The 115,343-nt window shown below is 60.2% G+C and carries 87 protein-coding genes, 6 tRNA genes and 1 pseudogene (2 of these 94 cut by a window edge); 40 read left to right on the top strand and 54 right to left on the bottom strand.

The genetic code is table 11. The features are described from left to right. On the bottom strand, positions 1 to 834 hold the 5' portion of the coding sequence (locus tag A4R35_RS15260; protein WP_223258508.1) for an efflux RND transporter permease subunit. Its footprint begins 2,370 nt before the window's first position; 834 of the gene's 3,204 nt are visible here — the first part of the coding sequence; it begins with the start codon at positions 832 to 834; its stop codon lies off the left edge, out of view. A gap of 739 nt (positions 835 to 1,573) precedes the next feature. On the opposite strand from A4R35_RS15260, the gene A4R35_RS25330 reads away from it, so the two are divergent. Continuing rightward, positions 1,574 to 1,672, top strand: coding sequence for a WD40 repeat domain-containing protein (locus A4R35_RS25330; protein ID WP_399357586.1), 99 nt, complete (start codon positions 1,574 to 1,576; stop codon positions 1,670 to 1,672). Positions 1,673 to 1,684: 12 nt separating this feature from the next. Continuing rightward, positions 1,685 to 1,783: pseudogene (locus tag A4R35_RS25325) on the top strand (WD40 repeat domain-containing protein); the annotation flags it as partial. Between the two features lie 141 nt (positions 1,784 to 1,924). Here the strand turns inward: A4R35_RS25325 and A4R35_RS15245 are convergent. Both A4R35_RS15245 and A4R35_RS15240 read right to left on the bottom strand, forming a co-directional pair. Then, positions 1,925 to 3,112, bottom strand: a complete 1,188-nt coding sequence (locus tag A4R35_RS15245; protein WP_189361858.1) for an FIST signal transduction protein — start codon at positions 3,110 to 3,112, stop codon at positions 1,925 to 1,927. A gap of 60 nt (positions 3,113 to 3,172) precedes the next feature. Next, positions 3,173 to 3,571, bottom strand: a complete 399-nt coding sequence (locus A4R35_RS15240; RefSeq protein WP_151729380.1) for a VOC family protein — start codon at positions 3,569 to 3,571, stop codon at positions 3,173 to 3,175. 116 nt (positions 3,572 to 3,687) lie between these two features. On the opposite strand from A4R35_RS15240, the gene A4R35_RS15235 reads away from it, so the two are divergent. Further along, positions 3,688 to 3,903 carry a hypothetical protein gene (locus tag A4R35_RS15235; RefSeq protein WP_112430797.1) on the top strand — a complete coding sequence of 72 codons (216 nt, stop codon included), beginning with the start codon at positions 3,688 to 3,690 and terminating at the stop codon, positions 3,901 to 3,903. 485 nt (positions 3,904 to 4,388) lie between these two features. Here the strand turns inward: A4R35_RS15235 and A4R35_RS15230 are convergent, their stop codons facing one another. From A4R35_RS15230 to dnaB, 4 genes are all read right to left on the bottom strand, one after another. Then, complete coding sequence (locus A4R35_RS15230; protein ID WP_112430795.1) at positions 4,389 to 6,032, bottom strand: hypothetical protein; 1,644 nt, start codon at positions 6,030 to 6,032, stop codon at positions 4,389 to 4,391. A 583-nt stretch (positions 6,033 to 6,615) separates the two neighbouring features. After that, positions 6,616 to 8,169 (bottom strand): ATP-binding protein, encoded by a 1,554-nt coding sequence (locus tag A4R35_RS15225; RefSeq protein ID WP_112430793.1) that lies wholly within the window; start codon positions 8,167 to 8,169, stop codon positions 6,616 to 6,618. 3 nt (positions 8,170 to 8,172) lie between these two features. Then, positions 8,173 to 8,940, bottom strand: a complete 768-nt coding sequence (locus tag A4R35_RS15220) for a DnaD domain-containing protein (RefSeq protein WP_112430791.1) — start codon at positions 8,938 to 8,940, stop codon at positions 8,173 to 8,175. 17 nt (positions 8,941 to 8,957) lie between these two features. Then, positions 8,958 to 10,766 (bottom strand): replicative DNA helicase, encoded by a 1,809-nt coding sequence (gene dnaB, locus A4R35_RS15215; RefSeq protein WP_112430789.1) that lies wholly within the window; start codon positions 10,764 to 10,766, stop codon positions 8,958 to 8,960. An 861-nt stretch (positions 10,767 to 11,627) separates the two neighbouring features. Between dnaB and A4R35_RS24730 the strand changes: the two genes are divergently transcribed. The 6 genes from A4R35_RS24730 (at position 11,628) to A4R35_RS15185 (ending at position 18,095) form a co-directional block, all read left to right on the top strand. After that, positions 11,628 to 12,488, top strand: coding sequence for a peptidylprolyl isomerase (locus tag A4R35_RS24730; protein WP_223258352.1), 861 nt, complete (start codon positions 11,628 to 11,630; stop codon positions 12,486 to 12,488). Positions 12,489 to 12,730: 242 nt separating this feature from the next. Continuing rightward, entirely contained in the window at positions 12,731 to 13,213 is a 483-nt protein-coding gene (locus A4R35_RS15205; protein ID WP_317615989.1) for a peptidylprolyl isomerase, read from the top strand. A 441-nt stretch (positions 13,214 to 13,654) separates the two neighbouring features. Next, positions 13,655 to 14,266: an ECF transporter S component gene (locus tag A4R35_RS15200; RefSeq protein ID WP_189361856.1), complete on the top strand. Its 612-nt coding sequence runs from the start codon at positions 13,655 to 13,657 to the stop codon at positions 14,264 to 14,266. Between the two features lie 187 nt (positions 14,267 to 14,453). Next, positions 14,454 to 16,304 carry an ABC transporter ATP-binding protein gene (locus tag A4R35_RS15195; protein ID WP_112430785.1) on the top strand — a complete coding sequence of 617 codons (1,851 nt, stop codon included), beginning with the start codon at positions 14,454 to 14,456 and terminating at the stop codon, positions 16,302 to 16,304. Further along, on the top strand, positions 16,295 to 17,113 hold the full coding sequence (locus tag A4R35_RS15190; protein ID WP_112430783.1) for an energy-coupling factor transporter transmembrane component T family protein: 819 nt from the start codon (positions 16,295 to 16,297) through the stop codon (positions 17,111 to 17,113). The genes A4R35_RS15195 and A4R35_RS15190 overlap by 10 nt, the downstream gene beginning before the upstream one ends. Positions 17,114 to 17,150: 37 nt before the next feature. Further along, entirely contained in the window at positions 17,151 to 18,095 is a 945-nt protein-coding gene (locus tag A4R35_RS15185) for a sucrase ferredoxin (RefSeq protein WP_112430781.1), read from the top strand. Positions 18,096 to 18,339: 244 nt separating this feature from the next. Here the strand turns inward: A4R35_RS15185 and A4R35_RS15180 are convergent, their stop codons facing one another. From A4R35_RS15180 to A4R35_RS15160, 5 genes are all read right to left on the bottom strand, one after another. Then, positions 18,340 to 19,029 carry a YrzE family protein gene (locus A4R35_RS15180; RefSeq protein ID WP_112430779.1) on the bottom strand — a complete coding sequence of 230 codons (690 nt, stop codon included), beginning with the start codon at positions 19,027 to 19,029 and terminating at the stop codon, positions 18,340 to 18,342. Positions 19,030 to 19,062: 33 nt separating this feature from the next. Then, complete coding sequence (gene lepB / locus A4R35_RS15175; protein ID WP_112434228.1) at positions 19,063 to 19,629, bottom strand: signal peptidase I; 567 nt, start codon at positions 19,627 to 19,629, stop codon at positions 19,063 to 19,065. Between the two features lie 670 nt (positions 19,630 to 20,299). Next, positions 20,300 to 20,683 (bottom strand): CBS domain-containing protein, encoded by a 384-nt coding sequence (locus tag A4R35_RS15170; RefSeq protein ID WP_112430777.1) that lies wholly within the window; start codon positions 20,681 to 20,683, stop codon positions 20,300 to 20,302. Positions 20,684 to 21,303: 620 nt separating this feature from the next. Continuing rightward, entirely contained in the window at positions 21,304 to 23,424 is a 2,121-nt protein-coding gene (locus A4R35_RS15165; RefSeq protein WP_112430775.1) for a glycosyltransferase, read from the bottom strand. 168 nt (positions 23,425 to 23,592) lie between these two features. Beyond that, a complete protein-coding gene (locus A4R35_RS15160) occupies positions 23,593 to 23,910 on the bottom strand; it encodes a hypothetical protein (RefSeq protein WP_112430773.1) in 318 nt (105 codons plus the stop codon). A 465-nt stretch (positions 23,911 to 24,375) separates the two neighbouring features. On the opposite strand from A4R35_RS15160, the gene A4R35_RS15155 reads away from it, so the two are divergent. Together A4R35_RS15155 and A4R35_RS15150 are read left to right on the top strand one after the other, a co-directional pair. Beyond that, on the top strand, positions 24,376 to 25,137 hold the full coding sequence (locus A4R35_RS15155; protein WP_189361854.1) for a GspE/PulE/PilB domain-containing protein: 762 nt from the start codon (positions 24,376 to 24,378) through the stop codon (positions 25,135 to 25,137). Positions 25,138 to 25,181: 44 nt separating this feature from the next. Continuing rightward, the gene (locus A4R35_RS15150) at positions 25,182 to 26,672 is read left to right on the top strand and encodes an alkaline phosphatase family protein (protein ID WP_112430770.1); all 1,491 of its coding nucleotides are present in this window, start codon (positions 25,182 to 25,184) and stop codon (positions 26,670 to 26,672) included. Here the strand turns inward: A4R35_RS15150 and A4R35_RS15145 are convergent. The 7 genes from A4R35_RS15145 to pdxR all read right to left on the bottom strand — a co-directional run bounded on the left by A4R35_RS15145 (position 26,647) and on the right by pdxR (position 35,595). Then, positions 26,647 to 27,402 carry an RNA polymerase sigma factor gene (locus A4R35_RS15145; protein WP_112430768.1) on the bottom strand — a complete coding sequence of 252 codons (756 nt, stop codon included), beginning with the start codon at positions 27,400 to 27,402 and terminating at the stop codon, positions 26,647 to 26,649. The genes A4R35_RS15150 and A4R35_RS15145 overlap by 26 nt on opposite strands. A gap of 473 nt (positions 27,403 to 27,875) precedes the next feature. Next, on the bottom strand, positions 27,876 to 28,802 hold the full coding sequence (locus A4R35_RS15140) for a protein DA1 (RefSeq protein WP_112430766.1): 927 nt from the start codon (positions 28,800 to 28,802) through the stop codon (positions 27,876 to 27,878). Between the two features lie 33 nt (positions 28,803 to 28,835). After that, positions 28,836 to 30,233, bottom strand: coding sequence for an AI-2E family transporter (locus tag A4R35_RS15135; protein WP_223258351.1), 1,398 nt, complete (start codon positions 30,231 to 30,233; stop codon positions 28,836 to 28,838). 414 nt (positions 30,234 to 30,647) lie between these two features. Continuing rightward, positions 30,648 to 30,721 (bottom strand) — tRNA-Gln (locus tag A4R35_RS15130). A 79-nt stretch (positions 30,722 to 30,800) separates the two neighbouring features. Beyond that, positions 30,801 to 31,469 carry a 2-oxoacid:acceptor oxidoreductase family protein gene (locus tag A4R35_RS15125; protein ID WP_112430762.1) on the bottom strand — a complete coding sequence of 223 codons (669 nt, stop codon included), beginning with the start codon at positions 31,467 to 31,469 and terminating at the stop codon, positions 30,801 to 30,803. Between the two features lie 7 nt (positions 31,470 to 31,476). After that, on the bottom strand, positions 31,477 to 33,537 hold the full coding sequence (locus A4R35_RS15120) for a thiamine pyrophosphate-dependent enzyme (RefSeq protein ID WP_189361852.1): 2,061 nt from the start codon (positions 33,535 to 33,537) through the stop codon (positions 31,477 to 31,479). 468 nt (positions 33,538 to 34,005) lie between these two features. After that, entirely contained in the window at positions 34,006 to 35,595 is a 1,590-nt protein-coding gene (pdxR, locus tag A4R35_RS15115; RefSeq protein WP_189361851.1) for a MocR-like pyridoxine biosynthesis transcription factor PdxR, read from the bottom strand. Positions 35,596 to 35,870: 275 nt separating this feature from the next. On the opposite strand from pdxR, the gene A4R35_RS15110 reads away from it, so the two are divergent. From A4R35_RS15110 to A4R35_RS15100, 3 genes are all read left to right on the top strand, one after another. After that, positions 35,871 to 36,719 (top strand): translation initiation factor eIF-2B, encoded by an 849-nt coding sequence (locus tag A4R35_RS15110; protein WP_112430756.1) that lies wholly within the window; start codon positions 35,871 to 35,873, stop codon positions 36,717 to 36,719. 549 nt (positions 36,720 to 37,268) lie between these two features. Further along, positions 37,269 to 38,972 carry a gamma-glutamylcyclotransferase family protein gene (locus tag A4R35_RS15105; RefSeq protein WP_112430754.1) on the top strand — a complete coding sequence of 568 codons (1,704 nt, stop codon included), beginning with the start codon at positions 37,269 to 37,271 and terminating at the stop codon, positions 38,970 to 38,972. 158 nt (positions 38,973 to 39,130) lie between these two features. Further along, entirely contained in the window at positions 39,131 to 39,424 is a 294-nt protein-coding gene (locus A4R35_RS15100) for a GYD domain-containing protein (protein WP_112430752.1), read from the top strand. Positions 39,425 to 39,851: 427 nt separating this feature from the next. Here A4R35_RS15100 and A4R35_RS15095 read toward each other — a convergent pair whose 3' ends face one another. Then, entirely contained in the window at positions 39,852 to 40,880 is a 1,029-nt protein-coding gene (locus A4R35_RS15095) for a gluconeogenesis factor YvcK family protein (RefSeq protein ID WP_112430750.1), read from the bottom strand. A gap of 403 nt (positions 40,881 to 41,283) precedes the next feature. Here A4R35_RS15095 and A4R35_RS15090 point away from each other — a divergent pair, with 403 nt between their 5' ends. Beyond that, positions 41,284 to 42,048: a PadR family transcriptional regulator gene (locus A4R35_RS15090; protein WP_112430748.1), complete on the top strand. Its 765-nt coding sequence runs from the start codon at positions 41,284 to 41,286 to the stop codon at positions 42,046 to 42,048. A gap of 495 nt (positions 42,049 to 42,543) precedes the next feature. Here A4R35_RS15090 and A4R35_RS15085 read toward each other — a convergent pair whose 3' ends face one another. From A4R35_RS15085 to A4R35_RS15070, 4 genes are all read right to left on the bottom strand, one after another. Beyond that, positions 42,544 to 43,428 (bottom strand): hypothetical protein, encoded by an 885-nt coding sequence (locus tag A4R35_RS15085; protein WP_112430746.1) that lies wholly within the window; start codon positions 43,426 to 43,428, stop codon positions 42,544 to 42,546. Positions 43,429 to 43,601: 173 nt separating this feature from the next. Next, positions 43,602 to 44,513 (bottom strand): energy-coupling factor transporter transmembrane component T family protein, encoded by a 912-nt coding sequence (locus A4R35_RS15080; RefSeq protein ID WP_112430744.1) that lies wholly within the window; start codon positions 44,511 to 44,513, stop codon positions 43,602 to 43,604. A 230-nt stretch (positions 44,514 to 44,743) separates the two neighbouring features. Next, positions 44,744 to 45,331: an ECF transporter S component gene (locus tag A4R35_RS15075; protein WP_112430742.1), complete on the bottom strand. Its 588-nt coding sequence runs from the start codon at positions 45,329 to 45,331 to the stop codon at positions 44,744 to 44,746. Between the two features lie 135 nt (positions 45,332 to 45,466). Continuing rightward, the gene (locus A4R35_RS15070; protein WP_112430740.1) at positions 45,467 to 47,185 is read right to left on the bottom strand and encodes an ABC transporter ATP-binding protein; all 1,719 of its coding nucleotides are present in this window, start codon (positions 47,183 to 47,185) and stop codon (positions 45,467 to 45,469) included. Between the two features lie 579 nt (positions 47,186 to 47,764). Between A4R35_RS15070 and A4R35_RS15065 the strand changes: the two genes are divergently transcribed. The 4 genes from A4R35_RS15065 (at position 47,765) to A4R35_RS15050 (ending at position 55,163) form a co-directional block, all read left to right on the top strand. Next, the gene (locus A4R35_RS15065; protein ID WP_223258350.1) at positions 47,765 to 49,882 is read left to right on the top strand and encodes a glycoside hydrolase family 9 protein; all 2,118 of its coding nucleotides are present in this window, start codon (positions 47,765 to 47,767) and stop codon (positions 49,880 to 49,882) included. Between the two features lie 133 nt (positions 49,883 to 50,015). Next, the gene (locus tag A4R35_RS15060; protein WP_223258349.1) at positions 50,016 to 51,473 is read left to right on the top strand and encodes a cellulase family glycosylhydrolase; all 1,458 of its coding nucleotides are present in this window, start codon (positions 50,016 to 50,018) and stop codon (positions 51,471 to 51,473) included. A 253-nt stretch (positions 51,474 to 51,726) separates the two neighbouring features. Next, on the top strand, positions 51,727 to 53,628 hold the full coding sequence (locus A4R35_RS15055) for a cellulose binding domain-containing protein (protein ID WP_112430736.1): 1,902 nt from the start codon (positions 51,727 to 51,729) through the stop codon (positions 53,626 to 53,628). 539 nt (positions 53,629 to 54,167) lie between these two features. Continuing rightward, positions 54,168 to 55,163: a DNA-methyltransferase gene (locus tag A4R35_RS15050; RefSeq protein ID WP_112430734.1), complete on the top strand. Its 996-nt coding sequence runs from the start codon at positions 54,168 to 54,170 to the stop codon at positions 55,161 to 55,163. On the opposite strand, the gene A4R35_RS15045 is transcribed toward A4R35_RS15050, so the two are convergent. After that, positions 55,156 to 55,761: a PDDEXK family nuclease gene (locus tag A4R35_RS15045; RefSeq protein ID WP_112430732.1), complete on the bottom strand. Its 606-nt coding sequence runs from the start codon at positions 55,759 to 55,761 to the stop codon at positions 55,156 to 55,158. The two genes, A4R35_RS15050 and A4R35_RS15045, sit on opposite strands and share 8 nt — an antisense overlap. Positions 55,762 to 55,873: 112 nt before the next feature. Here A4R35_RS15045 and A4R35_RS15040 point away from each other — a divergent pair. The 3 genes from A4R35_RS15040 to A4R35_RS15030 all read left to right on the top strand — a co-directional run bounded on the left by A4R35_RS15040 (position 55,874) and on the right by A4R35_RS15030 (position 56,509). Further along, a tRNA-Met gene (locus A4R35_RS15040) sits at positions 55,874 to 55,945 on the top strand. Positions 55,946 to 56,065: 120 nt separating this feature from the next. Continuing rightward, positions 56,066 to 56,137 (top strand) — tRNA-Met (locus A4R35_RS15035). A gap of 296 nt (positions 56,138 to 56,433) precedes the next feature. Further along, positions 56,434 to 56,509 (top strand) — tRNA-Met (locus A4R35_RS15030). Positions 56,510 to 56,914: 405 nt separating this feature from the next. Here A4R35_RS15030 and A4R35_RS15025 read toward each other — a convergent pair. From A4R35_RS15025 to A4R35_RS14970, 12 genes are all read right to left on the bottom strand, one after another. Then, positions 56,915 to 57,853 carry a ribose-phosphate diphosphokinase gene (locus tag A4R35_RS15025; protein WP_112430730.1) on the bottom strand — a complete coding sequence of 313 codons (939 nt, stop codon included), beginning with the start codon at positions 57,851 to 57,853 and terminating at the stop codon, positions 56,915 to 56,917. 183 nt (positions 57,854 to 58,036) lie between these two features. Further along, positions 58,037 to 58,945, bottom strand: coding sequence for a DUF2877 domain-containing protein (locus A4R35_RS15020; protein WP_112430728.1), 909 nt, complete (start codon positions 58,943 to 58,945; stop codon positions 58,037 to 58,039). Continuing rightward, positions 58,945 to 59,457: a YggT family protein gene (locus A4R35_RS15015; RefSeq protein WP_112430726.1), complete on the bottom strand. Its 513-nt coding sequence runs from the start codon at positions 59,455 to 59,457 to the stop codon at positions 58,945 to 58,947. The genes A4R35_RS15020 and A4R35_RS15015 overlap by 1 nt, the downstream gene beginning before the upstream one ends. An 84-nt stretch (positions 59,458 to 59,541) precedes the next feature. Further along, complete coding sequence (locus tag A4R35_RS15010) at positions 59,542 to 61,308, bottom strand: DUF2079 domain-containing protein (protein ID WP_112430724.1); 1,767 nt, start codon at positions 61,306 to 61,308, stop codon at positions 59,542 to 59,544. A 112-nt stretch (positions 61,309 to 61,420) separates the two neighbouring features. Then, positions 61,421 to 62,020 carry a metal-dependent hydrolase gene (locus A4R35_RS15005; RefSeq protein ID WP_112430722.1) on the bottom strand — a complete coding sequence of 200 codons (600 nt, stop codon included), beginning with the start codon at positions 62,018 to 62,020 and terminating at the stop codon, positions 61,421 to 61,423. 329 nt (positions 62,021 to 62,349) lie between these two features. Further along, positions 62,350 to 62,667 carry a Rieske (2Fe-2S) protein gene (locus tag A4R35_RS15000; protein ID WP_112430720.1) on the bottom strand — a complete coding sequence of 106 codons (318 nt, stop codon included), beginning with the start codon at positions 62,665 to 62,667 and terminating at the stop codon, positions 62,350 to 62,352. A 157-nt stretch (positions 62,668 to 62,824) separates the two neighbouring features. Further along, on the bottom strand, positions 62,825 to 63,559 hold the full coding sequence (locus A4R35_RS14995; RefSeq protein WP_112430718.1) for an SDR family NAD(P)-dependent oxidoreductase: 735 nt from the start codon (positions 63,557 to 63,559) through the stop codon (positions 62,825 to 62,827). A gap of 70 nt (positions 63,560 to 63,629) precedes the next feature. Beyond that, the gene (gene sufU / locus A4R35_RS14990) at positions 63,630 to 64,040 is read right to left on the bottom strand and encodes a Fe-S cluster assembly sulfur transfer protein SufU (RefSeq protein ID WP_112430716.1); all 411 of its coding nucleotides are present in this window, start codon (positions 64,038 to 64,040) and stop codon (positions 63,630 to 63,632) included. A gap of 245 nt (positions 64,041 to 64,285) precedes the next feature. Then, complete coding sequence (locus A4R35_RS14985; protein WP_112430714.1) at positions 64,286 to 65,545, bottom strand: cysteine desulfurase; 1,260 nt, start codon at positions 65,543 to 65,545, stop codon at positions 64,286 to 64,288. A 254-nt stretch (positions 65,546 to 65,799) separates the two neighbouring features. Then, on the bottom strand, positions 65,800 to 67,260 hold the full coding sequence (sufD, locus tag A4R35_RS14980; protein ID WP_112430712.1) for a Fe-S cluster assembly protein SufD: 1,461 nt from the start codon (positions 67,258 to 67,260) through the stop codon (positions 65,800 to 65,802). Next, positions 67,253 to 68,068 carry a Fe-S cluster assembly ATPase SufC gene (gene sufC / locus A4R35_RS14975; RefSeq protein WP_112430710.1) on the bottom strand — a complete coding sequence of 272 codons (816 nt, stop codon included), beginning with the start codon at positions 68,066 to 68,068 and terminating at the stop codon, positions 67,253 to 67,255. The genes sufD and sufC overlap by 8 nt, the downstream gene beginning before the upstream one ends. Positions 68,069 to 68,506: 438 nt before the next feature. Continuing rightward, positions 68,507 to 69,010, bottom strand: a complete 504-nt coding sequence (locus A4R35_RS14970) for an RrF2 family transcriptional regulator (RefSeq protein WP_399357555.1) — start codon at positions 69,008 to 69,010, stop codon at positions 68,507 to 68,509. 358 nt (positions 69,011 to 69,368) lie between these two features. On the opposite strand from A4R35_RS14970, the gene A4R35_RS14965 reads away from it, so the two are divergent. The 4 genes from A4R35_RS14965 (at position 69,369) to A4R35_RS14945 (ending at position 72,903) form a co-directional block, all read left to right on the top strand. Then, a complete protein-coding gene (locus A4R35_RS14965) occupies positions 69,369 to 69,743 on the top strand; it encodes a hypothetical protein (protein ID WP_146747230.1) in 375 nt (124 codons plus the stop codon). 302 nt (positions 69,744 to 70,045) lie between these two features. Beyond that, positions 70,046 to 70,121 (top strand) — tRNA-Pro (locus tag A4R35_RS14960). A gap of 459 nt (positions 70,122 to 70,580) precedes the next feature. Beyond that, the gene (locus tag A4R35_RS14950; protein WP_069803347.1) at positions 70,581 to 71,111 is read left to right on the top strand and encodes an HNH endonuclease; all 531 of its coding nucleotides are present in this window, start codon (positions 70,581 to 70,583) and stop codon (positions 71,109 to 71,111) included. A 265-nt stretch (positions 71,112 to 71,376) separates the two neighbouring features. Then, positions 71,377 to 72,903, top strand: coding sequence for a DUF3536 domain-containing protein (locus A4R35_RS14945; RefSeq protein ID WP_112430704.1), 1,527 nt, complete (start codon positions 71,377 to 71,379; stop codon positions 72,901 to 72,903). A 208-nt stretch (positions 72,904 to 73,111) separates the two neighbouring features. Here the strand turns inward: A4R35_RS14945 and A4R35_RS14940 are convergent, their stop codons facing one another. Together A4R35_RS14940 and ffh are read right to left on the bottom strand one after the other, a co-directional pair. After that, a complete protein-coding gene (locus tag A4R35_RS14940) occupies positions 73,112 to 74,818 on the bottom strand; it encodes a L,D-transpeptidase (protein ID WP_112430702.1) in 1,707 nt (568 codons plus the stop codon). A 5-nt stretch (positions 74,819 to 74,823) separates the two neighbouring features. Further along, a complete protein-coding gene (ffh, locus tag A4R35_RS14935) occupies positions 74,824 to 76,314 on the bottom strand; it encodes a signal recognition particle protein (protein WP_112434222.1) in 1,491 nt (496 codons plus the stop codon). Between the two features lie 234 nt (positions 76,315 to 76,548). On the opposite strand from ffh, the gene A4R35_RS14930 reads away from it, so the two are divergent. Next, positions 76,549 to 77,289, top strand: coding sequence for a class I SAM-dependent methyltransferase (locus A4R35_RS14930; protein ID WP_189361849.1), 741 nt, complete (start codon positions 76,549 to 76,551; stop codon positions 77,287 to 77,289). Positions 77,290 to 77,306: 17 nt separating this feature from the next. On the opposite strand, the gene A4R35_RS14925 is transcribed toward A4R35_RS14930, so the two are convergent. Both A4R35_RS14925 and A4R35_RS14920 read right to left on the bottom strand, forming a co-directional pair. Next, a complete protein-coding gene (locus A4R35_RS14925; protein WP_189361847.1) occupies positions 77,307 to 77,981 on the bottom strand; it encodes a helix-turn-helix domain-containing protein in 675 nt (224 codons plus the stop codon). A 13-nt stretch (positions 77,982 to 77,994) separates the two neighbouring features. Then, complete coding sequence (locus A4R35_RS14920) at positions 77,995 to 78,798, bottom strand: RNA polymerase sigma factor (protein ID WP_189361845.1); 804 nt, start codon at positions 78,796 to 78,798, stop codon at positions 77,995 to 77,997. Between the two features lie 499 nt (positions 78,799 to 79,297). On the opposite strand from A4R35_RS14920, the gene A4R35_RS14915 reads away from it, so the two are divergent. Next, the gene (locus A4R35_RS14915; RefSeq protein WP_112430694.1) at positions 79,298 to 79,594 is read left to right on the top strand and encodes a hypothetical protein; all 297 of its coding nucleotides are present in this window, start codon (positions 79,298 to 79,300) and stop codon (positions 79,592 to 79,594) included. A gap of 139 nt (positions 79,595 to 79,733) precedes the next feature. On the opposite strand, the gene A4R35_RS14910 is transcribed toward A4R35_RS14915, so the two are convergent. Beyond that, on the bottom strand, positions 79,734 to 80,528 hold the full coding sequence (locus A4R35_RS14910) for a hypothetical protein (RefSeq protein WP_112430692.1): 795 nt from the start codon (positions 80,526 to 80,528) through the stop codon (positions 79,734 to 79,736). Positions 80,529 to 81,153: 625 nt separating this feature from the next. On the opposite strand from A4R35_RS14910, the gene A4R35_RS14905 reads away from it, so the two are divergent. The 3 genes from A4R35_RS14905 (at position 81,154) to A4R35_RS14895 (ending at position 88,214) form a co-directional block, all read left to right on the top strand. Beyond that, on the top strand, positions 81,154 to 82,557 hold the full coding sequence (locus A4R35_RS14905; RefSeq protein ID WP_189361843.1) for a S53 family peptidase: 1,404 nt from the start codon (positions 81,154 to 81,156) through the stop codon (positions 82,555 to 82,557). 383 nt (positions 82,558 to 82,940) lie between these two features. Further along, positions 82,941 to 84,335, top strand: coding sequence for a S53 family peptidase (locus tag A4R35_RS14900; RefSeq protein ID WP_112430688.1), 1,395 nt, complete (start codon positions 82,941 to 82,943; stop codon positions 84,333 to 84,335). Between the two features lie 684 nt (positions 84,336 to 85,019). Beyond that, the gene (locus tag A4R35_RS14895; RefSeq protein ID WP_189361841.1) at positions 85,020 to 88,214 is read left to right on the top strand and encodes a HEAT repeat domain-containing protein; all 3,195 of its coding nucleotides are present in this window, start codon (positions 85,020 to 85,022) and stop codon (positions 88,212 to 88,214) included. A gap of 24 nt (positions 88,215 to 88,238) precedes the next feature. On the opposite strand, the gene priA is transcribed toward A4R35_RS14895, so the two are convergent. Further along, a complete protein-coding gene (gene priA, locus A4R35_RS14890) occupies positions 88,239 to 90,842 on the bottom strand; it encodes a replication restart helicase PriA (protein WP_112430684.1) in 2,604 nt (867 codons plus the stop codon). Next, entirely contained in the window at positions 90,842 to 92,938 is a 2,097-nt protein-coding gene (gene mutL / locus A4R35_RS14885) for a DNA mismatch repair endonuclease MutL (RefSeq protein WP_112430682.1), read from the bottom strand. The genes priA and mutL overlap by 1 nt, the downstream gene beginning before the upstream one ends. A gap of 469 nt (positions 92,939 to 93,407) precedes the next feature. Between mutL and A4R35_RS14880 the strand changes: the two genes are divergently transcribed. The 3 genes from A4R35_RS14880 to A4R35_RS14870 all read left to right on the top strand — a co-directional run bounded on the left by A4R35_RS14880 (position 93,408) and on the right by A4R35_RS14870 (position 97,599). After that, positions 93,408 to 94,430 (top strand): hypothetical protein, encoded by a 1,023-nt coding sequence (locus tag A4R35_RS14880; RefSeq protein ID WP_112430680.1) that lies wholly within the window; start codon positions 93,408 to 93,410, stop codon positions 94,428 to 94,430. Positions 94,431 to 95,192: 762 nt separating this feature from the next. Next, the gene (locus tag A4R35_RS14875; RefSeq protein WP_189361839.1) at positions 95,193 to 96,962 is read left to right on the top strand and encodes a BACON domain-containing protein; all 1,770 of its coding nucleotides are present in this window, start codon (positions 95,193 to 95,195) and stop codon (positions 96,960 to 96,962) included. A 313-nt stretch (positions 96,963 to 97,275) separates the two neighbouring features. Further along, a complete protein-coding gene (locus A4R35_RS14870; protein ID WP_170293349.1) occupies positions 97,276 to 97,599 on the top strand; it encodes a 2Fe-2S iron-sulfur cluster-binding protein in 324 nt (107 codons plus the stop codon). 166 nt (positions 97,600 to 97,765) lie between these two features. Here the strand turns inward: A4R35_RS14870 and A4R35_RS14865 are convergent, their stop codons facing one another. After that, complete coding sequence (locus tag A4R35_RS14865; RefSeq protein WP_112430674.1) at positions 97,766 to 99,145, bottom strand: hypothetical protein; 1,380 nt, start codon at positions 99,143 to 99,145, stop codon at positions 97,766 to 97,768. Between the two features lie 315 nt (positions 99,146 to 99,460). Between A4R35_RS14865 and A4R35_RS14860 the strand changes: the two genes are divergently transcribed. The 4 genes from A4R35_RS14860 (at position 99,461) to A4R35_RS14845 (ending at position 102,702) form a co-directional block, all read left to right on the top strand. Beyond that, entirely contained in the window at positions 99,461 to 99,718 is a 258-nt protein-coding gene (locus tag A4R35_RS14860) for a hypothetical protein (RefSeq protein ID WP_112430672.1), read from the top strand. 52 nt (positions 99,719 to 99,770) lie between these two features. Continuing rightward, on the top strand, positions 99,771 to 100,643 hold the full coding sequence (locus A4R35_RS14855) for an SDR family NAD(P)-dependent oxidoreductase (protein ID WP_112430670.1): 873 nt from the start codon (positions 99,771 to 99,773) through the stop codon (positions 100,641 to 100,643). A gap of 213 nt (positions 100,644 to 100,856) precedes the next feature. Beyond that, positions 100,857 to 101,765, top strand: coding sequence for a proline dehydrogenase family protein (locus A4R35_RS14850; RefSeq protein ID WP_112430668.1), 909 nt, complete (start codon positions 100,857 to 100,859; stop codon positions 101,763 to 101,765). Positions 101,766 to 101,826: 61 nt separating this feature from the next. Further along, complete coding sequence (locus tag A4R35_RS14845; RefSeq protein WP_112430666.1) at positions 101,827 to 102,702, top strand: C40 family peptidase; 876 nt, start codon at positions 101,827 to 101,829, stop codon at positions 102,700 to 102,702. Positions 102,703 to 102,762: 60 nt separating this feature from the next. Here A4R35_RS14845 and A4R35_RS14840 read toward each other — a convergent pair whose 3' ends face one another. Then, the gene (locus A4R35_RS14840; RefSeq protein WP_146747229.1) at positions 102,763 to 103,542 is read right to left on the bottom strand and encodes a hypothetical protein; all 780 of its coding nucleotides are present in this window, start codon (positions 103,540 to 103,542) and stop codon (positions 102,763 to 102,765) included. A gap of 839 nt (positions 103,543 to 104,381) precedes the next feature. Next, positions 104,382 to 104,454, bottom strand: a tRNA-Arg gene (locus A4R35_RS14835). Between the two features lie 336 nt (positions 104,455 to 104,790). Here A4R35_RS14835 and A4R35_RS14830 point away from each other — a divergent pair. Continuing rightward, positions 104,791 to 106,065: a M16 family metallopeptidase gene (locus A4R35_RS14830; RefSeq protein WP_189361837.1), complete on the top strand. Its 1,275-nt coding sequence runs from the start codon at positions 104,791 to 104,793 to the stop codon at positions 106,063 to 106,065. A gap of 237 nt (positions 106,066 to 106,302) precedes the next feature. Here A4R35_RS14830 and A4R35_RS14825 read toward each other — a convergent pair whose 3' ends face one another. From A4R35_RS14825 to A4R35_RS14795, 7 genes are all read right to left on the bottom strand, one after another. Then, positions 106,303 to 108,303: an ATP-binding protein gene (locus tag A4R35_RS14825; protein ID WP_189361835.1), complete on the bottom strand. Its 2,001-nt coding sequence runs from the start codon at positions 108,301 to 108,303 to the stop codon at positions 106,303 to 106,305. Between the two features lie 138 nt (positions 108,304 to 108,441). After that, entirely contained in the window at positions 108,442 to 108,945 is a 504-nt protein-coding gene (locus A4R35_RS14820; RefSeq protein WP_189361832.1) for a hypothetical protein, read from the bottom strand. Between the two features lie 244 nt (positions 108,946 to 109,189). Beyond that, positions 109,190 to 109,807 (bottom strand): cytochrome c oxidase subunit 3, encoded by a 618-nt coding sequence (locus A4R35_RS14815; RefSeq protein ID WP_189361830.1) that lies wholly within the window; start codon positions 109,805 to 109,807, stop codon positions 109,190 to 109,192. Positions 109,808 to 110,033: 226 nt separating this feature from the next. Beyond that, a complete protein-coding gene (gene ctaF / locus A4R35_RS14810; protein WP_112430654.1) occupies positions 110,034 to 110,414 on the bottom strand; it encodes an aa3-type cytochrome oxidase subunit IV in 381 nt (126 codons plus the stop codon). Between the two features lie 179 nt (positions 110,415 to 110,593). After that, positions 110,594 to 112,279, bottom strand: coding sequence for a cytochrome c oxidase subunit I (gene ctaD, locus A4R35_RS14805; protein WP_112430652.1), 1,686 nt, complete (start codon positions 112,277 to 112,279; stop codon positions 110,594 to 110,596). Positions 112,280 to 112,480: 201 nt separating this feature from the next. After that, on the bottom strand, positions 112,481 to 113,518 hold the full coding sequence (gene coxB / locus A4R35_RS14800) for a cytochrome c oxidase subunit II (RefSeq protein WP_189361828.1): 1,038 nt from the start codon (positions 113,516 to 113,518) through the stop codon (positions 112,481 to 112,483). 383 nt (positions 113,519 to 113,901) lie between these two features. After that, positions 113,902 to 114,873, bottom strand: a complete 972-nt coding sequence (locus A4R35_RS14795; protein ID WP_112430649.1) for a cytochrome c oxidase assembly protein — start codon at positions 114,871 to 114,873, stop codon at positions 113,902 to 113,904. Positions 114,874 to 115,193: 320 nt separating this feature from the next. Between A4R35_RS14795 and A4R35_RS14790 the strand changes: the two genes are divergently transcribed. Further along, on the top strand, positions 115,194 to 115,343 hold the 5' end (the start) of the coding sequence (locus A4R35_RS14790) for a heme o synthase (RefSeq protein ID WP_112430647.1). Its footprint extends 1,707 nt past the window's final position; only the first 150 of its 1,857 coding nucleotides appear in the window; it begins with the start codon at positions 115,194 to 115,196; its stop codon lies beyond the right edge, outside the window.

Here is a 115,343-nt window from a genome sequence, read left to right as displayed (position 1 = left end):
CGCGGCGGCAGCGCTGGCACTGCTGCTAGCAGCGATCTGTTGTTGCTGCAGAGCAGCGGCACTGCTGGCGCTGGCCGCTGCAGAGCTGCTCGGGAACTGACCCTGTGGCAGGACCGCCTGCTCGCCTACAACCAGGTTCTTGAGGTCATCTAGCGAGCCAAGAGTGTTCCCCACCCGCACCGCGAGCGTTTGATCATTGGTGGTTTGCTGGCCCGCCGGCAGAGTGATGTTGTTGGCCTGCAGCACCTGCTCAACCTGATTGACGGTGAGATTGTGCTGCTGCAGCTTCTTGGGGTCGAGCGTGATGCTGACAATCTGCTGGCGCACACCAGTGATGCTGACATTCGCAACACCATTGATCCCCTGCAACGCTGGCACTACAATCTGTTTGAGACGCACAGCAAGGTCCTGCTGGTTCTGATCCGAACTGACGGCCAGGATGATGATGGGCACATCGGCAAAGTCGTACTGCTGGACCTGCGGGGTGACGTTGGACGGCAGACTGGACTGAGCCTTGTTGATCTCTTCGCTGATGGTCTGCTGGGCCCGGTCAAGGTCGGTCCCGAAGTTGTAGTAGATCGTGATGACAGATAGCCCCTGGCTGGATTGCGAGGTGATCCGCTGCACATTAGAGTTGCCCTGGAAGTTGCTCTCCAACGGATCGGTGACGTCTTGCTCTACCTGCGCCGGGGCAGCGCCTGGATAGGCGGTGATAACCGAAATAGCCGGATAGACGAGCGGAGGAAGAAGCTCTTGTTTCAACAATGGGATGATATATCCTCCTAACAGGAGCACGGCAATAGTGGCTAAGGCCACTATGCTCCTGTTAGCCATGCTCAGTTTCGCAAGGCGATGCATACTGTTCTCTCGTACCCTTTCTGGTCTGGTTCTAGATAGATCTAGAACGGTGCAGTTTCGAAATGTTTTTACGAATGGCCCCGGCTATTGGTTACAGTCAGGGGCGAAAAAACTCTCCGAGAGTCTAACCAGAAAAGGCTAGCCCAGGGCTTTTCTCTCACTCTTCTCTTTCCTTACAATGAGGGAAGCAAACGGCGTTTAGTAGTAGCGAGGCAGAGAATGGAGGCAGAAAAGCTGGCGGCGAGAGATCGGCAGGCGCTGAGGGATGGCTGTTGACCGATGCTAGCAGTTATCAAGACTCCGCAATACCTGGGAGTGCCAAGACGAAGGAGGCAATCTTTAGGCCCTGCACTTTCTGGGGCACAGCCTTACCACCGGAGGTGGAGGCGCATCGCTGTTTTCGCTGTGACCAGATGGCCACGGCTTTAGAGAACGAGCGGTCTCGGTCTGGTGGGCAGCCTGATACAATGGCTTCCAGCTGGCGGCTCAGCTCTCCTCTCTCTACTTCTCTTCCTGAATCACTGGCATCTTCTCCTTCGATCCTGCCTCTTCTGGGCTTTCCTACTCCACTGCCGCTTGCGACGAAGGCGAACATCAGAGGCCCGCGGCTCCTGGCCTCTGGCGGAGGCGATGCCACTGTGCGAATCTGGCAGGCCTCTACTGGCAGTCAGGAGCTGGTCTATCGTGGCCATCAGAGCTGCGTCTGGAGCGTGGCGTGGCCTGGTCCCCCGATGGGGGCCGGCTGGCTTCGGCTGGCAAGGACGGCACCGTTCAGCTCTGGGAGGCGACCAACAGGCAACGACTGTTGACGTAGCGCGGACACAGTGATACCGTCTGGTCAGCACTCTGGTCACCCGATGGCCGATACATTCTCTCCTGCGGCAACGACGGCACAGCCCAGGTCTGGATCGCACCACCCGCTTGAGACGAAAGGGCAGCGGGAGAGGAGAAGCCCCGTCGAGGGCTTCGACCGGCGGTTACTTCACTAACGCGTGAGCAACCCTATTGCAGCAACGGGGCACTCCGCCGCAGGCCAGGAGCACCAGACTGGCCAGATCCGGCCAATTTATGCCAGACGCACGAGCAGCGCCATGCAGGCAGTAAAGCCATGCAGGAAGGGACGGCCATCAACAGGCCCAATTTCGCCGCTGCAGAAGAGGCCAACGAGCGGGAGAGGGCCAAGATAGTGTTCGACCGCCTCAGCATCGTGATTGGGGGTATCGAAAAGGTTCATGCCACGTCCATTACAGGTGCAGAGGATGGCGGCCACCGGTTCGCGGTCACGCAGCTCCTCACGTGCCCGCTCTAACGCATCGCGCAGATCCATATCGGCAGTACTGGCATCGCGCATCTGAAACTGAATCGTCTGGCCCACACGCGGCATAGCCCCTATAGCCAACCCCCCACTGAGCCGATCGACTCCAATCAGGGGTCGCACCAGGAAACTGCCGCGTCCAAAGCTCTCACGGTACTCATTGGCCGCCAGGCCCACTAGCAGGTTATGGCGAGCACGGCGCTGCATAAAAGGCGGTAGTTCCTGTAAGGTCTCCAGCAGAAGTTCATAGGCGGGACGATTAGAAATCGTTTCGACGAGATTGCCACGTACGCTGGTGATAGTCCAGGGTTCGCCGATTGGTTCACATCCCTGAGAGACGAGCGGCAGGATAGTGTAAGGGCCGCCGAGGGCCAGCCCAACGCCTCCCTCGCCAAAGACATTGCCATTGCGAAAGACAAAAGTTCGCTGCAGCAAGGGGTGAGCCGAGGCCAGGCCACCCACGATCGGGCAATGGGGGTAGGCCCGCGCCAGCCCTTCTAGCAGGGCCTCGCTATCCAGACGGAAAGGATCAGCCAGGATCAGCCAGGCCTTGACCTCTTCAGGCGACAGCCCCAGGCGCGTATGCCACTCCTCGGCGCGCTCGCACTCTTCGACCAGGGCCTGCGTAAAGCGCACCACTCGCAGCCTTGCCCCCGGCAACTGCAGCGTCATCAAGGCCAGAGCTGCTGTCTCCTCCAGCTCCTCGCCCTGGCCAATCACTCCCTGGCCGGAGCAGCCAATGAGCAGCCGCACCCCACTTTCCTCATAAGCACGATGCACGAGTTCAGGCAGCGATTCTGCATAGAGGCCACTGGCGAAGAGAATGGCCAGATCGGTGGGACCTTTGACGCGCGCTAGGGCGCGAGCCAGGGCCCGCTCCCAGCGTGCATCTTCGACCAGTGCCACCCGTACCAGGGGCTGCTCCTCAGCCGCATTCATACTTGTTTTTCCATGCTCTATCTCTTCTGCACTTATCCGCTCGTTCTCCATGAAAGGTCCTCAACTGGCACTGGCCCGGCAGATAAACTCCACTTCATTCCCATCAGGATCATCCACATACATGGTACGACTGGCCAGCACGGGATGCTTGCCGCCGCGTGGCTGGTAGCCGGCCTGCACGAGAGCTGCGTACTGCGCATCAAAGGCTTCCTCGGGCAGCTCCAATGCCAGATGATGAAGCTGGTAGCCCGCAGGTTTGGCTTTGACTTCCTCAGTCTTGGGCACCAGAACAATCATCTGGGGAATACCGGCTTTCCCCTCGCCAACTTTTAAAAAGACGTTCGGCAGGCTCGGAGGAGAGATCACCTCTAAGCCCAGGAGGTCGCGATAGAAGTGGAGAGCCTTTTCCTTGTCCGCCGTCCAAAGCACAATCTCCGAAATCCCGACGATATGTTTCATCAGCAATCTGCGGCGCGGAGACCCCGCCCTTGAGGACCGGACCGGGGTGGAGCGCCGCATCCTCCTCTCTCGACGTATGGACTCCGCTGGTCTACAGTTGGCGTATACAGCTGACGGTGACCGTCAAACAGGAATTGACGACCGACCTGGCGCAAGCGTTGCTGGCCATGCCGGAGCGCTTCAATACCGTCAGCCACACCGTTGTAGCGATCGCGGTCGTCTACCAACAACCCACGGTCAGCCAGGTGACATTGTCTTGGCTCACCTTTACGTACCGCATGATCGGTAAACAGTCGAGTACCAGGTACGTCTGGCAGGCGCTGCTCCGCTGATGCTCGTCGCATCGACCCTCGCCACAGGTCGCGCCCATACCCACAGGGCTGCTCTCAATCAGCCGTACGCGGCAACCGGTAACAACTAGCTGCCAGCCGCGGGCTGTAGCCCTGGGATCGTTGACCAGGCACACCTGTGTATCGGCTGCTGCCCTTCTTGCTTCTTCTCCACCAAGCGCATAGAGTACGGAAGAGTTATCACCACGGCGTAGAGAGCCGTAGAAGGGATAGCGCTCTACTTTCTGCTCCTAATTATGATAGTATCGCACACGCAAGAAGGCTCTGGCAACAGCAAGAAAGGCACAGACGAGCAGGAAAGCAAGCCTTGCCCAGGTCGACAGCCAGGGCAGGAACTCGCGGCGGCCCGCACTGCGGAGCGGATCGCTGGCGGCTCCTGCCCTCGTTACCAGACAGATCTCACTCACCCTCTCGCCAGGCCAGAAGGCGAGTCGCCATGCCCCACTGCTCCGCTCCCAGTTCTCGTGCTAGGAGAGGAATGAGCAGGGATTGCTTGACAGCACCTGACGAAAATCGTTATAGCGCTGCAAGGTTGCTCCACCGCCTCCGAAAGCCAGGTAAGTCAGCTTCAACAGAGAGCCAAACTCACTCGTCTTCCCGAAATCGTTGGTCGTCAACCCCGGCACGTCGTTTCCAATCAGCCAGAGACAGCTTGGCCCGTGGTGGGCAATGCTGAAGAAGGGATAGAAGTCCGCTGGCACCCCATCGTCCGTATTGGGCACGATGGCACAACCAGCGCCAGTATCCCGATTGCACTGCCCATTGAAGTCCGCCGCCTCAATGCGCGGCGTGTCTGACTCGAAGGCCACTCGACTGTAGTTCTGCCGATCGCCCGGGCCCGTGCGAGGGCTACTGAAGAGAATCGGCGTTGGATGGAGTCGCGTATTGCCATCTGGCCAGACCGGCTTGTAAGAGGTGCCGTCGAAGCCCACATTGGTACCGTAGCAGCCCGAGACCTGGATGCGCAACGAGGCCGTTGCCGCAAAGCAGGCAGTATCATCGCTATCAGCTGGCTCAAGATCGCTGCCCGTGCCCTCGCTGCCGCGACAGATACCGCTGGCGTCAATGGGGCCAGTGCAATAGTCGAAATGGCCGATCTCGTCGGCAAAGGCAATATTATAGGAGTGAGCCGCCCAGATGACGCGCGTCGCCTCGGAGGAGGTGCTGTACATCGGGTGGAAATCGTAGGGAATGTTGGTGCACTCAGTCGAAGGGGCAGGCGCGAACTTGACCTGTCCAAAGCCGTTAGCGGCACTGGCCGTCATTGCTCCATGCTGGCCCGTCGTCAGATCAAAGAGATCGACTCGCAGCCCATGTGGCGTATCGCCCAGCTTGACCAGGACGAAGTCGCCGGAGTTCATAAAGAGATCGCGCCGCGGATCAGGGGTGAACGTGGCCAGCGTCGACTGCACCGGGTTGGCCGGCGCCTGCGCCCTCCCATCGCGCGTAATAAAGGCGAAGTTGACATACTCCAGCCCAGTCTGCGCCGCACAGGTTGGGTTGAGCACTGTGCCATGTACAGGGTCTTCCGACAGGCTGTCTATGGTCAGGGCGGCGCACCACTGGCGCGCGTCGCAGCTATTGCCCTGCGGCCAGGACACAAAGCCAGGCGGGTAAAATTGCAGCTCCATGTAGGCCGTGCCGGGATGATTGGGGCTGACCGCCGGATCAACGATATTGCGGTCGCTATCCGGTGTACACGTGCTCACCTGGAGGGGATAGGACTGGGTATCGCAGAGGGCCATGCCAAACCAGAAGGTGATATGTAACTGGAAGTTGAAGGCTTTGTTCCCTCCAGCGCTCAAACCCGGTGGATCGGTTGGTAGACGGAGCAAATAGGTCATGTGGTTGCCCGAGCCGGGCAAAGAGGAGTAGAATAAGACTGAAGGCTCGTCATGTCCCACATAGTAGCCTTCCCCAAAGACCTCTTCAGGGTCTTGTACCTCGGTGCAGGCTGTACCTGGACGGGAACAGTCGATGTGCCAGTGCGTCTGTAAGAGCACGGCAGCCTGCGCTCGACTGGCCCCCCCCAGGCTGAGGCCAGTTGCCAGCAGTAAGACCAAACCGAGGGTACCAGCAAGCAGACAGAGTCGATGGCTGAGCAGTTTCATGGGGAGCCTCCCGCCAAATCTTTGCTCACAGATGACCATCCGCGTTGATGCACGCTCCGCACTCCAGCGTGCAGAGGAAAACTTGCACCCCGGAGATCCGCTTATCTCATCATGCTCTACCCCCTTCCTTTCCTAATACATTTATTACCTTCTTGATAAGAAGAAAGACGAAGAATCACCTTTGCCTGACCTGCTTCTCATAGCTTCTGGCACCCTTATAAGGCGACCGCTTTCCCAGGCGAGCGGGACAAGGAGCCACAAATCCATCTCATTGTGTACCATATTTTTTCAGCGGTGTGAAGTCTGTGCAGGCAAGAAGGTCAGCTTCTTCGGTCAAGCCCGGCAATGGGTGAGAGAGTGCCAGAGAAGCGGAATGAGGAGGGTCAGGGTGCCCCAGCGCGGGTCGCGGCCTCACGGGCACAGCTAGCTCAGCGAAATCCTCATGATAAGGGAGGCCAGGCACAGAGGAGAGGGGGCAACAAGCTATCGGGTGTTTCGCGAGGCCAGGAGCGCACCACAGCCGTGTCCTTCTTGTCTGGAGGAACAGGCTGCAGCACGCTCAGGTGATCAGGTCAGCGTCGGCTCAATTCCGGCGAGGATTGCGTGGACGATAATCCAGCGCCCCCTCAAAGGTCACCATAGTCACGAGAGAGGCATCGGAGAGGCGCGAGCGAATGCGCTCATCGATGGCCTGCAGGCCGCGCGGATTGGCCGTGATCACCGTTGGATAGCGCAAATTATAACGATAGTTCAGCAGCTGGAAGAGCTTCTCATTAGCCCAGGGCGAGCTTTGCTGTGCTCCCAGATCGTCGAGTACGAGCAGCTCCGCCTCGCGCATGCGTGCAAAGAGCTGATCATAGATCTCAGGCGCTTCGGGAGCGAAGGCGGCGCGCAGATGGTCGAGCAGATCAGGCACGGTAGCGAAGAGTACCAGAGAGCCATTTTCCAGGCAGAGATTGGCGATTGCTGCCGCCAGGTGGGTCTTGCCGCAGCCGTTAGGTCCCACCAGCAGCAGCCAGCCATCAGGCTCACGTGCATACTCCAGCGCTGCCTGGTAAGCTTGCCGCACCCCAGGCACCGTATAGTTAAAGTTCTTGAAGCTCTTATCGCGGAAGGCTTCCAGGTTCGACATGCTGCGGAGCTGCTGGCGCCGGCGCTCCTTGAGATCGGCCTCTTTGCACTCGCAGGGAATGGGTTTGCCGAAATGGGGATGGCCAAAGGGCACATCCAGGCGCAGATAGCCGGCCCCCTTGCACTTTGGGCAGACAGGGCGCTGGGAGCCAAAGGGGGCCGGCAACGTCGACTCGCTGGAGCCGATCGCTCCCAGCGGTCCCCCCCTTCCTCCTGCTTGCCGCTCGTGTCCTGGCGTTTGGCGAGCCTGACGCTGCCGCAGGCCCTCCTGCAGCTGCGCGAAGGCGGGGTTGGCGAGAGCATTGGGGCGCAGGGGCTGAGTAACCCGTTGCTGGCGCGCAGGGCCAGGCACGCCAGTGGGCGGAAGAGCCAGTCGATCACGCGGTAGTCCTGGGGACGAGGGCGGCCCCTCCGTCCGACGATGCAGTGCCACGCTCTCACTGGGCGTAGGCGAGCGCCTCGGCGAGGGCAGTCTGCTGGCCACAGCCAAGCGGGATAGAGCCGGACGGGAAGTGGCCTCCAGCAACTCCTGTTCATCTTCCCAATCGCCGTAACGCATCCCTCCCTCATCGTCGTCCTCGTCCTCCTCCCACTCGTCGTCGGAGAGGGTATCTCCTCGCAAGGCCGGTAGATAATCATCGGCTCGATAGTAGTAGTCGCGCGCGCGTCGTGGCAGAGATGACGTCGGGACTTCTCGCCGCGCGCCATAGAGGTGATCGGTCTGCCGACCAGGCCGTCGGCTCGGGCGTGAGAGCGGCTCACCGCCCTCCAGTGTCAGCGTATCGGTCAGGACATCAGCCCCAGGCACCTCCGTCACTTCGACGCGCCCGCGGGGCGAGCGCCCAGGGCCTGAGAGCACCTGATTCAGACGAGCGGTTTGCTCGGGCAGAGGCAGGCGCGTCGTCTGCTCCCCGCGCGCTCGTGGCAGCGCTCCAGACTGGCGAGCGCGCTGCTGAAGCAGTTGCTGCCGCCGTTGTTTGAGCATAATCTCATTCAAGCGTTCCATAGGTTATCTGCCTTCCGTTTCCCAGCGCCTCAAGATCGCGCGAATATAACGCCAGTTACGTTTATTATGTTCTACTGCCTCGCGAAAAGCTGCCTCGATCCACTCAGGAGGATAGCGTTCAGCGGCATCGCGCAGCTCATCGGCGATCAGCGGAGAAAGAAGCCCTATATTCTGTTCGTACAAGACAAATATATTCGGACGCTCAATCTCAATGTGTAAATGCTGATTCTGGCTGTGCCCAACGCGCGCCAGCGCTGCGGCAGCGGGAGCGGGCGAAGAGACGCTCTCCTGGCTCTGGCCCTGGCGCAGTCCGTGCTCTGGCGCGGGACGCTGTTGCCCGACATCGAGCAGGCGGACCGGGATCAGCTCACTGCCCTGCAGCTCAGCCACAACGCGCCGGCTGCGGGCCGTATTGAAGAAATACCAGCCAATGACCTCATCCTCAGAGCCATCATCACCGAGCACCTTGAGGTAGACGCGGAGAATCGTGCCGCGTGCTACCGCCTTCTCCAGGCCCTGGCGTACTCGTTCTTCAGGAGGGCGCGGATCACCGCGCCGCTTCAGACTCTTGAGCAGCACGCGATCGCCCAACAGCTCCGCTTCGCTCACACAGCGCGGCTCACCGCGCTTCTGGGCCAGGAGCCAGAAGAGGTGCAGCGTCACTTTCAATTCCGCCACATCCTCGATCTCTGGCAGGAGCGACCTGAAGAAGACCTCCGGCACAGGGACATAGGGATTCTTGCCCGAAGGGAAGCCAGCAAAGGACGTCATAGCCATCCATCCAGAGATTACTCAGGAGGCGGAGAAAGCTCTAGATCACAGAAGCGGGTATGACTCGCCTGGAAGTAGAGGCTTACCTCGCCGACAGGACCATTGCGATGCTTGGCAACGATAATGTCCGCGATATTTTTACGCTCCGAGTCCGGGTTATAGACATCATCTCGATAAATAAACATCACCACATCGGCATCTTGCTCAATGCTGTTGTGTACGACGAGGTCAGCGGCCACAAAATTGTGCAGGCCAGCCACTGTCAGATCATAGACCTCAGCCTCACCGGCGGGCACAATGGCCTCCACGCGGTCCCAGATGACATCGCCCGCGCCAGCCTCCGCTGTTTGCAGAGCATGACCAGGGCCGGACCAGACTGCCGACGGCAGGGCGCGTGGGAGAGCCACCGCCTGCCCGGCACCCAGCTCATCCAGACGCAGCCAGCCGCTACGGGTCAGAAAGCGATGATTGGCCGTTGCACGCACCTGCTGGCCCCCCGCGGTCGTGAGGCGATAGACAGGCCGGCGCCCCGTTGCAAAAGCGCGCGTTACCGGCGCGGCCTCCAGACGCTGCGTCGCCGGATTCAGCGCCAGTACGCGGAAGCCCTGCCGCCCCATCAGTCGCTCGATCGGACAGCAGACCCCCTCGTCGGCCAGATAGACCGCGGTCTCCCCCGCCAGACAGCCACTCTCACGCAGATCCGAGAGCTGGGGCACCTTCGACTGACGCGTTTCCACGGCTCGCGAGAGCTGGGCGAGCGCCAACACTGGCACATTCAGCTCGCGCGCCAGTGCTTTCAGCGTGCGGCTGATCTCCGAAATCTCCTGGACGCGGTTCTCGTTGCGTCGGGCGCTGCCACTGGTCGTCTGCATCAACTGCAGATAGTCGACAATAATCAGGTCGACGCCCTGCTCCGCCTGCAGGCGCCGCGCCTTACTGCGCATCTCTGCCGTGGAAATGCTGGCCGTATCATCGATCCAGATCGGCGCCTCTGCCAGACGCTGCGTCGCCAGCATAATGCGCTCCCACTCCTCATCATCGATCCAACCGGTGCGCAGGCGCTGCTGATCGACCCCAGCTTCCATTGAGAGCAAACGCTGTACTAGCTGCTCTTTGCTCATCTCCAGGCTGAAGATGGCAACGGTCTGCTGGAAGCGCACAGCGGCGTTATGGGCCATGCTCAGGGCCAGCGAGGTCTTACCGAGCGAGGGGCGCGCTGCCAGAATGATCAGGTCCGAGCGCTGTAGGCCGCCAGTGAGGCGGTCGAGGTCGGAGAAGCCGGTAGGGACACCGACGATCGCCCCACGCCGCTCATGAAGCTGATCCAGCTTGTTCAAATACTCGGACAGGATTTCGCTCAGGAGCGAGAAATCCGAGCGCAGGCGCCGCCGTCCGATTTCAAAGATCAGGCGTTCGGCCTTATCGAGCGCCACATCGGCATCGCCCTCTTCGTAGGCGATGGCGGCGATCTGCCCAGCGGCATGGATCAGACGACGCAGGACTGCCGTGCGCTCCACAATGCGCCCATAGTATTCGATATTGCCGCTGGTGGGCACCTGGTTGACCAGAGACGTGATGTAACTGGCGCCGCCAACCTCCTCCAGCTTCCCCTGACGCTCCAGCTCATCACAGAGCGTAATAAAGTCCGCCGGCTCATGCCGCTCGTAGAGCTGGAGCATCACCTCATAGATGGCGCGATGGGCGTCGCGATAAAAGTCCTCTGGGCGCAAAAAGTCAGCGACCTGGATGATCGCCTCTGGATCAATCAGGATGCTGCCCAGGACGCCACACTCGGCCTCGATGTTCTGCGGTAACAGCTTCTCCACGTCCTGTCTCCAGCCTTCTTACTAAATCTCAGCAGCCTGTCCTGTCACCAGGCGGTTTATGAACAACAGCAAAAGAGAATTAACAGCCTAAAAATTATATCATATAATTCCGACTTATCACGCGATAGACTCGATACATGCGCATCGCGGCGGCTGGCCAGCCGGATCACAGACGCCTCCACCTGATCTGCACTTCAGCAGAAGGACCAGCCGAGCAGCCGACGCGCCCTGCACCGCCGTCTGCCCCACCCAGGATCAAGATTAGCGGGAGGGGAATCCCGTGTGTCTAAACAGTGTAGCGAATCTTGTGCCCGAAAGCAAACAGCAGGCTGGCAGTGGCTCTGTGGATATGTGGATATCCTCGGGGATATCTCACGCTTGCGACCCCCATATATAGCTGAGTTAATAAGCAGTTATCCCCCAGTTATCCACCGTCCAAGGGGAGTTATCCACAGTTATCCACCGCTATCCACAAACTTATCCACACACTTATCCACATGGCCAGGTGGGCGAATCTTCCTATTCCCCAGGGGAAAGCTCACCCCCACGACACCCCCCGGTGGGGGAGGTTGAAAAGGGCTTGACCCACAAGGGCCTGCAGGGTATCATAGCACCCAGAAATCAGCGCTCTTTATCCTGGCTGGTTGTTTGTCCGTCAGACAGCCCTGCCTGCTCAAACCGGTACAGGACAGGGAAGTGCTACCCTGTCAGTCAGTCAGCCAGCCAGCCGCGTCCAGCGCTGCCGCCGTCAACAGAACAGCCCCACAGCAAGGAAGCAGCTGCGCTGTTGACTTGGGCCTCTGTGGTTCTCAGCAAGCAAACAAGCAGCAAGATCTGAAAAAGGAGCAGTATTCAGACCCCATGCCAAAGACGAGCAAGCGCGCAGCCACGAGAAGAGCGGAAAAGATCGCCCGCGCGCACGCGACCAAGCTGCCAGAAGCGCCTGCCCCCAAGAAGAAGGAGAAGCGCGGCCCTGGCTATACGCCTCCCAAGCGGGGCCTGGCTCGCTACCCCTGGGCTATCACCCTGACGATCCTGATCATCGCTGCCGCCATCGGCGCTATGTACTATTACAAGATCGGTCCCTTCGCCCCACCGAAGCCACAGCCGAAGACCGCCGCTGTTTCACCCTGCCTGAAGGTGGTCAAGCAGCTGACCGATAGCTCCCCGGCGCCGACCGGGGCGGCGTTTAACAAGATCCAGCATACGTATAAAGCTCCGCCAGCGATGTCGATCAATACCAACAAGATTTATTGCGCCGGTATCAATACCAATCGCGGCCTGATCGTGGTGGAGCTTGATCCGAAGCTGGCCCCCGAGACAGTCAATAATTTCGTCTTTCTGGCCCAGCACCACTTCTACGATGGGCTGAAGTTCCATCGCGTGGTGCCGAATTACATCATCCAGACCGGCGACCCCAAGGGCGACGGCAGCGGGGGACCAGGCTATACGCTGCCCGCAGAGCCGGTGAAGGGCAACTATACCGCCGGAGCGGTGGCCATGGCCAAGCCCGCCAGCGGCACCGCCAATAACGGCAGCCAGTTCTTTATCTGCGTCTCCGACCAACCGGCGAAGGAGCTGACGAAATCGTATAATCTCTTTGGCCATGTGGTCCAGGGCATGGATGTCGTGAAGAAGATCCAGGGTCCGGGCGATCAACCTTCTCAGAAGAATATCACGCCTGATGTCATCACCCATCTGGTAGTGGTGACTGCTCCCTAAAGCAGGCTCTCCAAAGGCAGGCGGGCTGAAATGAGAGGACTGGCCGTCTCTGAGGCGATCTGCCAGCCTCTGGCCAGCCCGCTTTGCTCTTGCACCACTCGCCAGGCGCTTTCTTTGCCCGGCACGGGCCAGGACTGCTTCGGCTGAGGGAGCAAGTTGGGAGCCTGGTGGCATGCTATGAGTACGCTGCCCGGTAGCCGGCAGCGGCTCCCTGAGCAAGTGAAAGTGAGGATCTGCCAACAATGCCAGCAAAACGACGCTATAGTGCTCCGCCCGCCATGCAGATCGATCCGCATAAGACCTACTATGCGACGATCAGCACGACCAAGGGCGATATCCGCCTCCAGCTCTTTGCTTCCGAGGCCCCCTTGACAGTGAATAACTTCGTGGCTCTGGCCCGCGATGGCTTCTACGATGGGTTGACTTTTCATCGCGTCGTGCCCGGGTTCGTCATTCAGGGGGGTGACCCCCTCGGCAATGGCACCGGCGGCCCAGGCTACATGTTCCCGGATGAGCCGGTACGTCGCCCCTATAAGGCCGGCACTCTGGCTATGGCGAACGCTGGCCCCAATACAAATGGAAGCCAGTTCTTTATCTGCCTGGAGGATCAGCCGCGCCTCCCTCCAAACTACACGATTTTCGGGGAGACAGTCGCCGGCCTCGACGTGGTTCGTCGTATCCAGGTGGGCGACTTGATGCAGCGCGTGACGATCGAAGAGGCTTAGTCTCTCTCGCCTGGATACGCGCTCGCTTCTGCTTCGCCATTCATTCGTCTTCGTCCCCTGACAGACAGGGCTGGCCGAACTCCGATCCGCGCGCCTGCGGTATGGTGGGATACCCCTCCCTACGGTTGCCCAGGCTGCGCTGCGCGGCCGGGTCAGCCCTGATCCTCGCTGCACACCGTGAGACGGTTGACTCTCTTCCCCCTTCACTACTTGCCGCCCGTCCTCCACCGCCTCCTCCAGATTACGCTCCTCTCTTGATCAGTAGTTTTACCGATCTCGCAGATTGCAGCTACTATCTGGCCTTCTGCCTCTTGACAGCCAACATTAGCATGCCCTAATATCTTAGCAAAATACTAGGATATTAGGTCTGCCTAATGTCAAAGGGACATGAGGGCGGGCGGGGCGCTCTCCCCGCTTTCGCTGTTAGAGGAGTATGACCGGATGAGCAGACAGACTGAAGTGAGGCAGCCAGAACGAAGTTGGCTGTCGCTGCTGGCCTGGAACACACGCGATATTTTGATTTTGGCAGCGATCAGCGTTGTCTTCGGCATTTTGCTGGGCGCCTTGCTTTACCCATACATGCTATCGGTGGTGCTTGGCCCAATCGTGGCCTGGGCCTGGATTGGGCTTTACATCCTGCCGGGCTTCTTCATCGCCTATGCCCTGCGCAGGCCGGGAGCGGCCTTCTTAATCGCTCTGCTCTACTGCTTTGTGACGCTGCCCATCTCGCCCTATGGGCCGTCGATCATGATTACAGGGATTCTCTACGCCTGTTCAGGCGAGATGAGCGTGGCACTTGGGACGCGCTACCGCCATTTCAGCCTGCCCCGGATGGCCTTGACAGGCTTTCTCGGCGGTCTTGTGATGCTGATTATCTATGCGATCTTCTATCCGTCGTCCCTCCAGCTCGCGCTCCCTGTGCTGATGGGAGTGATCGCCATTACGCTCGTGAGCAGCACGCTGAGTGGCATTCTGGCCAGGTATCTGGGTGATGCCGCAGCCCGCACCGGTGTGCTGGCCGGTACGATCCGCCGGGAACAAGATGAAATCTGATGCTCCGCTCCAGCCCAGGTGGGAAGATTGTAGCCTTTGGCTCTCTCTGTTGCGCCCAATCGGCGCTACCTCAGCCTCTCGCAGGGGTTGGTCAACGTCGACCAGCCCCTGTCTCCACCCCAGTTGTGGCTGGCTGAAAAAGCCGCTGGAGAGGTAGGAGAGATGCTGAGAGAGGAGAACGGTAATAATGAGTGAGACAAGGACGACCCTCATTGAGATCGAAGATCTGACGGTCAAGTATCCTGGACGACGTATGTCGGCTCTGGAGCACCTTCAGCTCCAACTGCGCGCCGGTGAGACGGTGCTGCTGCTGGGCCCCTCCGGTAGCGGCAAGAGCACACTGGCGCTCACGCTCAACGGGCTGATTCCTCACAGCATTGGCAAGCTGCAGAGCGGTCACGTGCGTGTGGCCGGCCTCGATACACGGCAGACGACAGTTGCTACTCTGGCGCAGCGGGTGGGCATTCTTTTCCAGGACCCGGAGGCCCAGTTTGTGATGTTTACCGTGGAGGATGAGATCGCTTTCGGCCTGGAAAATCTTTGCTTCTCGCCCGACGAGATGGAGCGGCGTATCAGCGACAGTCTGCGCCTGGTAGGACTGACAGAGCTGCGCTATCGCCGCGTGGAACAGCTTTCGGGAGGAGAGAAGCAACGAGTGGCGCTGGCGGCTCTGCTGGCGCTTGAGCCGGAGATCCTGGTTTTCGATGAGCCGACAGCGAATCTTGATCCCCAGGGCACACGAGAGGTTTTTGATCTGCTGCGCCGCTGCAAGGAGACAGGTCGCTATACGATTGTGTTGATTGAGCATCGCCTCGACGAGCTCATGGATCTGGTGGAGCGCATGGTCGTGCTGGGTAAGCGGGGCGAAGTGGTCATCGATGGAAGACCGCGTGAGGTCTTACGTGCGCATCTGTCAACGCTCCAGGGGCTGGGGGTCTGGGTGCCCCAGGTAGCCAGGCTTGCCCACGTTCTCCAGCAGCATGGCTGGTCACTTGAGCCGTTCCCGCTCACCCTGAGTGAGGCCGCGGAGGCCTTGAAGGGAAGGCGAGCGTTCAGGGCTGGTCACCAGGATTCATCGGCTCCCTTAACCAGCACCGCCGTTCACAACGATGGCCAGCAGAGATGCTCAGCCTCGCCTCCGACCAGGTCTGAGCCTGACCAGGGGGAGGCGGCGATCGAGGTCTGCTCCCTTTCCTACCGTGCCGCTGGACGACAGGTGCTGCAGGACATCTCGCTGGCGATTCCGCGTGGGGCCTTGCTGGCGCTGGTCGGGGCCAATGGCGCTGGCAAGACCACCCTGGCGCAGCATCTGATCGGGGTTCTGCAGCCACCTCGGGGCTGCGTCCGCTTGCTGGGCCGCGATATTACGACGATTTCCGCCCGCGAGCTGACGCGCCATGTTGGCTACGTCTTCCAGAATCCCGAACACCAGTTTATTACCGAGGCGGTCGAGGATGAGGTGGCCTATGGGCTGCGCGTTATGGGCCCGCCAGCGACGGAGGTTCAGGAGCGTACACGCGCGCTGCTGGAACGCTTCAACCTGCTCTCTCTGGCACGGGCCAACCCCTTTACGCTGAGCCACGGCGAGAAGCGGCGCCTGAGCGTGGCCACCATGCTGGCCATGGGGCAGGAGATCTTGATTCTTGATGAGCCAACTTTCGGTCAGGACGAGTACAATGCGACCGCCCTGTTAGAGTTGCTCTGGCAGCTTCATAGCGAGGGACGAACGATCGTGGTGATTACGCACGATATGTCCCTGGTAGCCACTTACGCTCAGTATGTGGCCGTCATGAATCATGGCAGGCTGCTCTTCTACGGGACGCCAGCGGCCCTCTTCACTCACGCGGAGCTGCTGGCCGAGGCACGTTTGATGCTGCCCCCGCTGGCCCAGCTAGCGCGCCGGCTTGGCTGGTCAGATCTGCTCACACTGGAGGAGCTATGTGAGCGCTGTCTCCAGGACAGTGCTCGGGAACTGGCGGAGCCACTGGCCGCTGCCGATGGAGCAGCCTCCGTGGAAGGGGGGAGACCATGCAAGTGATCTATCAAGAGGGTGAGTCGCTGCTACACCGCTTGAACCCGCTAAGCAAGGTTGTGGCTGTGGTACCTGTGCTGCTTTTCGTGGCGCTCACCACTGACCCCTGGCTGCCGCTGGCTTTCATTGCCCTGGCCAGCGCCGTGATCGTGGGACCGGCGCGTATCACCCCAGGGACTTTCTGGCGCCTTCAGGCCCCACTCACGATCAGTTTGCTGGTCTTTATGATCCTTTATCCTTTTATGGTGCGCGCCGAGCTGTTTGATCGTACGCCAGTGGTGCTGCGGCTAGGTCCGCTGGTGCTTTACCAGGGGGCTGTGCTGGCCGGGATGGCTGCCGTTCTGCGCGTCTATGCCATGTTCTTGCTCTCGCTGATCTTCATGCTCACCACCGATATCAGCGACTTTATCCGGGCAATGGTTCAGCAGTGGCGCTTTCCCTACCGGCTTGGCTACGGTATCCTGGCCGCCTTTCACTTTATGCCCCTGCTCCAGGAAGAATTTCGCCTGATTCAGGCAGCGCATCGTATCCGCGGGATCGAGACACACAGCGGGGTCAGGGTCCATATCGAGCGCCTGCGCCGCTATGCGATTCCGCTATTAACCAGCGCCATCCGGCGGGCAGAGCGGACCGCGCTGGCGATGGAGAGCCGGGCCTTTGGCGCTCTGAAACAGCGCTCCTATTTCCGGCGTTTTTGCTTCAGTCGCGCAGACTACCTGTTCATTCTCTGCTTCTGGCTGCTCTGCCTGCTGGTAATCGCCCTGTTCTGGCGGTATGGCTGGATGGGGCCGCTCTCCTTTACGAAGGAGCTATAAGCCATGAGCAACATCAGGACAGTGAGGAGTATCAGGTGTGGTAGAACATATCTTCTGCGCGCAGCTCTCAGAGGAGCGCCAGGTACCCTTTCACGGCCTGGCGCCACTGGCAAGGATCTGGGTGCTGGTGGAATATACAGGGGCCTGGGAACGATCAGCAGTGCTCTTTAATGATCTGCCGGAGCCGGCCCGACGCTGGCTGGCCGAGCTTGCCCTCAGTTATGAAACCAGGCAGAGTATGGCGGTCTTTATCAGACGCGGACCACGCAGCAGCGGTCCGCTGCGCTGCTTCGTGGCGATTACCCGGCCCGAGCGCCAGACGCTCTACGCTTTTCAGCTTGCCAGCTACCAGGAGCTGCCACAGCTTCCGCTGGCCGAGCTAGAGCAGGGAGCTCCCGCCTACGACAGCTACCTGAGCGCCGAGCCGCTCTATCTGGTCTGCACCCACGGCAAACATGATCAGTGCTGCGCCAAATTCGGCATGCCCATCTATCGGGAAGCGGCCCGTCTGGCCAGGGAACAGGTCTGGCAATGCAGCCACATCGGGGGCGACCAGTTTGCCGCCAATCTGGTCTGTCTGCCGCACGGCATCTACTATAGCCGCGTCAAGGTGCCCGAGGTGGCGGCTATTCTGGAGGCCGACCGCCAGGGAAAGCTCTACCTGGAGAAATGCCGTGGGCGCGTAGTCTATCCTCAACCTGTCCAGGCCGCCGAACATTACCTGCGGCAGCGCACGGGCCACCAGGAGCTAGAGGCGTTTATCCTTTTAAAGGCGCGTCAGGATGGAGCTTATCATCGGGTGCTCTTCCGCTCGCGCATTGACGGCACCTTGCATAGCCTGCGCCTGGTGGAGCAGCAGCATCCACTCGCCGCCGTCGAGGGCTGCCGCTGCAATCTGAGCGGCAAACTGCTGCGGCAAGAGTACTGCCTGCTTGAACACCGGATCTATGTGCCGCAAGCGTCGCAGGCAGTCGTTAGCTAATCAGCCAGACGACTGCACTCCCTCTCTCACTCAGCTCTCTCGGAACTCCTTCTTCTCTTCCCTCGCCACCGGCCTGGGACAGGCCCAGTGGCCGAGGGGAGAGAGGAGGGGAGAGAACAAGAGAATACACCCCCATCAGAGAGAATCAACCAATAAGGCTGGCCCTTTCCCTCTGGCACGGCCAGCCTCACGGTCTCTTTCCTGCTTTCCAAACTGTTCTTCCCAGGCCAGGCTTCAAGGCATCTTAGCTATAGCCCACGTAGTAAGGGTGACGGCGCGTTGCCAACCAGGCCCCAAAGAGAGCGGCCAGTCCCTCCAGCAGGCCGAGCAAGAGCATAAAGATGATGGTGACCACAATTCCGCCAATGACGCCACCAAAGGTCACATTGCCACTGGCGGGGGCATTGCTGGGGAAACCAGGAATATAGCGCGGCAAGAAGATCGCTCCCAGATAGTAGAGCACGCCAGCCACCAGACCCGCCAGAAAGCCCAGGCTCCGCTGGACTGCCAGCTTGCCGACGATAAAGCCCGCTACGGCGCAGATCACCAGGCTGATGAAAATGACCAGGCCGCAGAGCGTTGTGATCGACACCGCCAGCTGATAGGCATTCTGACTGGCAAGTCGCTCCGCATTGGCGAAGAGCGGGGCATTCAACAGCACAAGGGCGATATTCACGGCGGCACAGAGGATTCCGGCTACCACTCCCACGATCAGAGTTGGCAGCAGACGGCCTCTGGGCAGCTCCGGCTCGCTCGGCTCTTCGCGCTGGTGCAGGCGACGGCGCTCCTCGCACTCCTCATCATCTTCTTCGCTTTGATCTGGCAAAGGTGCAATATGATGGCGATGCCGACTGTGATGCTCCCCTTCCTCATCCCGATCCCACTCATCATTCTCGTGCTGGTGTAAAGGATAGCGCTGCTCCGACTCGTTCATTGACGGCCTACTCCCTTTTTGACTGATCGATCCTCATTTGCTGGTTGTTTGAGGGTTGGCATCGGGAATGTGGGCAAAGACTGCCGGATAGGTATTGATCACCTGCCACCTGTTAATGGGCCAGTAGACTGCAATGGCCTTGCCAACGATATAATTGCGTGGGACTACACCCCAATTGCGCGAATCGTCGCTATCGGGGCGGTTATCGCCCATCACAAAGTACTGATCTTTGCCCAACCTCCAGATATTGGCGATGGCATTGTAGGGGGCCTTGACATATGGTTCATTGAGCAGGACGCCATTGACCCAGACATGGGTACTATCCGTCCGAATGACATCACCGGGAATGCCAATAATACGCTTGATAAAGTCCTGGCGTGTATCCAGTGGCCAATGGAAGACAATCACATCCCCACGCTCGGGCGGATGAAAGAGATAGGCCAGCTTGTTGACAATGACATTTTCGCCATCGACCAGCGTAGGCTGCATGCTCACATTTTCCACGTGGTAGTTTTGGATGGCAAGGCGCGTTGCCAGGAAGAGGATCAGCGCCAGGGCAATGACCTCTAGAATATCTCGGGCAAGATGTGCTCGTTTCAAGACCGTTACCTCGCCTGTTCCGATCACTGCATGCGGGAGAACCAGCGCCGGCTCGTGCGCTCGCTTCGCTGGTGGCGCGCCTGTCTGGTCAGACGCCTCAGTCAGCCAAGCCGGTACCAGGCCAGGCCGGTTTGGTTCTCCGGCAGAAGCTGGCTCCTGCACTCTATCACTCTGTCTGGGCACATTATAGCGAAAGATCGGCAGCGGCCCTCACCTTACCCCTTGACCAGAGGAGAAAGCAGCCCAATGGTACCAGCTTGCTCGTCTGCCAGTAACCCACCAGGGCCGCCGACAGGCCACATCACCGTTGTACCCGCCTCACGCCCGCCCCCACACACCCAGGACCGGGCCTATCACTCAAACACACTGCAGCGCAGGGAAAGGAGTCTGACCTGACCTGACCGGACCTCTAAGCCTCACCCTGGCCTGACAGAGCCACTATTCCTCTCTCCTCCGCAGACAGCGCCTCTGTCGAGATCTCGCTGGCCAGCTGCTCGAAGGAGAGAACAGGCGGACAGACAGGCAGACAGACAAGGCAGACTCCTCCCCTGCTCTTACTGAGAAGCGGGCTGAACTGGGATCAGCGAGGCGCCAGCACTGGCTCGACTATCCTCCTGCCTGGTTAGCCTGCGCTCTTCAGCCTTCCTATGATAGCACGGGTTGCAGACTCTTACCAGCTGCGCACAATGAGGTGCCCGGCGGCTACAGCATGGACAATATCGGCGCGGCTCACAATCCCAACCAGACGGCCATTTTCAACGACGGGGACACGCTTGATCTTGCGTTCGGAGAGCAAAGCGGCAATCTCTTCCAGGGGAGTTTCCTCGGAGACAACAATCAGCTCATGGCTCATGATGTCGGCAACGCGCAAGCCTTCACGATTGACCTTGCTGATGATATCGGCTTCCGTGACCATGCCAATCAGCCTGCCGTCTCCATCGACAACTGGTGCGCCACTGATGCGCTTCTGATCCAGCAGCCGGGCTGCTTCCTGAGCGCTCGCCTCGGGTCGAATGGTGTAGACCGTGCGAGTCATGATGTCTCTGGCGATCATTGAGCACTCTCCTCTGCTGCTCTGCTGACAAAACGATGCACACGAACGGGAAGACGCCCCCTCGCCTGACTTAGAAGGAGGACGGCGATACCACAACGTATCAGCGTCTCCCCTCACTACCCTGTGATGACAAGCCGAGATGCTGACGCGATGCTAACGAAAGGTCGAGTAGCAACAAGGTCTTTTTGCCCACCCCACTGGCGGCAAGAGAGACGAGCACCACACAACGGCGCCTGACAGGCAGGAAGCAGAGCTGAGACGGCCCGGCCAGACTCTCTTCCACGGCAAGCGTAGTTCAGGTCGAAACGGACAGTCTCCTGAAGCCAGGCGACCGCCAGTGGCGGAGACTGCCCGCCCCTTCTGTCTCGCCAGGCCTGATGGACGAATCATGAGGCTGAGGCCCAGGCCCAGACTGAATCTGTCGACCTGGCCGTTTGGCTTGATTGACGGCCTGCCATAGCTCGATGAGCCGGGTCAGCCGGCCCCGTTGTCGTCTGCACCCTACCTGGTTCCCCTGGCTGCTCCCCCGCTTGATACATTACCATACCGGGCGGCAGAGAAGCGAGGGTCTCTGCACCTACCCCCACCCGGGCGGACAGACCCTGATAGCAGTCAGGCGGCTACCAGCGAAAGCTCTCATAGAGCTTGACGAGATGCCGGGCGTAGTCGCTCCAGCCAGCGACAGCCTCTAGCTGCGGTTCGGCACAGGCGGTACGTAGCAGATCCTGGACCACGCCCGAACGTACCTCACCCAGCGCCCGCTCCAGATCAGCTTCATCAGCGGCATGGTAGAAAACCACGGCCTGTGAGGCCGGCAGATCGGCGAAAGAGGGGAGCGCGGGGGCTACGACAGCTCGACCATAGGAGAGGGCCAGCAGCGCCAACTCAACATTGCCTGCCCGCAGATGCGAGCGCTGTGGCAGAACCACGGCATCGGCAGCTCCCAGATAGAGCGGAATATCTTCATCGAGCGGTGGCCGGAGAAAGAGATGTAACATGGGCATACGCGCCGCCAGTCGTAACAGGCGTGTGGGGCGAGGACGATCAGCCGGGGTCCCAACAAGCAGCAGGTGCGGCCCCTGAGAGACATCGCCTGGCACGGGCATGAGCCTTTCCCAGAGGCGGCGAAAGCTCTCGCAGAGGCTGAGAACCTCCTCCTCACTGTGCCAGGCGGCAAAGCAGAGATAGACATAGGGAACGGAAGCCGGAATTCCAAGACGACGATAGGCTTCGACCCGCGGCAGGGGCGCGGCATAGTAGCCGCGAAAGCCAGCCGGGGGAAGGCCCTGGGTTCGCTCCTGGAGAGACCGCTCAGGATAGAAATCTTCGATGCGCCGGGTGGGAACCAGGATGGTCTGAGCCTGATGCAGCAGATAGCGCTCCAGCCAGCGCCGCAGCAGTGGGCGGAGACCGCGTGCGCTATGCCACCAGCCCCCACTGTCGGCAATGACCAGCGGTAACCCCAGGCGGCGCGCGAGCCAGAGGCGCAGCAGCAGATTGAGACCGCGCCGCAATGGCAGGCACCAGGCCCCTGGACGCTGCAACTGCACGATGCCACAAGCCTGGCCATCCAGGCCGCGGTGACGCCAGAGCCAGGTCAGAGAGAGATTGGCCCGCTCGACCTGACAGGCCAAACCCTCACGCCGCAGTGCCTGCGCTAACAAGAGGGTGGCCGCTTCACACTGCGGCGCCATGACCAGCAATACCGCCAGGCTGCCTTCTTGGGGTAGCGGACGCCAGAGCAAGCTCAGGCGCTGCAGGAAGCGCCCCCAGCAGCGCAGGCTCTCCATCGTCAGATACAGGTGCTGCGCCGATGTACCACGCGCGATCAGCAGATGAGGCTGTTCCCAAAGCCAGAGGCGCGCAAGATGCCTTAGATCAGTGAGTAAAGCTCTCCAGGAAAGACAGGCGTTGCGCTCCTCGGCCCGCTGCGCGAGAGCGGCGCTCAGTTCCATGAGCACCTCAGAACGACCCTGCCAGTAGGCATGGCCGATAAAAAAGGTGCGGCAGAGGCGCGCAGCATGGGCCCGGTGGGCCACCAGGGCCCGCGGCTCATACCAGAGCGCATAGCCGGCAGCATGGAGCCGCCGACAGAGATCTTCTACGCCCAGCCGCGTCGGAACCGCCAGACGCTTGTCGAGCAGCGGTGAGAAGCCCCCAACCGCTCGCAAGGCGGCAACCTTCACAGAAAAGCTGCAGCTGCCCAAACTTTGGGGGGCCCTCAGCTGCTGGCGCTCGCCCGCAGGAGCAAAATAGCCGAGCACGGGCAGTAGCTCATCGGTCAGCCAGTAGGGACGAGGCGCCTCCCAATAGAGTTCAATCCGCCCTCCGACGGCATCGGCGCCGGTCTCGGCATACGCCTGCAGCAGATACTCCAGGAAGCGCGGTGAGGCGAGGGCGTCGTCGTCAAGGAAAACGGCAATCTCTCCTCGCGCGACCTGGAGCCCTGCATTGCGCGCATAGGCCAGACCATTGCGCCGCTCGCTCAGACAACGCACCTGCCAGTCGCGCTCATCTGGCGCCCGCGCTTGCAGGTAGCGCTGCAGCACAGCAGGTGTGCCATCCCGCGAGCCATTGTCGACCACAATCACCTCGTAGAGATGGCGCGCCAGCGTCTGACGCCGCAGGCTGGCCAGCGCCGAGAGCACGAGGTTGCATCGGTTATAGGTACAGAGAATAACGCTCAGCTGAGGGGAGCGACCCTTGCCACGCTCGTTCCCTCCCACTTGCTTATGCTGCATAGCCTCCTCCCTCTTGCCTGGTCCTGGAGGCCAGGCCCCTGCGCTTGCCCTCTGCTCTTCTGCTCACTTCAAGCTGAAGGAGAACAATGGAGAAGAGACAGCGATGGACCCCACAGCCAGCCAGGCACGGGCGGTGCGCCGCTCGCCCGTGCGCCCGACCCGGCCCAGTCAGGCCCGCTCTCCTGCTCCTGCAATGATGGCCTCAATATGACAACAAACCTGCTCTATCCACTCCGGTTCCAGGGCAATCTCCCCCTCGCACGGCTCATCCGTTTCCCAGAGGCTGCCCACGAAGACAGGCTCAGCGCTCTCTTCGTTGCGCACCAGGCGCTGAGCGGCCTCCTCGCTGGTCGCGGGTGCCGGCTGACAAGTCGCCAGCTCGCCCTCTTCGACTCGTGCAAAGACGCTGGCATCGGGAACCATGCCCTGGTCCGGGGCTAGCATTGGACTCCAGCGAATTTTCCATCCAATGAGATAATCATTCATGCTCCCTGCTACCTCCCAACAGCTCCTTCTCGCCTGCTTCCTTAGCTTTAGCCTGGCTATCTGCCGGCCTCACGCTGCTTTGCCACAGGCACGGGCCTGGCTTAGGAAGGGGCGGCCATGATCAGCTCAGCCTGTGAGCGTTCGTTCGCACGCAAGGGGAGAAAGGGAAGCTCTGACCTGGCCGCCGTATACCTGCCACAGTATGGCATGCCCCCTGCAGTCTTGAGAAGAGACGTTTAGTTGTGATCAGGTAATATCTCATGCTTTCCGGTTAACAATAGAAAACAGGAAATACATATTTTTCTTTACTTTAAGTAAGTTATTTTAACTGCTCCTCTACCAGAATAGATAACCACTATTTTCACGAAAATAGTATACTACATACGCGGCATGTATCGCATGCCTGGCCCCGTCGTAGACGGGCAGGCGCGTGGCAGGAAGCTGGCGCCTGTAGAGGAGGATAATGTGAAGGACGAGGAGCACACAGGATCGCGAGATCGAGAGGCCACCCTCACATCGGCAGCGGCCAGCCCAGGCGAGACGACGGAGGAAGAGCCATTTGCCCTGATCCATCTTCAGACAAGCGAGCAGTCAGCAGCGGCACTGGAGCGAGCCGTGCGGCGTATCCGGCAGCAGATTCGCGCCAGAGATCAGATTTTCTCTCTAGAGGGCGAGTGTGCCCTGCTGCTGCGTTCAGCCACGCTGGCGGGAGCGGAGGCTGTGATGCAGCGTCTGCGTCCGCTGCTGGCCGATGTCGAGCACAGCGCACGCTGTCTTGCCGGAGAGGCAGCGCGTCAATTTTTACGCGAGCTACAACGGCGACAGCCACGCCTGATCGAAGGAGATCGAGACCCGCAGGGCTTCAGCCAGACCAGGCCGAGCGAGGAAGTGGCAGTGTCCGAGGAGGATCAAGCTCAGGCCGAAAGTCAGCTGCCCTACCTCGCCTTCCTCTCCAGCTATCCCTCGCTGCGCCTGCTCCATCTGCTGCCCTATGAGCTGGCCCAGCGGTATCGCTGTGTCCCCATTGGGGCCGAGCGAGGGACCCTGACCCTGGCCACAGCACGCCGGCTTGATCGTGCCATTCTGGATCATTTGCAAACAGTGACGCAGCGCGCCATCTTTCAGGTGCGTTGCGAGCCAGAGATGATCAGCGAGATTCTCCACTACTGGGAGCAACAGCAGCGGCGACTCTTAGCCGACCAGCCACAAGAGAACCCGGCCCGATGACGACCGGGCCAAGCATCTCGGCGAGAGAGAGAAGGTGAAAAGCTATGACACAAGTGGTCATCCTGGGATTCGATGGTCTGGACGCAGACCTCCTACGAGTCTATGGTCCGGCCCTGCCTCATCTGCGGCGCCTCATGCTGGAGTCGCCTTTCCTCGAACTCACCTCTAGCATCCCGCCGGACACTTATCCGGCCTGGGGCAGCCTCTACACCGGTCTGAACCCCGCCAACCACGGCCTGCTCTCTCTTCCTATCAGCGGCCAGGAGCCAGCAGGCCACGACGCAGGCGAGCCGCTCGCCCTCACCTGCGGCACCACCTTTTGGGATCTGGCCAGCGCCAGCGGCAAGCGGATCTGCGTGCTCAACCCCTATCTGGCCTATCCCGCCTGGCCTGTCAACGGTGTCATGCTGGCACTCTCGCCACACGATGGCAGCATGAGCATTACCCCCGAAGAGTACGAGCTAAGCCTGGCCTTTCCTGCCCTGCCACGGCTGGCTGAACAGGCTGCGCGGCGCGAGCAGTTGCGGACCTTTTACCACGAGCTGGTGAGCTGCACCCTCCAACAGGCCGCCCTTGGCCTGGAACTACTGCAACAAGAGCGCTGGGATCTCTTCTTCTTGCAGCTCAATGCGCTGGACGTGGTCCAGCACCTTTTCTGGCACTACAGCGATCTCAGTGATCCTGCCTACCCAGGGCAGAGTGAGCATCTAACACGCATCCAAAGCTTCTATCGTCTCTGTGATCACATCGTAGGCGAAATACGGGCAGCGCTGCCAGCCGAGAGCATACTGCTCGTTGTCAGCGCCTATGGTCACGGGCGCCGCAGCCATCAACGGGTACATCTCAACGAGTGGCTACGGAGACAAGGCCTGCTCGTGGTCCAGCGCCGTAGCCCACGACTACTAGAGCGCCCTCTTTCGGCACGCTCGCGCGGCTACCTGGCCTCCGACGAGTTGCTGGCCCACGCCGGTCTTGCGGTGCGCGAACATCAGCCGCCAGCGCGCTCGCGGTCCCACCTCATCGATGAAGAGCGCTCTCTGGCGCGCGCCTTTAGCCTGGGAGGCGATGGGCCATTCGGCGGTGTGACCCTCAATCGTCAGGGCCTCGAAGAACAAGGTCGAGACTACGAGGAGGTGCGCACGAGTTTGCAGCAAGAGATCCACGGTCTACGCTCGCGCGGTTGCCCGTTGCTCCGCTGGGTACGCAAACGCGAGGAAGTCTATCAGGGCAGCTATTTGGAGCGGCTGCCGGATCTTCTGTTCGAACTCCAGAGCGATTTCGCGATCGGTGACGACTTATATGTGCCGCTGCTGACAACGCAGGCGGCGAGGCGTGCTATCTCGGGGACCCATCGTAAAGATGGCGTTTTACTCATCGGTAACCTCCTCCACCATGAGCCAAAAGTGAACGATATGCACGAGATTACTGTGATGGACGTCGCTCCTACGGTGCTCAGTCTGCTCGGGATCAACAACGCAGTACGCTTCGATGGCCAGCCGCTCCTCACGCTCAGGACCGCCGGGTCGCTGTCGTGAAATAGCCCTCCGAGAGCGGACGAGAGGCGACCACATGGTCGCTCGCATCGCTCATGAGGGCCTGACGCAGATTGGAGAGGGCGCTCTGGATACGCTTCTTCAGCGTATTCTCGGAGATGTGCAAGGCGCGAGCCATTTCCGGTAAGGTCATACCGCTGTAGTAGTGCAAGACAATAGCGACACGTTGCTTGGTAGGCAACTCCTCGACGGCCCGCGCCAGATCCCAACTGCGCTCAATCGAGCCTTTGTGCAGCTCGGCGGTGCGGGCCAGCAGGTCCGTCTCCAGATCGCAGAGCGCCTGGCGCAGGAAGGCACTGGAGCGTGCCAGACGACGCTTGAAGCTGATGCACTGATTCACCACAATACGCACCAGCCAGGGGCGCAAAGCTCCGGCTTCACGCAGATCAGCGAGGTGATGCCATGCTTGAATGAGCGCGTCTTGTACGATGTCCTCAGCAGCGTCTCGATCACCCACGATCATGAAGGCCGTTCGCAACATCAGCGAGCTGTACTGCAGGGCAATGTCGCTGAAGGCGTCTCCATCACCACGCAGCACCCGTGTAATGAGTAGCTGCTGCTGGTCAGCCTGCCCCTCTCGCTCACTGCTTGCTGGCTCTTCTCCGGGGAAACCTTGCGCGGGCGCAGACAACAGCGGCCCCACAGCGGGCCCCATCGCCGCCGGTCCCGCTGTGGCAAGCTGGCATTCTTGATACACCGTGAGTGAGAGCATGGTCTATTTAACCTCCTGCGTATGCAAACCACATACAGATATATAACATAGTATATACAATAAAGCAAGGGATGCATACCTATAATTGTCTGTATAGAAAACCTTTGTATAAAGTTGAGCATACTTTTTGTGTTCATCGTGTAGACAATCACCTGACAGCCCGCTCAGCGGTCCACCAGCATCCTTGACACACCAGGGAAACAAGAGGAGACAACAGACGCCATTCCCCGTCAGGCGTCAGTGCCCGCTCTCTCTGGTGAGCGCCAGAACCACCTCACGCGATGGCCGGTCACGCCGCGCTTCTCCACGTGGCTTTTACCGCCGACAGAGAGGAAAGCTGCTGAGCAGTGGAAGCGACAACAGGCGAGCAAAGTCTTGAGGAAGATCGCAGGCAGGCAGACAGACAGACAGGCAGACAGACAGGCAGCAGAGACTGGCATTGGAGACGATTTTAATGAGGAGGTTCGTTCTTCCTACAACGGGAGAGAGCCACGGGCGGCAGCCAGCACTGCTGCGCGGCCCTGCTGCTGTTCCAGCGTTAAAAAGCGTTGGAGGCCTTGACCATAGAGATCTCGACGACGCAGCAAGCGCCGGGCCATGCGCTCCTCACCAAGGGCTTGCAAGACATGGTAGGCCGTCCACTCAGCAAAGCCTTCACCTACCACTAGCGGCAGCCCCTCCAGGCCCTGCCAGGCTTGCCAGGCATGAGCCAGCTCATGGGCCACTACCGCTTGAAAGAGATCGCGCGGCAAATAGTGCTCGATGTAGATATCCTGCTCCCGGCCCTGCTGCAAAAAAATGCCAAGCAAGTGTGGGTCGCCGACCCCTCCTTCCTCACCAGGCTGCAAGCTGCTCTGACGCTGCTGATGCAGCTCCTGTAGCAGCGCGCGCTCGCAAAGGTGGAGACGGGGGAGAGCAGGCAGCGTCAGCCCCGGTTCTTGCGGCAGCAGGAGAAAAATGCGCTGATAGAGTGGCGCCGCCTCATCCGGGCTATGCACAGCCTCAGCCCAACAGGCGGCGCAGCGGCGTGATTCGCCATGTCGCCCAGGCAGCAAGCGCCCCTGCTCATTTAAAGGCGCCTGGCAGACATCGCAGCGGGGACGCTCCTCCAGGCAGCGCTGGCAATACCGGAGCGGCGAGTCTCCGATCACATAAGCGGCCTCCAGCAAGGCCCGACCGCAGCAGGCACAGAAGGCTACCTGGGCGCGACACGTGGGGCAGAGGAGCGCTCCACCCACCTGCTCTAGATGCCGCCCTGGCAGACCACAACGCTGACAGCGCGGCGCTGTGCCTTCGCAGGCCGGGCAGATGACCAGCCCGTTGGGATAAATCAGATAGCGCCCTACCAGCGCCAGCGGGGTTCCACAGAGGTGGCAAAAGCGGGGGTACCTGCGGCTCATGACGCTTCGGTTTCACTGTATAGCACTTCAGAGTTAGAGCAGATGATCCGAGGCCGAGGGGGCCGGCGGCACCTCAACAGAGCCGTGGATGCTGGTGGTCTGCTGACGATCATCCTCTCTATCTTCTCCGCTGCTGCTCTCCACCAGCCTTCCCGTTGGTTTCCCTCCATTGGCACCGCTGGCCCTGTTCGCCTCCCCGGGACCCTCCGTCATCGACGGAGTCGGCGCGCCCGGCGCGGTTGCTTCCGCTTTCACGGGAAAGGAGGTCGGCGCTGGCAAGGGCACTGGTGGCTCTTCAAATTGCTCAGGATTCAGGCTGCGCCACTCTTGCCAGATAGCCACCAGCAGCGCCTGCAGCACGCCCGCCAGGGGCGCAGCAAAAATGGCTCCAATCACCCCGAATAGCTCGGCCCCAGCCAACAGGGCAAAGAGAGAAACGACCGGGTGCAGACCAACGGCTCGCCCGACGATGCGCGGCCCGATGACATCTCCTTCGACGATATGCACCCCGATGAAGTAGGCCAGCACCAGCACCGCCGTTAGCCAGCCCTGGCTCAGGGCGATGAGCACACAGATCGCTCCCGAGGTGAGTGTCCCCAAGACCGGAATAAACTCCAGCAGGAAGGCCAGCACGCCCAGTAAGACCGCATAGGGAACCTGCAGGATGAACATCCCCAGGCCGACCAGCACTCCGACCAGCGCCGAGAGCAGCAGCTGACCACGGATATAGCCCCCCACCACTCGCTCGACCGTATCCAGAAAGAAACGGGTCCGCGCCCGCTGCCGCGTCGGTACGCCGCGCTGCAACCAGCGCACGACATGCTCGCCATCGATGAGCAGGTAGATGCTCAGCACCATCACAATGACGATGTCGAGGATACCCTCGAAGACGCCGGTGACAATCGGTAAGGCGCTGGTGGCTATGTTCTCCAACTGGTTAAAGAGCTGCTGGCGCAGATCGCTTAATTGGCTTGCACTGATGCCAAAACGATTCAGAATCTCTTCCAGGGGAGTCACCGAGCCACCCGGCCTCGGAGTCAGCATCTGCTGTACATAATGCGCCAGGGAGAGGATCTGCGCGATCGTGGTTGTGATCACAAAGTAGAGAAGAACACTTAGCCCGCCAAGCACTACAAGATAGACCAGCAGAATAGCCACGAGCCGCGGCATAAAGCGTTCCAATAAGCGCACCGCAGGAGCAATTGCATAGGCCAGCAAAGCGGCGATCACCAGCATGAGCAGCGAGTGCGCAATATGGCTGATGCCCCACAAGGCCAGAACGGCGAGGGCCGTCCAGGCTAGAATCGCCAGCGGGATATCACGCCGGCGTGTCCAGCGGGCGGCGGAGCGCATTTCTTCTTCTAGCGATGTTTTGCCGGCTGGTTCGAACGTTGCTCTACCGGTGGGATCAGTGCTTGCGCCAGTCGACATCGATGGTGGTGCCCCTTTCTTTACAGTCTTGCTTGCTTGACAGGATCAGTTGGCTACTCCCCCACCAATCTGCAGACCGGAGCTTCTCGGAAACGCTCTCCGCTCCAGTCAGGCTCTGTGGTCCTCAAACCACAATCAGTCTTTCTAAGAGTATTACACCTCTGTGGAGCTGTATACCACAATACAGGCTCGGGGAAGACTCACATCAGATAGAAAACGCATCTACTTGGTATACGACAGAGCCAGCCAATCGTTTCGGACGTTTTTCTCGCGGTAATCCACCACTTTCGGGTTGTGCGTTCGGCCTGCTCCTTCTCGTCTTCTGGAACCAGGTTCCTCAGTCTATTGTTCCTCACCGCCGGCCAGGAGAAACAAAGGCAAACAAAAAAGGAGAGGCGCTCTTGCCTCTCCGACTGGCTGGGGTGCAGGGATTCGAACCCCGATTGGCCGATCCAGAGTCGGCAGTCCTACCGTTGAACGACACCCCAACAGGCTGGTTTGCCAGGCAGCATCAGTACAGCGTTAACCGTGCTTGCGTATGCATATTACCGCAGCCACAGGGATTTGTCAAGCCCCTGGCGGAAGGCTGAGCAGCGCTCCGCGCTGCCAGGCACAGGCGAAGAGGCGCCGCGCCACCGCCGCGATGGCAGGCTCTTCTTCCAGACGTTGGGCCAGGGCGCGCTCCAAGGCGGCATAAGGGAGCAGGCCCGTGGCGCTGCAACAGATGGCCAGCATGAAGAGGGAGAGCAAGCCGGGAGGAACCTCCTCGCTCTTCGGCTCCTCTTCTCCGGCGCGCGACCAACCACAACAGCGGGGTTCCACAAAGATTCCCGTCACTCCGCCTCTCCGCAAAGCGGCTGCAAGGGTTTCCTGGTCGGGATAGGGCTGGCCCTGCAGGCCCGCCGCCAGCGGGGGTCGGCGCCAGGTAGAGATAAAGGCCAGGGCACCGGCACGCGCCAGGGGCAGTACGCGCAGCACTTCGCTCATCTCCAAGACAATCAGCAGGTCGGCCTGCCCGGGCGCGATGCGCGGAGTAGGGACTGGGCCGAAGCGCAGATGACAGCAAGCGCTCCCACCCAGCCGGGCCAGGCTCAGGGGGGCGAAGGTCTGCAGCGTCAGGCCAACTTCGTCGGCGGCCAGCGCCAGCACCTCCAGAGCGGTCTGCACCCCCTGGCCACCGACTCCGGCCAGAACCAGGGCCTGCCAGCGCAGCTCACGCTCAGGGGACTCGGGCATAAGCACTTTACTCCTGCATCAGAAGAGATGGCCACGCAGCAACCATCTCTTTCTGCTCATTGTAATCGCTCTCTGCCGCTGCCAGCGGTCCGATGGCCTCGAACGGGCAGGCAGCGGCACACAGTCCACAGGCCACACAGCTCAGAGGATCAATGCGCACCCGTAGCTCACGCCTGGCCCTTAGTTCCTCGTCGGCGCCCTCCTCTGCTGGCATCAGTACTATTGAGGGGCAACCGACCTCATAATAACAGGGCAGCTCGTCGCAACCACGTCCAGCACAACAGCGCGTCTCCTCGATCTGGAACGGCGCCTCCTGGCCGGGCAACAAGCGACCTGGGACCGTACACGGCGCGCGCGCAATGACTACTGCCACTCCTGGGAAGGCCAGGGCTTCGCGCAGCGTCGCCACCGTTGCCTCCAGCTCATAAGGATTGACCGCGCGCACAAAGGTTACGCCGCAGCCGCGCACAATTGTCTCAATATCAGCCCGCGGCTTCGCCGTTGGTCCGGTACCAGCCTGCCACGATCCCGGATTTGGCTGCTGCCCGGTCATCGCCGTCAGGCCATTATCCAGCAAAAGCAAGGTCAGGCGCACTCCCGCCTGAACAGCGTTTAGCAGCCCGGCGATGCCTCCATGAAAGAAGGTGCTATCGCCCATCGCCGCCAGCACTGGACGCTCGATGCCAGCGTACTTCAGCCCCTGAGCAATTCCCAGACTGGCCCCCATCGAGACCTCGGTCCAGCAGACCGAGAGCGGGGCATGTATGCCCAGGATGGTACAGCCGATGTCGCCGGTTGTGATCACCTCATCGGGCTGGTAGCCGGCGGCCTGCAGTGCCCGTCTGAGCGCGTAATATGTCATCCGGTGCGGACAGCCGGGACAGAATTCCAGGGTGCGCGGCAAAGGAGCCAAAAAGCTGCCCGGCTCGGGCAGAGCCGACAACTGGGCGGCCAGCGCCTGCGCTTCAGCGGCGCTCTCACGATAGCCAGCCGTCTCGAACAAGGCGGCCAGTGCCCGCGCTACCAGCGCCTGGTTGTACTCGCCTACGCGCGGCAGCAGCCCGCCACGCTTGCCCAGCAAGCGAACCCGTAGATTACGCTCCGCGATCAGGGCCGCCATCTGGGTTTCGATCAGCGGCTCCAGCTCCTCCAGAACCAGCACCGCCTCCAGGGGAGCCAGGAAAGCTTCCAGTTCCTCGCGAGGCAGGGGATGAATCAGGCCCAGCTTGAAGACCGCCAGCGGGGGTGCCGCCCTCAGACGAGCCTGTACCTCGGCCAGATAAGCCGCACTGACTCCGGCTACCACCACACCGACTTTCCTCTCCCGAGAGGGAGGTGCCTTCGCTGAGGCGGTCGGCTCCTCCCGTCCATTGACCTCACTCAGCAGCGCGCCGGCCTGCTTCAGGCGCGCCAGAGCCGCGGCATGTTGCTCGCGGCACCACTGAGGGACAGCCTTTGTAAAGCGCGCCACATCGCGCTGGAAGCTGGCAGGCTCCTCAACGGCGCGGCGCTCCAGAGGTGCCACCCTGATCCATGATTGAGAGGCCGCTACCACCGTCGTCCCCAGCAGCAGCACCGGTGCCCCCGTCTGGGCCGAAGCCCGGAAAGCCAGAAGCGTCATCGCATAAGCTTCCTCGGGACTGGCTGGCATCAACAGCGGCACGCTCGCCAGGAGCGCATAGTAGCGCGAATCCTGCTCAACCATTCCATAGAAGACCCCGACATCATCCACAGCATAGATTACCAGCGCTCCATTGACGCCGCTGTGAGCGATTGAGAGCAACGAATCTGCCAGCACATTGAGGCCCGACATCTTCATCGTCACCAGGCTCTTTCTGCCAGCCCAGGCGGCCCCCGCGGCTACTTCCAGCGCCACCTTTTCATTGACGCTCCACTCAGCGGCCAGGCCAAAACGCGCCGCCAGCGGCAAGAGCGCCGCCAGCGCTCCACCGCCAGGATTGCCCGGATAGCCAGTCGCCACATGGACACCAGCCTCCAGAGCGGCCCGCGCCACCGCCTCATCGCCGCTCAAAAACAGCCGCCTGCCCGGAGCAGTCAGACGATTCAACTTCAGACACACTCCTCTCGTTCCTGGCTCTCGTACCGTCGGCTTCATCCAGCCGGCCAGGGATCGGGATCGGGATTGCAAGCCGTTGCAGCTCGTCAGGTTCGTTCGCCAGTCCATCCAGGCCACGAACGGCCAGAACGGGCCTGGCTTCCCAAACGATGACAGGGATGTATAGAAGTAAACGGCTCCCTCGGCGCCAGCCGGCGATCACAATCGAGCAGGTGGTAGTCAGTCGGCAGCTCTCAGCCGCTTACCAGCGCCAGTGAGAGCCAGAGGGGAGGCGGTCCCGGTCCAGCCACACCCAGCCGGCCCACCATCTGAACAACAGCGCCGGCCTACCCGGTCACCATTTTCCGATACCGGGCGGAGGCTGTCAACAAACGCCTGTTAGAGCAGAGCGCCAGCCAGCGCTGCTGGCTGGCGAGCGTTCAAGCCCAGGGTCCCGAGTGGAGGTCACACGGTTCTCGCTCAGACCATTGGAATATGCTCAGGAGGAGAGGAGCGCATCTGCTCCTGACTACGCTGCAGCAAGAGACGCTTCAGCACTATGCCAATGCGACGGATGCCCTCCTCGATCTGCGCTTCCTGGGGATAGGCATAGCTCAGGCGGACATACTGCTGGCCACCCCCATCGACATGAAAAGGCTCGCCATTGAGGAGAGCCACCCCTTCAGCCGCCGCCTCACGCAGGAGGGTACGTGCCCGCAGACCAGCGGGGAGACGGCACCAGAGATGAAAGCCCCCTCCCGGCGGAGTCACCCGTATCTCGCGGGGCCAGTAGTGCTCAATAGCCTGGAGCATAAGATCCCGCTTACGTCGATAGGCAGCGCTGAGGCGCCGCAGATGCCCATCCAACCAGCCACGCCGCAATACCTCAGCAACCAGCCACTGACCAAAGGCGTTGGTATTCAGGTCAAAGACCTGCTTATGCAATGAGAGGCGTTCAATCATCGGCACCGGCCCGGCCAGCCAGGCCACCCGCAGGCCCGGCGCCAGCATTTTCGAGAAGGTGCTCAGGTAGATTACCTGCTCGCTGCTATCGAGGGCTTTCAGCGGCGGAGGCGGTGGCGTATCAAAATACAGCTCGCCGTAGGCATCATCCTCCAACACTGGCACCTGATAGCGCCGACAGAGTTGCAGCAAGCGCCGACGGCGCTCAGGCGACATCACCACACCTGTCGGATTCTGAAAGGTCGGCAGCGTATAGATCAGCCGCGGACGATGGCGCGTCAGCACGCTCTCCAAGAGATCCAGCCGCAGACCTTCAGCATCCAGCGGGATACCGATGACCCGCGCCCCTAAGGCCCGAAAGGCCTGGATAGCCCCGATATAGGTTGGGACCTCGACCACGACCTCATCGCCGGGACGCAGCAGAAAACGCCCAACGAGACCGATGCCCTGTGTCGAGCCAGACAAGATCAAAATATGCCCGGCATCCACAGGTACGCCCCGCCGACGCATGCGCAGGGCCACCTGCTGACGCAGGCTCTGCAGGCCCTCTACCGGGCAATAGCCAAGTGCCTCCTGACGGGCAGAGAGAAGCGAATCCTGACAGATCTCGCGGAACAGCTCTGCCGGCAGCAAGGCCGGCTCTGGCATGGCGCTGGCAAAGGAGATCATCCCGCCGTACTCAGCCAGCGCCATCAGCTCACTGAGCACGCGCGCGTCAGGCCCAAGCACCTCGCTCTCACCAGCGGCCAGTCCCAGCAGCCAGGAAGGCATGGCAGGTTCGCACTCCTCGTCTTCCAGAGCGAGCAGGCTGCGCCGGACCAGCGTCCCACGCCCGACATGCCCCTCGATGAGGCCCTCGCTCGCCAACTCGTTGTAAGCATTCATGACCGTTGTACGATTGACTCCCAACTCGCGCGCTAAAGCTCGCTCTGTGGGCAGGCGGGCCCCTTCGGGCAAGGCCCCGGAGAGTATCGCCTCACGCAACTGCTGATAGATCTGCCGATAGAGCGGCACACTGCTGCTGCGATCGAGCCGAACAAAGACGGAGGCAGCAGGAGCAGCGGACCACGAGCGCGAGCGGTGTTCAAATGGGCGTGAGTGTCGCATGTTTTTCCCCCTCCTGCATTGGCTCATACCAATACACTAGCAGTGTAGTGTGGCAGGCAGCGAATCACAAGAGCCAATGCAGACGGTAAAAACCGAACCAATCAGAGCTGGCCTGGCCCAGAAACAGGACCATGAGAGGCCATGAGAGGGACCTCGCCATGCAAAGTCAGCCTTTCTGACCCTTTGCACGTCTCAAGAGAGAGCGCGATAATAACTAGTAATGGCAGCGACCAGGCCCGAAAGCCAAGATCCAACCAACTACGAAGGGAGGAAGCATGAATAAGCTCCAGGAGCGCATTGATGCTGTACGCAATGACCGCGAACATGGCTCACGTTGGCTGGTGGGCGAGACAATTGCCATCCTGGAAGAGCTGGCGCGTGCTCCTGACGGCTCGCCAGAAGAGAGACTGGCCCAGATCCATGCTGCAGGTGAGGAGCTGATGCAGGCCCGCCCGGCGATGGCCGCTATCGCCGGCGCGGTCCGGCGTATCCTCCAGGCCCCAGGGGGACTGGCTGGCATGGCTCAGGAGGCAGCGCGTTTGCGCGAAGAATATGAGCGCGCGCCGCAAGCCATCATCGCTCATGCGCGCCCGCTGCTGGCCGGCACCTTGATGACGCATAGTCTTTCGGGGACTGTCCTGGAGGCTCTGCACGCCTGTGCGTCCCAGATTAAACGGGTCATCGTCCTGGAGGGTCGCCCCCGCTATGAGGGTCGAGAGGTGGCTCGCCGCCTGCAGAATCTGAACCTCGCCGTCACGCTCATTACTGACGCCGAGGCCGCCATCTTTCTTCCAGACTGCACCGCCGTGGTGGTCGGCGCCGACAGCGTCCTCGCCAACGGCGATGTCATCAACAAAGCCGGTACCGCACTCCTGGCCTGGGCCAGCCGTGGCTACGGCATCCCTTTCTACGTCCTGTGCGAATCGCTGAAAATCTCCTCCCAGCCCTGGACCGGTGACCTCTCCCTCCTGGAAGAGAAAGAGCCTGAAGAGGTCCTGGAAGAGCCAATCCCCGGCATCGAGGTGCGCAACTTCTATTTCGATCGCACCCCCGGCGAGCTGGTCACCGCTATTGTGACCGAGCGCGGCTTTTTCAATAAGGAGCCGCTCAGTGACTCTCACTAGCCACAGGTCCTGCAGACTTGGCGAAAGCGATTCAAATGTGTATCCTATCAATTGCAGAAGTGAAACTACCTCTTACAGCACCTCCGCATTATGCTCGCTTGCTTCAGGTAGAACGCGTAGAGCCAGGCAGAGGGTGGCCAGGGCCGGGGCGCCACGGGGTGCATAGCGTCACAGCGCAGAGTCGGGACTACCGGCCAGGGGAGGAGAGACCGAGGCACCTCCGCCCGGCTCCCGACCTCGTCTGCAGAGGGGGCTGATGGCCTGGCAGGTAACGACGGGCAATGGCAGCGCAGGCCAGAGCAGAGCGGAGCAGCGGAGTAAGCAGGGAGGGAACGGCCAGCGGAACGGGACAGGAGTGGGATGGTACAATCTTGCGGCCCGCCAGGCTGGCCGGGCACGGGCTGATGTGGAAATGAGGGTCGACGCCAGGTCATGACCAGGCATGATACGGAACGGCGCGGCGCACTGCCGCAGTCAGGGGCGATGGCGAGGTCTGGGACGGGGGAGAAGGGTCAGGCACCGCGCCTGGAGTTGGAAGGGGGAAGTGATATGCACGGTAATGCTGAGCAGCCAGTTCAGGGAGAGCGGCAGGAGAGTCAGCCAGGCGAGGCACAGTCAGCGGAGGCACAGCCAGGCGAGGCACAGCCAGGCGAGGCACAGCCAGGCGAGGCACAGCCAGCGCGCGAACATGAGAGGGAGCGCGAAGCTCCGATCGAGAGAGAGCGAAGGGAGAGAAGAGAGATGCGTGAGGGGCGTGAGGGACGCGAGGGACGTGGAGAAAAGCGCCGACGAGGCGACGACTTTGTGGCGCCAGGTGTGCCCATAGTGCGCAGCAGTACGCCACGCCCGCCCTCGCTGGCGCTGGGCGAGACAGGGAGCGCCTTTGGCCCCCGTCTGACGGATGGAGGTGCGCCGTTCCCCGAGGAGGCCCCGGCTGCGCCTCCTGTCCCCGAAGAATACAGTTCACTGGAAGAGACGCCGCTTCCTGTCGCCAGCCAGGTAGCGGAGAAGGAGGAGGTGGTCGCCTCAACGCAGCTGGGACAGGAGCGCAATGAATTCCTCTGGCTGTTTGAGTACGGCCCAGAGATGGATACAGTGGTACTGAACAGTCCTCAATTGCTGGACGGGCTGGCTCTGCCTTACGGGCCAGGCATGCTCAAAGGCTATGAGCTGGGTTTCGGTACGGTGCGCACGGCCACGGGCGACGTTGTCGCCTCGATCCTGCCGAGTAGTGACCCGGCTGCCGCGGTCTGGGGCATGCTCTATCGCGTGCCGCGCCGGTTGGCCCTGCCAGCCGAGGACGGCGTGGTTCCCCTGGATAAGGTCCACGATGCGGTCCCTCCAATCGGCCTCTTCGAGCCACTGACGGTGGTCGTCCATGAGCCTTTACGCCAGCGCGAGATTACCTGCACAACCTATATCGCTTCGGCAACGGTCCGCAAGTATTTCCACCCACGCCTACCCGAGCGCCACGCAGGTGATCCCTATGTGCGGCACCTGCTGGAAAGTGCCCGCCGCCAGAAGCTACCGGAGAGCTATCTGCTGGACCTGGAAGGTCGGGCCAGCACGTCCGCCGAATCATCAGGGGAAAGGGTCAGGCCAGGTTCCGCCAGCGGGCCTGGAGGGCTGGCCGGCTCGCATTCGCCAGCGGAGAGCGATGAGCTGGATACAGAGCCGATCGCGGCAGTCTCAGGCAAAGATGAACGGGAGCGCTCCAGTCCGGCTTCTCCCAGCCAGGCCCCTGTCGCCGCAACCTCACCCGAGCCGGTAGGGCCATCTCCTGCGCCATCGCCAGGCGCGCCGGAGCCATCTTCTACCCCTACTGCCCTCCGTCCGGCTCCCCAGGGCTGGCTACTGGCACTGGCCGTCTACCACGCCCTCCTACTCCTGGCCGTGCTGGCCCTGGCCATTAGCGAGGGACTGGGCTTCGGGCAGGAGGTCTTTACGCCAGATTTCGCCCCGTTCGGCGTGCCCTGGCTGGTCCTGGCCTACGGCCTGCTCGGCGGTTGCGTGAGTTGCCTGGTCTCTCTGCGCCAGTCCACCTCACGAGGCCAACCCCTCTTCTTGCTGATCACCTGGTTCGTGCGCCCCTATCTGGGGATGGTGCTGGCCATGCTGGCCTACCTCCTGCTCGATAGTGGCCTGGTTGTCCTTGGCTCGCTGCCTGGACACACCAATGCCCTCTTCTCACTGGTGGGCATGCTGGCCGGCTACTGCGAACATCGCTTCTTCTTCCAGCGTCCATCAGCCTGAAAGAGGGGCAGCTTGAGAATTACTGGTTAAGAAAGGATTGACAGGCTGGCAGCAGAGCTTGTGAAAGTGCAACTGGGAATGTACAATTGCAACAGAAGGCTGACCCCGTAGCGCTCCATCTTGAGTTGAAGACCTGTCAAGGGCGAGGAGGTCCTTCAATGCCAACCTACATCAGTCTGGTCAATTTAACCGAGCAAGGGATCAGGGAAGCCAAGAATGCCCCCGAACGTCTTCAGATGTTCGAGAAGGCGCTCCAGGAAGCAGGAGGCAGGCTTATCGGCTTCTATCTTGTCATGGGCCAGTACGACTATGTCATCATTACCGAGGCCCCTGACGATCAGACTGCCGCGCGCTTGATTCTTGGCATCATCGCTCAAGGCAGCCTACGAAGCCAGACCATGCGAGCGTTCCCACGTGAGGAGTTCGAGCAGATCGCCCGCACCTTACCGTAGAAGGGAGAAGGCGCCGGCACGCGCTCAGCCGGCTGGTGAAGGATGGGAGAGACGAGCACTTGAGCAGAAAGCCAGATGCCAGCGGTCGAAGCTCCTCGTCTTCTTCCTTCCCCAGTTAAGGGCGCAGGTGCAGGCGAGAACGCTGGCCACCAAACGAGGCGAGGCCACTCATTCGCTGGCAGCTGCCTGCAGCGCTGGCCTCGCTTCGCGTCTGAGGTAGGTTCCTCTGCTGTCGTTCTGGCGAGCGCTCAGCTGGTCTTACGGCAGACCGCTACACTGCCGGCCCTCGTCTGACCGGTCCGCCTGGCCTTCACAACGCGGCACCAGTCCCAGCCGTGACCGACAGCCGCCGCTCGGCCCGGAGACAGAGAGAGGTCAACTGCAAGCAAAGCGGCAGGGCCGGAAGAGAGAGCAAGGCAGGTTGGAGCTAGAAAGGATCGGATGGGAAAATAGCCCTCACCAGACGCTCGGGATCATGGCGAGCCAACATATCATCTTCGAGATTGAAATGGCCGATGACGACGTTTGGCACGAGCTTCGCTAAACGGGCGCGATCGACGGCCACCGGCTCGCTCTTCTCCTCGGCATAGGTGCGGAGCACTTCGGGAGGGAATGGACCATCATTGACGATCACCCGGTCGACACGGCCTCCCAGGTAGCGGTGGATCTCGCTGACAAAATCGGAGGCTTTGTAGCCGTCAGTCTCTCCGTGCTTGGTCATGAGATTGCAGACATAGACCTTCTCCGCCTCGGACTCACGCACGGCACGCGCAATGTCTTTGACGAGGAGATTAGGAATAAGACTCGTGTAGAGATCGCCCGGGCCAATGATGATGACGTCAGCCCGGCGAATGGCGCGAATGGCCTGGGGGCAGGCCGGAGCATCCTCTGGCACCATACGCAGGCGGACAATGGGCGAGAGCGGCCCCAGGTTCTTTTTGCCACGCGTGTCAATCTCGGTTTCGCCACAAATAGTGGTGCCATCCTCCAGGTCGGCGCAGATGGTCGTCTGCGTCAGGGTGACTGGCAGCACCCGCCCGGCAGTATTGAGCAGCTCTTGCGCATCCTCAATGGCCAGCATGAGGTCGCCATTGTTGATATCCTGGAGACCCTTGAGAATGAGATTCCCCAGGCTGTGGCCACCAACTCCTCCTTTCCCCTCTCCCTGCTCATCTGTGCTCTCAAAGCGGTGCATAAAGACCTCACGCCATAGCGCTCCATTGCGTGCCAGGGCCACAAGCGACATCCGCAGGTCCCCTAGCGGCAATTGACGCCGAAATTCATCCATGAGGCGACGCGAACTTCCTCCGCTGTCCGACATGGTGACGATGGCGCTGATGTTATACGGGTACTTTTTGAGATGCGAAAGGAGGGCGAAGGTTCCAGAGCCTCCGCCAATGGTGACGACTCGCTTTCCGACGTGCCGCTCTCCTGGGCGATAATACTGTTCTGGCACCTCACATCTCCTGTGGCTGATTCCAGTCTTAACTGACAAACGACGTCTACCTCTCTTCGGATTTTCCTAACCTAAGAGAAACTATACACGGTCGGTGAATGCTGTCGACAAGTCTCTCGGCTCTCTACCGTTGCGGGGTATGTCTGGCTGCTGTCTACACTGCACTGGCTGGTGAGCTGGCTCTCCCTCTGCTCCCTCTTCCCCAGTTTATCCTATCACGCCTCCCTCCCTTGTGCAAGCAGGCAGCTCCAGGCCCTTGACATGGATACGATATATCGTTATACTGAGCACAGTGGTTTTCGATATATCGTTATCTCGGGCGCCGTAGTCAGCCCTGCGAGCGATAGAGATCCCTCGCAAAGGCCCAGCGCTAGAGATCGTGAAGAGAAAGGAGTACAGTTTCATGTTTGGCCGACGCTTTGCCTGGCAGTACTACGGCTGGGATGAAGGTGGCCCCTTCCCCTGGCAGCGCCCTCCTACCCCACCTTTTCCTCCCTTCTGGCAGGCGCGCCGCGGGCGGCCCCCCTTCGGCCCACACGGCCCCGGCCCACATGGCCGCGGTCCTCACGGCCCCGCCGCTTTCTTTGAGCGGCTGCGTGTCTTCGGACGCGGCGATCTGAAATATGTCTTGCTGGAGCTGCTCCAGGAGCGCCCCATGCACGGCTACGAGATGATGAAGGTGCTGGAAGAACGGGCCGGCGGCTTTTATACACCCAGCCCTGGCTCGATCTATCCAACTCTGCAAATGCTGGAGGATCGCGGCTTCATCACCTCTAGCGAGGTCGAGGGGCGCAAGGTCTACACGATTACCGAAGCTGGACGCGCTTTTCTGACTGAGCACCAGCGCGAGGCGGAACGCCCTGATCCAGGCTGGCCACTGCGCGCCCTGGGCCGCTCCTGGTCGCCGGAGCTGCAGGCCTTGCGCCAGGAGGCCGGCGAGGTGGCCCGCCTCTTCATGATCGCCGGACGCTCCTCCGTCGGTGACCCCAACCGACTGGCGCGCCTGCGCAGCATCCTTGAGCGCACGCATAAGGATCTGACCGACCTGATCTACGGCACGCCTTCGTCGACAGCCAGCAGCAGCCCCGCCAGCCCCTCCGGCGAGAGCAGTCAGGAGGAGAAAGGCCCCTCTTCCTCGACAGGCGTCAGCGACGAGCCGCCCGCTTAAGCTTAGGTCCACGATCCGAGGCCGGCCCGCTGGGAGACGACAAGAGAGATGCAGCAAACTGGCGGGTCGGTCCCACTGCGCTCCCTCCCCCCTCCCCAGGAAACGCGAGACGTGAATGGGCGACAATTGCTCCTCAGCGAACCGGGACAGATCCCTGAGACCGGTAGGCACTTTTGTGCAGTTACGCTCAAAAGCTCTGCCTTATTCACTCAGGCTCCCAAGGCTCCCGTGCCGAGCGTTGTGAGTGCAGCTCTTCCTTGCAACACGAGGGGCAGAGAACCAGGGGTACCTTATATCCAATCTCTCCTATATATCTTGTGTTACAAGAGGCATTTAGGTTATACTGTAGGGGACGGGAGTCGCTCTACCACTCTGTGGGCGCGGTGGTGGGGATTCAGATATCCCGTTTCTTTCTTTTTTGGGGAGGGAGGAAAGGGAGAGAGCAAGCGGGCCGCCGCTCAGTCAGGCTCACGCGACCCGCCCGCCAGGCCAGCGTCAGGAAGCAGGCGCGGGTCGCAGCCGCACCAGGATGAGGCCCAGCCATAAGGTCCAGAGGGCGAAGAGCAGGAAAGCCGGTGTCGTCAAAAACGCTTGACCGCTGGCGGGGGCCAGAGCCACCTGCACGGCACTGCCAATCAGGAAGAGCGCCAGCAAAATGGCCACATACCCCAGGGCCACCCAGAGCGGGGGCCAGAGCTGCAGGCCACTACGCACAATAATGACTCCGAACAGCAGGGTCGCCAGCGCCACCAGCAGCCCTCCAGCCGTATTGCTGACGAGCGTGCATATCTCCACCACCAGCGCAAAAGTCGGAGTCAGTGCTGCCTCAGCCGTGAAAGTGCGGGCCACCCCTATCTGATAGACTGTACTGGCCAGATTGCCTAAGACCAGCAAGAGAATACCCAACATGCCACTCCAGGCCGCGATGACCGCAAACCCTTTCCCGCGCCAGGGAATGGCCAGCAGCTCCTCAGCCGTCTGCGGCAAGAGCTTGTCGCTGGCAGCGGTCTCTCTCTGTTGGTCATCGGCTGAGGGAGAAGTCTCGCCGGCAGCGGCTGCCGCCTCGGCTCCCTCCCCCTCGTCGCGTCCCAGCACCTCCTGGGCGACAATGATGCGAAAGAGCGTGAAAGGCAGGCTGAGGGTGAGAGCAAAGGCCACCATCTGGAGCAGGCGATAGAAAGCGAAAGACCACACATGGAGATGAAGCCAGAGGACATAGACTGCCAACTGACCACGGTTGGCGGCAGCCAGGGCCTCCCCATAGCCATGTGGCAGCAGCCAGAGCCACTGATAGAGCGGCGCGCCGAGCAGCAACAGTAGACCCCCGAGCACATAATAGGAGCCATTGATCCGCAGGCGTGTCAGAAACGTACGTCTCATCCGGGACCTCATTCGCCTAAAAACAAGCTGTCGTCTATATCATAGCAAGAGAAGCCGAGTCCCGGCACGGCCTGGGCCATCTGGTCTGCGGCTCAGCCTCGCGGGGTCAGTCCAAAGAGAGCGAGGCCGGTTGGAGGAGCCATCGAGGGGGACCGACCTCGCCCACTGCCAACTCAACGCAGGAGAAAAGCCGGCAGACCCTGCTCATGGAGGATGTGCAGCGGCCCACTGGTATAGAAGTTGCCCAGAATGTTCAGCACCGTCACCAGCAGAAAGACAGCTATGGCCAGGACCATCAGCAGGCGATCAACTGGGCGGGTCTGCAGCTCTGTCAGCCAGGTGCGTCTCCCCACGCCAAAGCAACGCAGCTCCATAGCATTCACAATATCTTCCGCCCCCACCACCGAACCGATCACAATGGGCACTACCAGGGGGGCCAGGCGGGCAATCCTCCCAAAGATGCCACCGCGCAGCTTATCCAGCTCGAAGCCCCGCGCGCGCTGGGCATCCAGCGTCACGCTGAAATCGCGTGCCAGCGTTGGCAGAAAGCGGAACGAAAGATCGATCGCGTAGGCGAACTGGTCCGGCAGGCCCAGCTGCTTGAAAGCCACCCCAATGTGGCCAGGATTAGTGGTATAGGGGATCGCCACCGCCAGGAAGGCAATACTGAAGTTGCGCAGGCCCATCGTCACCATGTAGGTGATGCTCTCCACGCTGAAGACCAGCGGCTTCGGGCCAATGTAGGGAGGATGATTCAGAAAGCCGAGAAACGGCAGCGAGAACAACTGATGCTGGTGGCTCAGGTCGATGCCCTGCACAATGGCCCCGCCGGAGAGAAAGTAGTTGCCAAAGACAAGGATCACATTGAGGAAAATAATGAAAAGCCAGGCTCGTCTTGTCTCTGACCACTTCAGACGCGCCAGCCCATAGTAGCAGGCAGCCCCCACAAAGCCGGCCAGAATCAGCCAGACATTCGAGGTCTGAGCCGCCGCCAGGCCATAGGCCAGCAGCAAGAGCAGCTTGGCCCGTGGGTCAAGGCGGTGAATAGGCGTATCACGCTTGACATAAGGGAGTGTTATCAACATAGCACGTCCTTCCTTCTACCACACCTCAATCAGAGAGAGCCAGGGAGAGGAGAGAGGCAGCGACAGGAGGCGACCCGAGGCACATGGTCACCATCTCTGTTGCTGCTCCCTCCCTTGCCTCCCCGAACAGGACCCAACTGATCAGACCTCTGCCGAAAGCCAGGGTCTTCGGCTCTCCTCTCCTGACGATTACGGGAGTCTCTCAGCTGAGGCCGCCAGGTGGCACACCGCTAGCGCCCGAAGCGGGCCACCGCCGCCCGGTAGGCCAGCAGCAAAATAGGTAGGAGAATCAGGCCATTGATCAGGTCGGACAGGCCCGCTGGCAGAAAATAGCCGGTCGTGGCGGTCACGAAAGTCAGCTTTGAGAGCCAGATCTCCGTATAGGAGGCGAAGCCAATCCCGATGATCACCCCCAGGGCGGCAAAGACCTCCGCCAGCACAATAGAGCGCGAATGGCGATAGACGCCCCAGGTCAGGTAGACCACCAGGCCGGCAATGAAGCCGATCAGGGCATTGCCCACATCCCAGTTCCAGTAGACCCCATAGCCCGAGATGTAGTCCCCCAAGAGATTGCCCACCCCGCCGGAGAAGAGGCCCACCCAGGGACCAAAGACGGCCCCGAAAAAGAGAGGGATGACGATGGCCGGGCGGAAGGAGACATTGCCCGCGCTGGGCAGCTGGAGAATATTGGTGAAGTAGCTGAAAATGCCATAGAGCGCCGCCCCGAGCGCCATGTAGACAATGTGCCGGACCCCAATACCCCACACCCGGCTTGTGACCTCGCGCTCACGCAGGTTCTCTTTCTCGGTCGTAGCCATAAAAACAATGAACTCCTTTCTGAATGATCGCGATGATCGCAGATCCTTGAGATAACACAGACAGACCAGGGACGACAGTCACAGGAAGAATCAAATCAGTGGAGAAGAGCGGACAGCTCTACTCACCTTCGCCCCTCACGCCAGGCTGCGGCTACATTCCGTCAGCAGGTAGCGCAAGAGCGAAGTCGGGCGCAAGTTACAGCTTTCCAGCAGGGTCTGATCGGCCAGCACCTCTAGCGGTGCTCCATCAGCCACCAGATGGCCATCCTTGAGGAGAAGAACGCGCTGAGTATAACGCAGCGCCAGATCGAGATCATGCGTAATGAAGAGGAGAGCATCCAGCTCAGGAAGCTCCCGCAGATGCTCCATAAAGGAGATATAAGAACGATAATCCTGGCCCGCCGTCGGCTCGTCCAGCAACAGGATACGGCTCTCCATCGCCAGCACTGAAGCAATGCTGACCCGTTTCTGTTGCCCGAAGCTGAGCGAAAGAGGCGAGCGCTCAGCAAAACGGGCCACATCCAGGGCCTCGGCTGCCCGCTGAACAGCGCGTTGGAGCCGCTCAGGAGGGAAGCGTAGATTCTCAGGGCCGAAGCTCAGCTCTTTTTGAACTGTAGGGGCGAAGAGCATGGCGCCTGGACTTTGGAAGACGTAGCCGATACGCGCCGCCAGCTGCGCCACGCTGAGCCTGCGCGTATCCTCTCCATAGAGAAAGACCGCGCCTGCCGTTGGACGCAGCAACCCCAGCGCCTGCTTCACCAGGGTGGTCTTACCGGCCCCATTCGGCCCAAGCAGGGCAATCGTCTCGCCACGGCGCACCTTGAATGAAATGCCGTGCAGGATCTCCTCGCCGTCGGCCTCATAGCGATAGTGGACATCCTGGAAGACCAGCACCGGCTCGTCCGTGCCAGCCTCCGCCATCGCCGCGCGCCTGGTAACAATCGGGCGCACAAGCTGCTCTACCACTTGACGCGGCTCGGCAGCTCGGCGTAGCGTTGCCTCGATCGGCAGCTTCACCTGCTCCGGATCGGCCACTTCCAGGAAGGACTGCCCATCGCCCAGGAAGACCTGCCGCCCGTCCCGCATTAAGAGCACCTTATCGGGGCGCAGCTTGAGAGTCTCCTCCACGCGATGTTCCACAATAATGACAGCTCGCCCCTCGGCACGCAGTCCATTGATCAGCTCTTCCAGCTCATCGATAGCACGCGCATCCAGATTAGCAAACGGCTCATCAAAGAGAAAGATCGAAGGCTGCATCACCAGGACCCCAGCCGCTGCTACCTGTTGGCGCTGCCCGCCTGAGAGGGCAAAGGTTGCCTCCTGACGGTAGGCCTCCAGATGGAGGCGCTGCAGCACAGCCTCGATTCGCCGACGAATCTCAGCGCGTGGCACATTCAGGTTCTCCAGGCCGAAAGCGACCTCCTGCTCAACTGTGCTGCCGACAATCTGCTTCTCAGGGTCCTGCAACATCGTGCCAATGTAACGCGCCCGCTCACGCAGGCTCATGCCCGCGGCAGAACGTCCTTCGATCAAAATTTCCCCACTCAGCTCACCACGGAAAGTATGGGGGATGAGACCATTGAGGCACTTGAGCAGCGTACTCTTGCCACAGCCACTCGGCCCGGCAATGAGCAAAAGCTCTCCATGCGCGAGCGAGAAGGAAATATCCCGAATGGCATACTGCGGCTCCACCTCCGCCCCGGCAGCAGAGGAGTCAGGGACAGCTCTTCTGATCTTCTTCGAAGGGGGCGACTCTTCATCGAGGGCGCGATAGCGAAAGCTCAATCCCTTGACAGCAACAGCTGGAGGTGCGTCCTGCGATGCATCTCTCGTGTTGTCGGGATGAGTAACCATCTATACCCGTTACCTGCTGCTTCCAGTGAACGCAGACGACTTCACGAACAGTGGAAGCCCTCTAATCAGATAGGATTGACTCTCTTCTAATTGTACCGAGCGACAGGAGAAGCTGTCAATCTTGTCGAGTCTTGCTGGAACAGCTACTACAGAGATACCGTAATTGCTGTAATCTCATCAATAGAAGGGAAGTACGCAAGCCGGGACGAAGTTAGCTGTCATCTCACTGACTGGCATCTGCCTTCTATCTGCTCTGGCCATTGCCGCGACGTCTGCCTATACTGCTCTCAGGCAGACAGTGCAGAGCACCAGCCTTCCCCGGCAGAGGAAAGTGGAAGGAGCCAGATAAGGAGCGCAGGCCGGGCCTCGTTTACTCAGTACGGCGCGCTCGCCTCCAGGTGGTTGGTTACGCGCTGGCAATCTGCGCGCGTTGCGGTGATCGGCCTGTCTGTCTTCGCCGTGAGCTGGCCAGCGACCAGCTAGCAAGCGGGCGGAAGGCAGCGCGCTGACTATACAGGACAAGACACGAGCGAGCGAGTCAAGGATGATACCCAGGAGAGTCTTGAAAGGAGTCAGACCGTGTCTACCCGCATCTCGCGGCGCGAACTGCTGCAGCAATCGCGCAATTTGCTGGTAGCGCTGCCGCTAGGTTCTCTGGGAGCAGCACTTGCGGGCGTTGACAACAGCCTGAGAGCCAGCGCTGCTCCCACTCCCCAGTACAACCTGGCAGCAGCCTTGCAGATGTCGATCTACTTCTATGACGCCCAGAAATCCGGGCCAGGCGTTACTGGTGGCCTCCTACCCTGGCGTGGTGACTGTGATCTCTCCGACACCGCTGTTCCCCTGCAGCCCAAAAACAGCAACAACGTCGGGACCAACATGTCAGCCTCCTTTATCGCAGCCCATCGGCAGGTGCTTGATCCGGCAGGCAAAGGCACCGTCGATGTCAGCGGAGGCTTCCACGACGCTGGCGATCACGTCAAATTCGGCCTTCCCCAGGGCTATGCCATCTCGACGCTGGGCTGGGGCTTCTACGAATTCCGCCAGGCCTTCGTCTCCACCGGGCAAGACGCCCACATGATGGCCATCCTGCGCTGGGGCTGCGATTACCTGATGCGCTGCACCTTCCGCGACAGCAGCGGCAATGTGGTAGCATTCTGTTACCAGGTTGGTGAAGGCTCCATCGATCATACAGTCTGGGCACCGCCCGAAGTTGAGAATCTGGCCCGTCCGGCCTACTTCGCCACCTCCGAGACGCCGGCCAGCGACATGTGTGCGGAGGCCGCCGCCGCTCTGGCCATCATGTATCTCAACAGTCAGAGCAGCGACGCCACCTACGCCGCCAAGTGCCTGGACTACGCCCAGGCCCTCTACCGCTTTGCCGTTGCCAACCGCGGACTCGGCTACTCCGGCGGCTTCTACAATTCCAGCGGCGACAGCGACGACCTGGCCTGGGCCGCTATCTGGCTCTACATCGCTACCGGCCAGCAGTCCTACCTGAACGACATTATCGCCACTGACTCCAGCGGCCACTATACTGGCTACCTCAAGGCCATCATGAACAGCACCCAGGATAACTGGCAGAATACCTGGGTACACTGCTGGGACGCTGTCTGGGGAGGCATGTTCCTCAAGCTTGCACCCATTACCAACGATCCCAAGCACTGGTACATCGCCCGTTGGAACCTCGAATACTGGTCCAACGTGCCGCATCAGGACCCCAACGATACGAATTTCTTGAAGCCCACGCCCGGCGGCTTTATGGTCATCAATACCTGGGGGTCCTGCCGCTACAACGCCGCCGCCCAGCTCTGCGCTCTGGTCTATCGCAAATACACCGGTGACTCACGCTTCTCGGATTGGGCTTTGGGGCAGATGAACTATATCTTGGGCAGCAATCCAATGAACCGCTGCTACATGGTGGGCTTTGCCTCCAATTCGGCCAAACATCCCCATCATCGCGCAGCCCACGGCTCCTTCACTAACAGCATGTCTGATCCTCCCAACCACCGCCACACGCTGTGGGGCGGCCTGGTCGGCGGTCCAGACACCAGCGACTACCACGACGATGCCACCAATGACTTCGTCTACAACGAGGTGGCGGTCGATTACAGTGCGGCCTTCGTTGGGGCGCTGGCGGGCCACTACTACTACTATGGTTCCGGTCAACAGCCCAATCCCAATTTTTCGACCGCAGAAACACCGGTCAATCCTTTCTTCGTCGAAGCGCTGGTCAATCAGGACAGCAACCAGAGCACGCAGATTACCCTGACGCTCCACAGCGACACCACCCAGCCGCCGCAGTTCGTCACCGGCCTCAAGGTGCGCTACTTCTTCAACATCAGCGAGTTGCTAGCCATCGGTCAGTCAATCAACTCGGTCTCAGTGGCCATCTACTACGACCAGAACCAGTACCTGCCCAATGGAGGCCCGGTCGCTGTGCACGGCCCCTATGCCTGGGGGAACTCCACCACAGTCTACTACTACGAATTCGACTGGTCAGCTTACCCGCTCTGGTATACGCGCGACCTCGAATTCGCGCTGATTGTGGCCATTGGCAGTGACTACAAGTACCATTGGGACTCATCGAACGACTGGAGCCGCCAGGGTCTGACTTCGACCAAGGCCGTCACCCAGTACATACCCGTCTACCGCAACGGCACGCTGGTCTTTGGGCAGGAGCCGCCAAAGTCATAACTTCCGCGGCGGCCTCCTGCCCAATGGGGAGGCAAGACGGGTAGTCAAGTCATCAAGCAGACAAAGGCAGCAGGAACTGATGGGGCCTGCTCTCAGGGATGAGATAGCCGCAACATATGAGGAGGGAACGCTCGTGAAGAAAGCCCTGTCCTGCGGTCTGCCAGCGCTCTTCGCCCTACTGGCACTAGCGCTGGCAGGTCTGATCTGGTACGCGCCCCAGCATGCGCAACGTGCCCAGGCCGCCGTCTCCTACAGCGGCCTGCACGTTTCGGGCAACCAGCTCCTCAATGGCGCCGGCCAGCCGGTTCGCCCGCTGGGAGTGGATCGCTCTGGCACCGAGTATATGTGCGACGCCTCCGGCGATACCACCGTCTTCGACGGACCGAGCGACGCCGCTTCGGTGGCCGCTATGATGAGCTGGCACATTAACGCCGTGCGCCTCCCACTCAACGAGGATTGCTGGCTCGGGATCAATGGCTACCCCGCCGCCCAGTATACCGCGGCCCAGTATCGGCAGGCCATCATCGATTACGTCAATCTGCTGACCGCGAATAACCTGATCACGATTCTCGACCTGCACTGGAGCGCCCCCGGCACCCAGCAAGCTAACAAACAGCTTGCCATGCCCGACCTGGACCACGCTCCAGCCTTCTGGACCTCGGTGGCCAATACCTTCAAGAGCAATTCATCGGTGATCTTCGATCTATATAACGAGCCTTTCACCACGAGTTGGGATTGCTGGCTCAACGGCAGCACGGCAGCCAACGCCAGCCCCTGCACGGACGTGCCCTTCGCTGTGGCCGGTATGCAGACCCTGGTGAACACCGTGCGCGCCACCGGGGCCACCAATGTGATCATGCTCGGGGGCCTGGCCTATGCCAACGACCTGTCAGGCTGGCTCTCTCATAAGCCCAGCGATCCGTTGAACAACCTGGCTGCCTCTTTCCATCTCTACAATTTCAATACATGTAACTACGTCAATTGCTGGGTTCTGACGGTAGCACCAGTTGCCGCCCAGGTGCCGGTGATTGCTGGCGAGATTGGCGAGAACGACTGTGCCCACGGCTTCATCGATATGGCGATGGCCTGGCTGGACCAGAACAACATCGGCTATCTGGCCTGGGCCTGGGACACCTACAACTGCTGGAGCTTCCCGTCGCTCATCAGCGACTACAACGGCACTCCCACGCCCTACGGGCAAGGACTTTTGAACCACCTGACGGACCTTGCTAATGGCGTCACGCCCACGCCGACGCCCACACCCGTGCCTGGCCACTACTGCGCGGTCCACTACAGCGCCAGCTACTGGACCGGTGGCATGACGGCCAACATTACGATCAGCAACATCAGCAACGCCTCCATTGTTGGCTGGACCCTGGTCTTTACCTTCCCTGGGGACCAGCAGATCACGGCAGGCTGGAGCGCCACCTGGAGTCAGCAAGGTCAGCAGGTCACGGCTCGCGATATCGGCTACAACGATGTCATCGCCGCCGGTAGCTCGGTCTCGATTGGTTTCAATGGCACCTGGACAAGCAACCACACCGATCCGACAGTCTTCACCCTCAACGGCGTAACCTGCAACACGGTCTAGCCGCGGGTTGGCCCACTCCACTGTGGACGGTGGTGACAGGCAGACAAGCAAGCAATGGCTTGCACTTCTTAACTTGCAGGTGACGAGCGCTGAGCTGGGATCAGGTCTGGTCTTCAGCACGCCAGCAGCGATGAAGGCCAGGTAGCCTGGCTCAGCCTGGCGCCCGTTCACATAAATCTCTTCACTCACACCAACTTACCTGAACAACTGACCAAACAACAAGGAGAGTCCTCTGGAGAAAGGAAGACAGGCTATGCTCAGGAAACAGCTCAAAACCCTGTGCGCTGGCCTGGCGCTTATGGCGCTGATCTGCGCCCTGACACTCAGCATTGCTGTCCAAGGGCGCCCGGCCTACGCGGCCTCAAGCGTCACCATTAACGGCGCCACGACCTATCAGACGATCGACGGCTTTGGCGCATCCGAAGCTTTCGGGCAGGCCGACGCCATTATCAACGCTGGTTCCACGCTGGAGAAGCAGATGCTGGACCTGCTCTTCAGCCCGACGACCGGAGCCGGGTTGACTATTCTGCGCAACCTGATCCCCTCCGACAGCAACCATACGATTGAGCCGAACAGCCCGGGCAGCCCGACGGCCACGCCTCAGTATGTGCCCATCGGGACCGACTGGGGCCAGTTGCCTCTGACCCAGCAAGTGGTTCAGAACTATGGCGTGACACGCATCTATGCCGACGCCTGGAGCGCCCCAGGCTTCATGAAGACCAATGGCTCCGAGAGCAACGGTGGCACGCTGTGCGGTGCACCAGGTGCTGCTACGTGCAGCACGGGTGACTGGCGTCAGGCTTACGCGAATTACCTCGTGCAGTATATTAAGGATTACCAGGCGGCAGGCGTGACCATCACCAACATCGGCTTCGTCAACGAGCCGAATCTGTCCACCTCCTACTCCAGCATGGTGATGAACCCGACACAAACCGCCGACTTCGCCAAGATCCTGGGGCCGACCCTGGCGAATGCTGGCCTGTCGACGCAGATTGTCTGCTGCGATGCCGAGGGCTGGGACCTGGCTCCGAGCTATACCAGCGCCATTGTCAACGATGCAACGGCCAATTCCTACGTCAAGGTCATCTCCAGCCACGGCTATACCGCCGCTCCGACTTCGCCGCTCAACTCCAACGGCAAGCCGGTGTGGGAGACTGAGTGGTCGACCTTCGATAGCTTTGATGCTGCCTGGGATGATGGCAGCGATGCCTCCGGCCTGACCTGGGCTCAGCATATTCATGTCGGGTTGACTTCGGCCAACCTGAGCGCCTTCCTCTACTGGTGGGGCGTGGCCAGCACCTCTGTCTCGAGCGATAACCAGGGCCTGATCCAGTTGAATGGTTCGACCATCACGCCGTCGAAGCGCCTATGGGCCTTCGCCAACTACAGCCGCTTCGTCCGACCCGGCGCGGTGCGCATCGGCGCCAGCAGCTCCGACAGCAATCTGCTGGTCTCGGCCTATCGTAACACCAACGGCACGCTGGCCATTGTGGTCATCAATCTGGCAACCAGCGATACAGCGACGACCTTCTCGCTGCAGAACACCACTGTGGCGAACGGGGCTACGGTGACCCCCTATCTGACCAACAATAACAACAACACAGCAGCTCAGGCGCCACTGTCGGTGAGCAACGGCTCCTTCAGTGCGACCGTGCCAGCGCGCTCGCTGGTGACCTATGTCATCCCGGCTGGCACTGGAGGCGTTACGCCAACTCCCACGCCGGCCCCAACCAGTACACCGACCCCGGCGCCGTCTCCCAGCCCAACGGCGACCCCCTCACCAACACCGGCACCGACCAGTACGCCAACTCCTACCCCGACTCCGGGCGCTTCCTGTCAAGTGCACTATAGCGTCGTGAGCCAGTGGCCGGGCGGCTTCCAGGGGAGCATCACTATTACGAACACAGGTAGTAGCCCCATCAATGGCTGGACCTTGAGCTTCAGTTTCACGGCTGGTCAGCAGATCACCCAGCTCTGGAATGGAAGCTACACACAGCAAGGGGCCCAGGTGACGATCACCAACGCCTCCTACAACGCCCAGATCCCGGCAGGCGCCACTCTGGGTGCATCACCAGGCTTCCTGGCTAGCTGGAACGGGAGCAATCCCGCGCCGACTGCGTTCACGCTCAATGGAGCGACCTGCAGCGTCGTCTAGGCCGGGCTGGGATGATCCGAGGCGAGATCGGAGGAGCAGGGATAGGGATCTTTCTCCTCCGATCTCATTCAGAGACACCAGACATTTTTTAAGGAAAGGAGGCAAGAACCACCCACCGAGCTGAAGCTAGAGCAGCAGTGCTCGTCGGAGCTGGCACCCTGCCCTGTCCAACGCACGTGAGAGCAGAACGGCGTGGCGGGAGGGCAGACGCTCCACGGGCCCCGCTCCACGCATCTTCTCTGCTGAAAACGTGAGGCCTTTTCTCCTGAAGAGGCGCCAGGCAGGCCAGGCTCATCACTGCTCTGCCCGGTGCCTCCTCCTTTCTACTGTCTGACAAGGTCAGAGGTCTTGACAAATCCTCACGGTCCTACCATAGTTTCACCAGAGCGAGATAAAACTGCTCACGGAAGATAAGGCTCTCTCATAATCCACCAGCAGAGAGACTCTGTCAGGCGCGTAGCGTAGTGGTGCGGTCCAGTTCTCACTACGTGGCGCATAAATCGAAGGAAGAGGCAAGGGAGGATAGGCACACAGCCGCTATGGAAGCTCACCAACTATCTTTTGGAGAGTCGTCAGCACCCAATTGCGTCGAGCACTTCGACAGCCAGCAACGGATTGTCGTTCATCAGGGCGAGGCCCTGGACTTTCTGAAGACGCTGCCCTCAGAAAGCATCGCCCTGGTCATTACCTCCCCACCCTACAACCTGGGGAAGGAATATGAAAGGCGCAAGGATGTTCTGTCGTATCTGCAAGAGCAAGAGGCTGTCATCGATGAGGTCATCCGCGTCACCAGTCCCAAGGGTAGTATCTGTTGGCAAGTCGGAAACTTTGTTGAAGATGGCGAGGTATTTCCTCTAGATATCTTCTATTATGATATTTTTAAGAAAAAAGGACTAAAGCTAAGGAATAGAATCATATGGCGCTACAGTCATGGTATGCACATGTCTCGCCGTTTTTCAGGGCGCTACGAAACAATTCTGTGGTTTACCAGAGGGGACGGCTACACATTTCATCTGGACCCTGTGCGCGTTCCGGCAAAGTATCCCGGCAAGAGGCATTACAAGGGACCACATAAAGGGGAGCCATCGGGAAACCCTCTCGGGAAAAATCCCTCGGATTTCTGGGAGGTGGTAGCCCACGATTGGGAAGAGGAGGTCTGGTATATTCCCAACGTGAAAGCAGCGCACCCCGAAAAGACGATCCACCCCTGTCAGTACCCTGTCGAGCTGGCAGAGCGCTGTGTGCTGGCGCTCACCAACGAAGATGAGTGGGTACTTGACCCTTACTGTGGCGCTGGCTCGTCGCTCATTGCGGGGATCAAGCACGGTCGGCGCGTGGCAGGCTGCGATAAGGAAGAGGTCTACATCAACATCACACGCGAGCGCATCAGGGCTTTTTTTGAGGGACGCCTGCCGCTCAGGCCGCTAGGGCGTCAGCTCTATCAGCCGACCGGCAAGGTCGCCCGCGTTCCCATAGAATGGGAGCAGGGAGCCGTCCCCCACGCCTATGGAAGCGCTAGGCCAGAGATCACATAAGTGCTCGGCCATCCCTTCCTTTCTCGATGCGTGGCACCGATTTGCTTACCGCATCCTGCTCTATGGCAATAACCCAGAGTATTCCTATGTTCACAAAAGTACCAAGAGCTTCCCAGAGAGGGAAGTAGGGGGTTATTTCTTCAAAATTACCAATACGGTCAGTTAGATAGCGGTACATGATCCGCGAGGGTAGGATGAGCACACCTCCAATCAAAGTGCCCTTCAGCATGGCCAACGCCATCTTGTTGAGCGATCGATGAGACGATGATATATTTCCCGTCTCCCATTCCAGAGCGAACTGCTTTCCATCTACCAGATAGACTGCATCAACCTTGCCGATTCCTGGGAGACCTAGGTCATACTCTAGCAGCCAGCCCTGCTCGCGAAGATAGAGCATACAGGCATCCTTAATAGGCTTGACTCCATTGCCTTCTCCTCGCCGCTTTCCCAGCTCATCGTAGAGTACAAAAGCGCCTGAGCCCGGAGGCCACTGGATTGAGGCAATGGCCTGAAGCACGTCGCTGCGAATGCGCTGCCAGCTTGGTAGAGATGAAAAACCGCCCTTGTCTATGAGGATCTTCGATTTCACGATTTTCATAGCACTCTTATGGACGAAGCTACTGAGCACATATCAAAACTAGGCCGTTGCTGATGCATGATGCGACCCCCCTTGACATCCTTTCAACCTTGTAGTATCATGAAAACGCCGACGCGGGGTGGAGCAGCGGTAGCTCGTTGGGCTCATAACCCAAAGGTCGCAGGTTCGAATCCTGCCCCCGCAATCTCGTCAGCGTTTTTTCTTGCATCCTGTCTGCCAGCAGTGAACAGGCAGCACAGGCTCGCTGACAGGCTCGTCCGCATATTGCCTTGGCAACTGTTCCGTTTTGATCACTCGCCAACGACGCGGGGTGGAGCAGCGGTAGCTCGTTGGGCTCATAACCCAAAGGTCGCAGGTTCGAATCCTGCCCCCGCAATTTCTTCTCTTGCCTCCGTTAAGGCACGCTCTAGTGACAACGTGTACTTCGCCTCACTCGTCTCTGCGAGTGAGGCTTTTTCTCGCCCATCTCCTGGCCCTCTCCCTGACCCTCGCTCTCGCGCGGCTTCTCCCAAAGATGGCCTTCTCCCTCTTGACAGGATGTGGTAAGATAAGAGTCGAAATCACTAGCAAGGCAGCACTGCCAGCCGGAGCCGCAACCTCCGGCAAGGTGCTGGCTCCCCCCAGGAGCACCCTTTCTCAACAGCAGCGCTGCCCCTAGCCAGTCCGTTCGATGGCGGCGTAGCTCAGTCGGTAGAGCAGGGGACTCATAAGCCCTGGGTCGTAGGTTCGAGTCCTACCGCCGCTACCAGGTAGCGCCGAAGATAGAGGCGTTCGTGGCAGACCAACACAATAGGTAGACCGATCGGAAGAAGATAGGCCTCTCGTGGTCTATCTTTTCTTTTTGTGTAATGGCTTGGGGAACAAACGTGTAGCGAGGGGAATAATATTGACTCACAGCGGTTTCCAGCAGCCGATCGCCCGCGGCTGCCCGCACAGCCAGTCAGAGAGCCATCCTCGCGAGAGGGAGCAGCCTCACTCATATCCACAGCGACAGCGCTCCCCTGCAACTCTGCTGCCTCAGCTACAGGGGAGGCCATCCACCAGCGCTCGCCTTAGTTAGAAACAGCTACCTTGACGCCCCGTTGCCACGCCAACACCGGGTTCGCGCGAAGAAAGAAGGCTGTTTTCCCTCCCAGTCTCTTACCTCTGCTCTCTACTGGAATAGCTCCGTCACCGAGCGGTTCTCATGGATACGGCTGATCGCTCCAGCGAAGAGTTCCGCCACCGACAGAATCGTCATATTGGGTAAGCGCTTCTCTTCCGGCAGAGGAATGGTGTCCGTCACCACGATCTCCTTGATCTCGGCCTCGCGCAGCCGCTCGATCGCCGGACCCGAGAAGACGCCATGTGAGGCACAGCAATAGACCTCACGCGCTCCATGCTCACGCACGACCCGCACCGCCTGCGTGATTGAGCTGGCCGTGTCGATCTCCTCATCGACAATCAGGGCGTGGCGTCCCTCCACATTGCCGATCACGTTCTTGGCCTCTGTCACCCCGTCATTGCCTAAACGGCGCTTCTCGACAATAGCCAGCGGAGCATTCAGGCGGTCGGCAAGTTGACGTGCTTTCTTGGCAAATCCTTCATCGGCAGAGACAACGGTAAAGTTCTCTAGCCCCTTATCCCGGAAATAGCGCGCCTGCAGAGTCTGAGCCGTCAGCTCATCCACCGGAATATTGAAGAAGCCCTGAATCTGACCAGCATGCAGGTCCATTGTTAACACACGATGGGCCCCGGCTACCGTGATGCAGTCAGCCAGCAGTCTGGCCGTGATGGGGACTCGCGGCTGATCCTTCTTGTCGGTGCGACCATAGGCATAGTAGGGAATGACCGCCGTGATGCGCTGCGCCGAGGCTCGCTTGAGGGCGTCGATCATGATCAGCAGCTCCATGATCGAGCGATTGACCGGCGAGCTGAAAGGCTGGATGACGAAAACGTCGTTTCCTCGAACGTTTTCGTTAATCTTAACAAAAATGTTTTCGTTGCTAAACTGGAAGACTTCGGCCTTTCCCAGCTCGATCCCCAGGTGACGGCAGATGGCAGCAGCCAGCACGGGATTGGCGTTACCTGTGAAAACACTGAGCTTGTTCATAGCACCTCCGGCCTGCCTGCGCCCAGTATAGCACAAGGCTGTCTCCATGTAAACTATGGATGACTTAAAAAGAACCCACTCAGATTTTAGCGAGAAATAATGGCGCTACGTGCTTGGAGAAAGCAAGTTGGCAGGATAAGACCAGACAACAGCCGGAGTAAAGCGGGCTTAGCCGCCCCTCGCTCAGACAACGGCGCCCAATCCTGGCCAGGGCTGGAGCGATGGAGAGGCCAGGCCCAGTACCAGACCACATAAGAGATCATAGCCTGAACTGGCCCCCAGGGCAAGCACAGCCTGCGCTCGCGCAAACAGACGCTCCTCATGTTCCTCAGCCAGACTTTCCAGCAACTCAAGCAGTGGTAGAGCAAAGCAGCCGCGCGCAGCCCACGAGAGCCAGGTGCGACTCAGCAGATGGGTCCGCGGTCCAGCCACCGCCACCAGTTGCGCGCAGGTCTCGAGGAAGGTTGCTTCAGCACCACGGAGCCACCAGCCAGCGGCCAGCCAGCCGGTCAGCAGATCATCGCCCGAGGGAGTAAGGCCCGGCCCGCGTCCGGCCAGCAGCTCAGCCAGTGCCTGCGGCTCCTCTGGCAGCCAGCGCTCCCCGTTGAGCGCTGCGCTCATGGCCTCCAGTAAGGGGTGACCCTCCTTCTGGCGCACCCGCAGCAGTTCAGGGGCCAGCAGCATCCTGCGCAGGCGCTCACGGTTCCGCTCCAACACCATCGGGTCAAGCCGCGGCGGGCGCCTGAGCTGTGTCCTCCAGCGTGGGCAACTGCTCAGGTCAACTGACCAATGAAGATCTTCTATATATAGACGCCAGGCCCCCAGCAGCACCGGCATACCGGGCCGCAGGGCGCTGAATGGAAAGGCTCCTCGTGCGGCTCCCAGACGAATACCATTCGGCACAGCTGGGCCATCTTGTGCATTCAGCGACAGGATGAACTCAGGCGGGAAGAGCAGATTAGCTGCTGCTGAGAAAACGCTGTGCACCTCTCCACGCTGCACCACGCCGGCGATGGTCTCCGCAATCGCCTCGCTATAACCCAGCGCCGGGCAGATGAAAGCTACCAGAGGACCAGGGGCCAGGCCCGTCATTACTCAGCTGTCTCCTTCGGGGTCGAGATCAGCAGGCGCAGGAAACTGGTAATGGCCAGGAAAATCAGGGCGTAGACGGCCATAGCGATCAAAGTCGGCCACTCAAAGGCCCAATTATGCAGCGATGGGGTTTTGACAATGCCATTGAAGGGCAGCAGAATAATCCCGGTCAGAGCGTAGAGCAGGCCAGCAAAGGCATTGCTGGGGTCAGCAGCAATGAGGCGGAAGATAAAGCGGAGCAGCAAAGCTACCTCCAACACCGCCAGAAACCACCAGAGAAAGTCCTTAAACTTACCAATCGCAAAGACCAGCGTGCGAGCTTCGCTCTCCCGATTGACCATCTCTAGCTCAGCCATCGGCGGCGGAGGCGCCGCTGGAGCTGGCATCGGCTCGTACGGCGGCGGAGGCGCCTGCTTCGGCTGCAGCTCCTCCATCGGAGGTAATGCGCCTGGTGGCGGCACTCTGCCAGGTTCGACGCTGGTCGGATCGCTGTAAAATGGGTCCCCGTGCATAGCACCTCTCCTCTGTTCATCAACTGTCCACAGGAGCGAATAAAGCAGAGAGTCTCACCTGCAAGGATTATAACATACTATGTCCTACTGTGAACTATTGCGTTTGAGTAAAACGACCCCCTCGGCACGCGCAATCAGACGAAACTGCCCGGAAGCCGTCAAGCGATTGAGAATCTCGATCGTACTGGCACGATCCTCGGGGAAGACCGCGTTGAGATCAACAATGATGTAGTCAACCGTATACTGCTTACCATCAATTGTACCGGTAAATGATGGAAAGACTGCTAAACGCTGCCTTTCACTTAAATGAGGATTTAAATTATCTCCTGCAGAAACAGAGGCATCGGGTGGGATCATCGCCAGAAGCTGCTCTATGTGCTGCTCACGCGGCCCCGGCTCGTGATCAGCCCAGAAGCTATTGAGGACTGGCGCCTCAGCGACATAATTGACGCCTATGAGCAGCAATATCCATAGCATGGCGTACCACTGCAAACGCGTCAGGTTGATCTGCCGGGCCAGAGGTATCATACGCGCACAGAAGCGCTGCCAGTGCCTGCTCCACCAGGCCGGCTGGAGCAGGCGCAGCGCCAGCTTCCGCAGACGCAGGTACCAGTTTCGTCCCCAGGCTTGCAGCACCTGACCGCGCTCTGTCGACAAGAAGCGCGCCAACCAGGCTGGCCAGACGTGTTTCCCGGCTGCTGCGCTCTCTCCCTCAGATGTTCCACTTTGCCCGTCTCGCACCGCTTCCTGTCTCCGCTCCGGCACCATCAGCTCCAGTGGAGGCAGCGGCTCCCCGCGCCACCTTGCCCAGAGAGCCAGAAAGCGTCGCAGGCCGATGATCCCCGCCATCACCGCAAAAGGAATGATCGAGGCATTATAGTGGTAGACGCCGCTGTAGAGGGCCGGATCGGTATTCAGCACATTGACCGCCAGACTTGGCAAGGTCGGAATCAGCCATTCGGGAGCGAGCAGAGCGAGAAAGCCCGTGTTCCTGATCAGGCTGGCCAGATAGTAGAAGCGCTCCACTGTCAAAAAGGTGGTGAAGAGCAGCCAGGGATGCAGCAGTAAATTAACTATAGCGGCGCCGGGAGAGCTGCCCAGCGTCTCGTAGCGGTACCAGAAGTTGTTGGCCTGCTGACCTGGGAAAAAGTGGGGAATGATCACCCCAAAAGCCAGAGCCGACCAGAGGAAGCCGCCGATGAAGAGCGCCAGGCCCAGGCGCGGCAGGCGATAGCGCCAGATCATCAAGAGGCCCAGCAAGCCGACCGCCAGCGGCACATCCTCCTTACAGGAAGCCGCCAGAAAACAACAGAGTACCAGCAGCACGTAGCGGCGATAGGTGAGAGCCAGCAAAGCATAGAGGAGCAAGGGCGTGGCCAGGCTAACGGCATGAAAATCGAAGATGTTGAGGCCCAGCAAGGCCGGCGCGAGCAGATAGGCTACCACAAAGAGGGCGGCCAACAAGGGCCAGCGCGGCAGATAGTAGCGGGCCAGCAGAAAGACGGGGAAGGCCCCCAGCGCCAGCACCAGCGTCTGAAATACAAGCAGGGTGCGTGGATCGGAGCGAATCAGATAGAGGAGAGCGAGCAGCAACAGGATGGGTTCAAAATGCACCCCCAGGCGTGTAGGGGGACCATACCAATCGATCGCCTGGTTCGTGAACTGGAAAGGCCGGCCATGCAAGGTGTTCCAGATGGCCTGATCGTAGTTACCAAGGTCGAAGGCCGTCGCCTTGAACGTATCATAGCGGAGCACGGCCTGATGACTCATCTCCAGGAAATAGATCACTGTTGCCAGCACAACCAGGCCCCAGGCTAGCCATGTTTGGACCCGCAGATTGAATAGCTTCATAGCTCCTCTGCGCTACTCTTTTTTTCTCTTCATGCCTTCTCCCCGGCGCCCTGCCACCTCACCTCGCTATCTCCCACGCCCGGCTCCGTTCCCCCTTCCTCTATCGGCCCTCTTATATATAAATGACATTCTGCCAGATACCGATGCCTACCAGGACGATAAAGGACCAGACAATGACATACTCCGGCCACGTGCCTGTGCGGAAGCGCCACTTCGGATTAGGTGGGAAGCCAAAGCGCTTCGGGTTGGGCCAGAGTAAGGGCACACCGCCTTCGGTAAGGGCATCACAGAGAATATGGACGACGCAGCCGAAGAGCACGGCGAAGAAGATCATATGGGTCGCATTCATGAGGCTGGCCGGTGCACTCAGACCGCGCATCGCGAGCAAGTAGAGCACCAGTTGCTGAGCCCCCAGCGCGAGCAGGGAGCCGAGCAGCAGACCAAGCAGACTGTGAAAAAGGGTACGATGGCCTGCTATGTGCTGGATCTCACGGCTGATCCAGCCGAACTTGCGCCCAAGTGTGCTATGAGCGTTATCGATATCCGGCAGCAACGCGCCAAAGCCCACAGCCACATAGTAGATTGCCTTAGCTACGACGAGCTTGAGCGGGACACTGGGAGCCAGGGTAATCGGGGGTCCACTCAGGTGAACCAGGCTGTCCAGAACAACACCTGCCGTGAGGCCAATAAGAAGATGTGACCTGCCTACCATAACAGCGTTTTCTCCATCCGCAGCAAAGATTGAGCTTCGTCCTTGAGCGAAGGTTTCACGCGGCTATTGTAGGGGGTCTTCAGTGACTGCGCAAGAGGATTTCCACGCAGAATCAGCATCCCAGGGCGATGGCGCTGGCCCGCTCCCCAGAGAAAAGACCAGCTTCTTTTGTCTCCCTCCTGCTCGCTCGCACCTGGCCATCTCTCCGCTGAGACCGAGGTTGGTCAAAAAGCTATAAGCAAGTGAGCGCCAGACCAGCGCAAGAGGCGTCTGGCTCCAGCCTGAACCTTCATGAACTGACCAGTCAGTTTATTGCCGAGATTGAAAACTCAATCGGGAGGAAGAGCAACCTTAATCAGGCCGTCCTCAACACGCACAGGATAGAGCACCAGGTCCTGACGGGCAGGACCACGCAGGACTTTGCCCGTGCGAAGGTCGAACTGTGCGCCGTGGACGGGGCAGGTGAGCACGCCGTCCTGCAGCTCTCCCTCGTAAAGACGCCCACCAACGTGGGTACATTCACCATTACAGGCATAGACCACACCATCGATCTTAGCCAGACAGATCAGCTCACCATCGACCTCTACTCCCAGCAGCTCCCCTTCTCCCAGCTCATCCCAGCGTGCAACGGCGAGAAACTCACTCATGGCAGCTTCATTTCCCCTCGCGAGCTTTGATTTGCTTATAACCCGTTGTAGCCACTGTAGCCCACTGTAGCGCTTGCCCGGACGCAGAACGCCGTCGCTGGCCTGTGACAAGCCAGCAGACGGACATTCCACAGCGCTCGCTCAGCCTTCAGACCGTTCAGATGCCGCGTCCCTGGACAGGGATAATGGCCCCAGTGACGCCATCGCTGGCGGCAGTAGCCAGAAAGATGGCCACCTCAGCAATCTCACGCGGACTGACCCATCTGGTGCGCAGCTCCTCGGGCGAGGGATGCAGCTCGTCGAGATTGGACTGCGTCGCAATCAGACCCGGGGCAATCGCGTTTACATAGATCCCGACCGCCTTGCCTGCCTGAGCAAAAGTACGGGTCAGGGCATCCACCCCAGCCTTGGCACAGTTGTAGGCCAACGTCTGCGCCCCCGCATTCTGAATGCTGTAGGCCCGACTAAAGTTGATAATCTTGCCACCGCCCTGGGCCAGCATCACCGGCCAAACCGCGCGCGTGCAGAGAAAGGCCGTGCGTAGATTATTATTCAGCTCCTTCTCCCAGTCCTGCAGCGAATACTCGTGAGGGGGACCATACTTCGTCAGCCCGCCAGCCAGATTGACCAGCACATCGATGCGGCCCTGCCAGGCCACTGCCTCCTCAACCAGGCGCTGCGCCCCCTGCTCGCTGGTCAGATCGACAGCCACCCCCTTGACCCTGGCGCCTCGCGTCTGCAGCTCGGCAACCCGGGCCGCTACGCGTTCCGCGCTGCGCGAGGTGATCACCAGCGTCGCCCCCTCCTCAGCAAAAAAGCCGGCCAGGGCGAAGCCCATCTGGCCCGGATGACTCACGCCGGTAATCACCGCAACTTTTCCTTCCAGGCGCATCGTTCAGGCAGCTCCTTTCCGTCACTACATGCATCCGCGGCACCGCCTCGCCAGGCTTCATCAATCAGACTCACAGCTCATCATCGTGCTCATCGGCATGCTCCGGGCGCTCCAGGCCAGCCAGGACCAGGCTTTTATGGAGAACACGCAGCCCTAAGAAGGCACACTTCATGCGCGCAGGACTGATCGGAATACCCAGCGCCTCCAGGATGTCATCTTTGCCCAGACGCACCACTTCCTGGACACTCTTGCCCTGCACCATCTCTGTCAGCATCGAAGTGGCCGCCTGGCTGATCGCGCAGCCCCGGCCCTGAAAGCGCACCGCCGTAACATGATCGCCTTCCACCAGGAGATCCATGCTCACCTGATCGCCACAGAGCGGATTGGAATCCTCCACGTGCACCGTTGGATTCTCCAGCCGCCCATAGTTGCGCGGATCACGGTAATGGTCCAGAATATACTCGCGATAATCCATCGACATAGCGCTGCCTCCCAGGTAAGGAATCAACCAGGCGGCAAGATAGCCTGGAGAGACCTGCCACAGCCCCCTCCCTCATCTTTTGGCTTCTGCCTCTCTCTCCCCCCTGTCTACCTCACCGCACCCGGTTCCCGTGCTTCACGGCCCGGCGCAGGCGCGGCCAGCCAGTCAGCGCAGCAGCGACAGTTTTGCCGGCAGTCAAGCAGGCAGCGTAAAGCGGCCAGGCACGGGATTATTATAGTATAGACCTAGACTTGAAAAATCTCCAGCGCCCGCCGCAGTCCCTGTACCAGCACATCGATCTCCTCCGGCAGCGTATAGACATAGAAGCTGGCGCGGGCCGTGGCCACCAGGCCCAGATGCTCCATCAGAGGCTGTGCGCAATGATGGCCAGCACGAATCGCTACCCCGAACTCCTGATCGAGAATGGAGGCCAGATCGTGGGGATGGATATCAGCCAGCGAGAAAGAAACCACGCCGCCGCGCAGCTCCTCCGTGAGCGGCCCATAGATCTGCAGCTGAGGAACCGTCTGCAAGCGCTCCAGGGCATAGGCCGTTATCGAGCGCTCATGCTGGCGGACCCAATCCATACCGAGCGCGCTCAAATAATCGACAGCCGCCCCCAGACCAACAGCCTCAGCGATGGCCGGCGTTCCCGCCTCAAACTTCCAGGGCAGATCGTTCCAGGTCGAGGAGCGCAGACTGACACTACGGATCATATCACCGCCGCCGAGAAAAGGCGGCATGGCCTCTAGCAGCTCGCGCTTGCCGTAGAGCACGCCGATCCCTGTCGGACCCAGCATCTTATGGCCACTGAAGCAAACAAAATCAGCATCCAGCTCCTGGACATCCAGCGGCAAATGAGGCGCGCTCTGAGCGGCATCGACCAGGGCCACAGCCCCCGCAGCGTGGGCCTGAGCGATCATCTCCTTCACGGGATTAATCGTCCCCAGGACATTGGACATTTGAGTAAAAGCCACCAGCTTCGGCCCTTGCTCCAGCAGCCGGGCGTAGACATCCAGCTGCAGCAGCCCCTCGGGCGTCAACGGCACAAACTCCAGCCGCGCTCCACTGCGCTGAGCCAGCAGCTGCCAGGGGACCAGATTGCTGTGATGCTCCATCGTTGTCAGCACGATCAGGTCGCCGGCCTTGACGTTCGCCCAACCCCAGCTATAGGCCACCAGATTAATGCTCTCGGTCGTATTGCGCGTAAAAATGACCTGCTTGCTCTGGCGCGCGTTGATAAAGCGCGCCACCTTCGTCCGCGCGCGCTCCAGGGCCTCGGTGGCCTCCTCGCTGATCTCATAGACGCCACGGTGCACATTGGCATGAGAGCTGCGATAGTAGGCATTCATGGCCTCAATGACCGCCAGCGGCTTCTGCGAACTGGCCGCACTATCCAGATAGACCAGCGGCTTGCCATGAACCTGCCGCGACAGGATTGGGAAATCGCCTCGGATCTCCTCCACACTGCGCGGCTCGCGGCGCACCTCAACAACGTCCTGCATGGTATTCCCTGATCTCTTTCTTTCAACAATTCGCTCGTCGGATGGGACTGCATCTCCCGTAGAGTATCAGGCAGACAAGCAGGGAGGAAGGAAGAGCGATAGCCAGCCCAGATCCTCCCTCGCGTCCCCCGGCGAGCGCAACAGCAGCCAACAGCCAGCCAGAAAGCAAAGAAAGAGAGGAGGAGCCGCGAGCGAGCAAGGCTCGCATCCTCCGTCCCTGGCCAGACGGGGGCAGTAGGCACCACTCCCCGGGCCTACTCTGGCAGCAGACGGATCTCCTCCTCTTCCGAAGGACGATCAAAGCTCACCGCGCCCTCATCGACGCCTTCGATCTCCCAGCGCTCCTGAGCCTCGATCCAGTCGGCTTCCGACTCATGGCCGCCCCGCATGCGGCGCACAATATTACGGCGCAGGCGCGTGCGCAGACTATCGAGCGTAATACGCTGCAGGACCGGCTCAAAGAAGCCCTGGACAATGATCCGCTCGGCCTCGTCCCTGGGAAGGCCCCGAGCCATCAAGTAGAAGAGCTGCTCCTCATCAACCTGGCCGGTCGTTGCACCGTGGCTCGCGCTCACCTCGTTGGCGCCGATCTCCAGACCAGGAATGGCCTCCGCACGGCAATGCTTGCTCAGCAGCAGATTATGCTCCGACAGGAAGGAAGCCGTCTGCTGAGCTCCTGGCTGCACGCGGATCATCCCATCGAACTCCACGCGCGACTCATCGGCCAGCGCCCCATGCACCAGGGTCTCAGCGTTCGTCGACAGGCCCACGTGATTCGAGAGGCTCTTAATCACAAAGCGCTGATCCTGGTCGCTGAAGAAGACACCCACCAGCTCGGTGGCGCTGCCATTACCGATCAGATTCGAGCCGATATTGGAGAACGTCAGGCGGCTGCCAAGATCGGCCATTACCCACGAGACGCTGCTATCGGCCTCGTGGATCGAATTCTTATGCATCACACTCCAGACATTGCGCCCCAGGTCCTGGAGGCTGGTGTACTCGATGCGCGCCCCATTCTTTGTAAAGACCTCGACCACTGCGCTTAGCAGAGAAGGCTGCTCGCCCTCGAAAGCCGAGGCATATTCCTCCACATAGCGAGCGCTGCTCAGCTCATCAGCGATAATCAAGGTGTGGGCGAAGGCCGCCGCCGCCGGGGCATCGAGCCAGATCTGAGCCAGGATCGGCTCCTCGATCTCCACGCCACTGGGAATGTAGAGAAAGATGCCACCACTCCAGAAGGCCGCGTGGAGAGCCGTATACTTATCGGTGGCCAAGGGCACAGCCTGAGTCATAAAGTAGCGCTGCACCAGATCGCCGTGCTCGCGCACCGCCGTATCAAGGTCGGTGAGAATCACGCCGCGGCTCCTCAGCTCCTCGGACAACTCGACACGCACCACCGAGCTATTGCGCTGCAGCACCAGGCCCGAACGCTCCGAGGCGCCGACGAGAGCATCACGCAGCCCCTCCTCGATGGGAGCCGGCAGCGCCCCATTGCCATCGGCAGGCAGATAGGGATACAGCTCCTGAAAATGGAAGCGCGCCAATCGCTGCAGCGTCCCCAGGTCGCCACGCCGTCCCAGGGGAGCTGGCGTCTGCTCATAAATTTCCCAAGCTTGCAGCCGCTTCTGCAGCATCCACTCAGGCTCACCCTTGCGACGCGAGAGCGCGATCACCGCCTCACGAGAAAAGCCGGTTGTCGCCAGAGCCTCAGTCATTGACAGCCACCTCGCTCCCCTCGGGACGGAGCCACTCGTAACCCTTCTCCTCCAGCTCCAGGGCCAGCTCCTTGCCGCCGGAACGCACAATACGACCGTCGAACATTACATGCACGAAATCAGGCACAATGTAATTGAGGATGCGCTGATAGTGCGTAATTACCAGCAGGCCCAGCTTGGGACCGCGGAGGGCATTGACGCTATCGGAGACGATCTTAAGGGCGTCGATATCGAGGCCCGAGTCGGTCTCATCCATCATGGCGATCTCCGGCTCCAGCAGGGCCATCTGCAGGATCTCTGCACGCTTCTTCTCGCCGCCGGAGAAGCCATCGTTGATCGAGCGGTTGATGAAGCTGTTATCGACCTTCAGCAGCTTCATCTTTTCGCGCAGCAGATTGCGGAACTCAGAGGGAGGGATCGTCTTGCGCGGGGCGGGTCTGCCGCTGGGGTTCTCCTCGCCAACGGGCCGGGGTCCCTCGCGTACAGCCTCCAGCGCGCGGCGCAGGAAGTTGGCCACACTCACCCCTGGGATTGCCATCGGATATTGGAACGCCAGGAAGAGGCCCATGCGAGCACGACGATCCGGCGAATATTCGAGAATATTCTCCCCCTTAAACCAGATTTCGCCGTCGGTGACCTCGTACTTGGGGTTGCCCATAATGACGTTGGCGAGCGTACTCTTGCCGGAGCCATTGGGGCCCATCAGGGCATGAACCTCGCCCTGACGCACCACCAGGTCGACGCCGCGCAAAATGGGTTTGCCCTCGATGCTGGCGTGAAGATTCTTAATGACCAATTCTGAAGCCATTAGCGAAAACCATCCTCCTTGGAAGAGCTTGAGATACGATTACACTACCTCAGCCTGACAGCCATCGCTTCCCGTCCTCTGCAAGGCTGCACAGGTAGGACCGGAGCAGAGCCGCAAACAGAGGCGGAGCGAGCTGGTTAGTTAGGTCGTTGACAGGCTGGCTGCCTGGGTGTTGTACCAAGCTGAGCAGGGAGGCAAAGAGCTGTTCGCTCATCAGCCTGTCAGTCTGTCTGCCTGTCTATGTCACTGTATCTAAAACTGGGAGTCTGCCGCGGCCCTTGAATCGAGCCGAGTTTTCAGCTCTCCTCGCGGTCATCTTGCGACCACTTTAGCCAACCAACGCCAACCCACCCAACCCTCGCCCCATCGGCAGGCCCCACCGGCCTCTCCCCGGCCCACCAGCCCCAGCCGCCTCGGCTCAGCTCAGCTCAGCTCAGCTCACAGCGCCGAAGACGGAGCCACACGGATGTCCGAGATGGAGATAAAGTGCGTTGGAGCGTTCTGCGTCTCCTGCTCGGAGGCGCCCACCAAATCGGCGAGAGTCATCGAATCCAGCGTCTGAGCAACCGCATCGCGTACCCTGGCCCAGAGGAACTTCGTCTTGCAGGAGTCAAGCAGACTGCAGATCTGCGTCATCTCTCCCTCGGTCGCACAGATCATGGGTGCAATCGGCCCTTCCAGGACCCGCACAATCTCCCCCATCGTGATCTCCTCCGGCGGGCGACTCAGCCGATAACCGCCATGCGCCCCGCGTGTGCTGATCACCAGCGGCGGCTCAGACTCACGCAGAAGCTTCACCAGCTGCTCCAGGTACGCCAGAGACAACTGCTCGGCCTGGGCAATATCGGTCAATGACCGCGGGCGCGAGCTGTAGTAGTGGCGAGCCAGATCAACCATGAGGCGTACACCATACTCGCCTTTTGTGGAGACTCTCAAAATCATGGCTCGCTCCTTTCTCGCCCCGTGGGGAATGCTGATTCCTCGCTTTCATCGCTCCTACGCAGGTTACTCTTAATCCGACCTGCTCACTAGGATATATTCTAGCACTTCCGGCGGGAGAGCGTCAACCTCGCTCTGTGGCGGCTCGCCGCCGCCAGGCTGCTCCGCCATAGTGCTACACGGTACGACCAGCCTGGAAGCCACCAGAACTGGCCTCAGAGACCGACCGATCATTCCATTGGCATGATATCAATCCTATCTTCAAAGAAGAGCGAAAAACGGCTACTATAGAGGGAGAGCTGTAATGCGATTGAGAGGACTCCACAGCAAGGGGAGTAGACAGTGAACAGCAAGGAGCTAGATGATGGAAGAAGAAGGGAAGCTCATTAAGAAGAGCCTCTGGCTCTTTGAATACAACCGGGGAGACTCCGCCCTTTACCTCCAGCAATTTTATGCCATCGATGAGAACGACGTGCGCCGCCAGATCGAGGAGTTCATCCGCCGCGCCGACTTCCCGGTCTATTGGGAGCGGCTGCGCCACGTGCCCGGCGGCTTTACTATCGGCTATTCCTCCCTCAAGGGAACCATCTACGAGCGACCCGACGGGAGCCTGATAGAGGAGGCCGAGGAGAAAGCCCAGTCTCAGCCGCCTGAAGCAGCGGTCAAGGCTCCCGCACCTGGCGAGAGCACGCCAGAGACAGCCAGCAACCCTTCCAGCGAGGCCGCGCCCGGCTAACAGCTCAGCAACCTCGCCCTTTTCTCTCGTCTACCCTATTGCCAAGCCAAGACCGCCTGTGCTATACTATGCAATGACAAGAGGCATGCGAGAACGCCTGCGCCCGCAGGCCGCTCGTCAAGAGCCACAGACGTAGCGACTGCCTGCAACGCAACGTTTTCGCCCGGCCTCACCACCAGCTCAGGCTGGGCTGGTGATGTTCTCGTAGGATGTTCGTTTCGCCTCATCGATTGCGCAGAAGGGGAATAACCGAGCAGGGCAAACGAGCGAGACCGGCGAAGAACTTGCACGAGTCGGTTTAGCGGGGTGTAGCGCAGTGGCTAGCGCGCAGCGTTCGGGACGCTGAGGTCGGAGGTTCGAGTCCTCTCACCCCGACCAAGTTGGCACTTTCTCTTCCTGGAGCTCATCTCTCGTTGGTTTGTTACCTGGCCGGCCCAACAGCCGGCTAGCTCAACGGTCGGCTGAGGTTAGGTCAGGCTCGACTACCGGTCCGATCCGCTGGAGCATGGAGCATTCGATTACGGTGCAGCACCGCTTGCGCAAAGCAGAAGGTATGATGGATAGAGTCTCGTCTTCTCGCACCCTCTATCCACTTCTCAGCAGCTCACTGGCGGTTCACCAGCTCCTCAGCGCTCAGATCGGTGGTCTGTCCAACCCCTGCCTGATCGTGCAATGTCAACGCCCGTCTCCCTGGCCAATCGGTGAGCAACGCAGGCGGCGATGAGAAGCTGACGAGAGGTGAGGCCCCGGCCTCTCTCCTCCTCTAGCCCCGGTTCGGCTTCCTCCTCGCTGTCTGCCCGGTGGTTCAGCTCTGACAGAGAGGAAGGAAAGCCATTCATGCCTGTCCTAGTTCTGAACTCTTCCTTTCAGCCTCTCTCGGTCATCTCAGAGCGTCGTCTGGTCGTCCTGCTGTCGAAGAAAAAGGTGACTTTCCTGGACGACGAGGTTCGCAAGGCGATTGAGGAGAATATTCAGGCCCGCCGCCTCGACCACGAGCGGCCCGTGATCGTGCAATTGCTCGCCAACGTCCGTGTTCCGCGCGTCGCCCTCCAGCCCACGCGCGCCAATATCTTCCTGCGCGACGAGGAAACCTGTCAGTACTGCGGCAAGCGGACCCGCGAGCTGACGCTCGACCATGTGATCCCGCGCTCGCGTGGCGGCAAGAGCACCTGGGAAAACCTGGTGACTTCTTGCAAAGCCTGCAATAGTAAGAAGGGCAATCGCCTCCTTAAAGAGGCCAATATGCGTCTGATCCGCCAGCCTCGTCCGCTAACGCAGGAGTACGCCGGCGTCTTTCTGCTGCGTTACCCGAAGCTCCGTCAGGCTTACGAGGAGTTCTTGATGAGTACGCAGTCGCGCTCGGCCTGAGCCGGGCAAGCTACCGGGCCACCGGGCCACCGACCCTGCGCTACGACAGGCACGCCAGCCAGCGATAGCTAGCTATCGCTGGGCCAGGGTCAGCCGGGCTACGGCTGCCGCGACACGCTGAGTGGAACGCGCTTCTCTCTGCGTGCGTATATCTTATATGCCACGGGTTGGCTGGGTTGTGCGCAGAGAGGAGCGCCGCAGGTAGAGGCCGGGGTCGGTCGCGCAGCAGCTAACTCTGTGAGCAGATGAGAAGGTTCATTGGTCTATGCTTGAACAGCAAGCGGTGAGCGAGGCTGCAACGCCCGGCGCTGCGCCTCTCTTCCTCTGCCTCCACGGGCACTTCTACCAGCCCCCGCGCGAGGACCCTTTCACTGGCGCTATTCCCGCCGAGGCCGAAGCCGCTCCCTTTGCCAATTTCAACGAGAAGATTACGGCGGAATGTTACCGCCCCAATGCCGAGGCCGGCAATTTCGAGCTGATCAGCTATGATATGGGGCCAACGCTGGCCTCCTGGCTGGCCGACCATCACCCTGGCGTTCATCAGACCATCATTGAGGCCGACCGGCAACACCGCCTGCGCTACGGCAGCGGCAACGCCCTGGCTCATCCCTACCATCATGTGATCCTCCCCCTGGCCAATAGTCGCGATAAGTATACGCAGATCATCTGGGGCCTGCAGGATTTCCGCCAGCGCTACGGTCGCGAGGCTGTAGGGATGTGGCTGCCGGAGACGGCGGTGGATATGGAGACGCTCGATCTGCTGGCGCGCTGTGGCGTCACCTTTACAGTGCTGGCTCCCTGGCAGGCCGCCACCCCGGTGGATGTGACGGAGCCGTATCTGGTGCGCCTGCCCGCCAATCGCAGCATGACGGTCTTCTTCTACCACGCTCCGCTCTCAGGAGCAGTCTCGTTCGACGGCAACGTGACGGTGAACGCCGACCACTTTGCTTCGACAATCTTGCCCGCTCATCTGGTGCCGGAAAAACTGGAGCGAGGTGAGCCGCAGCTGATTGTGATCGCCACCGACGGCGAGCTGTACGGCCACCATTGGATCTGGCGCGATAAGTTCCTGACTCGCCTGGTGCGCTATAGCGCTGAGGCGGCTGGTTTCCAGCTCTGCACGCTGGAGCACTATCTGCGCTTGCATCCACCGCGTCGTGAGGTGACGCTACGCACGCCAACATCCTGGAGCTGCTTTCACGGCGTCGATCGCTGGGCCCGCGGCTGCTCCTGTACCGAAGGACGCAGCGACTGGAAAGGGGCCTTGCGCCAGGCCCTGAACCGTCTAGCCACCCGCGGCGATCAACTCTTCGAACGCTTCGCCGCAGAGGTGCTACGCGACCCCTGGGCGGCCCGCAATGGCTATCTGGCTCTGCGCAATAGCTGGCGCTCGCCTGAAAGCTTCTGGGAGGAGTTCGCCAGACCCGTTGGTTCCACGGCGAAAGCCGCCCTCGCTGAGAAACGTCGGCGCGCCCTGCTGCTGTTGGAGGCCGAGTACTACCTGCTGTGCAGCTTCACCAGCTGCGCCTTTTTCTTTGAGGATCTGGACCGCATTGAGCCGCGCAATGCCCTGGCTTTCGCCCGACGGGCCATCAGCCTCTTCTGGCAGGCCCTGGGCGTTGATCTACAACGTGATTTTCTGCAGGACCTGCGCGCGGCCCGCAGCTGGCGTCGTCCCCTGAGTGGGGTAGATCTCTACCTGCACCTGCCACGGGTGCCTGCCGATCTGCTGCCTCCCCTGTCTACTCCCCAGGAGCTGGTACCGAACGGCGAAGGCGAGGATGTGGCCTGACTTCCCAGGCAGGCAGCCAGCTTGTCTGTCTGTCTGGCTGGCTGTCTGGCTGGCTGCCTGCCACCTCCCTCAGCTGATCATGCTCTCCGCCCCACCCGGCCAGGCACCAGCCCTCCTCCCGGTTCCACAAAGCGGGCGCTGCTCTGTTTGAGGGAGCAGCGCCCGTGTGCTTGTTGCGGCCACCATTACGGTCAGGCGATCAGTACGATCAGTAGATCACGATCACGGTGTTCCAGTCAGTGTGGCCATAGAGCCAGGCCATCTGATCCTCCTGGACGTTTACACAGCCGTGGCTGCCGTTTCCTGCAAAGCTCTCATCGCCTCCACTGTCATAGTGGGGGAACTGAGTGCCAGGCCCGAAGTCGACACGCCACCAGGCATCATGGACGAAGAACCCACCCCAGTGATAGAGAATGGCATAGTTGATATGGGTGGGAGGATAGTAGTAAGGGGAACCCGGAGGATCGCTCGACTTAAATTCCGTCGGCGATTCACGGTTCTGCGTCGGCCAGACGCCGGGCAGGGCCGGACGCTCGACCCGGCCTGTGGTGACCAGGAAGGCGTTGACCAGCTTACCGTGATCGTAGACGCGCATGGCCTGCTCGGTGAAGGAGACCATCAGTACCTGAGAGCTGCGCAGGTGATAGTGATCGAGGATTTGCAGGTCGGTCTGGTGGACCTTGTTGTATGGCGTGTGGTCGTTGTAGTTCTGCTCCATCATATGGAGATTGAACAGCTCGTTCTGCTCCTCATCGACTACCGCCTGGTAGTCCTCAGTGGTATAGGTCCAGCTCAGCTCTCGATTGAGCCAGTAGCCAATACCGTCAAGGGTATAGCCAGCATCGAGAATGTAATTGTTCCCATCAAATTTATCATGATAGAAATTGGCTTTGCCCCAGCTGCGAGCCTGGCGATCGATCTCATTCACCAGCCAGTAGGCTTCTCCGCGGACGAGATCGGGATACATGGCGGCCATGTCGGCGTCGATCTGACGCGAGACTGCCAGATACTGCTCCAGGGTCGTGGCCCGCTCCATCGCCGCCTTGTCAGCATTGTAGCGCTGCTGATAGCTACTGGCATCAACGCCATACTTCTTCAGATCGTCGAGCTGAGCCTTAAACGTATTCAGCTTGGCGCTGCCAACATAGGGTACGGCCTGAATAGAATTGACCACCGCTAGCTCGTATTGGGCATTGATCAGGTTCTGCAAATGCTGAAAATCCGTGGGCTTGACGGCCTGGTTGAAGGTCTGCACATCATCTTGATATTGGGCCTGCATGGCCGTTACATCGATGTTGGCCTTCTGGAGCTGCTTGATCGTACTCTGCAAGGCCGTCAGACGATCATGCGTCGCTTTCATCAGATCTAAAGCCTGGGTTTGGGTCTGGGCCTCATTACTGATAGCAGCATAATCCCGAGGATAGCGCGCAGTTGCCATCAGGCTCTGATCACGTTGATATTGCTGCGTAAAAAATTGCAGGTTGCCAAAACCATCGACGCGGCGCGCCGTCAAAGCATCTTGAAAATTCTGCATATCCTGCTGGGCCCGCGCCTGAAATTGTTCAGTAGTCGTATTAATGACTTGTTTAGTTTGTTCTTGCAAATGCTTGTATTGATTGGTCAAACGTGTATAGTAGGCGGTGACTGGCCGATCGTCGAATGGGGAAAACGGAGGGGAGCCACTGCTGAGAGTCGTCTCCTGCTTTTGGATCGGTTGCAGTAGCGTAGCAGGCACACCAATAGAGAGCGCATAGCGCAGCAGCTGATCGAGCTGATCCTTGCTCTGGCTGGCCTGCTGGCGGGCCTGGGAATCGCCGCCGCAGGCACTCATGAGCAGTAGGAGCAGCATCAGACTCAGCAAGAGCAGCGCAGCAGGCGCGGGCGGGCGCGCGCGGGGCTGAGGTCTGGCCGGCATGGGGATTACCTCCTCTTTTTCTGCTTGGCCTTTTGCTTTTTTCGTTCCTTACGGGCAGCCTTGCCGGTCTTCTTAGGCTCCCCGCTGTTCAACTGAGGCAGGCTCGGAGCGGCTGGCATACCGGGCAAGCTAGCCGCCAGGCCGCCCCCATCGCTGGCGTACTGGCGCAGCAAGCGGGCCCAGGGACCTTTGCCGCTGGCGAGTTGGCGCAGCATGGCGCGCGTCTCATTGAACTGGGTGAGGAGCTGATTGATCTCCTGCACGCTGGTGCCGCTGCCGCGTGCAATGCGCCGGCGTCGGCTGCCATTAATAATATCTGGATTGCGCCTCTCCTCGGGAGTCATCGAGAGAATGATCGCCTCGATATGCTTCAAAGGATCGCCCTCCAGGGCCTCATCCATCTCGGGCAGGGCGGCCAGCTTGTTAAAGCCAGGTAACATCTCCAGAATGGAGCGCAGCGGCCCCATGCGCTTGAGCTGGCGCATCGCCTTGAGGAAGTCCTCCAGATCAAACTGCCCCTGCTGCAGGCGGGCCTGCGTCTGGAGCGCCTCTTGCTGATCAATGGCTTCCTGCGCCCGCTCGATGAGGGTCAGGACATCGCCCATTCCCAGTATACGCGAGGCCAGACGGTCGGGATAAAACGGCTCCAGAGCATCCGTCTTTTCTCCGACGCCCAGAAACTTAACAGGCACCCCCGTGACCGCCCGGATCGAGAGCGCTGCGCCACCACGAGCATCGCCATCCATCTTGGTCAGAATCATCCCTGTCAGAGCCACGGCCTGGTTGAAGTCGCTGGCCACGCGTACCGCCTCCTGGCCAGTCATAGCGTCGGCGACGAGGAGCACCTCGCGCGGCTGCACGCGCTTGCGAATGGCGATGACCTCCTGCATCATCTGCTCGTCTATGTTGAGACGCCCGGCAGTATCCAGAATAACGACAGAGGCAGCCTGCTCGCGAGCGTAGTCAACAGCATGGACGCAGATATCGACCGGGTTGGCCCCCATCGGCTCGGCGTACACCGGAATCGAGAGCTGCTTGCCCAGCGTCTGGAGCTGGCGCACAGCCGCTGGCCGATACATGTCAGCGGCCACGAGTAGCGGACGCTGGCCCTCCTTGCGCAGATAGTTGGCCAGCTTCGCCGCCGTGGTAGTCTTGCCTGAGCCTTGCAACCCGACCAGCATGATGACATTGGGTGGCGGGCCACCCAGGTCCAGCCGGTTCTGACTCCCTTCGCCACCCAGCATGTCTATGAGTTCTTCATGCACGATCTGCAGCACTTGCTGAGCCGGCGAGAAGCTCCCCAAGACCTCGGCTCCAATGGCTTTGGCCCGCACGCGTTCGACAAACTGGCGCACAACGCGCAGGTTGACATCCGCTTCCAGCAGGGCCAGGCGCACCTCGCGCATGGCCTCGTTGACGTCGGCCTCGGTCAGTTTCCCCTTGCCACTCAGCCCGCTGAAGATACCTTCAAGGCGCTTTGAGAGACTTTCAAACATAGCCATAGGAACAGGTTCCTCTCTCCACCAATCGCGTAATCAGTCGCCCTATTATACCATCTTTCCCGGCTCTGTTTGCACTCGTTGTAAGGATACTCCCTTTTCTGTATAACTCTCCGACGAAAAGCGACCATTCCTATTACTATATAATCGATGAGCATCGCTTATGGTCTCATTAGAGAGAGGACTGGTATGCTTATGATAAAACGCTGGCAAAAAAGGATTTTTGCCAATATGCACTCTTCCCGGTGGCAATCGCAGTTGACAGTGGCGCGCTGTGATTATGTGGAGGCGGCTGTGGCGCGCCTTTATGGGGGACCAGCCCTTGGACAAGAGGAGATCCTGATTGTGGGCTGTGGTCAAGGCCAGCTCTGCGAGGAGCTGGCGCGGCGTGGGGCCATCATCCTGGGCCTCGACGATTCGCCACTGGTTCTGGAGCAGACGCAGCGCCACGCCCGGGAGAGAGTCCTGGGCCACGTGATCACCTATCTATCTGGGCAGGCTGAGGCCCTGCCCTTCGCCAGCGGCTCTTTCTCAATGGTAGTCTGTTTGCAGGAGCTGGCGCAAGTCAGGGATCTACGGGCAGCTATTGCCGAAATGGCACGCGTGCTGGCGCCAGGCGGCCTGCTGGTCTTTGAGGCCCTCAATGGCAGCTGGCCGTCTCGCCTGCTGTTGAGCTGGCTGGGGGAGCGCCTACCACTGGCCCTCGGATTGGAAGGCGCTGCCCGCCCTCGGAGCCTCATTCGTCCCCGCGAGCTGGCCTTCCTGCTGACCGCCTATGGCCTGCAACCAGCAGAGATCGCTGGCTTGCCCCCCGGCGGCCCCACCAACGGCGGCTTCCTCTGGAGTCTATGTCGCCTCACGAGGCTCCATTACCTCGGCTACGCGGTGCGCCTGCCTGCGTCGCAGCAAGGCAGCCCGCTCCGCTCAGAGCCTCGCAGGCGAGCAAGCCAGGGAAGTAAGAGGACAGGCTAAGTAGCAAGGCGCCGAGTTCACTCCTCTAACCAGGCGCGCTTCTCCTGCTCGCTCATATCACTGCGGGCAATAGCCTCGGCAAAGCTTTGCCTGACGGGTGTCTCCTGACGTTGTCGCCGAGCCGCCTCGCCAGTCTGCCGGCGATTGAGGGCCAGGGTTGGCTGACTATGGCGCAGCAGTTCGGCGAACTCTTGCGGACTAATGTCAAAGAAGCTGGCCAGCCGCTCAAGCTGGCGTGCGCTGAGACTGAGCAGATCGATCAGACCCTCCTCAAACTTTTTCCAGACATCGACGCCCAGGCGCAGGCCACGCGCCGCCTCAGTCAGACTGAGCCGACGTCGCTGGCGCAGCTCACGCAGCGTCTTAACGGCAGCAAGCGAGGTCGCCGAGGCTTCGGGCCGGGCCTGAGCACTGGCATCGCTGCTTTGGCTGAGGCCGAAGACGCGCGCCAGTGCACGCTGACGAGCGCGTTCCGTCAGGGGCAGCAGCTGGATTTCTTGAGGCGAGGCGAGCGCGCCATGTTCCTGTTCTAGCGCCGTAGCGTGGTAGGCGGCGATAAAGTCAATGAGAGCCTCCTGAGCCTCTGGATGCGCGCGCAAGAGTGCCATTTGAGCCTGCTTATCGCCGCGTTCCTCGGCGGCCAGCCAGGCCATCTTCAGCTGCTGGATTGTCTGGCTGTCGATGCTTGCCATGATTGACGCCTCCTCACCTTTGCTGGTTTTGCCCATGAGCGGTGGGCACATGCTGGGCTGGTTGTCGCTGATGCTGCTGACGCATCTGCGCTGCTTCCGACTCCTCTCGCTCGCGATCGAGGCAGGCGCGCAGATAAGCCCGGGCCTTCTCATAGCGTAGACGCACTGTGCGCTCGGTCCGCTGACAAAGCTGCGCGATATCGTCCCACTTCAACCCCTGGAAGACGCGCAGCACCATAATCTTGCGATCGAGCGGGTCCGAGAGATAGGTTAGAATGCGCCTGCTCTCTTCAAGAGCGTGCAGGCGCTCATAGGCATCCTGGGGATCAGCCACGTCGGCGCCGGGCGATCCTTCTTCCTCAGAGAAGCCTGTCTGGAGCGATTCCATTAAAGACCGCGGGATGTGCTGCGGCTGCCCCGCCGGGCGCCCCTCGCTGTCACGTCGGTAGTGCAGTCCCTCCTGACGGAGGACGCGCGTGAACTCGTCTGCGCAGAGACAGCGCAAATAGCGGGGGAAGTTCTGAACCATGAACACCTCCTGTGGATTGAGAGCTTCGCGCAGAAGATGCTCAAACATGTTGGCAATCGCTTCCTCGCGCAGATCGGGTCGATGACGTAAGCCCTGAGAGCGCCGCTGAAATTCTGGTGCGCAGCGCTCGACCAGCACCTCGCAGATGAGCTGGACACGCTCGCTGTCTCCCTGTGCATCACAAGCACGGATCGCCAGCACCAGCTCGGCCTCGCTAACCAGATAGCGGCCTTCCGGGGTCTTGCGCCGTAGTTGCTCCCTGAGCGTGGGGTCCTGCAGGTTGATCATGCCTATGCTCTCCCCTTGTCTTGTTTCAGCTGATCCGGTTTCCCCAGGCATGGCAGTAAGCGCGTCTCCTTAAGGGCGACTCGCTATTATCTCTTTCTTGCCGCGGCTGGCCGAAACGGAAAAGCCAGCCTGGCCTGCGCGCGCCTTCTCTCAGTGGGAAATGCTCCCGTCCCTCTGCTCTCGCCCGGCAGCATAGCAGAAAGATCCTCCTTAAGCAAGCTGACTGACAGCCTTGCCTCCCTGGCCAGCCGGGGCGGTCTGGTCTCCTCACCCCTGCTAACTAAATAGCTGAGCAAGACAGCGCGACAACGCTATGGACTAGGCGCCCGCTTTGCGTTATCATCTAGCTGGATGACCTGTCTCCTTTTCCTTAATACAGGTTTTCAGCTGTAGTGAGGACTGATCTCCAGCGTAGAGAGCGCACTCCGCTCATTATATCTTCCTACGCTGCTACGCTTTTTGAGGCCGTGAGCCAAGAGAAAGAAGGTGGTCAATAGAGATGGAGCTGGAAAAGGTAACGCCGTCACAAGTACCGACCGTCGCACCGAAGTATCCACAGTGGCCAACGTCGCGCCCCGGACCACAGGCCACGGAGCCGCCCCCGGGCTATCGTCCGGTTCCTGTGCGCAGCGACCAGGTCATTGAGCTGGCCGCTGGCGTCACATGGAGTGAAACGGGGATTCGCTTCCTGGAGCAGATGGGGCTGAGGGCCCAAGGACAGGACAGCCAGGAAGAGCTGCCTAAAGAGAAGGGCTGGCTCCGGCTGCGCAAGTCACGCCCCGATCTTCCCCGCTGAGTGGGGGGCCAGTCTCAGTCTGGTCCGGTCTGGAGCCTGCCGGACTCAGGGCCAGGCTGGGCAGGAACGAAACTGGCGCGTCGGGGCCGAACACATTCCACACGCCGCCATGCGCAGGTAGTCTGCTAGCGGCGGCGTTTCAGCAGTGCCAGGGCACGCTCAGCTGCCGGTTATTCCAGGAGAAGAGGAGTTTCCCCGAGGCTGGACAGGTCGCAGGGAGATAAATGATCACTTGTTGCTGTTGCCCTGGCTCAATGCTGCCATTGGCGGGGCTAAAGCGGGCGGCTACACCCTGGGACCAGGCTTGCCAGCGCACACTGCCCGCCGGCCCGCTAGCCATGAGGGTTGCTGTACAGCGATAACCGTTATCGGGAAGACAGTTGGCTGGGCTGAAACTCTGGGGAAAGAGGGCCAGCTCGATGGCCGCGCTACCCTGTCCAGGCTGTGCCCCCGCCAGCTTGCCGCTGGCAGTCGCTGGGAGAAGCGAGGCCGGAGAGAGACCCTCACGCGCCGCCAACACCCCTAAAAGATAGACCAGGAGGCTGACGCTTACCAGGAGCAAAAGCAAAGAGGCGATGAGCGTTCCTATCCAGAGTTTCTTGAAAGAGGGGCCGCCCGCCCTTTCTTGAGCGGCTCGCTGGCGCGGTCCTGGCCAGGGTTGGCCCCGGCGGCCTTGGGGCCAGCGCTGGGACTTCTGAGCGGTATGGGGCGGCTCCTGTGGCAGTACTGGTAGCGTCGGCGCGCTATAGAAAGCAGCCTGTGGCCCTGGGCCGCCCTGGGTAGGGCGCTCTAACGGAAGGGTATCTTCATTGTGATCGGCTGTTGCAGCGCCCAGCGATGCTACCACCAGTGCCTCCTGCCCCTGCCGTGGAGCAGCGACGGCCCGACGCTCCTGCGTGGCCTCAGCTGCAGCGACAGTTTCAACCGCCTCCATCTCAGCAGCGTCCACCTGTGGCCGCTGTCTATGAACCTTAGCGGCTGTCGAGGCAGTCCGAGAGAGAAGCGCTTCCCCTACCCTCTCTTGCTTCTCCGTAGGTGTCTCTCCCTCTCCAGTGGCGGCGAGGTTGCACGGCCTCAGCGCGTCCGCACCCCCTTCGCCAGGTCGCGACTCCCGAAGCAACGGTTTTTCCAGTGAGCCTGTCATAGCACATCTCTCCTTCCTCATCTGGATGAGGCGGCTGACCACCCGCCTGCTGCTCTTCTTTTCCTCTTCCTTTTTCAGTATACGAGCGGCCTGGCAGGAAAGTGACGCAGTCACCGTGGTGGCGGGCCTTTCACTGCGAGAGCGGCTTTACAGCAAGAGGGGAGCGCGAAGGGGGACTGGTCTGCCGCTAGCGATGATTCCGCGCGTAAGTAAACGAGCAGACAAAGGAACGCTATATGTTTAGATTTCTTAAGCTAGATCTTTACCTTCTATCAACCTGTTCCTCTTTAAAAAAAGCAGGAAGACCATGTATACTATAAGCGGGTGCCATTCCTATTCCCCTCTATCCGCACCAGGCACGAGTTTTCTCTACTGTCTTAAGGCACTATGTTTTGAAAAAGGGGGTCAGACATTGATGAACGATCTAGCTCTCGTCCGTCGGCTCTCGCGCCTGCTCATTACCGCAGTAGCGGTCTGCGCTATGCTGGTGCTCAGTCTTGGCCTCAGCGGAGGAGCGAGCGCGGCGGCACTGACGACTCGCGGCGTGCACGGCTTCGCCGTGGTGCGTCCGCAGTACGAGTACGTAGGTGTTGCTCGTAGCGATACAACCTTCCGCTGTCAGACGACCACGCCGCCCAACTGCTATGGCCCCAAGCAGATTCGCGAAGCATATGAGATCACGCCGATCCTGAATAAAGGGATTACAGGAAAAGGACGCTCGATCGTTATTATTGACGCCTACCAGAGTCCCACTATCACCCACGACCTGCAGACGTTTGACTCTATCTTCGGTCTGCCCGATCCACCCTTCACCATCGTCGCACCGGACGGATTGACTCCCTTCGATCCAAACGATGCGAACCAGGTAGGCTGGGCAGGCGAGATTACGCTTGATGTGGAGTGGGCCCATGCCATCGCCCCTGACGCCCACATCGTGCTGGTGCTGGCCAAGTCCAATCAGGATACGGACATCCTCAGCGCGACCCGCTATGCGATTCGCCATAATCTAGGCGATGTGATCTCCCAGAGCTTTGGCGAGGGCGAGAGCTGCGTCGATCCAAAGCTGCTGCGCCAGGAGCACGAGCTGTTCCTGGAGGCCACGCTGAAGGGTATTACCCTCTTCGCTTCTTCGGGCGACCAGGGGGCGGCTCAGTATACCTGCGACGGCAATTCCTATTTCCTCAGCGTTAGCTCCCCAGCCAGTGACCCGCTGGTGACAGGCGTCGGAGGAACGAAGCTGATCGCCGATGGCCAGACTGGCGCCTACCAGAGTGAGACGGCCTGGAACGAGCCGCAGTACGAGGCAGCCAGCGGTGGCGGCTTCAGCACCATCTATCCGAAGCCATTCTACCAGTTCGGCACCGCCGGCATCGGTCGCTACCGTGGTGTGCCCGATGTGGCCTACAACGCTGCAGTCGACGGCGGCGTGCTGGCCGTGTGGAGTTCGTCTGGCCTGGGCCAGGACCTGGTCTTCCGCTTTGGCGGTACGAGCGCTGGCTCGCCCCAGTGGGCTGGCATTACAGCCCTGGCCGATCAGCTGGGCCATCACCGCGTTGGCTTCCTCAATCCCGCCTTCTACCTGATCGGTCATTCTCCGCTCTATGCACAGGCTTTCCACGACATCACGACGGGGAATAATACCTTCACGGGCACCGACGCCAATGGCAACTCGGTGACGATTAACGGCTACTCCGCCTCGAAGGGCTGGGACCCCGTGACCGGTTGGGGAACGCCTCGCGTGGCCCATCTCCTGCCGCTGCTGGTGGCCTTCGGCTGCGGTACGTCGGGCCGCGATCTGGCGCGCGCTCGCTCTCTGTAAGACAACCTCTGGCTTACCAGCTAGTAAGCCAGAGACTTGACTGATCGCAAGTCAGACTGGGAAGAGAAGAGGCAAAGTCGGCCCTCACCCGCGTCGCTCGGCCTCTCTCTCCCCAGTCTATTCCTCTAGTCGCCCCTTCTCCCTGCCTCAGCTTCTTTCTCCTATCCCCCGTTCCTTCCATTTTTCAGCATTTTTATCTATATATTTCTATCTCTGTACCTCTCAAACATTTACTGGATTATCATCATCTTTAACCATGTTTTAACTGATTTTATCTATTCAAAAGCGGTTGTATCCTCCTACACTAAGATTGATGGAGTGCCGCAAGGTATCGATCGCGGCGCACATTGTCCCGTTTAGCTCACAAGGAGGTCACAATTCTCATGGAGAGAACCCCCATTACGCGCTGGCTGCCGCACCTGGTAGCCACCGCCATCGTCCTGTGTGGCTTACTGGTAGGGACACTGATCCACTTCTATGCCAATCAGATCGTCCAAGCGGCCAAACCGCACTACGTGATCAATCGGCCCGAGTACATCTACGCTGGCGCGGTCAACAAGGATCGCACCTTCCCATGCCAGACGACGAATCCGGCGACCTGTTTCGGGCCGAAGCAGATTCAGACCGCCTATGAGATTGCCCCCGTCCTGGCCAAGGGGATCACCGGGAAAGGGCACACCATCGTGATCATCGATGCCTACCAGAGTCCGACGATCCGCCATGACCTGCACACCTTCGACACGCTCTTCGGTTTACCAGACCCGCCCAGCTTCAATATTGTAGCACCCGATGGCCTGCCGCCTTTCAATGCCTTCGACAGCAACCAGGTCGGCTGGGCTGCTGAGATCAGCCTTGATGTGGAATGGGCGCATGCCATCGCGCCGGATGCGGCCATCACTCTGGTGCTGGCCAAGTCCAACCAGGATATCGACGTGTTGAACGCGACGCGCTACGCGGTCGAGCACAATCTGGGCGATATCATTTCGCAGAGCTTTGGCGAGGGTGAGAGCTGTGTTGATCCCCAGTTGCTCAAGCAGGAGCATGAGCTGTTCGCCAAAGCGGTGGCGCAAGGGATGACGCTCTTTGCCGCCTCGGGCGATCAGGGCGCGGCTCAGTATACCTGTGATGGCAACTCCTACTTCCTGAGTGTCTCTTCGCCGGCCAGCGATCCGCTGGTCACGGCAGTTGGCGGGACGCTGCTAGAGGCGAACGGCACGCAGGGAAGCTATCAGGGCGAGGAAGCCTGGGATGAGCCACAGTATCAGGCGGCCAGCGGTGGGGGCTTTAGTACCATCTATTCGCGGCCCGATTACCAGAATGGGGTGGCCCAGATCGGCGGCTACCGCGGTCTGCCGGACGTGGCCTTCAACGCCGGCATCGATAGCGGCGTGCTGGTGGTCTGGAGTTCATCAGGCGAGGGCGAGGATCTGGTCTTCCGCTTCGGCGGTACAAGCGCCGGCTCGCCTCAGTGGGCCGGGATCGCCGCTCTGGCCGATCAACTGGCCGGCCATCGCCTGGGCAACCTGAACCCCGCTCTCTACGCGATCGGACGCTCGAATCTCTATACGCAGGCTTTCCATGACATTACCTCGGGCGACAATACCTTTGTCGGCCAGGATGGGCTGGGCAACGCCGTCGCCATCCAGGGCTATAGCGCCGGCCCTGGCTGGGACGCCGTGACCGGTCTGGGAACGCCACGGGTGGCCAAGCTGCTTCCTTTGCTGATCCAACCTCCTTCGTCTGCCCCAATGCGTCCCTTGCTCTCTCACTTCCGTTAAGGAACTCCCCCTTCTCTAGAGCCAGCGAGCAATAGGCCCGGGGCTGAATTGATCCACGCTGGTGCTGTTCCTGACGCTTGCCAGGAACAGCACCATTTTCTTATTTACCCATACTTTTAAATGGTAATTCAGCTGATCTTCTTCTTATTGATCAGATGATAAAGATATAGCTCCTCTCTATGCTATCCATAAGAATAGCGAATAGTTCCATTTAGCGGAATTATTTTGACAGAGAACAAACTAACAACTATCCTCTTTTCTAGGATGCAGAGAGACCACGGGGTCCAGGATGCCCCAGCGCCTCCAGACGGGGTTGTCCCAGGACTTTCTTCTTCCTTCGACATACCCCTTGCAGCGTCGCACACGAGCCTGCTGGTACAGGGTAGTACAGCTTCTCAGGAGAGGGTCGAGGCAGCAGGCAGCAGCTCCCAGTCTGGGGCTTGGCCGGCTTTGCGTCCTCCTATCTTTGCCTCTCTTCCCCCTAGGGTGGCGGGCGGCAAGAGAGGCTTGAGCGCACAGCACTACCGCCTTGTTCTCTTCGCCCGCCAGCACAGGGGGGAAACGAAGGTGGTGATCTGTTCGATGTGCTTGATATTGACCAAGGCTTACTCCAGGCTCACAGTTCTCCGCTCGCGGCAGCCTGTATTCGCATGCAGCGTGCGCAAGCCAAGAAACGAGGACGGTATGTGTACCCGCTCTCTTCGTCTTCTGGCAACGATGGGCACAATGATCCTGACCCAGACACTCTTCGGCTGGGCAATCATTGCTCCACGTGTGCTCTCCTCTGGCTGGCCGGAACAGCCAGTAGCCGCACGAACGGCGCCAGGGCTGATGGCAATGGCTCTGCTCGCTGGCCCTCCCAGCAGCGGTGCATGGTGGGAAAATACGCCGATCGTGGTGGCTTTCATCTCTCTGGTGGGGGCTGTGCTGGCCGCAGCCATCCCCGCCTCCGTTAATCTCTATCTGGGGCGCTTGCGCGCCTCCCAGAGCGAAGAGGAGGCCAATGCCTGGCGTCAGCGCCTCTCCGCTCGCTGCCTGCGCCAGGCGCTTGAGCAGTATCAGGCAGGGTTGCGCGTCGATCCTCGCTTGACCCACCTCCAGATTCTTGATATGAATCTTCCTATCAATCTGCTCGATCTCTATATCCGTGTGCGCCTGCATGAGGAGACCCGCCCGGGCTACCAGCTCGATGAGGAGCGCTACGGACGACAGTTAAGCGGCGATCTCGTCGACCTCTGCCGCAGCGGCCACCGCTATTGCGATAGCCAGGCAGCCTCGACGCTCGACCCAGATGAGGCCATTCGCCGCTATCGCCGCAGCGTGGTGCTGGGAGACCCGGGCGCCGGCAAGACAACCCTCCTGAAATATCTGGCGTTGCGCTCGCTCTCTGGCCAGCTAGAGGGCCTGCCTGACCTCCCTATCTTCGTTGAGCTGAATACCTTCGTCTCTGCCAGCCCTATCGCTACGCCTCATAACATCGATATTATTCAATTTGCCGCACGGACATGGGAGGAGCGCTATCGCATCCCTCGGGCTACGGCCCTGGCGCTGATGCACTCCCGTTTACAAGAGGGGCGCGCGCTCCTGCTGCTCGACGCGCTCGATGAGACACTGACCGGTGCCAGTAAGGATGAGGCTGAGTCAACCTATCGTTCTGTCGTTATGATGATTGTAGAGCTGGCCACGCGCTACCCCCAGGTGCCAATCGTGGTGACGGCGCGCAAGGCCGGCTATCACCAGCGCAGCCGCCTCACTGGCTTCCGCGAGCTGGAGGTGCTCGATTTTCGACCCGAGGACATTCGCCAGTTCATTCAGCGCTGGCTGGCTCTGACCGGCTCGCAGCTACGCCCCGAGGCGGCGAACGATCTGATCTATCGTCTCGAACGCAGTCCCCGCGTCCAGGCCCTGGCAGGCAATCCACTACTGCTCTCGCTGATCGTCCTGCTCTATGAAGAGCAACTGGATCTGCCAGATCGACGCGTGGAACTCTATCGACGCTGTGTGGAGACGCTGCTGACGCGCTGGGATAGCAGCCGCGATATCCGCCGTCACTGTCAATTTTTGCCCCAGCATAAGCTCCAGCTGCTGGAGGCAATCGCCTGGCATTTCCACCTGCGTGGCCAGCGCTACTTTCCCGAGGATGAGCTGTTGCAGGAAATCGCCCGCTTCTTGCCCACTATCGGCCTCGATGCCGAACAGAGTCAGGAGATCTTTAGCGAGATCATTGGGCAGCACACCCTCTTGAAGGAGCAGGCTCGTGGTTGGTATGGTTTCCTTCATTTGACGTTACAGGAGTATCTCACTGCTCTCTACGCTGTCGAGCATGGAAAGTTACTGGAGCTGATTAAACGGCGAGGCAATCCCTGGTGGGAAGAGGTGATTCTGCTCTACGCGGGGCGAGTGAGCGATATCAGCCCGCTGCTTCAGCACCTGCTTGGCAGTGGCGGGCGACGCCGCTCCAGCGACGATCTCTTCCATACGAATCTGCTGTTGGCGGGACGCTGTCTGGCCATGCGTCCGACGATGCGCGAGAGCGGTCTGCGTCAGGAGGTTATCAGCCGTCTCTTTGCTCTGCTGACAGCGACGCCCTATCCTTTGGACCGGCGCAATAGTGCAGAGGTGCTGGCGGAGATCGGCGGAGAGTGGGTCAATATGGGCCTCTTGCATCTGCTGGCCGATGAGGGGGTTGACGTCCAGGTTCGCGATGCCATCGCTGATGCCCTGGGTCGGCTTGGAGAGCGTTCGCTAGCGCTGCCGCTTGTCCACCTTCTGGTCGATGAGCAGCTCGATGCCTCGGTGCGCTATGCCATTGCCAATGCCCTGGGTCGGATCGGGGAGCGCTCTATTGTGCCGCATCTGCTGCGTCTGCTCTCCGATGAAGGAATCGATCCCTCGGTACGCTATGCCATTGCCCATGCTCTGGGCTACCTGGGGGAGCGCTCCATTGCGCCCCAGCTGCTGCGTCTGCTGACGGATGAAGCGGTTGATCCCTCGGTACGTGATGCCATTGCGGCGACGCTGGGTCAACTCGGCGAGCGCTCCATCGTCCCCCAGCTACTGGCCCTGCTGATCGATGAGCGTCTCCCGCTGTCGCTGCGCCATACGCTGGCAGCGGCCCTGGGCCAGCTGGGCGAGCGCTCCGTCGCCCCTCAGCTGCTGCGCTTGCTCGCTGATGAGCGCTTGCCGCTGCCACTGCGCCATGCGATCGCGGCGGCTTTGGCCCGCCTGGGGGAGCGTAGCCTGATTCCGCAGCTCTTGGGCCTGCTTGACAACGAATATATTGATCGCTCGGTACGGTATGCCACTGCGGTAGCCTTGGGCTACCTGGGGGAGCGTTCGGTCATTCCCTTGCTGCTGGAGCTGCTGGCCGATGAAGAGGTTGAGCTGCCGGTGCGCGAGGCAATCGCGGGGGCTTTGGGCCATCTGGGCGAGCGCTGGGTGGTGCCGCAACTGTTGACGCTGCTGGCCGACCGGCGGCGCGGCTCCTGGATGCGTGAGGCGATTGCTCGTACGCTGGGCAATCTGGGCGAGCGCAGTGTGGGGCCATACTTACTGGCCCTGCTCAGCGACGAGGAGGTTGAGCTACCGGTGCGTTGCACCATTGCCCATACCCTTGGTCAGCTCGGCGAGCGCTCGATTGTCCCCCAACTCCTGCACCTGCTCTGTCGCGAGGAGGAAGATAAGTACCTGCGCCGCGCCCTGGCGGAAGCGCTCGGACAGCTCGCCCAGGATCAGGAGACCCTGCAGACGTTGACGGGGCTGCTCCAGGACGCGGACATTGCCGATGCCGTCTATGAGGCGCTCTGGAGGATCAGCCGCCGTCTGGGCGTGCGCCTGATGCCTGGCCAGGGATGCGTACGGATTGAGGCTATTCCCTAGCGATTGACCCGGGTGGGATGGCTTTTACATGGTGCTCACCGGGTCGATGTCGATGTGCCAGCCCGGCGGAATGGAGATCGCGCGTAGCAGGGGACGCAGATCAGGGCCGCGTGCAATCATTTGCCAGCGGAATTCGTCGCGGATGCGTTCCATTACTGCCGGGGCAGGTCCCACGATGTCGGTCTCCTCTAACTCCAGCTCGGCAATAGTGCGATCGAGCTGCTCGCGCAAGAGAAGGGCCTCATTCTGGGCGCGACGTCGGTTACTATGGCTGTAGGTGAACTTGACAAACTGGCGGAAGGGGGGATAGCCGTAGCGCTGACGGAGAGCGATCTCGGCAGCGTAGAATTCGTGGTAGGCATGGCGCGAGGCGGTTTCAATGGCAAAGTGCTCTGGATTGAAGGTTTGGATGATCACCAGCCCAGACTCGCTACCGCGCCCGGCTCGACCCGCCACCTGGGTGAGGAGCGTGAAGGCGCGCTCGGTGGCGGCGAAATCTGGCAGCATGAGGGCGATGTCGGCAGCGACTACTCCCACCAGGGTCACTCCAGGCAGATCGAGGCCCTTGGCAATCATTTGGGTGCCGATCAGTATGTCGGCTTCATGATTGGCAAAGCGGTCCAGGAGCTGCTCATGAGCGCGCCGCGTGCGAGCGGTGTCGCGGTCCCAGCGCAGCAGCCGGGCCTTGGGAAAGGTCTGCTGGATCGCCTGCTCGACTTTCTCGGTGCCGACGCCGAAGTAGCGCAGGCCGTGATTGTCACAGTGGGGGCAGCGCGTCAAGACGGGACGCTGAAGATTACAGTAGTGGCAGAGGAGGATGCGCTCAGTGGCGTGATAGGTCAACGGCACGTCGCAGTGTTCGCACATGGCTACATAGCCGCACTCGCGACAGAGGACGCAGCTGGCCGCTCCGCGGCGATTGAGATAGAGAATGGCCTGCTGGTGCCGGGCCAGGACACGCTCCAGCTCGCTACGCAGGCGACGACTGAGAATGCTGGTGTTACCGGCGTGCAGCTCGCTGCGCAGGTCGACGACCTCTACCGGGGGCAGAGGGGCCCCAATGCGCTCGGGCAGCTCCACGAGCTGATAGGCCCCTTGCTGGGCACGATAGAAGCTGGTCACGGAAGGGGTAGCGCTGCCAAGAACAACGGGAATATCAAGGAGCCGCCCCAAGGTGCAGGCTACCTCACGAGCGTGGTAGGTGGGCCGGCGCTCCTCTTGCTTGTAGGCCGTCTCGTGCTCTTCGTCAAGGATGATGATGCCCAGGTCGGGTAAGGGGACAAAGAGGGCGGAGCGTGAGCCGAGGACGACATCAACCTGACCGGCCCGAATGCGCCGCCATTCATCGTAGCGCTCACCCGGACTGAGGGCGCTGTGGATAATTGCTACCCGTCCCGGGAAGCGCCCAGCAACACGCTGGATGGCCTGGGCAGTGATGGCAATCTCAGGGACCAGCACAAGACCTTTCTTGCCCCGAGCAATGAGGGCCGCCAGAGCTTGCAGATAGACCTCGGTTTTGCCACTACCGGTGACGCCATGCAGTAGCAAGGGGCGCTGAGCGGCTTCGGGGGCAAGAATGGCGCGCAAGGCCGCCTCCTGAGCAGGCGTCAGCGGCAGCGGGGCGCCAGGCGCAATGTGTCGATCGCGCAACGGGTCGCGCCGGACCTCCACGTTCTCTTCGATCGCCAGAACGCCCTCAGCGATGAGCTGCTGCAGCTGAGCCTGGGTGAGTCCACTGGCGCGCGCCAGGCGGCTCGGCGTCCAGATGACATCGGGCAGGCTGTGTTCCAGTAAGTCGACGGCAGCCAGAGCGCGCAGAGCGCGCAGGCCCTCCTGACTTGGTGGGCCCCCATCGGCTGCCGCGGCAGGGGCTTTGACCGCAGGCCCTCCAAGCGACAAAGGGGCCGCCGAGGATGGACGTCGGCGTAGCGGAGGAGAGAAATGCAGCAGCTCGATGGTTGAGGCAGGAGCGACATCGGGCACCAGATTCTGTGGAAGGCTTTCTTGCAGACGCCGCTTCCAGGCAGCCAGCTCCTCGCCGCTCAGACAGAGTCGCACAGCGCGCTGTAGCCGCGGACGCAGACGCGGCTCCGCCAGGCGTGGCACGCGCTCGATCAGGCCACTGGCCACGGCTTCCTTGAGCAGAAGGCGGGCGCGCGTAGGACCCAGCATGCTCCGCAGGCGGGCAACATCGATCTCGCCCTCATCCAGGAGCAGACCGATCAGCGCCTGGAGCGGCAGCGAGGTCGTTGCTTGCGGCTCCGCATTGGCGAGAGTCAGCACAGCGCGCGACCCCTGCAGCAAGCCAGGCGGGAGCATCAGCTGTACAACCAGAGCCAGCGAGGTCACATAGTAGTCGGCCATCCACTCCGCCAGGGCACGTTGATGAGGCAGAAGCACCGGCTGCGGGTCAAGCAGAGCATGCAGGGGGCGCAGCGTTTCTGGCGCGTTGTGCTCGCAGGACTCCGCCAGCTGCCAAATGATACCTTCGACCAGCCGTTCGCCATAGGGAACGGCCACCAGCTGGCCCGGCTGAAGTTGTCCGGCCAGCTCCCCCGGTATTTCATAAGTCAACAGGGGTCGCTCGCCCTGCCAGCTAGCGGCCACAGTTAGCACCTCGGCAAACACTAGCGCCTCCCGAATTCGCGTTCTAGAGCCGCAGCGCTGAAATGGATCGTCGTCGGTCGACCATGACAACAGCTAAAGGGCGCGCGCGTGCGGGCCAGCTGCTCGATCAGTTCGCGCATCTCGCTGCTGGTTAGAAAATAGTTGGCTTTAATGGCGGCCTTACAAGCGATGTTGGCGAGGGCATGCTCCTCCCAGGTCTGGCTGTAGCCATCGTGCTCGGGGGCCGTCAGCTCCCTGAGCAGCTCCTGCAGCGAACGCGCGCTGAGCTGCCTGGCAAGTACAGAGGGGACGGCACGGGCCAGCACCTGGCCATGATCGAGTATCTCCAGCTCGAAGCCCAAACTGCGCAGATCGTCAAGGCGCTCCTCGATGGCCTCCAACTCGGCAGGCGAGAGATCAAGGCGCAAAGGGGTCAGCAGCATCTGGGCGAGCGAGGTCTGCTCCTGACGTGCAGCCAGCATACGCTCCAGGACAATGCGCTCGTGAGCAGCATGCTGATCAATCAAGTAAAGGCCATCGCGCCCCTCGGCCACGATATAGCTCTGAAGCAACTGTCCGATGACCCGCAGCTCAGGGAAACGACTGTGCTCCGGAGAAGGTCCGGGCTGTGCAGCGACCAGGACCTCCTCCGGAGTCAGTGGAGCAGTCTGCTCCCGCGCCGCCTCTATTCCACCCTGCGCGGGTTCCGCGGACGTGGAGGGAATGGCTTTCAGAAGACGGCGCCCGCGCGTGGATTCACCTTGCTGCGGACGTAGATGACTCTGCCAAAGACGGGACTGCAGGGCAGCTCGCTCTCCACGTTCCTCCTCGCTGACCGTCAGCCAGGGATTATCAAGAGGGAAAGCATGTCGCAAGCCGAGGCTACTACCGCTCTCAGGACCTTTACGCGGCGCAGGATCAGCCAGCGGGGTGGAAGCCTCCCTTGACTGCTCCTGCACGCTCGCGCCCGGGGCCAAAGCTGCCGCCTGCTCCTCTGCGACAGTCCCTTCTTCTAGAGATTGGGGCGACAACTCGGCTTCCGGGGAGGCCAATATCGTATCGGTGCTGGCAGCAGCCGAGGGGGCCGACCGCTGAGCCGGCTGCCAGCTTGGCGCCTCCGCCTCCTCCAGGACAGCGCGCCGTACCGCACGCATCAGTTCGGCATAGATCCGCCGCTCGCGCAGAAAGCGGATCTCCGTCTTGGCGGGGTGCACATTGACATCGATCTGGGATGGGTCTACCTGGATATTAATGACCGCCAGCGGATGACGTCCGCTGAGCAGCAGGGTGCGATAGGCCTCCTCAACAGCGGCAATCAGCAGACGACTGTGGACCCAACGGCGATTGACAAAGAACGAGAGATACTGGCGCGTACTCTTATAACAGGCAGGCCGGCTGACATAGCCGCTGATCACCGGGCGTTCGGGATCATCGGCAGACTGGCCACTGAGCGGCACCATCTGCCTGGCCACCGCCGGGCCATACATCTGCACCAGCACCGTAGCCAGTTGACCATCGCCAGGGGTCGCAAAGACCTCGCGCCCTTCGCTGGTGACCGTGAAGCGAATCTCGGGGTACGCCAGGGCGTACTGCTGGAGCAAATGCAAACAATGACTGACTTCTGTCTGACGGCTCTTCAGAAACTTCAGACGCGCCGGCACAGCGCTGAAGAGGTTGCGTACTGTGACAATGGTGCCTTCAGGCGAAGCGGCAGGACTGACTGCCGAAATTTGCCCATTGCAAGCGCTGATCTGAGCACTATGCAAGGCGCCACGGGGACGGCTGATCAAGACAACCTCAGCTACCGCGGCGATGCTCGCCAGAGCCTCCCCGCGAAAACCCAGCGAACGAATGCTCTCCAGATCCTCAACAGTGCTGACTTTGCTCGTGGCATGGCGCGCCAGGGCTAACGGCAGTTCTTCCGCCGGAATACCGCAGCCATTGTCGCTCACCCGTATCAGTTGCAGGCCGCCGCGGATGAGGTCGACGCGGATCTGCGAGGCACCGGCATCAATGCTGTTCTCGATTAATTCTTTAACGACCGAGGCGGGGCGCTCCACCACCTCGCCAGCGGCGATTTTGGCTGCGACCTCCGGGGCCAGTTGGCGAATCGGCATAGGGCAGACTCTTCCTTCGCTGCTGAAGCGAGCAGGGAGAAACACGCTACTCCACGCTGCTCCCGCCCTCGCTCCACTCCTCAGATTAGCTTCGCTCGGCCTTGACCTCCTCCTCCTCAGCAGAACCAGGCAGGGCAAGAACGAGTGTTCGTACTGACTGATTATACCATAGAACTACCCCTGGTGCGGCCTGCAATCCACGCTTCGCGCTCGACTGCTAGCGGGTTCGCTCGCTATCGCTTTTCCCGGGCAGGATGAGCCGCAGTAGCCTTTTTGGGGCCTCACATGCCACTTGCCCTCGGCTTGACTGCTCTCTACGAAAAGATATAACTATTTATCTATGCTGATCGTAGATAAAAGATGTATTGCTCATAATTTTAACGGAATTTTAATGGCCGAGGTCGGAGGAGCGTGCTATAGTTAGGTGAGGAGCGGTGTGTAGCTATTGAGAGGGTCCAAGGAAGGAAGAATGTACGAGCCTCAACGATGGAATGAATTCCTGAGCAGCATCGAAGACAATCCTCAAGAGCAAATGCACTTGTTAGAAGCAGCAGGTATCTCCTCCACGACCCTGGCACGCTGGGCCGCCGGCGAAGAGTCTCCCTGTCCTTATGCACTCTATCGTCTCTTCTGTGCATTGCCACACCATCACCAAGGGCTGCTGGAGCGGGTAGCGCAGGAATTTGCCCTACTGAGCCGGAGTGACCAGAGTGCCTCTCTCTGCAGTGAGGCTCAGGAGATCGCTCCTGTTTTCTATGACCGTGTCTTGAATGCTGCGCTGAGGGTGCCGATGCCGCTACGCACCTGGGCGATCAGTAATCTTGTGCTGCAGCAAGCCACCATTCATCTTGATCCACGGCGGCAGGGGCTGAGTTTAATCATTGTGCGCTGCATGCCGCCCTCACGCGATGGATATGTGCGCAGTCTGCGTACGGCGCTGGTCAACGACAGTCGGCGCTGGCAGCTCAGTTCGCAGAGCGAAGCCTGCTTTTACGGCAGCGAGTCCCTGGCCGGTCACGCGGTCTCTATCGCGCGCACAGTCATCTTTCAGGTACCAGCACGGGCTCCGCTGACGTTTCCGGCCCCTGGATTGGAGCCACTGGTGCAGGATGAGGCTCTGAGTGCTGTGGCCTGCCCGATTGTTCGCGCTCGCCGCGTTGCCGGCTGTCTGCTGGCGGTGAGTAGCCGGCTGCAGCTGCAGGCTCAGGAGCGGCTCTCTCTTCTGCACAAATACAGGAATCTGCTACTGCTCGCCTTTGAACCTGATGAATTCTATCCTATCGATCTACTTCGCCTTTACAGGCTGCCACCTCTGGAAGTGCAAAAGCCCTTGCTCGCCAACTTGCGCCGTCATGTAGCGCGGATGATGAGCGAGGCCGCGCGCCAGCACCAGCCGCTCGACGTCAGCCAGGCCGAAGCCCTGGCCTGGCGCCAACTGGAAGAGGAGCTACTCGCGCAGGTAGCTCCCGCGAGCGAGAGCGACGAGTTGTAAGCCGCTCCCAGGGATCTGCGAGGGCTGTGGTGCCTATAGTGCATCCCTCGCAACCCCTGTTATCCTCATTCAGGGTCTGCTCCTCTCCCACTCCTTGCGATACTCTCCCTGTCGTCTGCCCTTGCAGTGCACATTGTCTGCTCCCTTTCAGCACCGCCAGTCTGGAGAGAGCCTGCCTCCAGCTACTGTTGTGCCCATGTTGAAAAATTATGATACACTATGATCGGTCCTGCTTCTCCCCTGGATGTCAGGCCAGGTCTGACGTCTATCTCAGAAGAGAGCATGCGAGCAGTTCCCTCCCCAACAGTCCGGCCTCAGTCTGGTTGAGAGCCGGAGCAACCTGCCATGAGGTGGGCTAGTCTAGCCGGTCAGGTCAGTCGTTTAGCCGTGCTCATGGGCAGCAAGGTCAGAGAGTGGGACACACCAATGCAGACCAAGCGTTGTCATTATTGCCATAAACCAGTGCCTGCTCATGCCCAGGTGTGCCGTCACTGTGGGCGTCCCCTTGGGCTTTCTTCTGTGCTGAGGAAAAAAGGCAGACCGCGGAGACGCTCCATTCCCCCGGCCTCGCCCCAGCCAATCGGCTATCATGCTGGACTGCACCCCGAGGACCTGCCTTATCTTTCCAGCCCGTTTTCGGTGCCGCCGTCCGCCATTTGGGAGGAACCTGCGCCTCAGCAGTCGGCTTCTCCTGCCGCCAGCGCTGACGCCGCAGAACCGCAGCCGAGGCTCTTGCAGCGCCAGGAAGTCTTGCCCTCACCTGTGCGCATCCAGCGTGGAGAGAGTGCCAGCGCCCACGAGATAGCGCCTCCAGGCTCTTTTTCTCAACGACGCGATCTCTTGCTGCGCGCGCTGCTGGTACTGTTCCTGGTAGCGCTGGCAATGAGTGCAGCTCTTACCTATCTGTTCTTCAGCCGCCGCTGGTCGGTCGCGACGCTGACGCCTTCGCTGACGGTGATTCCGCGCCAGCTGCATTTCAACGAGAGTCTGACCCTGGTCGGCAAGGGATTCGGGACAGGAGACCTGCTCATTTTGCGGCGTGATGGAACGATTCCCCTACGAGATGCCCACGGTCAGCCGCTGCACGTGCAGGCCAATGCGATTGGCGCCTTTGCCATTCAGGTGACTGTAACTCCGGACTGGCAGCCTGGAGAGCATCAGCTTCTGGTTGTCGATGAAACCCAGCTGCTGAGCATTGCGACGACAATCACGGTGCTGTCGTCGCCCTCGACGCCGGCACAGCTGAGGCTCTCTGATTACACCGTTGATCTGGGGGCCGATCTTCCTGGGACAACGACGCGGCTGGCGATTACTCTGCTCAACGCTGGCGATGGTCAGCTAAACTGGCGGGCCAGCTGCGATCGTTCCTGGCTTCGGGTAGATCCGGCCAGCGGCAGCTTTATCGGGAGCGAGGTGGTTACCCTGGTGGCCCAGCGCGGAGAGCTGGCAGCCGGCAGCTATACAGCCCATGTGACCTTCCTCCAGCAGGCAGGTGGACAGGGAAGACCCTCACAAGTCTTGACGGTCACCATGACAGTCCTGGGACCCTCGGCCACTCTGAGTATTGCGCCCGCTAGCTTGAGCTATACGGCGAGCAGCGACGCCCAGACCCCACTGAGGCAGACGGTGGCTCTGCAGAACCATAGCCAGCAGGCGCTCGACTGGAGCAGTCAGGTGACCACTAACGCCGGCGGGGACTGGCTCCAGGTCACTCCGAGCGCTGGTCACCTGGAGGCCGAAGCCAGTATCACGCTCAGCGTGACGGTTTCGCCGGCCTCGCTCTCTGTGGGGGACTATCAAGGGACGGTGCACTTTGAGAGCGTCGGCGGGGTAGGAGAGGGACCACAGTTGCTGGTTAGCTTGCATGTGGTGGCACCGGGTCAGCTGGCCCTGACACCGTCTGCTCTTAGCTTCACAACGACTCAGGGTCAGAATCCTCCGCCGCAGTCGCTGACGTTGTACAACAATGGCGGCCTCACGGTGAGCTGGTCCTTGACAAGCAGCACCAGCGATAATGGAACTTGGCTGGGGGCCACGCCAACGTCAGGAACGCTGGCCCCGGGGGCGCGTGTCACGGTGAAGGTGCAGATCAATGTGGCTGGCCTGGCCCCAGGAAGTTATCAGGGGAGCCTGATCTTCAGCGCCGGCGCGCTCAAACAGGAAATCACTGTCACTTTAACAGTGCAGGCGCTGGCTTTGCCCACGATTAGCATTGAGCCAACGATCCTCATCTTCGATGTGCCACACGGTACGACGCCGGCGGCTGAAACTGTGACCATTAGCAATGGAGGCAAGGCACCGCTCAACTGGACCATTACCGTAGATAAGAGCGACCCGCCTCTGAAGATCACACCCGATAGTGGTGGCCCTCTGGCGCCTGGACAAGACGTGACTGTCAGCATTGTCCCCGTGCTCTCTCAGGTGCCTGCCAATACCTCGCTGAGCCTGACACTGACGGTAGCAGAGCGTGATCAGGACCTGGCTCCTCTGGTGGCCCCGCAGCAGGTCCTCGTTCTCATCGCTGTTATCTAAGGCTCAGACCAGGCCAGGCAGCTCTGTGTCCCGGCTCCCCCCGCCCTTGCTAGCCCTGGTGCTCTATGCTACACTCTCACCAGGCACAGCAGCAACAGACCCCCGACGCGCCTGACACAGCACAGGTACAAGGTCAACTGGTTAGAGGTCAGCGTGTGGAGGAAACGAGGGGCCAGATCGAGGCCAGGTGAGACTGGGCCCGCGCTCTCTCACCGGCCTGGTTAGGTTCTGTCTGTTTTGCTGACTGGCTGGCTGGTCCCCGGCAAAGGAGCATTCAAAGAGAGCCAGCACCATTCCTGCGGAGGAATTCATCGTGCCAACGATTACGTTTGTACGTGAAAAGGTCAAGGTTGAGGTTCCTGAAGGCGACAACGTGCGCTATCCAGCGCTTGAGCATGATGTGCCAGTTTACTGCGGCATGTGGAAATTCGCCAACTGTCATGGCAATGGACTCTGTGGCACGGATCGCGTAGCGGTCTACCCCGCCAGCAATACGAATGAGCTGACCTTCATGGAAAAGTTCTGGCTGCGCAACGATCTTAAGAAGAATCCGAATGTGCGTCTGGCCTGCCAGGTACGCGTCTACGGCGACGTGAACGTTGAGACGTTGTGCAAGAGGCGCGGGGAAGAAGCCTAGCACCGGATAGAGGCAGAGAAGGAGCGGGGCAGTCCCTGCGTCTGTGGCCGCCCTTGCCTCCTTCCTCCTTTTTATTTGGAGGGCCCCATTCAGAAGGTCCTCTCCAGGCCAGACCACCAGCGCAGCACGATGACCAGCCTCGCTCGCATATTGGCAGGTTGCTAGGCTAGGGACGCACAACGAAGTAGAGGCGAATGGCCAGCTGGGGCTGTTTCCCCGTATCGTTCCAGTAGAGTTCGATCATGCCTTCGAGGGGCTGAGTAAAGCGCATCATAGAAACGCCCGTCCATGAGCCGCCTTTCGGGTCCGGAGTGGCTTTTGAGAGCACCTGATAGAGCAGGCCATTGGTGTACCATTTGACGGTGACCGTGCCGGCTTTTTTGGCGTGGACGCTATAGGTCAGGTAAACAGTCTGGCCAGGTTTAAAGACCTGACTGGGCTGGAGCGCGATGCCGGTCTTGGGGTCGACGCTGGGCGCGGTTGTGGCCGAGCTAATGATCCCGTAGGCCGGGCCATTCTCGCTGGCTTTGGGGTCGGGCAGGTTAGGCACCGGTGTCGCCACCACGTTGGGCGGAGCGACGCCTACCAGTTGCCCCAGGAAGGCCAGCTTACCAGTCACTTTGGCGTAATAGGTTGCTCCGCTGCACAGTAAGAGAATAACGATCATGAAGCTGAGGAAGCCGCTGATGGCACGGTAACGTGGGATGATCGGCCTCGGCTTCGTATACATCGGCGGGATGTAGAGCGCCTCCTCTTCCGTCGGGATGCCGGCAATCGGAGGGCCCGGCATCTGCTGACCGAACGGCAAGAGAGCACCGGTGTTGATGCCCTGGCCCTGGGCCTGTGGAATGAGGATCAGCGACTGCGTAGAAGGATTGGCCGGGTCCTGATAGAGCACGGGCAGCATGGCCATCGTCTGCTGACCCTGGCCCTGAAGTAGAGGCTGGGGACCGGTCTGTTGCTGGGCCGGCATTCCCTCGATGCCTGGGTAAGTACCAGGAAATTGCTGCTGGCCTGGCGGGAAAGGTTCCTGGGAAACGGCCTCGCTTGCCCCACCCGGCTGCGGAGATTGATTCTGGCCCCAGAGGGGGGCGGAGAAACTTTCAGCTCCATCCACCGCCGGGGGGACACTGAAACCAGGAGCGCTCAAGGCTGGATAGCTGAGATCGGAGCCGCCAGGACCGGCGGTCGGATAGTTGATTGCCGAGCTTCCCCCGCTCTCGCCATTGCCCAGCCCCTGCTGATAGTTCTGATACGGCTGATAGCTCGACAGTGATTGTGCCTGCCACTCTGTTCCTGTTCCAGCTCCTGCCCCAGAGGCAGCGCCAAAGGAGGAACCCAGCGGCGGCATGGCAACCGTCGTGTGGCCACTGCCAGTGGAGAAGAAGCCGCTGCCGTTGCTGCCGTTGGCGCCATCAGCCGGCCTGGCCGGCGCTGGCCCGCCGCAATAGGGACAGGGACCCTCGCCCTCCGGTCGATACGTATTACAGTGGACACAGAGCATCATCACAATCACCTTCGCTATATACCGGAAGTTATCTATCAAGCATCGATCTCCTTTCTGACAGTAGCATTGTTGCCTGATGCGGTCAAGAGTGAGCGGGCGCTTTAGGGCAAAATGGCTATGTCCAACGTATACAAATCTGTTTCAGAGTGTATCTCTCCCACAGGCCTAGCCAGGATACGGGCGCCCTTGCGCCGCCGGGAGCGGCCATGATAGCATTACCTTGATGAAGGGGTGCAAGGCCGACAGGTGCAGCCTGGCCTGCTTTTTTGCTGGTTGGCTGGTTGGCAGCACCACCGGCGATTGCTCACTTGCAGCTTGTTGGTCTTGATCTGACTGCCTACTGAGCGGGTGCCTATGGCAGAGTCACAGGAGCAATGGTATCAGCGTCAGGCGGTAGAGCATCTGGCGCAGCATATTCCTTTTGAGCAGGATGTTGCTTCAAAGGCGGAGCAGATCGAGATGCTGCGCAGCCTGGTCCTCCGTCATGGCCGCGAGATGGACCCCGAGCAGTTCGGCTTTGAGGCCCGCTGTGAGTTGATCCGCCTGGGTCTCTGGGATCGCATCGGGCCTGGCCCGCGCCCTGAAGATCAGGAGGGCGAGGAGCTTTTCTAATCTCTCGTCAGCGGCAGAGCGACAGAGAGAAAGGAGAGGAGCAGAGAGCAACATGAGTAAGACGGCAGGGAATGCGACCATTGTAATTACGGGTTGTTCCAGCGGCTTCGGTCGGGTTACGACCCTCCACCTGGCGCGACGTGGCTGGCAGGTCTTTGCGACGGTGCGACGCGAAGCAGACGCGGAGCAGTTGCTGGCAGAGGCCAAGGCGCTCGGCATCAATGGAAACCTGACGCCGCTCTTGTGTGATATTACAGATGCCGCCCAGGTGAAGGCTCTGGCTGAACAGGTGGCGGCGGCAACGCCAGCATTGACAGCGCTCCTCAACAACGCGGGCACGGCTTTCGCCGGTCCCCTGGAACTGATCGACCTCGACGATCTGCGTGCGCAGTTTGAGATCAATACGATTGCCCATATCGGGGTGACGCAGGCGCTGCTCCCTCTGCTGAAGGAGGCGCGCGGGACGATTATTAATGTGAGCAGTGTTAATGGCCGTATTCCCTTGCCGGCTCTGGGCCCCTATGGAGCGAGCAAGTTCGCGCTGGAGGCTCTCAGCGATAGTTTGCGGGTGGAGCTGGCTCCCTTCGGTGTGCGGGTGGTGGTGATCGAGCCGACCTCTAGCCCGACAGGGATCTGGCGTACGAGTATGGAACGGGCGCGTGGTAAGCTGGAGCAGTATCGCGGCCAGGGGAGTCCTTACGAGCGCCTGCTGACAGTGATGGAGAAGAGTGCGACGCGCCTGGCCGCTGGCAGGGGGGGATTCCCGCCGGAGCTGTTCGCCCAGACAGTTGAGAAGATTCTGCGCAGCCCTCGCCCACGCACGCGTTATGCTGTTCCGCCAGCGATGGCCTGGGCAATGCGCCTGCGCTATTGGCTCCCCGATCGCTTCTGGGACTGGCAGATTCGTCGCTCACTGCGCTGGTAGCCTCGCGCTGGCTGCGGTGGAGCTTACGCCCGGGGCGCATCCTCACCGGGCTAGCTCGACTGTTCCGAGGAGCGCTGAGCTGCTCTGGAACCCAGTGGCAAGGGAGCCAGGGCGGCTATTTTTGTGCTATCATAGGGGCAGGAAAGCTTAGCAAGACAAGGCTATGCTGATGCTTGATCATCTCCATTTTGTCATTGGCCAGAGGGGGCACTGATGCTCAGAGATACACTGCTGTATCTATCGCAGCATGATGGGCTGCGCAACTTTGCGCTGTCGAACCGGACAGCGCGCAATTTCTCTCACCGCTTCGTGGCTGGCGAGCAGCTGAGCGACAGTATCGAGGTCACCCGCACGCTCAATCAGCAGGGGCTGAGCGTGGCACTGGATCATCTCGGCGAGAACGTTACCGACGAGCACGAGGCGCGGGCGGCGACCGAGGATTACATCCGCGCTCTGGAGTGCATTAAGGAGAGCGGCCTGGAGGCCAATATCTCGATCAAGTTGACGGCGCTGGGCCTGGATATTGCTCAGGAGCTGTGCGAGGAGAATCTCCGCCGCTTGTTGTCGGAGGCTGCTCGTCTGGGGATCTTTGTCTGTATCGATATGGAAAGCTCGGCCTATACCGAGCGGACGATCGATCTAACGCTGCGCCTGCACCGCGAGTTTGCCCAGGTTGGGACGGTGATCCAGGCTTATCTGTATCGCAGCAAGGATGATCTGGAGCGTCTGCTGCAAGAAGGGGTACGGGTGCGGCTGGTGAAGGGAGCCTACAAGGAGCCGCCGGATCTGGCTTTTCCGCAGAAGGCGGAGGTGGATGCGAATTATGTGCGCTTGATGGGGATGTTGCTGGCACGTGGGAACTTTCCGGCTATTGCCACGCATGATGAGGCCATGATTACGGCGGCCTGTCGCTTTGCACGCGATCACGGCATTAGCCGCGATGCGTTCGAGTTTCAGATGCTGTATGGTATCCGGCGCGACCTTCAGGAGCGGCTGGCACGCGAGGGCTACCATGTGCGGGTCTATGTGCCCTATGGTTCACAGTGGTACCCGTATCTGATGCGCCGCCTGGCGGAGCGTCCGGCCAATCTGATGTTTGTCTTGAGCAATCTGTGGCGCTGAGCGCTCTTTAGCTCACGAGCGCCAGACGTTTCTCTCAGGCAATGGAGGAGTAAGCGCTGTGATGACGACGAAGCTGGTGGTGGCGGTGCCGGTGGCGGATGTGCGGCGCGAGCCGGATGCGGCTTCAGAGCTGGTGACGCAGGCGCTGCTGAACCGCGAGGTGGTAGTTGATGGGGAGCAGGGCGAATGGCTCCATGGGCAGCTTTCGGATTACAGCGGCTGGCTGCGCGAGGCCGATCTGGAAGAGCCGATTGTGACGGGCTTCTGCCGGGTTGGTGAGGGCTGTGGGACGGCGCTGCCGCTGGTGGCGGTGGTGCAGAGGCCGCGAACCTGGCTCTTTGCAGCGGCGGAGGGCGTTGAGACGCTGGAATCGGTCTATCTGTCGACGCTCTTGCCGGTGACCGATCTGCGTTTTACCTCACGGGTGGAGGTGGCTCTGCCGGGCGAGCGCCGTGGCTGGTTGGAGCGCGAGGCGGTGGCGGTACAGCTGGCCCACGAGGCTTTTCCGCGCCGCCCCGTGAGGGTGGCTTTGGAGTATGCCCGCGAGCTGCTGGGCACGCCCTACCTATGGGGCGGGACAACCTGCGAGGGGATCGATTGCAGCGGCCTGGTCCAGCTCTGTTATCGGATGGCGGGCTATGTGCTGCCGCGCGATGCGGATCAGCAGTATGCTTTTTTGCCGCGCTCGGTGCCGCTGACAGAGCTGCGCGCCGGCGACTTGCTCTTTTTTGGGCGCGAGCGGATTACGCATGTGGCGCTGGCTCTGGATGAGCGGCGCTTTGTGCATGCGGAGGGGGTGGAGTATAATCGCGTGGTGATCAATAGTCTGGAGCCGGGCGACGAGGACTATAACGAGCGGCTGGCGAGCTGTGTGTGGGGGGTGAAGCGCGTGGTGAGGGAGGATGAGCAGGCGGAGGGGCCGCCAGACCAGACTTGAGTGAGTGAGGCTGGCCGGCTGGGGGAAAGTGTACAGGCTGTGCGAGCTGTCGATGGCCGTTCAGGAGCGGCGCGGGAGCAGGACGTAGCGATGGCTGCCGCGCGGGCGTTCGACGACCAGCAGGCCAGCCCGCCGCGTGACGTGCCAGAGCGCTTCAAAAAGGTAATCAACGACCCAGTAGCCGACCGGAAGAGTGGCATCCGTAACTGCCCTCTGGAAGAGCGCAAGCAGGCGCCTGGCAACTTCGGGCGTTTCACCTAGCTGGCTGAGCGCCCGTATAATGCCCTGGAGCTTTACGCCCCTGAGCTTCGTCGGCTCTGCCCTCAGCGACGAGTGCTCCAAGACATCGAGCAGCACAGGCACCAGGTCGCGACGTTCAGCAGTCTCTATCGCCTTTATCAACGAGCCTGAGAACCATCCCCTCGAAAACCTGCTCCTCCTCAGCAAGCGCCCCAGCGTCTCCGGTCTGCTATGCTTTGCCAGATACTCAGGCAAGTAGGCATCCCAGAGGGAACTCTCTGAAGGGTCCAGAGACCCACCAGGATGGCCCTGGAGAGCCAGCTCTTCACCCTGTGCCAGGACGCCCAGATCCTGATCATCGAGGCATACCAGGGCCAAGAGCAGAGTACGTTTGAGCCTCTCATCTTGCTCGCGCTCCCAACAGAGGCGCAGGGGAGCGGCGAGAAGGCGCTCTCCCTCACCCAACGCAAGAGCGAGAGCAGCACGTACTTCGCTGTGCAGACTCACATCGGCCAGCGCAGCTAGCGCTCCAGTTTGCGCTGGCGCGACCTCTTTGGCCAGGTGGCCTAGCGTCTCGACACAAGCCAGGCGTGACATCATCGCTAGCTGCTCATCCCTCACCAACGACAGCAGAACCTCTACGGCCTCCCCATCACCATGACTGCTTAGTACCCTGTTCAAGGCTTCTACACAGTGATGACGCATCCCTGCAGGTAACTTCTTATCCCCCACCAACGACAGCAGAACCTCTATTACATTTTTATCTCCATATTTTACTAATATATTATCCAATAAATTTATACAGTTGTAACACACCTTTTCGGGTAACTTCTTATTCTTGACCAGTGACAGCAGCATCCTCACCGCCTCATCATCGTCGTAACAGTCCAATACCCAGGCCAGCGCCAGGACACAGTCAGAGCGGAACCTCACAGTCAGCTCCTCTGCCCGCACCAGTGATAGCAAAGCATCCACTATCCTTTTTTGATCACCTGATTATATTGCTTTTTTAAATGAAAACAAAAGCATTTTACGCGTAATATTTTGCTTTTCCAATCTTTTTTGGAGTAGAGACAGTCGTCGATGTATCGGATAATTACCTATTGACGGTATTTTCGCATCAACGATATTCACATCGTCTCTAATTTGATCAGAAAAATCTAAATCTCCTTCATCAGAGATGATATCATCTTCAAACTTACTTATTCCAATAATGAAGTCAAGTGCGGATATATTAATACCAAAATCATCGAAAAAATAATGCTGAGAACTCTTTAGACGCCAACGGTGCATGCTGGGGCAGCAAGCAAAGGAAGGTCCGTCTTATTCTCGTCGCTCACACAGGGCGGTCTCGTATGTCGTCGGGGCTTCTCATCCGCGAGGAACGAGCAGGCAAAGCAGGTGAAGCGGACAACCAGCTATGCGGTATAAGAAAAAAGTGGGGCCGAGAGGAATCGAACCTCCGACACGCGACTTAGGAGGTCGCTGCTCTATCCACTGAGCTACGGCCCCTTCCTCCTTGACACATAGAAACGGCTCTCGAAGCCAACAGCCTGCACCGGTCAGCGAGAGGCAAAAGCATACGTCTGCCAGTTATCAGGCCAGCTAGCTAGTGGACTGGTTTCATCCTAGCATGCTCCTGGGGTCCTGTCAAGTGCCTGGCGCGGCCTAAGCAACACCAGGCAGGCGAGAGCAGGCCGCCATCATTGTTGCTGGCCTCGTTGGCCTCACTGGTCACTGGCCAGGGCCGAGAGGCCGACCCTCTCAATTTGACAGCCGCTCTTGGCAGGGGCTATCATGCTAGAAAAAAGAACATATGAGGCTCCTGTTCACGCGGAGGAAGAGAGAATGACAGATTCTATCACCGTTGGTCGGGACATCTTCCACACCCATCGCCTCAGCAATGGCCTGCAGATCGTGGGTCAGAGCATGCCCGACTTCGAATCGGTCTCCATCGCCTACTACGTGCGCACCGGCTCGCGCGACGAGCACAACCCGGCCATCGAGGGCGTCTCACACTTCCTCGAACACATGGTCTTCAAAGGCACCCAGCATCTCGACTGGCAGCAAATCACCCTTGAATTCAACAAAATCGGCGCCGAGTTAAACGCCTTCACCTCGCACGAAGCCACCATGTATTTCGCGCGCGTCCTCGGCGAATACAGCGAGCGTGCCCTCGAACTCCTCAGTGACATGATGTATCCACGTCTGGCCGAAAGCGACTTCGAAACCGAAAAAGAAGTGATCATCAACGAGATCGCCCGCTCCGAAGACCAGCCCTACAACCTGGCCTTCCGCCGCCTGGCCCAAACCTATTTCAACGGCCATCCCCTGGGCCACGACGTTCTCGGCTCGCGCGAAAGTATCCGCAACATGCGCATCGAGCAAATGCGCGACTACTGGCAGCGTCGCTACGGCGCCAACAACATGATCCTGGCTGTTGCCGGCAATTTCGACTGGGAGCGCTTCGTCGCGCGAGCTGAGCAGCTGTGCAGCGACTGGCGCACCGGTGAGAGTGGACGCCAGCCACAGCCCTACGAACCAGCGCACGCCATCAACAACGTCATCGTCGACCCGCGCCTCAGACAGCAAATCATCCTGTTGGCCATGCCCTGTGTCAGCATCCAGGACCCCGACTATTACGCCGCCGCCCTCGGGGGCAGCATCCTGGGCGATACCGACGGCTCGCGCATCTACTGGAACATCCATCAAAAGGGCCTGGCTGAATCGGCCAGCGCCGGCCTCTGGGCCCTCGAAGACACCGGCATGCTCCTGCTCGAAGCCAACTCTACCCCCGAAGAGGCCCCCCGTGTCCTGCATCTCCTGCGCGCCGAGCTTGAGAGCCTGCTAGCGGATGGCATTTACGAGGATGAACTGCGCCGCGCCAAGGATAAATGGATCAGCAGCATCGTCCTCAGCAGCGAATCAACCTTCACTCGCATGCGCACCCTGGCCTCAGACTGGGTCACCGAAGGCCGACTCATCAGCATCGACGAAGAAATCGAGCGCGTTGAGCGCGTCACCGCCGACGACATCATGCGCACCTTGCAGCGCTTTCCCCTGCGCGAAAAACAGGTCCTGGTCGCCCTCGGTCCCCTGAGCGAAGAGCGGCTTCTCAACTAAACAGGTCGGCGCCGGCTCAGCCAGCGCGACGCCCGACGTTACCGCCATCGGTCAGCGAGCAAGTTCAGGAGAGGGGGCAAGAAGCAGAAAGGGATAGAGAGAGGGAACGAGAGCAGACAGAGAATGACACAAAAAACAGGCGTCGCGGCCAGGCAACCTGAACCGTCCTAAGCTCAAGCGAAGGCCAGGAGGGAGGAGAGAAGACAAGCAAGAGCAGGAGTAAGCAACGAGCCGGACTCAACCGGACAGGCGGGCCAGCTTATAACCCACATCCGGCACCGTCAGAATATAGCGCGGATGGCGCGGGTCCGGCTCAATCTTGCGTCGCAAACGACAGATATAGACCCAAACAAAATCTATCTCACGGCTGTACTCCGGCCCCCAGACCTTTTCGAGGAGCAGCTCATGCGTCATCACCATGCCGGCATGCTGCGCCAACGTACTCAACAGGCGATACTCTGTGCGACTCAACTGCACCGGCTGCCCATTGACAAAGACCTGATGCTGCGCATAATCGATCACCAAATCGCCAGTGCGGAAGACACGCTGATACCTGGCCTCCGCAGCACTCTCCCGACCACGCCGACGCAGGCGACAGCGCACCCGAGCCAGTAGCTCCCGCAGATGAAAAGGCTTATAGACCAGATCATCCGCGCCAGCATCGAGCAGGCGAACCCCCTCCTCCTCATGACCAGCAGTACAGAGAGCAATCACCGGCGTCTCGGCGAACTCGCGCAGACGGCGCAGCAGCTCCAAAGCCGTAATATCCGACAGATCAGCCAGCAAGATCAGGTCCGGCTCCTGCAGATCTAGCAGGCGGAAGAACTGGGCGCTATGGGTTGCCAGCTGTACCTGGCAGCCCTGCTCCTCCAGATGGGCGCGCAGGTAACGAGCGATGCGCGCATCCTGCTCAGCCAGCAAGACGGACGCCAGGCGCTCGCGGCGCAGGGTCGGCCCCTGACTGTGAGCCGGAGCACTCGCGGAAGCCAAGGCTGGCAGCGTCTCCGCTGTCGGGCCAGCAGCCGCAAGCTCTCCCGTTGCCTGCAGTGGCAGCGTGAAGGAGAACGTCGCCCCCTGACCTGGGCCAGGCGAATCGGCCCAGATGCGCCCACCATGCGCTTCAATGGTCGCCCGCGCCACCGCCAGTCCAAGGCCGCTGCCCTCCTCTTCACCCTCAGCCTCTTCGCGCGGCAAGCGATAGAAGCGCTGAAAGATATGCTCGAGATGCTCTCGCGGAATCCCCAAGCCCTGATCAGTAATACTCACGCGCAATTCAGCGCCCTCGGCCTCCACCTCCAGGCGAATCGTTCCCCCACCAGGCGAATAGCGAACGGCATTATCCAGTAAATGATTGAGTGCTTGCTCTATGCGCAATGGATCGCACGGCACTGGAGGTAAAGAAGGAGGCAGGCGCAGAATAAAGCGATGGCCGGGAGCCGAACGCTCGCGCTGCTCCACCAGGCGACGCAGCAACTCCTCAAACTGCACTTGCGCCAGATGCAGCGTCTGCGTTCCACTATCGAGCCGCCACACATCTACAAGAGTATTGAGAATCTCATACAAGCGATCGGCCTGGGCATCGATCATCTCCAGCATTTCACGTTGCACAGCCGCATCCCAGCGGCGCGACGAACCGAGCAGGGTTGTCGCACACCCCTTAATAATCGCCAGGGGAGTTTTCAGCTCATGGGCAGCCAGGGCCAGAGCCTCCGAGCGGGCCTGAGCAGCCTCACGCTCCAGGGTAATATCCTCCAGGAGAAGGCCCCGTCCCAATAAGCGACCTTCGGCGCCGTGGATAGGAAAACTGTGCACACGTAGCCAGCGGACCGCCGCATCAACCAGAGCCAGATCTGTCGACATCTCCTGCTCAGAGCGTTCCCAGAGACGATCAAGGGCCTCCCGAGCGCGTTGGGGATCGGCAGCCCGCGCCAACAGACGTGCGCGTACATCCACTGTTGACTCGCCAACCAGCTCATGAGCTTCACAGCCTAGCAACTCGCCTGCCCGCCTATTCGCGCAGGCCAACCGCTCGTGCTGGTTCAAAAGCAACAAGCCACTATGGAGATTTTCCGCCACTGCTGCCAGGATCGCCTGCGCGGTAGAGGGCATCAGCGCAGAGGTAGTCGATGCCCAAGGGAGAGAAGCATCAGAGGCCGTGCAGGCAAGGAACGTCATATACTCTGCAGAGCGACGGTCAACGCTGGCCATGTCCGCCCCATCTCTGGCGGCGCGCTCCATGAAACGAACACCTTTCCGCATTGCTGGCACGATCGATGAGTACTCATGAATATTCTAGCAAGGCGGTCAAGGTTCAAGACGGCCTGCCCACCTGAAGGACAGTGTCGCTGCTAGAAGCGAGAGCACGAGCAGAGAAGACTAGTGCAGACTGGCCAGCCCCACAATCAACAGAAGATGCAAAAGCATGCCAATGATTAGCGTCCATGCAATAAACATAATGGCGCGATGATCATGGACAAAGCGACGAATATGAGGAGCTGACGAAGCAGAAGGCGGGCGACGCTCAGCGGCGACCAGACCCAGCGCAATGCGCAGACGCAGGGGTGAACGCACCGGCGAGCGACTCATCTCAGCGAGCAGAGCACGATAGCAATCGCGACACAACACCCAGGACTGGCGCGGCTCGGGCGCGCCTTCGGGCTCCGTGACCGCAATGGCCTCCAGCGGAATGCGCTGAGTACAGACCGAGCAATTGCGGATAATGCGCTTTCTCGCCCGTGGCGATTGCGTACCCGCGTCGATGCTGTGCGAAGACAGGCTACCGCTATGCTTAACCTCTCCCATGAGTGGCGATTCCTTTCCAAAGCTCGCCGGTCCAATCAGCACGTCGCTAACGATCGGGAGACGATCGTGGGCGGGCATCTTTCTTTCGTCCCACGTCTCTAATTGTATCACATCATCGGAAGGGTTACGCATCAAACAAGCAAGGGCGTTCTCAGCGGGGTTCACCAGTCGCCAGAACGCCCTTGCTCATCAGCCTGCTCAACGCTGCCGAGGTCTCGCTCGGATCGGCCTGGTCTGATCCTGGATGCAGCTCTCTATGAGCCAGCCAGCGAGCCAGCTCAGGCCGCGAGCATCATCGTCGCAGCTTGTCTGCCACTCTCGGCTAACCGCGCAACAGTGGGAGCAGGTAGACTATGCTAAAGACAAAGATCCAGACCGCATCAACGAAGTGCCAGTACATCTCGCCGGCCTGGAAAGCGAAATGCCGCTCCTTCGTAAAGTGACCGTTCAAAGCACGCACGAAGACGATCAGCAAGAAGATCAGCCCAACGGTCACATGCAAGCCGTGGAAGCCAGTGAGCGTAAAGAAGGCCGATCCGAAGAGCTGGCTCTGCGGCGTGAAGCCCTCGCTGATGAGCGAGCTATACTCGTAGACCTGGCCTCCCAGGAAAATAGCACCCATTACTATTGTAGCCAACAAGCCCCAGATCAGGCGCCGCTGGTTACCCTTCTCGATGCCCCTGGCAGCGATATAGTGAATGGGCGCACTACTTCCCAGCAGAATGATCGTATTGATGAGCGGATACCAGATCTCACTAGGCAGGCGCCAGCCGTGGCCACCCTGGCGAATCTCCAGATAGAGATAGGCGGCTATCAGGTTAGCGAAAATCAGAGCCTCCGAGGCGATGAAAAACATCATGCCCCACCAGCCGAGGCTGCGCCCACCTTCATCATGCACCTGCTCTAGAGCAGGTATCCCCTCGCGATAGGCAACACTCATACCCCGAAATTCTCCTGACTGTTCTCTCTCCAAGAAGCTAAACAGAGGTGATCTTGCTGCCTGGCAACCTCTCGGCATGCAACCAACACGAGCAAGATCGCCAGCGCCAGATACCGGCCAGCGATAGGTAGATAGACAGCGCGTCCAGCGCATGCCTGCACAGGCGTTACGCGAGAGCACATCAAGCAGCCGAAAGAAGAAGCCATGCTGCGCCGCGACTCTTCACCTAATAGCGCTCCAGGCCCCAACCGACGGCGGCCACCACGATCAGCAAAGCGCCGACCACCAGCACCGCCGGATGAGTTACCACACCCAAACAGACCAGCGCAATGGCCAGAGCTAGCACGAAGGGCCAGAGACTGGGATGAGGGCTGTGCGGAACCCGCGCGCGAGACGGACGACCCTGGGGCGGATCACCGGTCTTTTCGGCAGTCTCCGGTTGCGGCTTCTCCTCCCCCACCTGCATCGTCTCACCGCTCTCACTCTGCAGCTGTTGCGGCACCCCGGTGCTCCCAGGATTGCCTGATTCTCTCTTCTCCTCCTCCTGACCTTGCAGGCCCCCATCCTGAGTTGGAGACCTATCCTTCTGCTCTTCCTCGTTAATCACAGTATGCCTCTCTCGTCCGATCGCCGGGCCAGCTCATCCAGAGACAGGCAAGATAGCCCTCCCCAGCGGGGGGCGCGCCGGCTTCCGCCATCGGACCGCACCGCCAGAAGCACAGTCGGTCAGTCCGGACTCCAGTCGGAAGCCGGCACAACCCGCAGGCGCTCACCAGCGCCCTGCCCTCAATGGACGGCCACTTTCCAGTCTGCCGTCTCCGGATTCTTCTTATCATAGAACGGGCGGCGGCTGCGCACCACCGGGATCGTCTTAAAGTTGTATGGCTCCGGCGGAGAAGCCGTATCCCACTCCAGCGTGAAGGCATCCCAGGGGTCGCTGCCCGCTGGCTGACCCTGGCGGAGGCTTGTCACGAAGTTGAACAAGAAGACCAGGATAGCCGCTGCGATAATAAAGGCGCCGACCGTCTCCAGCAGATTCAGCTCATTCCAGCCCAGATCGGGAGCGTAGGTATAGATACGGCGCGGCATCCCGAGCAGACCCAGAATATGCATCGGGAAGAAGGTCACATTCACCCCGATCAACATGAGCCAGAACTGGATCTGGCCCAGGCGCTCATTGAGCAGCCTGCCCGTCATCTTCGGGAACCAGTAGAAGATGGCCGCGAAGATAGCGAAGACTGCCCCGCCGAAGAGCACATAGTGCAGGTGCGCAATCACAAAGTAGCTATCGGTCACCTGATAGTCGAACGGCACGATCGCCAGCGCCACCCCGTTAAGGCCGCCGATCAAGAACATGGCGACAAAGCCCAGGGCGAAAAGCATCGGCGTCTTGAACGAAAGCTTACCGCCATAGAGCGTCGCCAACCAGTTGAAAATCTTGACCGCCGTCGGAATAGCGATCAGGGTCGTGCTCGTGGCGAAGAAAGCCTGAGCCACCACCGGCAGACCCACGGCGAACATATGGTGCGCCCAGACCGTAAAGCTCAGGAAACCGATGGCTACACCCGACCAGGCCACGAAGGTATAGCCAAAGATCGGCTTGCGCGAGAAGACCGGCAGTACCTCCGAGACGATACCGAAAGCCGGCAGAATCAGAATATAGACCTCGGGGTGGCCGAAGGACCAGAAGAGATGCTGCCACAGCAGTGGGTCACCATTGAAGGCCGCCTGATAGAAGTGCGTGCCCAGATGGCGATCCAGCAGCAGCAAGCCCGAGGCCGCCGTCAAGCTGGGCAGAGCAAAAAGCAGCAGGAAGGACGTCACCAGCGTCATCCAGACGAAGAGCGGCATGCGGTTAATCGTCATGCCAGGCGCGCGCAGCTTGAAGATCGTCACCACAAAGTTCAACGCGCCCGCAATTGAGGAGATGCCCAGCAGCAGCACGCCCAAAGCCCAGAAATCCATATTGATCGAGGGCGTCGCCGGGATACAGTTCACCCCTTGCACGCCGCACTCAGTCAAAGGTGCATAAGCGAACCAGCCGCCGTCTGGTGCCGCATGGAACAAGAAGCTGGACTGGAGAAAGAGGCCGCCGAAGAGTACAATCCAGTAGCCAAAGGCATTCAGGCGCGGGAAGGCCATATCACGCGCCCCGATCATCAGCGGCACTACATAGTTACCGAGACCTGTGAACATCGGCATCACGAAGAGGAAGATCATCGTGGTGCCATGCATCGTAAAGATCTCGTTATAGGTCTGGGGATCGAGCACCTTGCCGTCCGGCAGCGCTAGCTGAGTACGGATCAGCAATGCCTCCAGCCCGCCGACCACGAAGAAAAAGAAGGCCGTGACCATGTACATGATCCCGATCTTCTTATGATCGGTCGTCGTCAGCCACTGGCCAATATATGTCTCGCTGAAGCGCTTCTGTCGGACCAGAGCAGGACGCTCAACAATGGTACTGGTTGCCATGGAAAATCCTCCGAATATCCAATCAGCCCCTGCAGGCAAACCGGGGAGACCAGCCCTCTCCCTGACAGGCTCAGCGGTGGCAGGCAGAGCCATCGCCCAGCGGCTGATCAGCTCACCCCTGGCTGATAGCCTGACTGCCCCCCCAGGCGCTCATCAGCCCGATGGCCTTTCGAAAAAGCCATTCTCTATACTACTATTGTTTTACTTCAGGCTTTCTAGATAGGCCACCAGGTCATTGATCTCGGACTGGGACAGCCCGAGGTTGGGCATATCATTCCCCGGCTTCACCGCCTGCGGATCATGCAACCACTTCGCCAGATTTTCAGGCGTATTCTTGAGCACGCCGCCGGCGATTAAATCACGGCTTCCAAAGTGTGTCAGATTGGGGCCGACCAGCGTTTGCGGCTGCGTATTGAAATCGTTGAGGTTGACCCCTACGATCCCGTGGCAAGCCGTGCACCCCTTCGACTTGAAGAGCGCCAGCCCGCGCGCATACTGCGGATTATTAGCCGCCGCCTGCTGCTGGCCACTCACCCAGGTTGCAAACTGGTCCGGCGGCAGCGCAATCACATTAAAGGCCATGTTGGCATGCTGCAGGCCGCAGTACTCGGCGCACTGGCCGTGGTAGGTTCCGGGCTTATCGACGCTAAACCACTTCTCGTTGTCGTGGCCAGGCACGACGTCGGTCTTGCCCGTCAGATTGGGAACCCAGAAGCTATGGATCACATTGTTCGAATAGAGCTTGACATGGACCACGGTCCCTGTCGGCACCACCAAATCATCAGCGGTAATGATCTTCTGGGTCGGATAGTCAAACTCCCACCACCACTGATGGCCGACTGCCGTGACCTCTAGCTGCTGCCCACCTGTGGGGATGGTATCGACCTGGAACATCGTGCGGATCGTAAAGACCAGCACCACGAAGAGGAAGATCGAGGGCGCCACAGTCCACACAATCTCCAGCGTCGTGTTTCCATGAATCTGACGCGGCGTCGGCATCCCCGGACGCTCGCGGAAGCGAATGATCGACCAGATCAGAATCCCCTCGACAACCACAAAGACAAAGGTGGCCACACCCAGGATAAACCAGAAGAGATTGGCCTCCTCCTGGGCGACCGGCCCCGCCGGGTTGAGGATCGAGGGGTTGCCGCCACAGGCGGCGAACAGGAGCGAGGATAAGAGCAACGCCAGGGGTAGCAGCCCCCAACGTATTTTCCCTCGAAATAACGGTATCCTCACTGCTCGCACTCCTCAATTAGACACAGATTAGCGCTCTAGATAATTATAGGGCCGCCCCGCGGGAGCCTTCAACCAGAGCGCGGGCCTCTCCGCTCGCCTGCCTTTCCTCCTCCTCATTGTCGACCCAGCCTGACCAGTCAGAGGCCGGCCTTATCTCGCACTGCCACTGGCCCGCTGGCCGGCGCACCAGCGAACCGATGACTTACTCTTGCCCCTGCGCCCCGCGCGCAGCGGAAGTAAGGCGACAGAGCAGGCCCAGTCTGGCAGATCAGTCTAGCGTCCTTCCCTGACAGGAAACTTGCAGGACCGAAAGGGAACCTTACAGCCACCTGAATGCAGCTCTCCCGCAGGGCAGACTTCGCCCCGTCAGCTTTCGGTCGCTGTCAAGGCGATTGCTCGCCAGGACGCTCGCCCCTGGTAGACGATGACAGGCTGACATCCGTCCCCCGGCTCTCGTTCTCGCTCACACCCTCGCTGTGGCGGCCAGTACCAGCCTCACCACTGCTCTGCTCAAGCGCTCGCAGCCGCTCCTCTTCCTCTTCTCGCTGCCAGGCCAAACGCTCGCGTTCCTCCTGACGTCGCTCCTGCTCCAGCATCCAGCGAATAAAGAGGACACTCATCAGCACAATCACCAGGATATTGGCCGGCACCCACATAATCAGTCCGCCGAGCTGCTGATCTGTGGCCGCTGAGATCCCCCAGATCCGCGGCGCCGCCAGGTAGGGAGCATAGAGCGGTGGCACAAAGGTCAATCCAGCCCCCAGTAAAACCATCGGCATGCCACTGAGGAAGAGATAGAGCACCTGGCCAGGCAAAGGCAGCGGTCCCAGCTCGCCCTCCAGTGGACTCAAGACCGGCCACCAGAAGAGAAAACTGAAGGCAATAAAGGTTACATGCTCAAGAACATGGATACCTTCATTCTCAAGGGTAGCGTCGTAGAGCGGCGGCGCGTGCCAGAGAAAGATATCTGCGTTGAAGAGAAAGAAAGTGACAACGGGTAAGGTCAGCACCCTGGCCAGTCTGAACAGCAGGCGGTTGCGCAGTAGTGGAGTGAGGAGCCAGCCAGGTATGCCCCACAACATCATCGGCGGAGCCACCAAGGTGATGAGCAGGTGCTGCACCATATGGGCGCTGAAGAGATAGTCATCCCCCAGCTCATCAAGTGGCGAGACCAGGGCCAGAAAGATGATCACTACTCCCAGCAGGAAGACGATCACCCGGCTGGGCTGAACTGGCGGCCCCAGATCGTACTGTCTGCGCAGCGGCCCAATGGCGTAGAGATAGAGGACAGTAATCGCCACGCAGCCGACCACTACAGAAGGGATGAAATGCCAGGCTCTCAGCCAGAAGTCCATTGCCCCGCTCCATTGCGCACTGATTGCAGCCTCGAAGGGAACCAGAGGAGCGACTCGGCCTTCTCTACTCCTCGGCCCTGCCCTTCGTCCGATAATTTCGAACAGTGCTTGGCTCGCCTGCCGCCAAACTGCTCTTAAGATACTATAGCAAGGGAAAGCAGCGGCGACAACAGCGTTCAGGTAACTGTAAGGTACGCCTCTTTGCCTGTAAGGACAGTATCAGGTTCAGGTTTGACAATACTGACAGTGTTCTGAGCTGACTGGACTGAGTGGGCTATTATTTACCTGTAGAGACTCTTGATCGGGAGCCTGTAGCTGTTATGAAGATTATACGCCGTATCGCATGGGTCGCGGTTGGTTTCACATATTTTCTGGTGGCACTGGGGGGAACGGTGCGTGTCAACGACGCCGGCCTGAGCTGCCCGGACTGGCCACTCTGCTATGGCCGGCCCTTCGTCTTCCCCAATATC

This window comes from Thermogemmatispora tikiterensis (assembly GCF_003268475.1).
Taxonomy (GTDB): Bacteria; Chloroflexota; Ktedonobacteria; order Ktedonobacterales; family Ktedonobacteraceae; genus Thermogemmatispora; species Thermogemmatispora tikiterensis.
Note: the sequence above shows the minus strand (reverse complement) of the source record. Positions and strands in the feature narration are given on the sequence as shown.

Bases quoted from the DNA above. Each gene is read 5' to 3' on its own strand.
- A4R35_RS15150 (WP_112430770.1), top strand. From the start codon at position 25,182: ATGACACAAGTGGTCATCCTGGGATTCGATGGTCTGGACGCAGACCTC.
- A4R35_RS15100 (WP_112430752.1), top strand. From the start codon at position 39,131: ATGCCAACCTACATCAGTCTGGTCAATTTAACCGAGCAAGGGATCAGG.
- A4R35_RS15140 (WP_112430766.1), bottom strand. From the start codon at position 28,802: ATGAGCCGCAGGTACCCCCGCTTTTGCCACCTCTGTGGAACCCCGCTG.
- A4R35_RS14795 (WP_112430649.1), bottom strand. From the start codon at position 114,873: ATGGACTTCTGGCTGAGAGCCTGGCATTTCATCCCTTCTGTAGTGGTC.
- A4R35_RS14900 (WP_112430688.1), top strand. From the start codon at position 82,941: ATGGAGAGAACCCCCATTACGCGCTGGCTGCCGCACCTGGTAGCCACC.
- A4R35_RS15055 (WP_112430736.1), top strand. From the start codon at position 51,727: ATGCTCAGGAAACAGCTCAAAACCCTGTGCGCTGGCCTGGCGCTTATG.
- A4R35_RS14855 (WP_112430670.1), top strand. From the start codon at position 99,771: ATGAGTAAGACGGCAGGGAATGCGACCATTGTAATTACGGGTTGTTCC.
- A4R35_RS14850 (WP_112430668.1), top strand. From the start codon at position 100,857: ATGCTCAGAGATACACTGCTGTATCTATCGCAGCATGATGGGCTGCGC.
- A4R35_RS15240 (WP_151729380.1), bottom strand. From the start codon at position 3,571: ATGAAACATATCGTCGGGATTTCGGAGATTGTGCTTTGGACGGCGGAC.
- ffh (WP_112434222.1), bottom strand. From the start codon at position 76,314: ATGTTTGAAAGTCTCTCAAAGCGCCTTGAAGGTATCTTCAGCGGGCTG.
- A4R35_RS14825 (WP_189361835.1), bottom strand. From the start codon at position 108,303: ATGGAGCGCGCCGCCAGAGATGGGGCGGACATGGCCAGCGTTGACCGT.
- A4R35_RS15070 (WP_112430740.1), bottom strand. From the start codon at position 47,185: ATGGTTACTCATCCCGACAACACGAGAGATGCATCGCAGGACGCACCT.
- A4R35_RS14925 (WP_189361847.1), bottom strand. From the start codon at position 77,981: ATGGCAAGCATCGACAGCCAGACAATCCAGCAGCTGAAGATGGCCTGG.
- A4R35_RS15225 (WP_112430793.1), bottom strand. From the start codon at position 8,169: ATGGAACGCTTGAATGAGATTATGCTCAAACAACGGCGGCAGCAACTG.
- A4R35_RS15220 (WP_112430791.1), bottom strand. From the start codon at position 8,940: ATGACGTCCTTTGCTGGCTTCCCTTCGGGCAAGAATCCCTATGTCCCT.
- A4R35_RS15080 (WP_112430744.1), bottom strand. From the start codon at position 44,513: ATGTTGATAACACTCCCTTATGTCAAGCGTGATACGCCTATTCACCGC.
- A4R35_RS14930 (WP_189361849.1), top strand. From the start codon at position 76,549: ATGCACTCTTCCCGGTGGCAATCGCAGTTGACAGTGGCGCGCTGTGAT.
- A4R35_RS15230 (WP_112430795.1), bottom strand. From the start codon at position 6,032: ATGAAACTGCTCAGCCATCGACTCTGTCTGCTTGCTGGTACCCTCGGT.
- A4R35_RS24730 (WP_223258352.1), top strand. From the start codon at position 11,628: ATGCCAAAGACGAGCAAGCGCGCAGCCACGAGAAGAGCGGAAAAGATC.
- A4R35_RS15195 (WP_112430785.1), top strand. From the start codon at position 14,454: ATGAGTGAGACAAGGACGACCCTCATTGAGATCGAAGATCTGACGGTC.
- sufD (WP_112430712.1), bottom strand. From the start codon at position 67,260: ATGACTGAGGCTCTGGCGACAACCGGCTTTTCTCGTGAGGCGGTGATC.
- A4R35_RS15085 (WP_112430746.1), bottom strand. From the start codon at position 43,428: ATGAGACGTACGTTTCTGACACGCCTGCGGATCAATGGCTCCTATTAT.
- A4R35_RS14950 (WP_069803347.1), top strand. From the start codon at position 70,581: ATGCCTGTCCTAGTTCTGAACTCTTCCTTTCAGCCTCTCTCGGTCATC.
- A4R35_RS15180 (WP_112430779.1), bottom strand. From the start codon at position 19,029: ATGAACGAGTCGGAGCAGCGCTATCCTTTACACCAGCACGAGAATGAT.
- A4R35_RS15015 (WP_112430726.1), bottom strand. From the start codon at position 59,457: ATGCACGGGGACCCATTTTACAGCGATCCGACCAGCGTCGAACCTGGC.
- sufU (WP_112430716.1), bottom strand. From the start codon at position 64,040: ATGTCGATGGATTATCGCGAGTATATTCTGGACCATTACCGTGATCCG.
- A4R35_RS15190 (WP_112430783.1), top strand. From the start codon at position 16,295: ATGCAAGTGATCTATCAAGAGGGTGAGTCGCTGCTACACCGCTTGAAC.
- A4R35_RS14910 (WP_112430692.1), bottom strand. From the start codon at position 80,528: ATGGAGGCGGTTGAAACTGTCGCTGCAGCTGAGGCCACGCAGGAGCGT.
- A4R35_RS15025 (WP_112430730.1), bottom strand. From the start codon at position 57,853: ATGAACAAGCTCAGTGTTTTCACAGGTAACGCCAATCCCGTGCTGGCT.
- A4R35_RS15135 (WP_223258351.1), bottom strand. From the start codon at position 30,233: ATGTCGACTGGCGCAAGCACTGATCCCACCGGTAGAGCAACGTTCGAA.
- A4R35_RS15145 (WP_112430768.1), bottom strand. From the start codon at position 27,402: ATGCTCTCACTCACGGTGTATCAAGAATGCCAGCTTGCCACAGCGGGA.
- A4R35_RS14840 (WP_146747229.1), bottom strand. From the start codon at position 103,542: ATGATGTCACGCCTGGCTTGTGTCGAGACGCTAGGCCACCTGGCCAAA.
- A4R35_RS14815 (WP_189361830.1), bottom strand. From the start codon at position 109,807: ATGAGTGTTGCCTATCGCGAGGGGATACCTGCTCTAGAGCAGGTGCAT.
- sufC (WP_112430710.1), bottom strand. From the start codon at position 68,068: ATGGCTTCAGAATTGGTCATTAAGAATCTTCACGCCAGCATCGAGGGC.
- A4R35_RS15005 (WP_112430722.1), bottom strand. From the start codon at position 62,020: ATGGTAGGCAGGTCACATCTTCTTATTGGCCTCACGGCAGGTGTTGTT.
- A4R35_RS15090 (WP_112430748.1), top strand. From the start codon at position 41,284: ATGTTTGGCCGACGCTTTGCCTGGCAGTACTACGGCTGGGATGAAGGT.
- pdxR (WP_189361851.1), bottom strand. From the start codon at position 35,595: ATGCGACACTCACGCCCATTTGAACACCGCTCGCGCTCGTGGTCCGCT.
- A4R35_RS14940 (WP_112430702.1), bottom strand. From the start codon at position 74,818: ATGCCGGCCAGACCTCAGCCCCGCGCGCGCCCGCCCGCGCCTGCTGCG.
- A4R35_RS14915 (WP_112430694.1), top strand. From the start codon at position 79,298: ATGGAGCTGGAAAAGGTAACGCCGTCACAAGTACCGACCGTCGCACCG.
- A4R35_RS14985 (WP_112430714.1), bottom strand. From the start codon at position 65,545: ATGCAGGACGTTGTTGAGGTGCGCCGCGAGCCGCGCAGTGTGGAGGAG.
- A4R35_RS15245 (WP_189361858.1), bottom strand. From the start codon at position 3,112: ATGAATGCGGCTGAGGAGCAGCCCCTGGTACGGGTGGCACTGGTCGAA.
- A4R35_RS15105 (WP_112430754.1), top strand. From the start codon at position 37,269: ATGCACGGTAATGCTGAGCAGCCAGTTCAGGGAGAGCGGCAGGAGAGT.
- A4R35_RS15110 (WP_112430756.1), top strand. From the start codon at position 35,871: ATGAATAAGCTCCAGGAGCGCATTGATGCTGTACGCAATGACCGCGAA.
- A4R35_RS14880 (WP_112430680.1), top strand. From the start codon at position 93,408: ATGTACGAGCCTCAACGATGGAATGAATTCCTGAGCAGCATCGAAGAC.
- A4R35_RS15020 (WP_112430728.1), bottom strand. From the start codon at position 58,945: ATGACGGGCCTGGCCCCTGGTCCTCTGGTAGCTTTCATCTGCCCGGCG.
- A4R35_RS14895 (WP_189361841.1), top strand. From the start codon at position 85,020: ATGTGTACCCGCTCTCTTCGTCTTCTGGCAACGATGGGCACAATGATC.
- A4R35_RS15170 (WP_112430777.1), bottom strand. From the start codon at position 20,683: ATGATCGCCAGAGACATCATGACTCGCACGGTCTACACCATTCGACCC.
- A4R35_RS15000 (WP_112430720.1), bottom strand. From the start codon at position 62,667: ATGAGTGAGTTTCTCGCCGTTGCACGCTGGGATGAGCTGGGAGAAGGG.
- A4R35_RS14995 (WP_112430718.1), bottom strand. From the start codon at position 63,559: ATGCGCCTGGAAGGAAAAGTTGCGGTGATTACCGGCGTGAGTCATCCG.
- A4R35_RS14905 (WP_189361843.1), top strand. From the start codon at position 81,154: ATGAACGATCTAGCTCTCGTCCGTCGGCTCTCGCGCCTGCTCATTACC.
- A4R35_RS14845 (WP_112430666.1), top strand. From the start codon at position 101,827: ATGACGACGAAGCTGGTGGTGGCGGTGCCGGTGGCGGATGTGCGGCGC.
- A4R35_RS15050 (WP_112430734.1), top strand. From the start codon at position 54,168: ATGGAAGCTCACCAACTATCTTTTGGAGAGTCGTCAGCACCCAATTGC.
- A4R35_RS14830 (WP_189361837.1), top strand. From the start codon at position 104,791: ATGACAGATTCTATCACCGTTGGTCGGGACATCTTCCACACCCATCGC.
- A4R35_RS15010 (WP_112430724.1), bottom strand. From the start codon at position 61,308: ATGAAGCTATTCAATCTGCGGGTCCAAACATGGCTAGCCTGGGGCCTG.
- A4R35_RS14965 (WP_146747230.1), top strand. From the start codon at position 69,369: ATGATGGAAGAAGAAGGGAAGCTCATTAAGAAGAGCCTCTGGCTCTTT.
- A4R35_RS15205 (WP_317615989.1), top strand. From the start codon at position 12,731: ATGCCAGCAAAACGACGCTATAGTGCTCCGCCCGCCATGCAGATCGAT.
- A4R35_RS15075 (WP_112430742.1), bottom strand. From the start codon at position 45,331: ATGGCTACGACCGAGAAAGAGAACCTGCGTGAGCGCGAGGTCACAAGC.
- A4R35_RS15200 (WP_189361856.1), top strand. From the start codon at position 13,655: ATGAGCAGACAGACTGAAGTGAGGCAGCCAGAACGAAGTTGGCTGTCG.
- A4R35_RS15045 (WP_112430732.1), bottom strand. From the start codon at position 55,761: ATGAAAATCGTGAAATCGAAGATCCTCATAGACAAGGGCGGTTTTTCA.
- mutL (WP_112430682.1), bottom strand. From the start codon at position 92,938: ATGCCGATTCGCCAACTGGCCCCGGAGGTCGCAGCCAAAATCGCCGCT.
- A4R35_RS15125 (WP_112430762.1), bottom strand. From the start codon at position 31,469: ATGCCCGAGTCCCCTGAGCGTGAGCTGCGCTGGCAGGCCCTGGTTCTG.
- A4R35_RS15165 (WP_112430775.1), bottom strand. From the start codon at position 23,424: ATGCAGCATAAGCAAGTGGGAGGGAACGAGCGTGGCAAGGGTCGCTCC.
- A4R35_RS14945 (WP_112430704.1), top strand. From the start codon at position 71,377: ATGCTTGAACAGCAAGCGGTGAGCGAGGCTGCAACGCCCGGCGCTGCG.
- ctaD (WP_112430652.1), bottom strand. From the start codon at position 112,279: ATGGCAACCAGTACCATTGTTGAGCGTCCTGCTCTGGTCCGACAGAAG.
- A4R35_RS14970 (WP_399357555.1), bottom strand. From the start codon at position 69,010: ATGATTTTGAGAGTCTCCACAAAAGGCGAGTATGGTGTACGCCTCATG.
- A4R35_RS14860 (WP_112430672.1), top strand. From the start codon at position 99,461: ATGGCAGAGTCACAGGAGCAATGGTATCAGCGTCAGGCGGTAGAGCAT.
- A4R35_RS15160 (WP_112430773.1), bottom strand. From the start codon at position 23,910: ATGAATGATTATCTCATTGGATGGAAAATTCGCTGGAGTCCAATGCTA.
- A4R35_RS14920 (WP_189361845.1), bottom strand. From the start codon at position 78,798: ATGATCAACCTGCAGGACCCCACGCTCAGGGAGCAACTACGGCGCAAG.
- A4R35_RS14820 (WP_189361832.1), bottom strand. From the start codon at position 108,945: ATGCCCGCCCACGATCGTCTCCCGATCGTTAGCGACGTGCTGATTGGA.